General features: G+C 66.3%; 98 protein-coding genes and 1 pseudogene (2 of these 99 only partly in view). 46 read left to right on the top strand and 53 right to left on the bottom strand.

What is annotated here, in order from left to right:
- Positions 1-1,026 carry the beginning of a M3 family metallopeptidase gene (locus K4043_RS04565; RefSeq protein ID WP_123730774.1) on the bottom strand. 1,146 nt of this gene lie to the left of the window's left edge, so 1,026 of the gene's 2,172 nt are visible here — the first part of the coding sequence; it begins with the start codon at positions 1,024-1,026; its stop codon lies off the left edge, out of view.
- 415 nt (positions 1,027-1,441) lie between these two features.
- On the opposite strand from K4043_RS04565, the gene K4043_RS04560 reads away from it, so the two are divergent.
- Positions 1,442-1,924 carry a glutathione peroxidase gene (locus K4043_RS04560; RefSeq protein ID WP_265308345.1) on the top strand — a complete coding sequence of 161 codons (483 nt, stop codon included), beginning with the start codon at positions 1,442-1,444 and terminating at the stop codon, positions 1,922-1,924.
- A 108-nt stretch (positions 1,925-2,032) separates the two neighbouring features.
- Here K4043_RS04560 and K4043_RS04555 read toward each other — a convergent pair whose 3' ends face one another.
- From K4043_RS04555 to K4043_RS04540, 4 genes are all read right to left on the bottom strand, one after another.
- Positions 2,033-2,812, bottom strand: a complete 780-nt coding sequence (locus K4043_RS04555) for a ferredoxin--NADP reductase (protein ID WP_019185907.1) — start codon at positions 2,810-2,812, stop codon at positions 2,033-2,035.
- Between the two features lie 95 nt (positions 2,813-2,907).
- On the bottom strand, positions 2,908-4,779 hold the full coding sequence (locus tag K4043_RS04550) for an ABC transporter ATP-binding protein (protein ID WP_265308344.1): 1,872 nt from the start codon (positions 4,777-4,779) through the stop codon (positions 2,908-2,910).
- 68 nt (positions 4,780-4,847) lie between these two features.
- Positions 4,848-5,291 (bottom strand): carboxymuconolactone decarboxylase family protein, encoded by a 444-nt coding sequence (locus tag K4043_RS04545; protein ID WP_265308343.1) that lies wholly within the window; start codon positions 5,289-5,291, stop codon positions 4,848-4,850.
- Between the two features lie 36 nt (positions 5,292-5,327).
- Entirely contained in the window at positions 5,328-6,224 is an 897-nt protein-coding gene (locus K4043_RS04540) for an RNA polymerase sigma-70 factor (RefSeq protein WP_265308342.1), read from the bottom strand.
- A gap of 154 nt (positions 6,225-6,378) precedes the next feature.
- Between K4043_RS04540 and K4043_RS04535 the strand changes: the two genes are divergently transcribed.
- Together K4043_RS04535 and K4043_RS04530 are read left to right on the top strand one after the other, a co-directional pair.
- Positions 6,379-7,896 carry a fumarate hydratase gene (locus tag K4043_RS04535; protein WP_123730779.1) on the top strand — a complete coding sequence of 506 codons (1,518 nt, stop codon included), beginning with the start codon at positions 6,379-6,381 and terminating at the stop codon, positions 7,894-7,896.
- A 2-nt stretch (positions 7,897-7,898) separates the two neighbouring features.
- Positions 7,899-8,534: a glutathione S-transferase family protein gene (locus K4043_RS04530; protein WP_123730780.1), complete on the top strand. Its 636-nt coding sequence runs from the start codon at positions 7,899-7,901 to the stop codon at positions 8,532-8,534.
- Positions 8,535-8,540: 6 nt separating this feature from the next.
- Here the strand turns inward: K4043_RS04530 and K4043_RS04525 are convergent, their stop codons facing one another.
- The gene (locus K4043_RS04525) at positions 8,541-9,650 is read right to left on the bottom strand and encodes a sterol desaturase family protein (RefSeq protein ID WP_265308341.1); all 1,110 of its coding nucleotides are present in this window, start codon (positions 9,648-9,650) and stop codon (positions 8,541-8,543) included.
- Between the two features lie 177 nt (positions 9,651-9,827).
- On the opposite strand from K4043_RS04525, the gene K4043_RS04520 reads away from it, so the two are divergent.
- A complete protein-coding gene (locus K4043_RS04520) occupies positions 9,828-10,181 on the top strand; it encodes a hypothetical protein (protein WP_148045964.1) in 354 nt (117 codons plus the stop codon).
- Between the two features lie 9 nt (positions 10,182-10,190).
- Here the strand turns inward: K4043_RS04520 and arsC are convergent, their stop codons facing one another.
- From arsC to K4043_RS04505, 3 genes are all read right to left on the bottom strand, one after another.
- On the bottom strand, positions 10,191-10,544 hold the full coding sequence (gene arsC / locus K4043_RS04515; RefSeq protein WP_265308340.1) for an arsenate reductase (glutaredoxin): 354 nt from the start codon (positions 10,542-10,544) through the stop codon (positions 10,191-10,193).
- A complete protein-coding gene (locus K4043_RS04510) occupies positions 10,544-11,710 on the bottom strand; it encodes a phospholipase A (RefSeq protein WP_123730784.1) in 1,167 nt (388 codons plus the stop codon). Before K4043_RS04510 ends, arsC begins: the two co-directional genes overlap by 1 nt.
- Before the next feature lie 154 nt (positions 11,711-11,864).
- Positions 11,865-12,350 carry a DUF456 domain-containing protein gene (locus K4043_RS04505; protein ID WP_123730785.1) on the bottom strand — a complete coding sequence of 162 codons (486 nt, stop codon included), beginning with the start codon at positions 12,348-12,350 and terminating at the stop codon, positions 11,865-11,867.
- Positions 12,351-12,582: 232 nt separating this feature from the next.
- Here K4043_RS04505 and K4043_RS04500 point away from each other — a divergent pair, with 232 nt between their 5' ends.
- On the top strand, positions 12,583-12,786 hold the full coding sequence (locus K4043_RS04500) for a cold-shock protein (RefSeq protein ID WP_019185917.1): 204 nt from the start codon (positions 12,583-12,585) through the stop codon (positions 12,784-12,786).
- A gap of 93 nt (positions 12,787-12,879) precedes the next feature.
- Here the strand turns inward: K4043_RS04500 and K4043_RS04495 are convergent, their stop codons facing one another.
- Both K4043_RS04495 and K4043_RS04490 read right to left on the bottom strand, forming a co-directional pair.
- The gene (locus K4043_RS04495; RefSeq protein WP_019185918.1) at positions 12,880-13,365 is read right to left on the bottom strand and encodes a glycine zipper 2TM domain-containing protein; all 486 of its coding nucleotides are present in this window, start codon (positions 13,363-13,365) and stop codon (positions 12,880-12,882) included.
- Positions 13,366-13,483: 118 nt separating this feature from the next.
- Positions 13,484-13,924 carry a hypothetical protein gene (locus K4043_RS04490; RefSeq protein WP_265308339.1) on the bottom strand — a complete coding sequence of 147 codons (441 nt, stop codon included), beginning with the start codon at positions 13,922-13,924 and terminating at the stop codon, positions 13,484-13,486.
- 94 nt (positions 13,925-14,018) lie between these two features.
- Between K4043_RS04490 and K4043_RS04485 the strand changes: the two genes are divergently transcribed.
- Together K4043_RS04485 and K4043_RS04480 are read left to right on the top strand one after the other, a co-directional pair.
- Entirely contained in the window at positions 14,019-14,831 is an 813-nt protein-coding gene (locus tag K4043_RS04485; protein ID WP_265308338.1) for a tRNA threonylcarbamoyladenosine dehydratase, read from the top strand.
- Between the two features lie 127 nt (positions 14,832-14,958).
- Positions 14,959-15,801, top strand: a complete 843-nt coding sequence (locus K4043_RS04480) for a hypothetical protein (protein WP_265308337.1) — start codon at positions 14,959-14,961, stop codon at positions 15,799-15,801.
- 82 nt (positions 15,802-15,883) lie between these two features.
- Here K4043_RS04480 and K4043_RS04475 read toward each other — a convergent pair whose 3' ends face one another.
- A complete protein-coding gene (locus K4043_RS04475; RefSeq protein WP_265308336.1) occupies positions 15,884-16,648 on the bottom strand; it encodes a TatD family hydrolase in 765 nt (254 codons plus the stop codon).
- Positions 16,645-16,869, bottom strand: a complete 225-nt coding sequence (locus K4043_RS04470; RefSeq protein WP_123730791.1) for a DUF6116 family protein — start codon at positions 16,867-16,869, stop codon at positions 16,645-16,647. Before K4043_RS04470 ends, K4043_RS04475 begins: the two co-directional genes overlap by 4 nt.
- 159 nt (positions 16,870-17,028) lie before the next feature.
- Here K4043_RS04470 and K4043_RS04465 point away from each other — a divergent pair, with 159 nt between their 5' ends.
- The 8 genes from K4043_RS04465 (at position 17,029) to K4043_RS04430 (ending at position 26,339) form a co-directional block, all read left to right on the top strand.
- Positions 17,029-17,859 (top strand): glycine zipper 2TM domain-containing protein, encoded by an 831-nt coding sequence (locus K4043_RS04465; RefSeq protein WP_123730792.1) that lies wholly within the window; start codon positions 17,029-17,031, stop codon positions 17,857-17,859.
- Between the two features lie 131 nt (positions 17,860-17,990).
- Positions 17,991-18,542, top strand: a complete 552-nt coding sequence (locus K4043_RS04460) for a GNAT family N-acetyltransferase (protein WP_123730793.1) — start codon at positions 17,991-17,993, stop codon at positions 18,540-18,542.
- A 90-nt stretch (positions 18,543-18,632) separates the two neighbouring features.
- Positions 18,633-19,292, top strand: coding sequence for a glutathione S-transferase family protein (locus K4043_RS04455; protein WP_265308335.1), 660 nt, complete (start codon positions 18,633-18,635; stop codon positions 19,290-19,292).
- Between the two features lie 46 nt (positions 19,293-19,338).
- Positions 19,339-21,618 (top strand): thiamine pyrophosphate-dependent enzyme, encoded by a 2,280-nt coding sequence (locus tag K4043_RS04450; protein WP_265308334.1) that lies wholly within the window; start codon positions 19,339-19,341, stop codon positions 21,616-21,618.
- Between the two features lie 3 nt (positions 21,619-21,621).
- Positions 21,622-23,565: an asparagine synthase (glutamine-hydrolyzing) gene (gene asnB / locus K4043_RS04445; protein WP_265308333.1), complete on the top strand. Its 1,944-nt coding sequence runs from the start codon at positions 21,622-21,624 to the stop codon at positions 23,563-23,565.
- A 166-nt stretch (positions 23,566-23,731) separates the two neighbouring features.
- The gene (locus K4043_RS04440; protein ID WP_265308332.1) at positions 23,732-24,292 is read left to right on the top strand and encodes an NADPH-dependent FMN reductase; all 561 of its coding nucleotides are present in this window, start codon (positions 23,732-23,734) and stop codon (positions 24,290-24,292) included.
- Between the two features lie 214 nt (positions 24,293-24,506).
- The gene (locus tag K4043_RS04435) at positions 24,507-25,931 is read left to right on the top strand and encodes a replicative DNA helicase (protein ID WP_121037974.1); all 1,425 of its coding nucleotides are present in this window, start codon (positions 24,507-24,509) and stop codon (positions 25,929-25,931) included.
- Between the two features lie 192 nt (positions 25,932-26,123).
- Entirely contained in the window at positions 26,124-26,339 is a 216-nt protein-coding gene (locus tag K4043_RS04430) for a hypothetical protein (RefSeq protein ID WP_123730798.1), read from the top strand.
- A gap of 143 nt (positions 26,340-26,482) precedes the next feature.
- Here K4043_RS04430 and lpdA read toward each other — a convergent pair whose 3' ends face one another.
- The 7 genes from lpdA to K4043_RS04395 form a co-directional block, all read right to left on the bottom strand.
- Positions 26,483-27,919 carry a dihydrolipoyl dehydrogenase gene (lpdA, locus tag K4043_RS04425; protein WP_121037968.1) on the bottom strand — a complete coding sequence of 479 codons (1,437 nt, stop codon included), beginning with the start codon at positions 27,917-27,919 and terminating at the stop codon, positions 26,483-26,485.
- A gap of 60 nt (positions 27,920-27,979) precedes the next feature.
- Positions 27,980-29,182 carry a dihydrolipoyllysine-residue succinyltransferase gene (gene sucB, locus K4043_RS04420; protein ID WP_121037965.1) on the bottom strand — a complete coding sequence of 401 codons (1,203 nt, stop codon included), beginning with the start codon at positions 29,180-29,182 and terminating at the stop codon, positions 27,980-27,982.
- Positions 29,183-29,225: 43 nt separating this feature from the next.
- Positions 29,226-32,057, bottom strand: a complete 2,832-nt coding sequence (locus K4043_RS04415) for a 2-oxoglutarate dehydrogenase E1 component (RefSeq protein WP_123730799.1) — start codon at positions 32,055-32,057, stop codon at positions 29,226-29,228.
- Positions 32,058-32,242: 185 nt separating this feature from the next.
- The gene (locus K4043_RS04410) at positions 32,243-33,151 is read right to left on the bottom strand and encodes a GNAT family N-acetyltransferase (protein ID WP_265308331.1); all 909 of its coding nucleotides are present in this window, start codon (positions 33,149-33,151) and stop codon (positions 32,243-32,245) included.
- 14 nt (positions 33,152-33,165) lie between these two features.
- The gene (locus tag K4043_RS04405; RefSeq protein ID WP_265308330.1) at positions 33,166-34,569 is read right to left on the bottom strand and encodes a cupin domain-containing protein; all 1,404 of its coding nucleotides are present in this window, start codon (positions 34,567-34,569) and stop codon (positions 33,166-33,168) included.
- Positions 34,570-34,632: 63 nt separating this feature from the next.
- Positions 34,633-36,000, bottom strand: coding sequence for an adenylosuccinate lyase (gene purB, locus K4043_RS04400; RefSeq protein WP_123730904.1), 1,368 nt, complete (start codon positions 35,998-36,000; stop codon positions 34,633-34,635).
- Positions 36,001-36,037: 37 nt separating this feature from the next.
- Positions 36,038-37,360 carry a hemolysin family protein gene (locus K4043_RS04395; protein ID WP_265308329.1) on the bottom strand — a complete coding sequence of 441 codons (1,323 nt, stop codon included), beginning with the start codon at positions 37,358-37,360 and terminating at the stop codon, positions 36,038-36,040.
- Between the two features lie 295 nt (positions 37,361-37,655).
- On the opposite strand from K4043_RS04395, the gene K4043_RS04390 reads away from it, so the two are divergent.
- Entirely contained in the window at positions 37,656-39,068 is a 1,413-nt protein-coding gene (locus tag K4043_RS04390; protein WP_265308328.1) for a class II fumarate hydratase, read from the top strand.
- Between the two features lie 175 nt (positions 39,069-39,243).
- Here the strand turns inward: K4043_RS04390 and K4043_RS04385 are convergent, their stop codons facing one another.
- The 7 genes from K4043_RS04385 to K4043_RS04355 all read right to left on the bottom strand — a co-directional run bounded on the left by K4043_RS04385 (position 39,244) and on the right by K4043_RS04355 (position 43,837).
- A complete protein-coding gene (locus tag K4043_RS04385; protein ID WP_123730804.1) occupies positions 39,244-39,669 on the bottom strand; it encodes a hypothetical protein in 426 nt (141 codons plus the stop codon).
- Positions 39,670-39,763: 94 nt separating this feature from the next.
- Complete coding sequence (locus K4043_RS04380; protein WP_265308327.1) at positions 39,764-40,372, bottom strand: YggN family protein; 609 nt, start codon at positions 40,370-40,372, stop codon at positions 39,764-39,766.
- Between the two features lie 30 nt (positions 40,373-40,402).
- On the bottom strand, positions 40,403-41,287 hold the full coding sequence (locus tag K4043_RS04375) for a hypothetical protein (protein ID WP_123730806.1): 885 nt from the start codon (positions 41,285-41,287) through the stop codon (positions 40,403-40,405).
- 27 nt (positions 41,288-41,314) lie between these two features.
- Positions 41,315-42,346: a hypothetical protein gene (locus K4043_RS04370; protein ID WP_123730807.1), complete on the bottom strand. Its 1,032-nt coding sequence runs from the start codon at positions 42,344-42,346 to the stop codon at positions 41,315-41,317.
- Positions 42,343-43,218: an ABC transporter ATP-binding protein gene (locus tag K4043_RS04365; protein ID WP_259261580.1), complete on the bottom strand. Its 876-nt coding sequence runs from the start codon at positions 43,216-43,218 to the stop codon at positions 42,343-42,345. Before K4043_RS04365 ends, K4043_RS04370 begins: the two co-directional genes overlap by 4 nt.
- Positions 43,215-43,577 (bottom strand): GntR family transcriptional regulator, encoded by a 363-nt coding sequence (locus K4043_RS04360; protein WP_019185943.1) that lies wholly within the window; start codon positions 43,575-43,577, stop codon positions 43,215-43,217. Before K4043_RS04360 ends, K4043_RS04365 begins: the two co-directional genes overlap by 4 nt.
- 2 nt (positions 43,578-43,579) lie before the next feature.
- Positions 43,580-43,837 (bottom strand): hypothetical protein, encoded by a 258-nt coding sequence (locus K4043_RS04355; RefSeq protein ID WP_123730809.1) that lies wholly within the window; start codon positions 43,835-43,837, stop codon positions 43,580-43,582.
- A 416-nt stretch (positions 43,838-44,253) separates the two neighbouring features.
- On the opposite strand from K4043_RS04355, the gene K4043_RS04350 reads away from it, so the two are divergent.
- From K4043_RS04350 to K4043_RS04325, 6 genes are all read left to right on the top strand, one after another.
- Complete coding sequence (locus K4043_RS04350; RefSeq protein ID WP_265308326.1) at positions 44,254-44,853, top strand: glutathione peroxidase; 600 nt, start codon at positions 44,254-44,256, stop codon at positions 44,851-44,853.
- A gap of 84 nt (positions 44,854-44,937) precedes the next feature.
- On the top strand, positions 44,938-45,918 hold the full coding sequence (locus K4043_RS04345; RefSeq protein ID WP_123730811.1) for an FKBP-type peptidyl-prolyl cis-trans isomerase: 981 nt from the start codon (positions 44,938-44,940) through the stop codon (positions 45,916-45,918).
- A gap of 22 nt (positions 45,919-45,940) precedes the next feature.
- Positions 45,941-47,290, top strand: coding sequence for a UDP-glucose/GDP-mannose dehydrogenase family protein (locus tag K4043_RS04340; RefSeq protein ID WP_265308325.1), 1,350 nt, complete (start codon positions 45,941-45,943; stop codon positions 47,288-47,290).
- Complete coding sequence (locus tag K4043_RS04335) at positions 47,283-47,522, top strand: SlyX family protein (protein ID WP_019185948.1); 240 nt, start codon at positions 47,283-47,285, stop codon at positions 47,520-47,522. The genes K4043_RS04340 and K4043_RS04335 overlap by 8 nt, the downstream gene beginning before the upstream one ends.
- Before the next feature lie 9 nt (positions 47,523-47,531).
- Positions 47,532-48,224, top strand: a complete 693-nt coding sequence (locus K4043_RS04330; RefSeq protein WP_265308324.1) for a DUF2058 family protein — start codon at positions 47,532-47,534, stop codon at positions 48,222-48,224.
- Positions 48,225-48,271: 47 nt separating this feature from the next.
- Positions 48,272-50,347, top strand: coding sequence for an acyltransferase family protein (locus tag K4043_RS04325; protein WP_265308323.1), 2,076 nt, complete (start codon positions 48,272-48,274; stop codon positions 50,345-50,347).
- 55 nt (positions 50,348-50,402) lie between these two features.
- Here the strand turns inward: K4043_RS04325 and K4043_RS04320 are convergent, their stop codons facing one another.
- The 5 genes from K4043_RS04320 to K4043_RS04300 form a co-directional block, all read right to left on the bottom strand.
- On the bottom strand, positions 50,403-51,740 hold the full coding sequence (locus K4043_RS04320; RefSeq protein ID WP_265308322.1) for an amidohydrolase family protein: 1,338 nt from the start codon (positions 51,738-51,740) through the stop codon (positions 50,403-50,405).
- A gap of 89 nt (positions 51,741-51,829) precedes the next feature.
- Positions 51,830-53,020, bottom strand: a complete 1,191-nt coding sequence (locus K4043_RS04315) for an MFS transporter (protein WP_265308321.1) — start codon at positions 53,018-53,020, stop codon at positions 51,830-51,832.
- A 90-nt stretch (positions 53,021-53,110) separates the two neighbouring features.
- Positions 53,111-55,795: a methionine synthase gene (gene metH / locus K4043_RS04310; RefSeq protein ID WP_265308320.1), complete on the bottom strand. Its 2,685-nt coding sequence runs from the start codon at positions 55,793-55,795 to the stop codon at positions 53,111-53,113.
- Between the two features lie 63 nt (positions 55,796-55,858).
- The gene (locus K4043_RS04305) at positions 55,859-56,965 is read right to left on the bottom strand and encodes a homocysteine S-methyltransferase family protein (protein ID WP_265308319.1); all 1,107 of its coding nucleotides are present in this window, start codon (positions 56,963-56,965) and stop codon (positions 55,859-55,861) included.
- Positions 56,966-56,974: 9 nt separating this feature from the next.
- Positions 56,975-57,904: a metalloregulator ArsR/SmtB family transcription factor gene (locus K4043_RS04300; RefSeq protein ID WP_121037902.1), complete on the bottom strand. Its 930-nt coding sequence runs from the start codon at positions 57,902-57,904 to the stop codon at positions 56,975-56,977.
- Positions 57,905-58,052: 148 nt separating this feature from the next.
- On the opposite strand from K4043_RS04300, the gene K4043_RS04295 reads away from it, so the two are divergent.
- Both K4043_RS04295 and K4043_RS04290 read left to right on the top strand, forming a co-directional pair.
- The gene (locus K4043_RS04295; RefSeq protein WP_123730816.1) at positions 58,053-59,201 is read left to right on the top strand and encodes an acyl-CoA dehydrogenase family protein; all 1,149 of its coding nucleotides are present in this window, start codon (positions 58,053-58,055) and stop codon (positions 59,199-59,201) included.
- Between the two features lie 164 nt (positions 59,202-59,365).
- Positions 59,366-59,659, top strand: coding sequence for a hypothetical protein (locus K4043_RS04290; protein WP_265308318.1), 294 nt, complete (start codon positions 59,366-59,368; stop codon positions 59,657-59,659).
- A gap of 250 nt (positions 59,660-59,909) precedes the next feature.
- On the opposite strand, the gene K4043_RS04285 is transcribed toward K4043_RS04290, so the two are convergent.
- From K4043_RS04285 to K4043_RS04275, 3 genes are read right to left on the bottom strand one after another with little or no spacing between them, the layout of a single operon-like run.
- Positions 59,910-63,083, bottom strand: a complete 3,174-nt coding sequence (locus tag K4043_RS04285) for a multidrug efflux RND transporter permease subunit (RefSeq protein ID WP_265308317.1) — start codon at positions 63,081-63,083, stop codon at positions 59,910-59,912.
- Positions 63,084-63,098: 15 nt separating this feature from the next.
- Positions 63,099-64,376: an efflux RND transporter periplasmic adaptor subunit gene (locus tag K4043_RS04280; RefSeq protein WP_123730818.1), complete on the bottom strand. Its 1,278-nt coding sequence runs from the start codon at positions 64,374-64,376 to the stop codon at positions 63,099-63,101.
- Positions 64,376-65,035, bottom strand: coding sequence for a TetR/AcrR family transcriptional regulator (locus K4043_RS04275; protein WP_265308316.1), 660 nt, complete (start codon positions 65,033-65,035; stop codon positions 64,376-64,378). The genes K4043_RS04280 and K4043_RS04275 overlap by 1 nt, the downstream gene beginning before the upstream one ends.
- A gap of 347 nt (positions 65,036-65,382) precedes the next feature.
- Here K4043_RS04275 and K4043_RS04270 point away from each other — a divergent pair.
- The 3 genes and pseudogenes from K4043_RS04270 to K4043_RS04260 all read left to right on the top strand — a co-directional run.
- Positions 65,383-70,275: pseudogene (locus K4043_RS04270) on the top strand (NAD-glutamate dehydrogenase domain-containing protein); the annotation flags it as partial.
- A 363-nt stretch (positions 70,276-70,638) separates the two neighbouring features.
- Positions 70,639-71,409: an NAD kinase gene (locus tag K4043_RS04265; protein ID WP_123730820.1), complete on the top strand. Its 771-nt coding sequence runs from the start codon at positions 70,639-70,641 to the stop codon at positions 71,407-71,409.
- 79 nt (positions 71,410-71,488) lie between these two features.
- Positions 71,489-72,436, top strand: coding sequence for a 5'-nucleotidase (locus K4043_RS04260; RefSeq protein WP_088434636.1), 948 nt, complete (start codon positions 71,489-71,491; stop codon positions 72,434-72,436).
- Between the two features lie 50 nt (positions 72,437-72,486).
- On the opposite strand, the gene K4043_RS04255 is transcribed toward K4043_RS04260, so the two are convergent.
- The 12 genes from K4043_RS04255 to asnS form a co-directional block, all read right to left on the bottom strand.
- The gene (locus K4043_RS04255) at positions 72,487-73,068 is read right to left on the bottom strand and encodes a DUF2939 domain-containing protein (protein ID WP_265308315.1); all 582 of its coding nucleotides are present in this window, start codon (positions 73,066-73,068) and stop codon (positions 72,487-72,489) included.
- Positions 73,069-73,132: 64 nt separating this feature from the next.
- The gene (locus tag K4043_RS04250; RefSeq protein ID WP_123730822.1) at positions 73,133-74,119 is read right to left on the bottom strand and encodes an aldo/keto reductase; all 987 of its coding nucleotides are present in this window, start codon (positions 74,117-74,119) and stop codon (positions 73,133-73,135) included.
- A 5-nt stretch (positions 74,120-74,124) separates the two neighbouring features.
- Positions 74,125-74,811 carry a DUF2461 domain-containing protein gene (locus K4043_RS04245; protein WP_123730823.1) on the bottom strand — a complete coding sequence of 229 codons (687 nt, stop codon included), beginning with the start codon at positions 74,809-74,811 and terminating at the stop codon, positions 74,125-74,127.
- A complete protein-coding gene (gene sbcB, locus K4043_RS04240) occupies positions 74,808-76,247 on the bottom strand; it encodes an exodeoxyribonuclease I (protein WP_265308314.1) in 1,440 nt (479 codons plus the stop codon). The genes K4043_RS04245 and sbcB overlap by 4 nt, the downstream gene beginning before the upstream one ends.
- Entirely contained in the window at positions 76,247-77,614 is a 1,368-nt protein-coding gene (locus K4043_RS04235) for an NAD(P)/FAD-dependent oxidoreductase (RefSeq protein ID WP_265308313.1), read from the bottom strand. The genes sbcB and K4043_RS04235 overlap by 1 nt, the downstream gene beginning before the upstream one ends.
- A gap of 34 nt (positions 77,615-77,648) precedes the next feature.
- Entirely contained in the window at positions 77,649-78,926 is a 1,278-nt protein-coding gene (gene kynU, locus K4043_RS04230) for a kynureninase (RefSeq protein ID WP_152153361.1), read from the bottom strand.
- Positions 78,927-79,853: 927 nt separating this feature from the next.
- Positions 79,854-80,381, bottom strand: coding sequence for a 3-hydroxyanthranilate 3,4-dioxygenase (locus K4043_RS04225; protein ID WP_123729658.1), 528 nt, complete (start codon positions 80,379-80,381; stop codon positions 79,854-79,856).
- Between the two features lie 24 nt (positions 80,382-80,405).
- The gene (gene can / locus K4043_RS04220) at positions 80,406-81,068 is read right to left on the bottom strand and encodes a carbonate dehydratase (RefSeq protein WP_123729657.1); all 663 of its coding nucleotides are present in this window, start codon (positions 81,066-81,068) and stop codon (positions 80,406-80,408) included.
- A gap of 74 nt (positions 81,069-81,142) precedes the next feature.
- Positions 81,143-81,853 (bottom strand): FMN-binding negative transcriptional regulator, encoded by a 711-nt coding sequence (locus K4043_RS04215; RefSeq protein ID WP_265308312.1) that lies wholly within the window; start codon positions 81,851-81,853, stop codon positions 81,143-81,145.
- 6 nt (positions 81,854-81,859) lie between these two features.
- Entirely contained in the window at positions 81,860-82,174 is a 315-nt protein-coding gene (locus K4043_RS04210; RefSeq protein ID WP_046273331.1) for a hypothetical protein, read from the bottom strand.
- Positions 82,171-82,476, bottom strand: a complete 306-nt coding sequence (locus K4043_RS04205; RefSeq protein WP_102787980.1) for a hypothetical protein — start codon at positions 82,474-82,476, stop codon at positions 82,171-82,173. The genes K4043_RS04210 and K4043_RS04205 overlap by 4 nt, the downstream gene beginning before the upstream one ends.
- Positions 82,477-82,499: 23 nt before the next feature.
- A complete protein-coding gene (asnS, locus tag K4043_RS04200; RefSeq protein WP_123729655.1) occupies positions 82,500-83,894 on the bottom strand; it encodes an asparagine--tRNA ligase in 1,395 nt (464 codons plus the stop codon).
- 185 nt (positions 83,895-84,079) lie between these two features.
- On the opposite strand from asnS, the gene K4043_RS04195 reads away from it, so the two are divergent.
- The 6 genes from K4043_RS04195 to zipA all read left to right on the top strand — a co-directional run bounded on the left by K4043_RS04195 (position 84,080) and on the right by zipA (position 91,052).
- Positions 84,080-84,418 (top strand): iron-sulfur cluster assembly accessory protein, encoded by a 339-nt coding sequence (locus tag K4043_RS04195; RefSeq protein ID WP_123729654.1) that lies wholly within the window; start codon positions 84,080-84,082, stop codon positions 84,416-84,418.
- 167 nt (positions 84,419-84,585) lie between these two features.
- On the top strand, positions 84,586-85,026 hold the full coding sequence (gene rpsF, locus K4043_RS04190) for a 30S ribosomal protein S6 (protein ID WP_088434172.1): 441 nt from the start codon (positions 84,586-84,588) through the stop codon (positions 85,024-85,026).
- Between the two features lie 11 nt (positions 85,027-85,037).
- Positions 85,038-85,268, top strand: a complete 231-nt coding sequence (gene rpsR, locus K4043_RS04185) for a 30S ribosomal protein S18 (RefSeq protein ID WP_002804494.1) — start codon at positions 85,038-85,040, stop codon at positions 85,266-85,268.
- 155 nt (positions 85,269-85,423) lie between these two features.
- A complete protein-coding gene (gene rplI / locus K4043_RS04180; protein ID WP_123729653.1) occupies positions 85,424-85,876 on the top strand; it encodes a 50S ribosomal protein L9 in 453 nt (150 codons plus the stop codon).
- An 887-nt stretch (positions 85,877-86,763) separates the two neighbouring features.
- Positions 86,764-90,267, top strand: coding sequence for a chromosome segregation protein SMC (gene smc, locus K4043_RS04175; RefSeq protein WP_265308311.1), 3,504 nt, complete (start codon positions 86,764-86,766; stop codon positions 90,265-90,267).
- A 47-nt stretch (positions 90,268-90,314) separates the two neighbouring features.
- Positions 90,315-91,052 carry a cell division protein ZipA gene (gene zipA / locus K4043_RS04170; RefSeq protein WP_265308310.1) on the top strand — a complete coding sequence of 246 codons (738 nt, stop codon included), beginning with the start codon at positions 90,315-90,317 and terminating at the stop codon, positions 91,050-91,052.
- Positions 91,053-91,079: 27 nt separating this feature from the next.
- On the opposite strand, the gene K4043_RS04165 is transcribed toward zipA, so the two are convergent.
- Positions 91,080-92,201, bottom strand: coding sequence for a pyridoxal phosphate-dependent aminotransferase (locus K4043_RS04165; RefSeq protein WP_265308309.1), 1,122 nt, complete (start codon positions 92,199-92,201; stop codon positions 91,080-91,082).
- 127 nt (positions 92,202-92,328) lie between these two features.
- On the opposite strand from K4043_RS04165, the gene ligA reads away from it, so the two are divergent.
- The 8 genes from ligA to K4043_RS04125 all read left to right on the top strand — a co-directional run bounded on the left by ligA (position 92,329) and on the right by K4043_RS04125 (position 104,364).
- A complete protein-coding gene (ligA, locus tag K4043_RS04160) occupies positions 92,329-94,791 on the top strand; it encodes an NAD-dependent DNA ligase LigA (protein WP_123729649.1) in 2,463 nt (820 codons plus the stop codon).
- 14 nt (positions 94,792-94,805) lie between these two features.
- Positions 94,806-95,291, top strand: coding sequence for a GNAT family N-acetyltransferase (locus K4043_RS04155; RefSeq protein ID WP_265308308.1), 486 nt, complete (start codon positions 94,806-94,808; stop codon positions 95,289-95,291).
- Complete coding sequence (gene epmA / locus K4043_RS04150; RefSeq protein ID WP_265308307.1) at positions 95,288-96,232, top strand: EF-P lysine aminoacylase EpmA; 945 nt, start codon at positions 95,288-95,290, stop codon at positions 96,230-96,232. Before K4043_RS04155 ends, epmA begins: the two co-directional genes overlap by 4 nt.
- 111 nt (positions 96,233-96,343) lie before the next feature.
- Positions 96,344-97,066 carry a DUF3011 domain-containing protein gene (locus tag K4043_RS04145; RefSeq protein ID WP_123729646.1) on the top strand — a complete coding sequence of 241 codons (723 nt, stop codon included), beginning with the start codon at positions 96,344-96,346 and terminating at the stop codon, positions 97,064-97,066.
- A 43-nt stretch (positions 97,067-97,109) separates the two neighbouring features.
- A complete protein-coding gene (gene mtnA / locus K4043_RS04140; protein ID WP_265308306.1) occupies positions 97,110-98,171 on the top strand; it encodes an S-methyl-5-thioribose-1-phosphate isomerase in 1,062 nt (353 codons plus the stop codon).
- A 247-nt stretch (positions 98,172-98,418) separates the two neighbouring features.
- Positions 98,419-101,118: a DNA gyrase subunit A gene (gene gyrA, locus K4043_RS04135; RefSeq protein ID WP_265308305.1), complete on the top strand. Its 2,700-nt coding sequence runs from the start codon at positions 98,419-98,421 to the stop codon at positions 101,116-101,118.
- 146 nt (positions 101,119-101,264) lie between these two features.
- Positions 101,265-103,757, top strand: coding sequence for a membrane-bound PQQ-dependent dehydrogenase, glucose/quinate/shikimate family (locus tag K4043_RS04130; protein WP_265308304.1), 2,493 nt, complete (start codon positions 101,265-101,267; stop codon positions 103,755-103,757).
- Positions 103,758-103,914: 157 nt separating this feature from the next.
- Entirely contained in the window at positions 103,915-104,364 is a 450-nt protein-coding gene (locus tag K4043_RS04125; protein WP_265308303.1) for a transposase, read from the top strand.
- A gap of 1 nt (position 104,365) precedes the next feature.
- Here K4043_RS04125 and K4043_RS04120 read toward each other — a convergent pair whose 3' ends face one another.
- On the bottom strand, positions 104,366-104,758 hold the full coding sequence (locus tag K4043_RS04120; protein ID WP_265308302.1) for a DUF3037 domain-containing protein: 393 nt from the start codon (positions 104,756-104,758) through the stop codon (positions 104,366-104,368).
- The gene (locus K4043_RS04115) at positions 104,736-105,512 is read right to left on the bottom strand and encodes a HipA family kinase (protein ID WP_321160131.1); all 777 of its coding nucleotides are present in this window, start codon (positions 105,510-105,512) and stop codon (positions 104,736-104,738) included. Before K4043_RS04115 ends, K4043_RS04120 begins: the two co-directional genes overlap by 23 nt.
- 235 nt (positions 105,513-105,747) lie before the next feature.
- Between K4043_RS04115 and K4043_RS04110 the strand changes: the two genes are divergently transcribed.
- The 4 genes from K4043_RS04110 to K4043_RS04095 all read left to right on the top strand — a co-directional run bounded on the left by K4043_RS04110 (position 105,748) and on the right by K4043_RS04095 (position 111,512).
- Positions 105,748-108,156, top strand: coding sequence for a prolyl oligopeptidase family serine peptidase (locus K4043_RS04110; RefSeq protein WP_265308547.1), 2,409 nt, complete (start codon positions 105,748-105,750; stop codon positions 108,154-108,156).
- A 135-nt stretch (positions 108,157-108,291) separates the two neighbouring features.
- On the top strand, positions 108,292-108,738 hold the full coding sequence (locus K4043_RS04105; RefSeq protein ID WP_265308300.1) for a hypothetical protein: 447 nt from the start codon (positions 108,292-108,294) through the stop codon (positions 108,736-108,738).
- 95 nt (positions 108,739-108,833) lie between these two features.
- Complete coding sequence (locus K4043_RS04100) at positions 108,834-111,131, top strand: patatin-like phospholipase family protein (RefSeq protein ID WP_265308299.1); 2,298 nt, start codon at positions 108,834-108,836, stop codon at positions 111,129-111,131.
- 48 nt (positions 111,132-111,179) lie between these two features.
- Entirely contained in the window at positions 111,180-111,512 is a 333-nt protein-coding gene (locus K4043_RS04095; RefSeq protein ID WP_265308298.1) for a hypothetical protein, read from the top strand.
- 88 nt (positions 111,513-111,600) lie between these two features.
- Here the strand turns inward: K4043_RS04095 and K4043_RS04090 are convergent, their stop codons facing one another.
- Complete coding sequence (locus tag K4043_RS04090; protein ID WP_265308297.1) at positions 111,601-111,723, bottom strand: hypothetical protein; 123 nt, start codon at positions 111,721-111,723, stop codon at positions 111,601-111,603.
- 105 nt (positions 111,724-111,828) lie between these two features.
- Between K4043_RS04090 and K4043_RS04085 the strand changes: the two genes are divergently transcribed.
- Positions 111,829-112,614, top strand: a complete 786-nt coding sequence (locus K4043_RS04085; RefSeq protein WP_265308296.1) for an SGNH/GDSL hydrolase family protein — start codon at positions 111,829-111,831, stop codon at positions 112,612-112,614.
- Positions 112,615-112,656: 42 nt separating this feature from the next.
- Here K4043_RS04085 and K4043_RS04080 read toward each other — a convergent pair whose 3' ends face one another.
- A complete protein-coding gene (locus K4043_RS04080; RefSeq protein WP_265308295.1) occupies positions 112,657-114,789 on the bottom strand; it encodes a TonB-dependent receptor in 2,133 nt (710 codons plus the stop codon).
- Between the two features lie 272 nt (positions 114,790-115,061).
- Positions 115,062-115,343, bottom strand: the end of a protein-coding gene (locus K4043_RS04075; protein ID WP_265308294.1) for a serine hydrolase domain-containing protein. 1,152 nt of this gene lie beyond the right edge of the window; the window shows 282 of its 1,434 coding nt (coding positions 1,153-1,434); the start codon falls outside the window, past its right edge; the stop codon is at positions 115,062-115,064.

The raw sequence follows: 115,343 nt of genomic DNA, 5'->3' as shown, positions 1-115,343 counted from the left end.
GTTGGCGACGGCGGCCGGGGCGAGCTGGCCGAGCATGGCGTTGACGGCTTCGGGGGTCTTGGCGGTCTGGTTGGTGAGGTTGTAGGCGGCGAAATTCGCAAAGCCCATCAGCTTGGCCTTGTCGGCACGCAGCTGCATGATGCGCGAGACCAGGGCGGTGTTGTCGTACTCACCACCGCGGCTGCCACGGGTCACCGAGGCTTCGTAGATCTTCTGGCGCAGCGCGCGGTTGGCCAGGTTGGTCAGCGGCGGCTGGCCGGTGGTGTTGAGCAGGGTGATGACGTACTTGCCGTCCTGGCCACGGGCCTTGGCGGCTTCGGCAGCGGCGGAGATCTGCTCCTGCGAGAGACCGGCCAGTTCCTTGACGTCATCGACGGTGATCGCCGAGGCGTTCACTTCGGCCAGCACGTTCTGGCTGAACTTGGTGCCCAGGTTGGCCAGTTCGGCGTTCATTTCCTTGAGCTTGGTCTTGTCGCTTTCGGACAGCTTGGCGCCGGCGCGGACGTAGCTCTCGTAGTACTTCTCGACCAGGCGCACGCCTTCGGCGTCGAGGCCGAGCGCGGCGCGACCGTCGTACAGGCTCTGGATGCGGGCGAACAGCTTGCCGTTCAGCGCGATGGCGTCGCTGTGCGCGGCGAAGCGGGCGGAGTAATCGGCCTGCAGCTTCTTGCGTGCGTCGTTGGTGTCGGCACCCACGAGGCTGAAGAAGACGGTGGTGGCGCGATCCAGGGTGTCACCGCTCTTTTCCAGGGCGATGATGGTGTTGTCGAAGGTCGGCTTGGCCTTGTTGTTGGCGATCGCGTCGACTTCCTTCAGCTGCTGGGCCATGCCAGCGTCGAAGGCGGGAGCGAAGTCGCTGTCCTTGATCTTGTCGAACTGCGGGAAGTGCAGCGGCAGCGGGCTGTCGGCGAAGAACGGGTTGGCCTGCTGGGCGGTGGTCGCGGCCGGGGTGGCGGCGGTGGCGGAATAGGCGGGCAGGGCAAGGCCGAGGGTCACGGCGACGGCGAGGGCAAGACGGGTGGTCAAGGGGAATTCTCCGGTCAGACAAGTCTTTGAGGGTAACCCGAGCCGTTGGGGAGGGGCTTGTGTCGAAAGGCATGTTTTGGCCGGACCACGGCCGGGGCATTGCGAAAGGGCGCGGTCACTGCAACAGCAACAGCAACAGCAACAGCGGCGGTGGGCTGCTGCGAGGCGCGGGGCGGGTGGGGGCCGGCGGGGCACGCTGTGAATACGTCCATGTACGCTCGTAGTGCGCCATCCATGGCGCACTACGGCCCCGCCAACCCCCACCCGCCCCGCGCTGGACAGTTGATTGGCGCCTCCAGAAGGAGCGTGTGGGCCTGAGTGTGGGGTAGTGCCGGCCGCTGGCCGGCTCCTCAGCCCACCAAGCCGAACGCCGCAGGCGAGCTAAGATGAGGTCTTTCCACCGGAACCCCCTGCCATGACCACTGCCTTCGATTTCCCGTTCGTGGACTTGTCCGGTCAGCCGCAGGCGCTGGCGCAGTATCGGGGTAAGGTGTTGCTGCTGGTCAATGTGGCCAGCAAGTGCGGCTTTACGCCGCAGTACGAGGGGCTGGAGGCGCTGTGGCGGGAGTTCGGGCCGCGGGGGCTGGTGGTGGTCGGGTTTCCCTGCGATCAGTTCGGGCACCAGGAGCCAGGCGATGCGGCGCAGATCGGGGAATTCTGTTCGCTGAGCTACGGGGTGAGTTTTCCGATGTCGGACAAGGTCGAGGTCAACGGTGCCGGCGCTGATCCGCTGTGGCAGTGGCTCAAGGCCGAGAAGGCCGGGGTATTGGGCACGCGCGGGATCAAGTGGAACTTCAGCAAGTTCCTGGTCGGCCGCGATGGGCAGGTGCTGGCGCGCTATGCGCCGACCGACAAGCCCGAATCGCTGCGCGGGGATATCGAGGCGGCGCTGGGCTGAGGCGGTTGCCCGACCACGACGGGCCGGGATCGGGGAGCGCCGGCCGCTGGCCGGCTGCTCGTGTTGCATGATCTTCGCGGGTCCAGCCACGCATGGCGTGGCTCTACGTCATTTTTCGACGAAGGCGCGCTCGAACACGTAATGGCCCGGAGTGCCGATGCGCGGCGAGGTCTGGAAGCCGCGGCTGTCCAGCACGGTGCGCAGGTCGGCCAGCATCTGCGGGCTGCCGCAGATCATGGCGCGGTCATTTTCCGGGTCCAGCGGCGGCAGGCCGAGGGTCTTCTGCATCTCGCCGCTTTCCATCAGCGAGGTCAGCCGGCCCTGGTTGGGGAAGGCTTCGCGGGTCACGGCCGGGTAGTAGAGCAGCTTGTCGCCGATCATCTCGCCGAGGAATTCGTGCTCGCGCAGTTCCTTCTCGAACAGGTCGCGGTAGGCCAGGTCCTTTTCGTAGCGCACGCCGTGGGTGAGGATCACCTTGTCGAAGCGCTCGTAGGTTTCCGGGTCCTTGATCACCGACAGCCACGGCGCCAGACCGGTGCCGGTGCCAAGCAGGTACAGGTGCTTGCCCGGGTGCAGGTCGCTGATCAGCAGGGTGCCGGTGGGCTTCTTGCCGACCAGTACTTTGTCGCCTGGCTTGATGTGCTGCAGGCGCGAGGTCAGCGGGCCGTCCTGGACCTTGATGCTGAAGAACTCCAGGTTTTCTTCCCAGTTGGCACTGGCGATGGAGTACGCGCGCAGCAGCGGGCGCGCCTCGGTTTCCAGGCCGATCATCACGAACTGGCCGTTCTCGAAGCGGAAGCCGCTGTCGCGGGTCGTGGTGAAGCTGAAGTAGGCGTCGGTCCAGTGACGGACCTCAAGCACCGTTTCGGCGCCAAAAGCGGAAGACATGGGGGTGGGGTTCTGGTCGGTTTCGTCGGGCCTAGTTTATCTCAAATGAGATAAATTCTCATTGACTGACTGGACAGGCCCGCCAGCCGTGGGTTTCAGCGGTAGCCAGCCGCCTGCAGCTCGAACAGTTCGGCGTAGCGGCCGCCCTGGGTCATCAGTTCGGCATGGGTCCCGCTGGCCTCGATCCTGCCGCCGGCCAGCACCAGGATGCGGTCGGCCATGCGCACCGAGGAGAAGCGGTGCGAGATCAGCACCGCGGTGCGGTTGTCGGACAGTTCCTTGAAGCGCTGGAACACCTCGAACTCGCTGCGGGCATCCAGGGCCGCGGTCGGTTCATCGAGGATCATGACCTGCGCATCGCGCATGTAGGCACGGGCGATCGCGATCTTCTGCCATTGCCCACCGGACAGATCCACGCCCATCTTGAAGCGGCGGCCGATCAGCTGGTCATAACCACCGGGCAGGCCGGCGATGACTTCGTCGGCCATGCCACGACGCGCGGCATCGCGGATGCGGGCGTCGTCGGTCATCGCCTCGACCAGGCCGACGCCGATGTTCTCGCCGGCGCTGAGGTTGTACCGCACGAAATCCTGGAAGATCACGCCCATGTTGGCGCGCAGGTCATCGAGGTCGTAATCGCGCAGGTCACGGCCATCAAGCAGGATGCGGCCTTCGTCGGGGTCGTACAGGCGGGCCAGCAGCTTGACCAGGGTGGTCTTGCCGGCACCGTTCTCGCCGACCAGCGCCAGCACTTCGCCGGCACGCAGTTCGAAATCCAGGTGGCGTACCGCCCAGCTTTCCGCATCGGGATAGCGGAAGCCGACGTTCTCGAAGACGAAGCCCTGGGTGATCGGCTGCGGGATGGCGACGGCATCCGGGCGCGAATGGATCTCCGGTTCGATCTGGAAGAACGAGAACAGATCGTCCAGGTAAAGCGCTTGCCCGGCGACCTGCGAAAAGCCGATCAGCAGCCCTTCGAGCAGCTGGCGCAGGCGCAGGAAACTGCCGGCCAGGAACGTGAGGTCACCGATCGAGAAATCACCGCGCACGGTGCGCCAGGCGATGTAGGCATACGCCGCGTAGTAGCCCAGCGTCCCGAGTGCGGCCAGCAGCGTGCCCCAGATCGCGCGCTTGCGCGCGAGGGCGCGGTTGGCGAGGTAGAACTTGTCGGCCAGCCGTTTGTAGCGGTCGATCAGGAAGCGATGGAGGTTGAAGATCTTCACCTCCTTCGCGGTTTCCACGCTGGCCCCGATCTGGCGCAGGTACTCCAGCTGCCGACGCTCGGGCGTCCACTGGAAATTGAGGCTGTAGCCGGCAGCGTTGAAATGCGATTCGCCGATGAACGCCGGGATCAGCGCCACCGCGAGCAGCAGGATCAGCCACGGCGCGTACACAATCAGGCCGACTGCAAGGCTGGCCACGGTGATGCTGTCCTGCACCTGGCCGAACAGCTGGCTCATCAGGTTCATGCGGCCCATGGTCTGGCGCCGTGCGCGGTCCAGCTTGTCCTGCAGGTCGGGGTCTTCGAAGTCCTCCAGATCCAGCTCGGCGGCATGCTCCATCAGGCGCACGCTGGTGACGTTGGTGAACAGCTCCGACAGCAGCGTATCGGCGTAGCTGACCATGCGGCCGAGCAGGTCCGAGGCCATCGCAAGGCCGAATTCGAGTGCAAGCAGCCCGAGCAGCGGGTTGAGCAGCCCGCTGGAGAGCGCCTCGCCAAACGGCGGGAAGCCCGCATCATGCTGGCTGAGCAGTACCGCCGCATCGATGATCAACTTGCCGACATACAGCATCGCCACCGGCAGCAACGCGCGGATCACGCGCAGGCCGAGGCTGACCAGGGTCAGCCCCGGGCTGGTCTGCCAGACCTGGCGCAGGAACGGGGGCAGGTTGCGCATCGCATTGACGCGCTCACGCAGGCTGGGATTCTTCTGGCCGGGTGCGCCGGCAGCGGGGGAGGCGGGCATGGGCGGTATTGTGCGCGCCGTGACCGTGGTTGATGCATGAATTCAGTGCACGCGCATATTGCGGGCGCTTACGGCACCGGCGGCAGCAAGCCGGCGCCGAGGCGGTTCCAGGCGTTGATCACCGCGATGCCCATGCTCAGATCGCTGATGCCCTTCTCATCGAAATGCGGGGCCAGTGCGTCATAGGCCGCATCGGGCGGCGTTGCGCTGCTCAGCCGGGTCAGTGCCTCGGCCCAGCCCAGCGCGGCACGCTCGCGCGCATCGAAGAAGCGGCTCTCGTGCCAGGCCGGCAGCGTATCGAGCTTGCGCGGTTCGATCCCCCCCTTGCGCAGGGTGGTGCCGTGCATGTCCATGCAGTAGCCACAGCCATTGATCTGCGAGACGCGCAGGAACACCAGCTCCATCAACACAGGATCGATGGAGCTGTCGTGGACGGCCTTGCTGGTGGCCAGCAGGCCCTTGAAGGCCTCGGCGGCCAGACGGGTGTACGGAACGCGGGGCGAAGCGGACATGTGGGTACTCCATGACGGCCGCAATGGCCGTCTTCATCAGGAGGACGCGCCAGCCTCGCGCGCTGTGACACGCGCAGTGAGTTTTTCCGGATTGAGCACGCTGAGCACACGCACGATGCGCCCCCCATCGACCGTGATCATCGTGACCGAGTGCAGTTGGTCGCCGGCAAAGCGCAGGATCGCCGGCTCGCCGTTGACCTGGCCGAGCTGGGCTGGATGCTGGCCGTTGCGGCGCGCGATCGCCCAGTACAGCTGCGCGATGCGCTCGGCACCCAGCAGGGGGCGGATCGCCGCGGTCACGCGGCCGCCACCGTCGGAGATCATCTCGGCATTGGCATCGAGCAACGAGCGGATCGCCGCCAGGTCGCCCTGCTGCGAGGCATTCATGAAGCGCTCCAGCAGATCGCGGTGCTGCGCGGGCGAGACCGCGAAGCGCGGGGCCCCGGTCTGCAGCCGCTGCCGCGCCCGATGGACCAGCTGCCGGCAGTTGGCCGGGGCGTGCTCCAGCAGCGGGGCGATGTCCGGGTAGTCATAGTCGAACACGTCCTTGAGCAGGAAGGCGGCACGCTCGTCCGGCGTGAGCTGTTCCAGCAGCGCCAGGAACGCCACGGACACCTCGTCGGCCAGCGCGTGGCGCTGGGCCGGGTCCTGCAGCGGGTCCGGGTCCAGGGTGATCTCCAGCGGCTCGGGCAGCCACGGCCCCACGTACTCCGGGCGCGCGCTGCGCCGGGCGCGCAGCCGGTCCAGCCCCAGCCGCGTGGTGGCGGTGACCAGCCAGCCCTCCGGGTCGCGGATCGCGGCCGTGTCGGCACCCTGCCAGCGCAGCCAGGCGTCCTGGACGATGTCCTCGGCGTCGCTGCGGCTGCCCAGCAGGCGGTAGGCCAGGGCGAACAGGCGGGGGCGGTGGGTCTGGAAGGTATCGGTCGGGGTCATGCCGGGAGGACGCGGCAGGGCGGGCCGCTGTGACAAGGCTGGGCGGCCACTGTGCACCAAACGCCGCGGCCGCGAGCGATTCTCAACGCCGCGGGGCGGTAGTTGTTAAAATCGGCGGCTCAACCCCCGCCAGCCTCCAGCAAGCGAGCAAGTCGTGACATCGATCAAGCAGGAAGACCTCATCCAGTCCATCGCCGACGCGCTGCAGTACATCTCGTACTACCACCCGGTCGATTACATCAAGAGCCTCAACGCTGCCTACGAGCGCGAAGAGTCGCCGGCCGCGAAGGAGGCGATGGCCCAGATCCTGATCAACTCGCGCATGTGTGCCGAAGGCCACCGGCCGATCTGCCAGGACACCGGCATCGTCACCGTGTTCCTGGAAATCGGCATGAACGTGCGCTGGGACGACGCCACGATGGGCGTGGAGGACATGGCCAACGAAGGCGTGCGCCGTGCCTACAACTACCCGGACAACAAGCTGCGCGCCTCGGTGCTGGCCGATCCGGCCGGCAAGCGCATCAACACCAAGGACAACACCCCGGGCGTGGTCAACGTCAAGGTGGTGCCGGGTGACACCGTCGAGGTGATCGTCGCGGCCAAGGGCGGCGGTTCGGAAGCCAAGTCCAAGTTCGCCATGCTCAACCCGTCCGATTCGATCGTGGACTGGGTGCTCAAGACCGTGCCGACCATGGGCGCTGGCTGGTGCCCGCCGGGCATGCTCGGCATCGGCATTGGCGGCACCGCCGAGAAGGCGATGCTGCTGGCCAAGGAGTCGCTGATGGAGCCGATCGACATCAACGAGCTCAAGGCCCGTGGCGCCTCCAACCGTGCCGAAGAACTGCGCCTGGAACTGTTCGACAAGGTCAACGCGTTGGGCATCGGCGCGCAGGGCCTGGGCGGCCTGACCACCGTGCTGGACATCAAGGTCAAGGACTTCCCGACCCACGCGGCCAACCTGCCGGTGGCGATGATCCCGAACTGCGCGGCCACCCGCCATGCGCATTTCACGCTGGATGGCAGCGGCCCGGTGATGCTCGATCCGCCGTCATTGGAAGACTGGCCGCAGATCACCTATGACGCCTCCAAGGGCACCCGGGTCGATCTGGATACGATCACTCCGGAAGACGTCGCCAGCTGGAAGCCCGGCCAGACCCTGCTGCTCAACGGCAAGCTGTTGACCGGCCGCGACGCCGCGCACAAGCGCATGGTGGAGATGCTGGACAAGGGCGAGCCGCTGCCGGTCGACCTCAAGGGCCGCTTCATCTATTACGTCGGCCCGGTCGATCCGGTGCGCGATGAAGTGGTGGGCCCGGCCGGCCCGACCACCGCCACCCGCATGGACAAGTTCACCCGCCAGGTGCTGGAACAGACCGGCCTGCTGGGCATGGTCGGCAAGGCCGAGCGCGGCCCGGCGGCGATCGAGGCGATCCGTGACAACAAGTCGGCCTACCTGATGGCGGTCGGTGGTTCGGCGTACCTGGTCTCCAAGGCGATCAAGGCGGCCAAGGTGGTGGGCTTCGCGGATCTGGGCATGGAGGCGATCTACGAGTTCACCGTGCAGGACATGCCGGTGACCGTGGCGGTGGATTCCACCGGCGAGTCCGTGCACCAGACCGGCCCGCGCGAATGGCAGGCCCGCATCGGCAAGATTCCGGTCGTGGTGGTCTGAGCATGCGCACCACGTTGTATGGATCGCCGAGTACCGCCGCCCTCGTGGTCCATTGGCTGTTGCTGGAGCTGCAGATCGAGCACGATCTGGTGCTGCTGGATTTCGACAAGCGCGAGCACAAGGATGCAGCGTATCTCGCCTTGAATCCCGCGGGCCTGGTGCCGACGCTGGTGCTGGACGGGCAGGTATTGACCGAAGCGGCAGCGATCGCGCTGCATCTGGCAGACCGCCATCCGGAAGCGGCCCTGCTGCCAGCCCCGGGGACTGCCGACCGCGCCGAGGCGTACCGCTGGATGTTCTGGTGCGCCAATACCGTGCAACCGGCGTATCGGGCGTGGTTCTACCCGCACGAAATGGCGGGCCCCGAGCACGTGGACGCGACCCGCCAGCGTGCGCGCGAGCGGTTGGAAGGCGCCTGGCAGCATCTGGCGGAGCATCTGTCCACGCGCGGCCCCTATGTGCTGGGCGAGTCGTTGAGCGTGGTCGATTTCATGTTGGTGATGCTGATGCGCTGGTCGCGCAACATGCCCACGCCCAGTGACACCTGGCCGGCATTGAAGGCCTACGCCGATCGTCTGAAAGCACGGCCGGCGTTCGCCGAGGTCTACCGGCGCGAGGGCATCACCGACTGGCGCTGAGTGGGGTCAGTCGACGTACTCATCGAAGGTCCGTCGTGCACGGAATGGCATCAGGTGCTGGTTGAGCAGCCCCTTGGGCACGGTCTCCAGTTTCATGACGCCGTATTCCTGCGGCCATTCGCGCTGATCCCGGGGCAGTTTGAAGGTGCCCATCAGCATGTCCACCAGCGGCAGGTGGATGGCGTAGTTGACGTCGACGTACTCCTGCTGCCGCGCGTGATGCCAGTGGTGGTAGCGCGGCAGCACCAGCAGGTACTCCAGCCACCCGAAACGGATGCCCAGGTTGGCGTGGGCCAACACCGCCTGCAGACCCACCAGGATCACGTAGGCGTTGATCGCCGGGGTCGAGAAGCCGAGCACCAGCAGTGGCAGCAGCACGCAGCTGCGGGTCATGACGATTTCGACGAAATGGATGCGCGAGCCGGCCAGCCAATCCATGTGCCGGCTGGAATGGTGCACGGCGTGGAAGCGCCAGAGCCATGGGGTGTTGTGATACGCGCGGTGCAGCAGCGCCTGGGCCATGTCCGCGACGAACACCGCGATCAGGAACTGCAGCCACACCGGCATAGACTGGATCAGCGTCTTGAGCGCGGGAAACGCGGCCAGCCCGGCGATGGTCGAGGTCGAGGCGGTCACCAGGATCAGGATGAACTGCACCAGCACGTGGCTCATGAAGAAGTAGCCGACATCGGTACGCCAGCCCTGGCGTAGCGGCGAGAGCACGTGTTTGCCGAGGTAGCGCTCCAGCGGCACGAATACCAGTGCCGAGAAGAACAGCGACAGCACGAACCAGTCCAGACCCAGCGAGTAGGGTGTCTGCCCGATCGCATCGAACTGCACGTTGGTACCCCCCAGCAGCACCGCCAGGGTGGCGCTGCCGACGCCGATCGTGGCGATCCGCTTGTTGCGGTCGCGCAGGATCGCCAGGGTGCCCATGATGAAGGCGGCGGCCAGCCCGACCAGCAGCAGGTGGCGGGCGAACTGTTCGTTGTAGACCGCGCGGAACTCGCGGCTGGTCAGCAGGTCCGGAAAGTGGAAGCAGGCCACGCCCATCAGACTGAGCAGTCCCAGCAGAGCCGAGGCGTAGGCGAAGAACGAGCGTCGTGGTCGGGCCATCCGCTGGCATCCAGGTGAAAGGGCGGGGCTATTGTGAGCGTCGGAGCCGGCGTAACGGAAGAGGCAGTTGCGGCTGCGCTGGCAGCCCGGGTATTAATTCGGAAAACAAGCAGTGCTACATTTCGGGCATGCACACATGCCGGCCACGGCCGGATGCTTTCCACACGGAGCACGACGATGCCACGGATGCTTTTCGCCCTGCTGTTGATCCTGCTGGTCAGCGCCTGCAGCAGTGATGGCGATTTCCACGCCGCCCCGCCCAGCCTGCGCGAGGTCACCGCTGCCAACCAATGCATGCAGCAGTGCCAGCGCCAGTACGACGGTTGCATGACCAGCCGTACCGGGTTTGGCAGCGGCGACAGCTGTGGTGCCGGGGTGGCGACCCAGCGCGACGCGAAGTGCGACAGGATCGACAACCCGGACCTGCGTAAATCATGCCAGGCCAGCAGCGACTACTGCCGCAACCGGCTGCCCGCGCTGACCTGTGGCGAGGATATCAACCGGTGTACCAGCCGCTGCGGAGGCAGCTGAGGCGCGGTTTTACGCCGGCAGGATCTCCAGCACCGTCTCCGGCGGCCGGCACAGCCGTGCCCCACGCGGGGTCTCCACGATCGGGCGGTTGATCAGTTCCGGGTGGGCGACCATCGCCTCGATCAGCGCGGCATCGGAGAGGGCGGAGTCGTCCAACCCTAGCGAACCATAGGCCGGCTCCTTGCTGCGCAGCAACGCCCGCGGGGCAATGCCCATGCGCGTGATCAGTCCTGCCAGGGTGGCACGGTCCGGCGGCGTTTTCAGGTATTCGACCACCACTGGCTCGATGCCGTGCTCCCGCAGAATCTCCAGCGCCCCGCGCGAGTTGCTGCAGCGCGGGTTGTGCCAGATCGTCACCGCCATCAATACCACTCCAGCAGCGACACACCCAGGCCGACATACGTGGCCTTGTGGTTGTAGTCGATCATGCTCTCGCCGTAGCCATCGAAGATCTGCACGTGGCCGCGCAGCAGGTTGCTGATCGGGAAGCCGTAATCGAGCTGCAGCGCACCGTGCGAGCGGTCGCCGCCGCGCAGCGAGTGACGCGCCATCAGCGAGACCTCGTGACCGTTCTTGTTCCAGGTCAGGGTGGCGTCACCGCGGCCCATGTAATCGGAGATGTCCGGGTTGTTGTCGTCCTTGCGGTCTTCCGGGATGCGATACCACGGGCGCAGTACCAGCGCCCAGTTTTCGCGGTCCAGGCCGACGGTGGCGATCACCCGGTTCCAGCTGCGCGACAGCGGGTCGGCGCGGCCGTTGGACATGTGGTTGACGCCGATCCCGCTCATGCGCCCGCGCCAGCCGCCGATCGAGTAGCCGTTGCGGAACATCATCATCACTTCCGGCTCGTAATTGGTCTCACGGAACGGACGCGAGTTGTCGGCGTTGTAGGCCTGCCAGCGCGAGCTCTGCGTGTAGCCGGCCCAGATGTCGCCGTTGTCGCCGAACAGGTTCTCCACGACCTTGGTCTTGAAGCTGAGCTGGAACTTCAGTTCCGCGCTGTCCAGCTGCTGCGAGGTGGTGACCGTGTTGACCGGATTGGGCGACTGCGGCATCTGGTTCTTGTCGCTGGTCCAGAACGCGGGCAGCAGGTAGACCGGCTTGTAGGCGCGCAGCTGGAAGGCGCCCAGCTTGGAGTCCTGCGCCAGTTCCCAGCGGCTGTCCAGCAGCGAACCCTTGCCGGCATTGGCCAGCGCGTCTTCATGGCCGTCGTTCTTGAACACTTCACCGAGGCGCTGCTTGACCCGTTGCGTCGCGGGCGCGTCGGCGTCGGCACTGCGGGAGGCCTGACGTTCTTCCCGGCGCTCCTGCTTGGCGGCGGTGGCCGCCGCATCGGCGGCCAGGGTGACCTCGGGCGTACGCCCGAACAGCGTGTCGTAGCACGCCAGCCGCGCTGCGTCAGTGTCCACCAGGGCGCAGGCCTCCGGTGACGCCGGTTTCGGTGCCGCCTCCTGTGCTGCAGCGGGCAGGGCGGTGCCGGCCAGGGCCAGGGCAGTGAACAGGGCGGAACGGGAATAGGGCAGGGTCATTGGGAGCAGGGCCGCGTGACAAAAATGAATGGGTCTGATCGCACAGTGTCGCCGCTGCCCGGCATTCCTGCCAGCACGCAACACCATCGATCTGATCGGGTTTATGCCGGTCAGTGGTGTGCTTGGGGTGTGAAAGTCCGCGTGCCGTAGGGGATCAGAAGAACCACGCGAAGGCGAACAGCCCCAGCATCGCGATCACCAGCGCCAGCTTCAGGGCAAAGCCGAGCAGAATCCCCAGCCAGGTGGCAAGGCCCACTTTGGTGGACCGGCCCAGTTCGCGGGTGTGCCAGTACTCGCCCAGCAGCGCCCCGGCGAGCGGGCCGACGAACAGGCCGATCGGCATGAAGAACACCCCGACGATGCTGCCCAGGAAGGTTCCCCACAGGGCCTTGCGGCTGGCACCTACCCGCTGCGCGCCGACCACCGTGGCCAGGATGTCCACGGCGAAGGACAGCAGGGTCAACAGGCCCAGGACCGTCAGCGGCAGCCAGCCCACATGCACGAAATCGTCGGCCCATGCCGCCAGCACCAGCCCGGCGAACACCAGCGGGATGCCGGGCAGGGCGGGAAGGATCACGCCGGCGATGCCGACGAGCACCAGAACAGCGGCTAGCAGGTAGAAGATGAATGAATGGTCCATGCTGTCGAGTATGGTTCCTGAAATGGGGTTGACATCCGAAAGTTTTGACTAGTTGCTTTTTCGTTTTGCTCAGGTTAAGTTGCAGGCGCTGAGCTTGGCAAGGTCACCGTGGATCGTGGCCTGATGATGGTAGATCTTCCAGATCCGCTGCATCGTTGCACCCCGCTTCCCCCTTGCTGTCAGCCGCCTGTTCGGGTGTATCCAACAACAAGACAGTTAGGGAGTAGCTGAGATGGCTGAGAAGGGCACCGTCAAGTGGTTCAATGACGCGAAGGGTTTCGGGTTCATCAGCCGTGAGAGCGGCGAAGATGTGTTCGTGCACTTCCGCGCGATCGAGTCCCAGGGCTTCAAGAGCCTGAAGGAAGGTCAAGCGGTCGAGTTCGAAGTGGTCACTGGCCAGAAGGGCCTGCAGGCCGACAAGGTCAAGCCGCTCTGAGCGCAGACCGGGTCCTGCCTGGTTGAAACACGAAAAGCAAAAGGGCCCGCTTGCGCGGGCCCTTTTTTGTCGCGTGCAGGGCGGCTGCGCGAATCAGCGCAGGATCACCTTGCCGTTGACCACGCGGACGTAGGTGTTCTCGCGGATGCCGCCCAGATCGCGCTGGTTGACGACGACGGTACGGCCGTCATCCATGCGCACGGTGATGTCGAACGTATCGCTGGTCACGTTCTTCTGGATCTGGTTGCCGGCCAGCGCGCCACCGACTGCGCCTGCGGCGGCAGCGATGTTCTTGTTGCCGCGGCTGCCACCGGTGTGGTCGGAGATTTCGTGGCCCGCAACCGCGCCGACGATGCCACCCAGGACTGCGCCGGTCGCGCTCGGCGCGCTGCGGCCCGACGCGACCTGGTTGATGCGGGTCACGATACCGCAGTCGGCACAGCGGTTGGTGTTGTAGTTGCCGCCGGAATTGCCGTAACCGTTGTTGTAACCACTGCTGCCGTAACCCGGCGAGGTGGTGGCACAGCCAGCCAGGGCGACGGTGGCAACGGCAGCGGCGGCAATCAGTTGAATCTTCATGGTGTATCTCCTGGCCAGAGGGGTGGTCGAATGCGTCTGGTGCGCATGGAGCAGATCGTGTCCTGTGCTGCGTGAACAGCGTGCCAATCCCGGGCCGCCAGCGTGGCTGGAAGATGAATCAGCGGAAATCCTGGTGGCAGGCCTTGCAGTCGGTCTGGATCTTCTCGACCAGCGTGGCCATGCCCGGGCAGTCGGTCGGCGGTGCGGCCAGGGCCTCGTTGAGGGTGGCGCGCAGGGCGCTGGCGTGCTGCTGGAAGCCCTGGCTGTCCTTCAGGCCGGGAAAGGCCAGGTCCAGATCATTGGAGAGCGAGCGCAGGGTCTGCAGGCGCGGCACGGTGTCGGCCAGGCTGCAGCGGTTCTGCGCCTGCGCCGCCTGAAGCAGTTCCACCTGGCGGTTCATCACGTGCATGAGCGAATCCGGGAAGGGGTCCTGGCGGGCCTGGATCGCCCGCGAGACCATCACCGTGGCGATCAGGCCGATCACCAGGCCAAGCAGGCCGACGAACAGATAGCGGTACGCGGCGGACGGGCGGCGCTGCGGGGTCACGGGGTCGTTCATGGTGAGGGCTTCGGTAAGGGTGGCTGCGGCGATGGTACGACGCGTCCTGTCCACGGCGCGTCCCGACCGGGCCTGCGCGCATTAAAATAGGCGCATGAACGACGTACTGCGCGAACGATTTGCCGGCATCGACCGGTTGTATGGAGGGGGCACCGTGGATCTGCTTGCCAGCCGCCGAGTGGCGGTGGTGGGCATGGGGGGCGTCGGCTCGTGGGTGGTCGAGGCGCTGGCGCGCACGGCGGTCGGGCACTTGACCCTGATCGATGCTGACGACATCTGCGTGTCCAACACCAACCGCCAACTGCCGGCGCTGGCCGGGCAATACGGCCGCAACAAGGCCGAGGCGATGGCCGAGCGCTGCCGCGCGATCAACCCGGACATCAGCGTCGATGCGGTTGCCTCGTTCCTGACCGTGTCCAACATGGTCGAACTGCTGGACCGCGATTTCGATCTGGTGATCGATGCCTGCGACAGCTTCCGGGTCAAGGTCGAGACCATCGCCTGGTGCCGCCGCCGCAAGCTGCCGATCCTGACCGTGGGCGCGGCCGGCGGTCGTACCGATCCCACCCTGGTGCGGATCCGTGATGTCTCGCGCACCGAACATGACGCGATGATGGCGCTGATCCGCAAGAAGCTGCGCAGCGATTTCAACTTCCCCAAGAACGCCTCGCGTTACTTCGGCGTGCCGGCGGTCTACTCACTGGAAAACGTGAAGTACCCGCAGGCCGACGGTACCGTGTGCGGCATCCGCCCGAACCTCGGCGCGGATGCGGCGCTGAAGCTGGACTGCGGCGCCGGGCTGGGCGCGGCGACGCATATCACCGGCGCGTTCGCGTTCGCGGCGGTGGGCAAGGCGCTGGAGATGTTGATGAAGCCGAAGAAGGGTGTGGTGCCCGTCGAGGCTTGATCCCGGCGGATCCAGCTGCCGCGCTCTGGTAGAGCCGACCATTGGTCGGCTGCTGTGGGCGACGTGTGGAGTTGCAGGCAACGCCGCGAAATGACATGGTCCATGCCATTGATACCGGCGCAGTCGCATGGATTTTCTCAAGACGCTCTTCAAGTCGTTCAAACGGCGGCACATGCCCCTGCGTGGCGCTCCGGCGGACCCGCCCGCAAGCGCGAATGTTGATACGGAGGCGGTGACCCGGGCCAGCACGGAGGGTGATGCAGCCGATGAGGCAGCGCGACGTGCAACGAGCGATTGCCTCGACCGTCACTGGCAGTCCGTGGGCGCCGTCGAGCAGGACGTTCTGGGCCATGCCATCAGTCCCAGCTTCCTTGGCGGGCCCGATTGGCCTTCGACGCGGCAGGCCTATCGCATCGTGCGTCGGGGAGATTCCGTCATTATCGCTACGGACGGATTGTCGGATCCATTCGACAGTGCGCCTGAGCTGGGCAATGGTTTCGAGATGGAGCTCTTTCTCGAAACCGGGGATCTTGCCGAAGGGACTCGCGGCGCAGTCGGTGACGTAAGTCCGTTGATGCGCAGCTGGGCTTTCGATGTAGTGCGTACGGTTGCTTCGACCGTTGCCAATGCGGGTGGCATCCGGCACCAGCTGGAAACCTACGGGGTGCTGTCACTGGAGTTGCCCGGTGCCAGCCAGGCGCCTCACCTCACCGACCAGATACCCGCGCGATTCGTCACCGAGGACGACTGCGTAGGTGTGCTGGTAGGTGCGCCGATACCGGATTTCGCGACACGGCTTGAAGACATGCCGCTTTCCCCGGTTACGTTGGTGCCCGTGGTGCTGATCACCGCAGCAGAACTTGAACACGTGCGCGTGGGAGGCCGGAAAGCCAGGGAAGCGCTGGTGGAGCAATTGACTGCCGCAGGGCATGGACACCGAAGTCGGTTGAACCGGCCAGATCTGGTCTGACTGGGCGCAGCGGGGATCGGCGAGGGCAACGGACGACGAGCCGGTCCAAACGTGCTGCTGCCATAGCCGGCCCCGGTCGCCGCTAGGACAACGCAAACAGGCGTCGCGCATTGGCCGTGGTCTGCGCGGCGATCGCCTCGGCCGGCTCCCCGCGCAGGCGCGCCACCGCCTCCAGGATCACCGGCAACCGTGCCGGCTCGTTACGCCCACCACGAATCCCGGCATCGGGTTGGTCGGGCGCGTCGGTTTCCAGCAGCAGCTGCTCCAGGGGCATGCGGGCCACCAGCCGCTGCAGGCGCTGGGCGCGGTCATAGGTCAACGGGCCGCCCAGCCCGATCAGGAAGCCCTGCTTGTGCAGCTGCGCCGCCTGCTCTGGACTACCCGGGAAGCTGTGCACCACGCCACGCAGCCCGCCGATCTGCTTGATCGCCGCGATCACCGCATCCACCGCACGGCGCGCATGCACGATCACCGGCAGGTCGAAGTCGCGCGCCAGCCGCAGCTGGCCGAGGAAGTAGTGCTGCTGGGCGTCCGGGTCCAGCCCCTCGACGAAGAAATCCAGCCCGCACTCGCCCACTGCGCAGGGGCGCTCGCGTTCGAGCCACGCGCGCAGTTCCTCCAGGTGTTCGGGGCGGTGCTGGTCCAGAAACATCGGGTGCAGCCCGTAGGCCGGGTGCAGCCCGTCTGCCAGCCGGCACGCATCGCGCAGGCCGGGCCAACCGGCGGCAGTGACGGCGGGAACGACCTGGGCCATGACCCCGGCCGCGCGTGCGCGCGCGATCACCTCAGGGCGATCCGCATCGAACTCCCCCGCATCCAGGTGGCAGTGGCTGTCGATCAACCTCACGCGCGGCGCTTGGTCGGCAACGGCGGCGGAAGCTTGTCGCCGCGTCGCTTCCAGTTGGCCAGCAGCAGCGTGCCCAGGCCGAACAGGATTTCATCCACGAACGGCAGCGGGTCGGGAATCACCAGCGTCACCGCGAACAGCGCAGCGGTGATCTTGAACAGGGTGGGGTAGCGCAGCCGACGCGCCCATTCCAGCACCGGCAACAGTATGGGATTGGACATGAGGCACTCCTGGGCAGATGCTGTAAACGCTATCACGACCCCAAGGCTCACCGAACCTGAATGGGCGGCAGGATGTTCACGATCCGTGGAGATTCCGTTCAGGGTGGCCGTGCTGGAATTCACTCAAGAACGTTGCGGATCGTCCGCAAGGAGCCGGTTATGAAAAGTACAACTACTACTGCGTTGGTCGCTGCGGGTGCGCTGCTGGTTGGCGGTATCGCCACCGCTGCCTTCATGAAGGGCGGCAGTTCCTCGCCCGATGCGGTGACTGCTGCTCAGACCCGGCCCACTCTGGACACCACGCCACTCGCCGACGATGGCGCGCGCACCGACCAGCTGGCCATTGAAGACAAGGCCGGCAAGCTCGAGTACGCCGACATCGTCAAGGTCGATCCGCTGACCAAGAAGGAAAAGGCCTACGCCACCGTGATCGGCACCGAGCCGGTGCGCGAGACGTCCAGCACGCAGACGCCGCATGAAGTCTGCCAGGACGTGGTGGTGCAGGAACGCCTGCCCGAACGCGACGGCAACGTTGGCGGTACCGTTGCCGGTGCGGTCATCGGTGGCCTGCTGGGTAACCAGGTCGGTGGCGGCAATGGCCGCAAGGCAGCCACGGCCGCCGGTGCCGTTGCCGGCGGCATGATCGGCAACCAGGTGGACAAGCGCCATGTGGGTGGCCGCGTGGTCAACCGTACCGAGCGCCAGTGCCATACCGAAACCGCGACCTCCGAGTCGACCCGCGTGACCGGCTACAACGTCACCTACCGCAATGAAGACGGCACCACCGGCACCATGCGCATGGCCAGCAAGCCGGGCAACCGCATCCCGATGGGCACCACCAACGCGGTCACCGGTTACAACGTGACCTACCGTTACGACGGCGCCGAGAAGACCGTGAAGATGGACAACAAGCCGAGCAGCGATCGCCTGCCGGTGATCGACGGCCAGCTGGTCACCCAGACCGCTGCACTGGATGCGAACAGGCAGTAATTTCCTGCCCCGTCAATGCACCACCAGCACGCCGGCATCTGCCGGCGTGCTGCGTTTTGGGGCGAGCCGCACGGCACGCCGATCAGTGCATCTGCGATCATGCCGGCACGCATGCGACACATGAGGACGCCATGAGCATTTTCGACCTCCAGCTGGAGACCGACCGTCTGATCCTGCGCCCACCGCGCGCCGAGGATTTCGATGCCTTCCTGCGCTTCTGCTCGGACCCGGAGGTGATGCAGCACCTGGGGGGCGTGCAGGCCCCGTCGCAGGCATGGCGCAGCTTCAGTTGCCTGGTCGGCAGCTGGCATCTGTACGGATTTTCGATGTTCTCGGTGATCGAAAAAAGCAGCGGTGAATGGGTCGGCCGCATGGGTCCGTGGCAGCCGCTGGACTGGCCGGGCACCGAGGTCGGCTGGAGCATCCGCCGCGAGAGCTGGGGCAGGGGCTATGCGCCCGAAGCGGCGGTGGCCAGCATGGACTGGGCGTTCGACACGCTGGGCTGGGAAGAGATCATCCACACCATCGATGCCGCCAACGAAAATTCCAAGGTCGTCGCGCGCAAGCTGGGCAGTTCGCTGTTGCGGATGGGCGAGCTGCCGCCACCGCATGCCGGCAAGCCGATCGAGATCTGGGGCCAGTCGCGCCAGCAATGGCAGCAGCGCCGCGCCACGCAGCGGTGATGCTGCACCCGCGCTTGGCAAAGGCGAGGCGGTGAGGCCAGACTCGGCATGGCGGGCAGGCCGCCCGCGATACATGGCCAAGAGGGTGCGATGACGTCGTTGCGGGCTCCATTGACGGTGTACGGCATGTCCGTGTCGGGCAACTGCCACAAGGTGCGGATGCTGCTGGAGCAGCTGGGGACGCGCTACCACTGGGTCGAGGTCGACAGTGCGCACGGCCAGACCCACACGCCGGACTTCCTGGCGATGAATCCCAACGCCAAAGTGCCGCTGGTGCAGCGCGACGACGGGCGCGTGCTGCCTGAATCCAACGCGATCCTGTACTGGCTGGCCGAGGGCACGCCGTATCTGTCCACCGATGGCTGGGAGCGCGCGCAGACGCTGCGCTGGATGTTCTTCGAGCAGTACAGTCACGAGCCTTGCCTGGCGGTCGCACGTTTCATCAGCGGCTGGACACCCTTGGACTCGCCGCGCCGCAACGAGCTGCCGCGCCTGCGCGAGCGCTCGGCACAGGCCCTGGCGGTGATGGAAGAGCACCTGGTCACGTCGCCTTGGTTCAGTGGCCGGGCCTACGGTATCGCCGATATCGCGTTGTTCGCCTACACCGATGTCGCGGCGGACGGCGGCGTCGCGCTGTCGCCGTACCCGGCGGTCCAGGGTTGGCTGCAGCGCGTGCGCGAGCAGCCGCGGTTCGTGCCCATGCCCACGCCGCTGCCGGAGGTGCAGGCCCTGTTCGCGCAGTCCATCTGAGGTCATCCGGTTGTCCACACCCGCAACACGTCACGGAGGGTGATGCATGTTTGCCGTGGTTCCCGATCCTATTCCCGCGCGCATGAAAGGCCTCAACCGGGCCGAGATCTGCGACGCCAACTTCATCGATTTCGTGCAGCAGTGGCGGGGTGATCCTGCGCCGACGCCAGCCCCCGGCAGTCCCATCCTGCCCGGCAGCACGCTGGACGCGAAGGGCTTTGCCGAACTGTTCGAATCCCAGCTGATCAGCCGCCACCTGGACCTGATGGCGCGCGTGCTGCGCGTGCAGAACAAGGTCTTCTACACCATCGGTTCGTCCGGCCATGAAGGCAATGCGCTGGTGGCACGCCTGGCCCGGCATACCGATCCGGCGTTCCTGCATTACCGCTCCGGCGGCTTCATGGCCGAGCGCTTCCGCAAGCTGCCGGGCATGGATCCGGTCATGGACGCGGCGCTCTCGTTCGCGGCCAGCCGGGACGATCCGGCCAGCGGCGGGCGCCATAAAGTGTGGGGCAGCAAACCGTTGTGGGTACTGCCGCAGACCTCCACGATCGCCTCGCACCTGCCCAAGGCCCTGGGCACCGCACTGGCCATCGAAAGCGGGCGACGGATCCGTCACACGCTGCCGATTCCCGAGGACAGCGTGGTGATCTGCTCCTTCGGCGATGCGTCGGCCAACCACGCTACCGCGCAGACCGCGTTCAACACGGCGGCGTGGGCAGCGTACCAGCGGCTGCCGGCGCCGATCCTGTTCGTCTGCGAAGACAACGGCATCGGCATTTCGGTCAAAACGCCGGACGGCTGGATCGCGCAGAGTTTCGCGCACCGCCCGGGCCTGGACTACTTCTTTGCTGACGGTCTGGATCTGGTCGAGGGCCACGCGCAGGTCGAGCGCGCGCTGGCGCATTGCCGGCAGACCCGCCGCCCGACCTTCCTGCACCTGCGCACTACGCGGTTGATGGGCCATGCCGGCACCGATTTCGAGATCGAATGGCGGCCGTTGCCGGAGCTGTGCGCCGCCGAGGCCAGCGATCCGCTGCTGCGCTCGGCGGCCATCGCCCTGCAGTCCGGGTGGATGACCGCCGCGCAGGTGCTCGATCTGTACGAGCGTTTGCGCGCGCGCTGTTTCGCGGCGGCCGCCGAGGCGGATCGACGCCCGAAGCTGACCGCTCTCGCCGAGGTCATCACCCCACTGGCGCCGTACTCGCCGGCGGCGGTCCATGCCGAAGCCACGCGCGTGGCCGCTGATGACGCGCGTGCTGCCGCATTCGGTGGTGCGGCGCAGCTGCCGGAAACGCATCCGCCGCGCCACCTGGCGATCCAGATCAACCAGGCCCTGCACGATCTGATGGCCAAGTACCCGGCCACGCTGCTGTTTGGCGAGGACGTCGCGCAGAAAGGTGGGGTGTACACGGTCAGCAAGGGCCTGCTCAAGGCGTTTGGCCCACGTCGCGTGTTCAACACCCTGCTGGACGAAACCATGATCCTGGGCATGGCGCAGGGCCTGGCCAACCTGGGCATGCTGCCGATACCGGAGATCCAGTACCTGGCCTACCTGCACAACGCGGCCGACCAGCTGCGTGGCGAGGCGTGCTCGCTGCAGTTCTTCTCCAACGATCAGTACCGCAACCCGATGCTGGTGCGCATTGCCGGGCTTGGCTACCAGAAAGGCTTCGGCGGGCATTTCCACAACGACAACTCGATCGCTGCGCTGCGCGACATTCCCGGCCTGGTGGTCGGCTGTCCGTCGCGCGGTGACGATGCGGCGATGATGCTGCGCACCTTGGCGGCGCTGGCGACCGTCGATGGCCGCATCGCGGTGTTCCTCGAGCCGATCGCGCTGTACATGACCAAGGACCTGCACGCGCCGGGAGATGGCCAATGGCTGTTCCCGTATCCGGCACCGGACCAGGCCCTGGTGCTCGGCGAGGGCCGGGTCTACGCGCCGGAGGCCAGTGACCTGGTCATCTTCACCTACGGCAATGGCGTGCCGATGAGCCTGCGTGCGGCACGGGCGATCGAGCAGCAACTGGGTTGGCAGGTGCGGGTGGTCGATCTGCGCTGGCTGGTGCCGCTCAATGCCGGTTTCATCGCTGGCCAGGCTGCCGATGCCCAGCGCGTGCTGGTGGTCGATGAGGGGCGGCACAGCGCCGGGGTGGGCGAGGGCGTGATCACCGCGCTGGTCGAGGCCGGGCTGGGGCACCTGCCGATCCGGCGGGTATGCGGGGCCGATACCTACACGCCGCTGGCGGGGGCAGCATTGTGCGTGCTTCCAAGCGACAATGCGGTATTGAACGCCGCCCTCGCGCTGGCGCAGGACCATTGATACATGTGTGGATTGGCAGGCATGTTGCTGCCCGCTCCGGCAAGGGAGCAGGCAGCACTGGAAGAACAGGCGCGGCGCATGGGCGACGCATTGGTGCACCGTGGCCCGGATGACAGCGGGGTGTGGGCCGATGCCTCGGCCGGCATCGCGCTGGCGCACCGCCGGCTGAGCATCCTGGACCTGTCGCCGCTGGGCCATCAGCCGATGACCTCGGTGGATGGCCGTTATGTGCTGGCCTACAACGGCGAGGTCTACAATTTCGCCGAACTGCGCGCCGAGCTGGAAGCGCTGGGGCATGGCTTCCGCGGCCATTCGGATACCGAAGTGCTGCTGGCCGCGATCACCGAATGGGGCTTTGACGAGACCCTGCAGCGCAGCAACGGCATGTTCGCCATCGCGCTGTGGGACCGCGCCGAACGCTGCCTGTGGCTGGCCCGCGACCGGGTCGGCAAGAAACCGCTGTACTACGGCTGGGCCGGTGAAACGCTGGTGTTCGGCTCTGAGCTCAAGGCGCTGTGGCAGCACCCGGCCTTCGACAACGAGGTCGATCGCGATGCGCTGACCCTGCTGCTGCGGCTGGATTACATTCCCGCGCCGCACTGCATCCACGAACGCTGTTTCAAGCTGATGCCCGGCCGCGTGCTGCGGCTGGATGCCGAGGCGGTGGCCGCCGGCGCTGCCGCGCATCGCCCGGACCAGTTGCAGCAGCCGTTCTGGAACGCGCGCGAGCGCATGCAGCAGGCCCTGGCCGCGCCGTTCACCGGCAATGAGGCCGACGCCGAAGAGCGCTTGGATGCCGTGCTGCGCGACGCGGTCGCGCTGCGCATGGTGGCCGATGTGCCGGTCGGCGTCTTCCTTTCCGGCGGCACCGATTCCTCGGTGGTGGCCGCCCTGATGCAGGCGCAGTCGAGCCAGCCGGTGCACAGTTTCAGCATCGGCTTCACCGGTTCGGATCATGACGAGGCGCCGCTGGCCAAGTCGCTGGCCCAGCACCTGGGCTGCGATCACACCGAGCTGTATGTCAGCGGTGCCGACGCGCTCGCGGTGGTGCCCAGCCTGCCGGCGATGTTCGATGAACCCTTCGCTGATGCCTCGCAGGTGCCCACGGCGCTGGTCGCCAAGCTGGCGCGGCAGGGCGTGACGGTGGCGCTGTCCGGTGACGGCGGCGATGAACTGTTCTTCGGCTACACCCGTTACCAGCGGGCGATGCGCAACTGGCGCCTGCTCGGCAAGGTGCCTGCGCCGCTGCGGCGCTGGATGGCCAGCCATGCGCATACGCAGGGCGAGGCCTCGCGCACGGGCGGGCTGGCCGCGCTGCTGGCCGAATCGGGCGCGCGCGGGATTGGTGATGTCTACCGCAACCGCATTTCGCGCTGGCGCGATCCGGTGGCGGCCGTTCGCGGTGCACAGGCGGCCGGCAGTTTCTACGACCTGGCCGATCCGCTGCACGGTGCCGGCTCGCCGGCGGACGCGATGATGTTGGCCGATTTCAGTACCTATCTGCCCGATGATCTGCTGTGCAAAGTGGACCGCACCAGCATGGCGGTCAGCCTGGAGGCGCGTGCACCGCTGCTGGACTGGCGGGTGGCCGAGTTCGCCTGGTCGCTGCCGATGGCGATGAAACAGCGCGATGGCGTCAGCAAGTACCTGCTCAAGCGCGTGCTGGGCCGCTACGTGCCGCAGGACATGGTGCACCGTCCCAAGCGTGGCTTCGGTGCCCCGGTCAGCGCGTGGCTGAAGGGTGACCTGCGTGACTGGGCCGATGAACTGCTGGATCCGGCGCGGTTGGCCGAGGAGGGCGTGTTCAACGTCGAGGCGGTGGCGCCGCTGTGGCAGCAGTTCAAGCAGGGCGAGCGCAAATGGCACACGCATCTGTGGAACGTGCTGATGTTCCAGGCCTGGCAGGCGCATTGGCGCAACGTACGCGCCGACGTGACACGCGCATAGCGCCCCCTGTGCTGTCAGGTCTGGGCGGAAGGCAGCCACCCATGGGGTGGCTCTACCGGATGTGGTGTCGGCTGTAGAGCCACGCCATGCGTGGCTGACGTCGCCTTCACCGTTGCCGAAGGTGGGCCCGCCTAGGCTGGGCCTTTCCCCCAACGGAGCGAACGTGATGGCCGAATACAAGATCGCCGTACTGGTCGGCAGCCTGCGCAAGGGCTCGCACAATCAGGCGTTGGCCCACGCGCTGGAGAAACTGGCCGCCGGCAAGGCGGTGTTCTCCTATGTGGAGATCGGTGACCTGCCGTTGTACAACCAGGATTTCGACAAGGACTACCCGAGCCAGGGCCTCCGCCTGAAGCAGCAGATCCGGGATGCCGATGCGGTGCTGTTCGTCACCCCCGAATACAACCGCTCGGTCCCGGGCGTGCTCAAGAACGCCATCGACCTGGGCTCGCGCCCGTATGGCGACAGCGCCTTCGCCGGCAAGCCCGCAGCGGTGATCGGCGCCTCGATCGGGGTGATCGGCACTGCGCTGGCCCAACAGCACCTGCGCAACATCCTGGCCTACCTGGACATGCCGGTGCTGGGCCAGCCCGAGGCCTTCCTGCACTTCAAGGAAGGGCTGATCGACGCCCACGGCACGATCAGCAACGAGGGCACCAAGGACTTCCTGCAGGGCTTCGTGGACACGTTCATTGCCTGGGTCGGCACCCACGGCGGCACGCACTGATCCACCGCGAGGGGGTCATGCATCTGCGATAATGGCGTGGACGGACGTCGCAAGGGCGTCCGTCGCACGCGATGCGACGGCCCCGGCCGATCGTACCGGCAGGCGCCGGTATCCCCAGCTCATCCACTGTTTATCCACAGGTTTGTGCATGGCTGCGGGGCTCGCCGCGTGCCTACCATGTCCCACGCCTCACACTGCAGGAAGTACGCCCCCCATGTCCGCCCGTTCTGGCTTCCGTTCCGACCGCAAAGACCGCGGTGACCGCTTTGATCGCGATGAGATGCGCATCGACGCCCTGCGCGTGCCGCCGCATTCGATCGAGGCCGAACAGGCGGTGCTGGGCGGGCTGATGCTGGCCCCGGAGAGCTATGACCGGGTCAACGACCAGCTGACCGAAACCGACTTCTACCGCCGCGATCACCAGATGATCTACCGCGCGATCCGCGAGCTGTCCGAACGTGACCGCCCGTTCGATGCGGTGACGCTGGGCGAGTGGTTTGAATCGCAGGGCAAGATGGAGCTGGTCGGTGATGGCGCGTACCTGATCGAGCTGGCCAGCACCACGCCGTCGGCCGCCAACATCAGTGCCTACGCGGAGATCGTCCGTGACAAGGCGGTGCTGCGTCAGCTGATCCAGGTCGGCACCGACATCGTCAACGACGGCTTCCAGCCCGAAGGCCGCGAAAGCAGCGAGCTGCTCTCGGCAGCGGAAAAATCCGTGTTCGCGATCGCCGAGCAGGGCGCGCGCGGCCGTACTGATTTCGTGGCGATGCCCGGCGCGTTGAAAGACGCGTTCGAAGAGCTGCGCAACCGCTTCGAGAACGGCGGCAACATCACCGGCCTGCCGACCGGCTACACCGATTTCGATGCGATGACCGCCGGCCTGCAGCCGACCGATCTGATCATCCTGGCTGCGCGCCCGGCCATGGGCAAGACCACGCTGGCGCTGAACATCGCCGAGTACGCCGCGATCAAGTCCAAGAAGGGCGTGGCGGTGTTCTCGATGGAAATGTCGGCCTCGCAGTTGGCGATGCGTCTGATTTCCTCCAACGGCCGCATCAACGCCCAGCGCCTGCGTACCGGTCAGCTGGAAGATGAGGATTGGAGCCGGGTGACCGGTGCGATCCGGATGCTGAAGGAAACCAAGATCTTCATCGACGATACGCCGGGCGTGTCGCCGGAAATCCTGCGTTCCAAGTGCCGCCGCCTCAAGCGCGAGCACGACCTGGGCCTGATCGTGATCGACTACCTGCAGCTGATGAGCGTGCCGGGCAACAGCGAAAACCGCGCGACCGAAATCTCGGAGATCTCGCGTTCGTTGAAGGGCCTGGCCAAGGAACTCAACGTGCCGGTCATCGCGCTCTCCCAGCTCAACCGCTCGCTGGAAACGCGTACCGACAAGCGCCCGGTGATGGCCGATCTTCGTGAATCCGGCGCTATCGAGCAGGATGCGGACATGATCGTGTTCATCTACCGCGACGACTATTACAACAAGGAAACTTCGCCGGACAAGGGCTTGGCCGAGATCATCATCGGCAAGCACCGAGGCGGCCCGACCGGCTCGTGCAAGCTCAAATTCTTCGGCGAATACACCCGGTTCGACAACCTGTCGCACGATTCGGTGGGGTCGTTCGAGTAACGCCGAAGGCGTTACGGTAGTGCCGGCCGCTGGCCGGCTCCTATGGAACTGTCATCGTGCGGAGCCGGCCAGTGGCCGGCTCTGCCGTTTCATCGGCGTAACCCGGGTTTCGTCGCAAACCCGTTGCAGTGCGCCCGCGCAGGGCGCGATGGTGGTCTCCGGGCGGCAGGGTGCCGCCAACGGAGACCGACGATGAAGACCCTGTTCGCCTTGGGCGTGTGGTGCCTGCTGTTCGTGCTGTGCTGGCCGCTGGCGATTCTGGCCCTGGTGGCGTGGCCGTTCGTGTGGCTGTTGAGCCTGCCGTTCCGGCTGGTGGGCATCACCTTCTCGGCGCTGTTTGCCTTCCTGGGTGCACTGTTGATGCTGCCGGCGCGGGTCCTGGGCGGCGGGCGCACGGCGACGGCCTGAACAACACCGCGATCGGGTAGTGCCGGCCGCTGGCCGGCTGCTCTTCTGTCGGGATGGCGTGGAGCCGGCCAGCGGCCGGCACTACCTGTCGCCCACAAAAAACCCCGCCGAGGCGGGGTTTTTCGTTACGCCACCAACAAGGCTCAGTTGGCCTTGTGGATCGCGCGCTTGCTCACGGCCATCGCGGCGTCATGCACCACTTCGGACAGCGACGGGTGGGCGTGGCAGATGCGCGCCAGGTCGTCGGCCGAACCGCTGAACTCCATGGTCAGCACGCCTTCGTGCACCAGCTCGGAGACGTTCGCGCCGACCAGGTGCATGCCCAGGATGCGGTCGGTCTCGGCATGCGCCAGGACCTTCACGAAGCCGGTCGGCTCGATCATCGCCACAGCACGGCCGTTGGCGGCGAACGGGAAGCTGCCCGCCTTGTACGGGATGCCTTCGTCCTTGAGCTGCTGCTCGGTCTTGCCGACCCAGGCCAGCTCCGGCTCGGTGTAGATGACCCACGGGATGGTGTCGAAGTTGACGTGGCCCGGCAGGCCCGCGATCAGCTCGGCCACGGCGATGCCTTCTTCGAAGCCCTTGTGCGCCAGCATCGGGCCGCGCACGCAGTCACCGACCGCCCAGACGCCATTGACGCCGGTGTGGCAGTGCGCGTCCACTTCGATCTGGCCACGCTCGTTGATCTTGACGCCGGTGCCTTCGGCCAGCAGGCCCTTGGTGGCGGCGCGACGGCCAACGGCCACCAGCAGCTTGTCCACGATCAGGCTCTTCTCGCCTTCACCATCGGTGTAGGTCAGGGCGACTTCCTTCTTCTTGCCCTTGCCGGTCACCTCGGCCTTGGACACCTTGGCGCCCAGGCGGATGTCCAGGCCCTGCTTCTTGAATTCCTTCAAGGCGGTCTTGGCCACTTCGGCATCGGCGGCCGCCAGGAAGTCCGGCAGGGCTTCCAGGATGGTCACTTCCGAACCGAGGCGCTTCCAGACGCTGCCCAGTTCCAGGCCGATCACGCCGGCACCGATCACGGCCAGGCGGGCGGGGACTTCGGTGAAGTCCAGGCCGCCGACGTTGTCAACGATGGTCTCGCCGTCGAACTTGGCGAACGGCAGTTCGATCGAATCCGAACCGGCGGCGATGATGACGTTGGTGCCCTTCAGCTCGACTTCCGAGCCGTCGTGCTGCTTCACCTTGACGATGTTGCCCGGCTGCAGTTCACCGAAACCGTAGTACGCGGTGACCTTGTTCGCCTTGAACAGCATGGCGATGCCGCCGGTGAACTGCTTGACGATCTTGTCCTTGCGGCCAACCATCGCCTCGACGTCCATCTTGGCGTCCTTGAAGCTGATGCCGTGGTCGCCAAAGATGTGGCCCATGTTCCAGAACTGGCGCGAGGAATCCAGCAGCGCCTTGGACGGGATGCAGCCCACGCGCAGGCAGGTGCCGCCCAGGGCCGGCTTGCCGTCCTTGCCCAGCGCAGCGTCGATGCAGGCGGTCTTCAGACCCAGCTGCGCGGCGCGGATGGCGGCATGGTAGCCGGCCGGACCGGCACCGATGACGACGACGTCGAATTGTTCAGCCATTGATAGTTCCTTGTTTCTTTACCAGAACCCCTCCGCGCAGGCGCGGAGGGGTGGGAGGTCTTACAGGCCGAACAGCATGCGGCCCGGGTTTTCCAGCTGGTTCTTGATGTCCACCAGGAACTGGACCGAGTCCTTGCCATCGATGATGCGGTGATCGTAGGACAGCGCCAGGTACATCATCGGCGCGATCACGACCTGACCGTTCTGGGCGATCGGACGCTCCTTGATGGCGTGCATGCCCAGGATGGCGCTCTGCGGCGGGTTGATGATCGGGGTCGACAGCAGCGAGCCGAAGGTGCCGCCGTTGGTCACGGTGAAGGTGCCGCCCTGCAGTTCTTCCAGACTCAGCTTGCCGTCACGGGCCTTCTTGGCGTAGTCGGCGATGGTCTTTTCGATGTCGGCGAACGACATGCGCTCGACGTTGCGCAGGACCGGGGTCACCAGACCCTTCTCGGTCGACACGGCGATCGAGATGTCCGAGTAACCGTGATAGATGATGTCGTCACCATCGATCGAGGCATTGACCAGCGGGAAGCGCTGCAGGGCGTTGGCGGCGGCCTTCACGAAGAAGCTCATGAAGCCCAGCTTGATGCCGTGGGCCTTGACGAACTCGTCCTGCAGATCCTTGCGCGCAGCCGAGACCTTGGACAGGTCGACCTCGTTGAAGGTGGTCAGCATCGCGGTGCCGTTCTTGGACTGCATCAGGCGTTCGGCGATGCGCTTGCGGATGCGGGTCATCGGCACGCGTTCTTCCGGTCGTGCGCCACCGGACTTGCCGGCGCCACCGTTGCGGGCGAAGTTGACGATGTCTTCCTTGGTCACCGCGCCGCGACGGCCGGTGCCGTCCACGTCGGCCGGGTTCACGCCTTCAGTGATGGCGGTGAAGCGGGCGCCCGGGGGCAGGGAGTCGGCAGCGGACTTGGCGGCCGGCGCCGGCGCTGCGGCAGCGGCCGGAGCAGCCGCCTTGGCCGGTGCGGCCTCGGCCTTCTTCTCTTCCGCGGCCGGAGCCGGGGCATCGGCCACGGCGCCTTCTTCGATGATCGCTACGACCTGGCTGGAGGTCACGGTGGCGCCCACCTCGAACTTGATCTCCTTCAGCACGCCGTCGACCGGCGACGGCACTTCCAGGACGACCTTGTCGGTTTCCAGATCAAGCAGGTTTTCATCGCGCTTGACGGCATCGCCGACCTTCTTGTGCCAGGTGGCGATGGTGCCGTCGGCGACGGATTCGGGCAGTACCGGGGCTTTGACTTCGGTGGCCATGCGGGAGCTTCCTGGTTTGTCTTTTCTAGAATGAGGGGGAGAGTTATTCAGCGACCGAGTCGTTGAACGGGTTGACCAGGGCATCGGCGATCAGCTTCTGCTGTTCGATGATGTGGTCAGCCATGTGTCCAGCGGCCGGCGATGCCGAACGGGCGCGACCTGCGTAATGGATGCTCTGGCCATCGGCCAGGCACGCCTGCAGGTGGTGACGGATCTGGTACCAGGCACCCTGGTTCTGCGGTTCTTCCTGACACCACACCACATCGGCCGCCTTGCCGTACTTCTTCAGCTCTGCTGCCAGTGCCACGCGCGGGAACGGATACAGCTGCTCCACGCGGATGATGGCGACATCGTCCTGGCCACGCTTGGTCTGGTCTTCCAGCAGGTCGTAGTAGACCTTGCCCGAGCACAGCACCACGCGCTTGACCTTCTTGGCGTCTGCGTTGGCATCGCCGATCAGGTGCTGGAACTCGCCGTTGGCCAGTTCGTCCAGGGTCGACACGGCCAGCTTGTGGCGCAGCAGCGACTTGGGCGACATCACGATCAGCGGCTTGCGGGTGGTCATGCGCATCTGGCGGCGCAGCATGTGGTACGCCTGCGCCGGGGTCGACGGCACGCACACCAGCATGTTCTCCAGCGCGCACAGCTGCAGGAAGCGCTCCAGACGCGCGGAGCTGTGTTCCGGCCCCTGGCCTTCATAACCGTGCGGCAGCAGCAGGGTCAGACCGGTGATGCGGCCCCACTTGGCTTCACCGGCGGCGATGAACTGATCGATCACGACCTGGGCGCCGTTGGCGAAATCGCCGAACTGGCCTTCCCAGATGCACAGGGTGTTCGGATCGGTGGTGGAGAAGCCGTACTCATAGGCCATCACCGCTTCTTCGCTGAGCAGCGAATCGATGATGGTGGCCTGTTCCGGCGACTCGACCAGCTGGCGCAGCGGCAGGTAGTAGTTGTCGGTCTTCTGGTCGTGCAGGATCGCGTGGCGGTGGGTGAACGTACCGCGGCCCACGTCCTGGCCGACCAGGCGCAGGTTGTTGCCTTCATCGAGGATCGTGGCGTAGGCCAGGTTCTCGGCAAAGCCCCAGTCGCCCGGGATCTCGCCGGCGGCCATCTTGCGGCGGTCGTCATAGACCTTGGCCACGCGCGAGTGCAGTTCCACGCCTTCGGGCACGGTGTTGATCATCTGCGCCAGCTGCTTGACCTTCTCCATGCCGACCGCGGTGGAGACCGCGTCGGAGAGCTTGCCGTTGAGCAGCTTGGGCCAATCCACATACATCTTGCTGGTGGCCGGGGTCTTTTCGACCTGGGCCAGCTCGGTGGTGACTTCGCCGGCATCGAGCTTGTTGCGGTAGGCATCGACCAGCGCCTTGCCGCCACCGGCTTCGATCACGCCGGCAGCTTCCAGCGCCGCAGCGTACAGCTCGCGGGTGGTCTGGTGCTTGCGGATCACCTGGTACATCAGCGGCTGGGTGATCGCCGGTTCGTCGGCCTCGTTATGGCCCCAACGGCGGTAGCACATCAGATCGATGACCACGTCCTTGGCGAACTTCTGGCGGAACTCGAAGGCCAGCTGGGCAGCAAACACCACGGCTTCCGGATCGTCGCCATTCACGTGCAGCACCGGGGCGGCGATCATCTTGGCCACGTCGGTGGCGTAGCGCGTGGAGCGCGTATCCAGCGGGTTGGAGGTGGTGAAACCGACCTGGTTGTTGACCACGATGTGCACCGTGCCACCGACGGCGAAGCCGCGGGCCTGGGACATCTGGAACAGCTCCATCACCACGCCCTGGCCGGAGAAGGCCGCGTCGCCGTGGATCAGGATCGGCATCACCTGCTTGCGGGCGGTATCGCCACGACGTTCCTGGCGCGAGCGCACGCTGCCGGCCACGACCGGGTCGGCGATTTCCAGGTGCGACGGGTTGAACGCCAGCGCCAGGTGGACGGCGCCGCCCGGGGTGGAGACGTCGGCCGAGAAGCCCATGTGGTACTTCACGTCACCCGCCGAGGCGTGGTCGTCGTGCTCGAACTTGCCTTCGAACTCGTCGAACAGCTTGCGCGGGCTCTTGCCGAGGGTGTTGACCAGCACGTTCAGGCGGCCGCGGTGGGCCATGCCGATCACCACGTCCTTGACGCCATCCTTGCCGGCGTCACGGATGATGGTGTCCATCATCGGGATCAGCGCATCGCCGCCTTCCAGCGAGAAGCGCTTCTGGCCGACGTACTTGGTGTGCAGGTAGCGCTCCAGACCCTCGGCAGCCGTCAGGCGCTCCAGGGTGCGGCGCTGGGTGTCCGCGTCCAGGTTGTAGCTGCCACCGGCCAGTTCCAGGCGCTGGTACAGCCACTGGCGCTGCTCGACCTCGGAGATGTGCATGAATTCCGCACCGATCGAGCCGGTGTAGGTCTTCTTCAGGCGCTCCAGCAGATCGCGCAGTTTCATGCGCGGCTGGCCGGCGACACCGCCGGTGCTGAACTCACTGCCCAGGTCGCTTTCCGACAGGCTGTGGAACGGCAGACCCAGATCCGGCGGATTGGTCGGTGCGGTCAGGCTCAGCGGGTCCAGGCGGGCGGCCATGTGACCACGCGAACGGTAGGCGGTGATCAGGCGACCGACATTGCGCTCGCGCTCGTCGCCGGCACCGGCGGCCGTGCCGCTCTTGACGGCATTCCTGGCGGCGTCGGCAATGTGGGCGATGACGGCCGAATGCGGAATATCACCGGCTTCGCGGCCCTGGAAGCCGTCGAAGTAGGTCTTCCATTTGGGATCGACACTGTCCGGAGAAACGAGGTACTGCTCGTACAGATCCTCGATATAGGAGGCGTTGCCGCCGGCGAGCTGCGAAGATTGCGCAAACTGCTTCAGTTGATTGTCCACGATGGAGAGTCGGATTCGCTTGTGGGGTAAGGCTTCGATGATCCGGCAGGGAAAAGTGAATAGCCCTGCGCGGGCGGTATCTAACACCCCAAATTGTACCCCCATCGAGACAGGAAGGGGCACCGTACGGGCCAGTGCGGGGCCCGCGGTGTCATTCCCAGACAGGTTCGGGACCGGGGTGTGAGCTACAGCCCGAGCGCGCGCAACTCGCTGCAATCACGCGAACGTTCCCATACGCGCTGCAAACCGTCCTGCAACGGCCGCGAACGTGCCGGCTGGGACACACCCGCCTCGCCGTCGAAGCGATGCCCGCTACTACGAAAGTAGTAGTCGCCGGCGTCATTGACCAGGCAGGCCGATGCCGTGGCGCGGTCGATCGGATCGCTCACTTCGCGCACCCGGAAGACGCTCGGCAGGCGCTGCAGCAGGCTCAACACAGGCGAGCCGGCCTGACGGATGGCGGCACTGTCGTGGACGATCAGCCAGGCCTGTTTGTCGTGGCGGGCGGTGGCGTAGCGGCGCAGTGCTTCCAGCACCGGCGGTACATCGAGCAGACCGGGGTCGAGCTGGCGGCTGTGGATCCAGAGCTGGCGGCGGGCGCGGTGGACCAGCGCGGTGGTGATTGCCACGGCGTCCTCGGCCCGGTCGATCGCGACCGCCCCGGACAGGACAAGCCGCATGTGCTGGTGGGCGATACCGGCCTCTTCGAAGACCTCGCCCTCGGGCAGAAAGCCCTGCCGGGTATAGAACACGCGGGCCGGCAGCTGCGCATGCAGCCCGACCCCGCGCCAGCCACGGGCCCGGGCCTGATCGATCAGGGCCTGCAGCAGTGCGTCGCCGACGCCTTTGCCGCGCCAGGCCGCAAGCACCGCCATCCGGCCGATCCGGCCCTCCGGGGTGAGCCGGCCCGCACCGATCGGCGTGCCGACGGTGTCCCGGGCCAGGACGTGCACGCTCAGGGGATCGAGCGCGTCGATCTCCAGCTCGGCCGGTACCTGCTGTTCGTCGACGAACACGGTGAACCGCACCCGGTGCAGCGCGGCGTGCTGCACCGGGTAATCGACCACGTCAACCTGGAAACCGGGGGCGGCCATGGCGGGCGGGCGGATCAGCCGCGCGGCGGCTCGTCCTTGCCGTCGGCCTCGTCGCTGTCGTCGAAATCGACGATGACTTCGATGCCGTCGTCGTGGATGGTCACCTCGTGCACGTCGGCCTGGATGGCCTGGTCATCGATGACTTCGACCGCCTCGGTGCCGTCGACGATGTCGTACTCGGCGACGTAGTCGTCTTCGTCCTCGAACCCGGCATCGTCCACCAGCTGGTAGAAGCCGCCGGCGACCAGCGCCTGCACGGCATCACGGCCCTTGGCCGAGAGCTTCTGGTACAGCGCCGCGCCGATCTGTTCGGTGCCGGCCAGTACCTGCGCATCCTTGACCGGCAGGGCGAAGTCCAAGCCGCTGCAGTACAGGCTGGCGCCACGCTTGGCACGGCGCCAGGCCAGCCGCGCCCACGGGTGGCGCTGCAGTTCCACGCCCGCGCCGAGGGCGGCTTCGATCTCTTCGCGCGGCAGCGGTTCGCCGTGCGCCATCACTTCCCCGGCGGCGCGGTAGGTGGTGATGAAGCGGCCGAACCAGTCGCCCAGCTTGTCCGGGTCGTTCATGCGGATCGCATTGAGCGCTTCGACCACGCGGTTCATCGAGACCACGTCGATCTCGTTCGGGTCCTCGGGCACCTTCAGGTCCGGATCCTGGTAGCGGATGGACTCGTCGGCACCGTCGATCAGGTTATCGAGGTAGTCGCTGATCAGCTCGGCCGAGGCCGGGGCACGCATGCCGAAGGAGAAGGTCAGGCAGGGGTCTTCGGCGACGCCGTTGTGCGGCACGTTCGGCGGCAGGTACAGCATGTCACCGGGGGCCAGCACCCAGTCGTGGGTCGGCTTGAAGCGGCGCAGCAGCTTGAGTTCGACGTCGTCGCGGAACTCCAGCGGCGGGCGCTTGCCCTTGATGGATTCGCTGGCGTCGATCTGCCAGCGGCGGTGTCCATGGGCCTGCAGCAGGAAGACGTCGTACTGGTCGACATGCGCGCCGACCGAGCCGCCGGTGGCGGCGAAGCTGATCATCACGTCATCCATGCGCCAGCGCGGCAGGAAGTTGAAGTGGCTGATCAGGGCGCGCACGTCGGCGTCCCACTTGTCCACGTCCTGGACCAGCAGGGTCCAGTCGTGGTCGGGCATGCCGGGGAACTCTTCTTCCTGGAACGGGCCGGTACGCACGCTCCAGCCATCGGTGGCGCGGTCGTGGGTGATCAGGCGCGACAGCGCGCCTTCCTCGCAGGCCAGGCCGGCGAGGTCTTCGGGCTGGACCGGCGTTTCGAAATCGGGGAACGCGCCACGGATGAGCAGCGGGCGCTTCTGCCAGTAATCGCGCAGGAAGGTGGCAGCGGGCATGCCCAGCGGCAGGCCGGGGCGGGCCTGGATGTCGATGACGGGGGTTTTGGTCTTGCGTGCGGCCATGGGGGAGATCCTTGCAGCGTATAGACGGGTATTCGGGGGCGCGACGGTGCCGTGCCCATGCCTTCAGATCGCTTTGGCCAGGTCAGCCGCCAGGCCGATGTAGCCGCCCGGCGTCAGGGCGCGCAGGCTCTGCTTGGCATCGGCCGGCAGTTCCAGCGATTCGACGAAGGCCTGCATCGACTCGGTCGTGATGCCCTGGCCGCGGGTGAGCGCCTTGAGCTGCTCGTAAGGGTTGGGCAGGCCGTGGCGGCGCATGACGGTCTGCACGGCTTCGGCCAGTACTTCCCATGCGGCATCCAGATCGGCGTCCAGGCGTTCCGGGTTCACGGTCAGCTTGCCCAGGCCCTTGGCCAGCGAGTCCAGGGCGACCTGGGTGTGGCCGAAGGCGGTGCCGACCGCACGCAGCACGGTGGAGTCGGTCAGGTCACGCTGCCAGCGGCTGATCGGCAGCTTGGCGCTGAAATGCTCGAACAGGGCGTTGGCGATGCCGAAGTTGCCTTCGGCGTTTTCGAAATCGATCGGGTTGACCTTGTGCGGCATGGTCGACGAGCCGACTTCGCCTTCCTTGAGCTTCTGCTTGAAGTAGCCCAGCGAAATATAGCCCCAGACGTCGCGGGCCAGGTCGATCAGGATGATGTTGGCGCGGCGCGCGGCATCGCCGATTTCGGCGACGTTGTCGTGCGGTTCGATCTGGGTGGTGTACGGGTTGAACACCAGGCCGAGGCTCTCCACGAAGCGCTGGGCGAAGGCCGGCCAGTCCACGTCCGGGTAGGCGATGACGTGGGCGTTGTAGTTGCCCACCGCGCCGTTGATCTTGCCGGTCAGCTCCACCGCGGCGATCTGGCGGCGCTGACGCTCCAGGCGGGCGACGACGTTGGCCACTTCCTTGCCCAGGGTGGTCGGCGAGGCGGTCTGGCCGTGGGTGCGCGACAGCATCGGCTGCGCGGCCTGGGCGTGGGCCAGGGCACGCAGCACGCCGGCGATGTTGTCCAGCGAGGGCAGCAGCACTTCGCGGCGGGCCTGCTCAAGCATGAGGCCGTAGCTGAGGTTGTTGATGTCTTCGCTGGTGCAGGCGAAATGCACGAACTCCAGCGCCGGGCCCAGCTCGGCATCGGCGGTGAGCTGCTCCTTGATGAAGTACTCCACGGCCTTGACGTCGTGGTTGGTGGTGCGCTCGATCTCCTTCACCCGCGCGGCGTGGGCCGGGGCGAAGTCGTCGGCGAGGGCGCGCAGGCGGGCGGTGGCTGCGGCCGAGAACGGGGCCAGTTCGACGATGCCCGGCTCATTGGCCAGCGCCAGCAGCCATTCCACTTCCACCTTCACGCGGGCCTTGATCAGGCCGTATTCGGAGAAGATCGGGCGCAGGGCGTCGACCTTGCCGGCGTAGCGGCCATCGAGCGGGGACAGGGCGAGCAGGGCAAATTCGGACATGGCAGGGCGCAGATCGGTGGCAGCGGGGGCCGCCATTCTACGCTGCCCCGGCGTCCTCGGCCTGTGCCATGCGCACCGTCACCGCCTGGATTCGGTGCCCGGCCATGCGCTTGATCGTGAACAGGTGTCCGTCGATTTCCAGCTGTTCGCCTTCCTCGGGCAGGCGCTGGAGCTGGTGCACGATCAGCCCGCCCACCGAATTCAGATGGTCGGGCGCGCTCAGGTCATGGCCCAGCAGGCGCTCCAGCCGGAAGATGGAGGTCGAGCCGGCCACCAGCAGGGTGCCGTCCGCGCCGCGGGTCGGGGCATCCTTGACGATATGCGGGTGCTCGTCCTCGATATCGCCGACCACCACTTCCAGCAGGTCTTCCAGGGTGAAGTAGCCCAGGATGCGGCCGTGTTCTTCCACGCACAGTGCCAGGTGGGTGGTGCCGGTGCGGAAGCGTTCCAGCACCAGCGGCACCGGGGTCTCCAGCGCGATCAGGTTGGCCGGGCGCAGCAGCGGGCGCAGGTCGTCGGTCGGATTGCCGCGGGCGATCTCCACCAGCAGGTCCTTCATGTGCAGGATGCCGAGCACTTCCTCGCCGTCGCGGTCGAACCACGGGTAGCGGCTGTAGCGGCTCTCGGCGAACTCGGCCATGACATCGGCCAGGCTCATCCCGTCGCGGAACGAACGCATATGGTCGCGCGAGCGCATCAGGTCGCCGGCCACCAGTTCGGGCAGTTCCAGCGCGTGGCTCATCAGGGTGAGGTCCTGGTCCGGCGCGCTGCCAGTGGGTTGCTGGCGGCCCACGATGAGCTTGAGTTCCTCGCGCGAATAACGGTGCGAGGTGTGCTCCACATCCCCCCAGCCGGCCGCTCTCAGGAGCGCGTTGGCGCTGTTGTTGAGCAGCCAGATGGCCGGGTACATCGCCCAGTAGAACAGGTACAGCGGTGCGGCCGTCCACAGCGACATCGCTTCCGGGCGGCGGATCGCCATCGATTTCGGGGCCAGTTCGCCGAGCACGATGTGCAGGAACGAGATGATGCTGAAGGCGATGATGAAAGCGGTCAGGCGGGACGCTTCCGGGGTGAGCCCCAGCGTATCGAACAACGGCTGCAGCAGATGCGCGAACGCCGGTTCACCCACCCAGCCCAGGCCCAGCGAGGACAGCGTGATGCCCAGCTGGCAGGCGGACAGATACGCATCCAGGTGCGCGTGCACGTTGAGCAGCAGGCGACCGCGCCAGCCGTTTTTTTCCGCAAGGCCGACGGCCTGGGTGTGGCGCAGCTTGACCAGGGCGAACTCGGCGGCCACGAAGAAGCCGTTGAGCACCACCAGCGCCAGCGCCAGCGCAAGGAGCAGGAGGTTGCCGATCATTCACGACCCCGCAGCATGGCTGCCAAGGCGAGAACGGCACCCGCGGTCGCCAGGGCGGCGAGGGCGGTCATCGGTGCGTGCGCGGCGGCACGCCCGGTACTACTGTCGGGATCGTCACCCATGGGGGCGGCAGTCTGTCTGAATGGAAACGAATCCCGAGTCTAGCCGATCAGTCGCTTTCTTGGGTTTCAGCGGCGCTTGAGAGTATCGTGATGTGCGCCGCCAGCCAGGGAATCAGGCCCGTTGCCAGCCGCAGGTTCCCTTTCATCCACGAAAGACGTGCGGAGTTGATGCAATGAGCAAGGGTTTCAGGATTGAACACGACAGCATGGGCGAGCTGCAGGTGCCCGCTGATGCGTTGTGGGGCGCGCAGACCCAGCGCGCCGTCGATAATTTCCCGGTGTCGGGCCAGCGTATGCCGCGTGGTTTCATCCGCGCGCTCGGCCTGGTCAAGGGTGCTGCGGCGAACGTCAACGTCGAGCTGGGCCATCTGCCGCGCAACATCGGCAAGGCCATCGAAGCCGCTGCGGCGGACGTTGCCGACGGCCGCCACGACGCGCACTTCCCGATCGATGTGTACCAGACCGGTTCGGGCACCTCCTCGAACATGAATGCCAATGAGGTCATCGCCACGCTCGCCAACCGCGCGGGCAAGGCCGGCAAGACCGCGGTGCATCCCAACGATCACGTCAACCAGGGGCAGAGCTCCAACGATGTGATTCCCACCGCGCTGCGTGTGTCCGCGCTGCTGGGCGTGCATGAGCAGCTGCTGCCTTCACTGGTGCACCTGCGCAAGACCATCGACAAGCGCGGCCGTGCGCTGCGCAAAGTGGTCAAGACCGGTCGCACCCATCTGATGGACGCGATGCCGCTGACCTTCGAGCAGGAATTCGGTGCGTGGTCGGCGCAGTTGTCCTCCGCACAGGATCGCATCGAGGACAGCCTCAAGCGGCTGCGGCGCCTGCCGCTGGGCGGCACGGCGATCGGCACCGGCATCAATGCCGATCCGCGGTTCGGCACGCTGGTGGCCAAGCAGCTCAAGCAGCAGACCGGCATCAAGTTCGACAGCGCTGAGAACAAGTTCGAAGGCCTCGCCGCGCAGGACGATGCGGTTGAACTGTCCGGCCAGCTCAATGCGTTGGCGGTGGCGCTGATCAAGATCGCCAACGACCTGCGCTGGATGAATGCCGGTCCGTTGGCCGGGCTGGGCGAGATCGAACTGCCGGCGCTGCAGCCGGGCAGCTCGATCATGCCGGGCAAGGTCAATCCGGTGATCCCGGAAGCCACCGTGATGGTGTGCGCCCAGGTGATCGGCCACCACACCGCGATCACCGTGGCGGGCCAGACCGGCAACTTCCAGTTGAACGTGACGCTGCCGTTGATCGCGGCGAATCTTCTCGATGGCATCACCCTGCTGGCCAACATCACCCGTCTGCTCGCCGATACCGCGATCGCCGGGCTGAAAGTGCGCGAGGATCGCGTCCGCGAGGCACTGGATCGCAACCCGATCCTGGTGACTGCGTTGAACCCGATCATCGGCTATGAGAAGGCGGCGGCGATCGCCAAGCGTGCCTACAAGGAACAGCGCCCGGTGCTGGACGTGGCCAAGGAAGACAGTGGCCTGTCCGAAGCCGAACTGCGCAGGCTGCTGGATCCGGCGGCACTGACTGCCGGTGGCATCCATGGCGGTGGCGGTGGGGGCGGTTGACCGCTCGCACTACCTGAAACGAGAAACGGGCCGAACGGCCCGTTTTTTGTGCGTGAGCCCCGTAGCGGCCGGCGGGCCCCGGGGCAAAATCAAGGAGGAGGCCGTCGCCGCCAGGCGGCGGACGGGGGACATTTGCCCAGGGGCCTGCCGGTCACTGCGGGGCTCGCGCACAAACTCAGTGGCGATCGGCCTGCAGATTACCGAAGGTCTCGGTGTAGTCCTTGAATTCCGGGATCTTCGTGATCAGGTCCGGCGGGATCGGCTGCATGCCCTCGGGGACCTGGATCTTCACCGAGCGCTTGGCCGGGTCCGGCGGGGCATCGGTCAGGGTGTTCTGGCGCAGCACCTGCAGCTGGCCGAACATGACCTGCAGCATCGCGTGCTGCTCCTGGTTGAGCGGGATCTCGATCTCATCGATCTTCATGTGCCCGTTGGGCAGGATGATGATGTTCGGCGCAGGCGCGCGGCGCACGGTAACCATGCCGTCACTGACGGTGATCTTGGGCTTGCTGCGCTCGGCGCGGTGATTGCGGTACTCCTGATCGCAACCGGTGGCGACCAGGCAGAACAGGGCGAACAGCAACAGACTCAGCTTCTTCATGAGCAGGGCAACGCATGCGACGGGAGGGGAGATTGTAGTCCTCCCGCACTGGGAAGGGCCTGCCTGCGACGCATCGTCGCAGGCAGTGCCGGGATTACTTGCCGCAGTCGTCGATGTCGCTCTGGTCCATCGTCGCGTACGGCTGGAAGGCCGGCAGCGCGGCGGCCAGCGCCTGCTGCCTGGCCATCATGCCCGGCAGCAGCCCACACAGCTTCTGGGCCTGGTCCTCGATCTTCTTGGCCTCTTCATTCACCCGTGCCTCGATCCCCTGGGTATCGCCGGAGAACATGCCCTTGATGGCTTCACCGGCGGCTTTCACGCCCAGATTGGCACCGGCGACGCCGATTTCCATGCCGGCATTGGCGAGCTGCTCGACCTGCTTGCGGTAGTCCAGCAGCAGCGCACGCTGGTGGGCGTTCACGGTGACCGGCTTGCCGTCGATGAGCAGGTCGCCCTGGGGGCTGATCTCCGCCTTCGGAGTCTTCCCGTTGGCGATGGAAATGTTGCCCTGGCTGATCTCCCGGCGGGCCTTCTCGGTGGCCTCCTGCACGGTCTTGCCGATGCCATCGGTATCCAGCGCGCTGGTCGCCGGGGCGGCGGCGCTCTGGTCGGCAGGCGCCTTGCCCTTGCCACTGTCGGGGGCGGTACAGGCTGCGATCGGCAGGCACAACAGCAGGGCAGGCAGCAGCAGTCGAGTCGTCATGATGCGTATCCGTCAGAGGAGAAGAGAGGCTTACTTGCCGCGCGGCAGTTCAACCCGGCCGCGTACGTTGCTGTGGCGGATATCGCCGCTGCCGCTGTTGGCCACGCGCAGGTCGCCGCCGACATCTCGGACGGTGACATCGCCCGACCCATGACGGCCCACGGTGACGCTGCCGCCGATATCGCGCAGGTCGGTGTCGCCGGAGCCGACGGTACCGACGCGCACGTCGCCCTTGGCTTTGCGCACATCGGTATCACCGGAGCCGACCACGCCGATCTCGACGTTGCCACCGACGGTATCCAGCTCGAAGTCGCCCGAGCCGATCGTGCCGACCTTGGCGTCCCCGCGGATGTTGCGGGCCTTGAAATCGCCGGAACCGACCGAGAGCAGGTTCAGCGCACCGGCACCGTCGAGGATGACATCGCCCGAGCCGACCGCTGCGGTCACCAGGCCGTTGATCTCCTGAAGCTTGATGTCACCCGAGCCGACGTCTGCGCTCAGCGAGTGCGCACCGGTGACGCTGGCATCGCCCGAGCCGACCTTGAGCTGGACCAGGATCGAGTCCGGTACGGTGCCGCGCATGTCCAGGTAGGCATAACTGCTGCCGCTGACGGTGAGTGTGTTTCGGGCGTCCCGCTGCAGGCGGACGACCAGCTTGTCGCCGACCTTCTGCTGGGTCACGGTCAGTTCGCGCAGCCAATCCGCATTGGAGGCGCAGGCGCGCCCCCCGAGCTGGGCCGCGCCCGGGCCAGCCTGCAGCACCAGATCGTGCTGGTTCACTTCGAACACCACCGCCTTGGCGCCGGCCAGGTCGAGCTTCAGGTCACGGGCTTCGTTGAACTTGCACTGGGGCTCATTGGCGAGCGCGGTCAGCGGCAGCAACAGCAGGGAAGCAACAGCGAGCGTGCGGATCATGGGTGGTTCCTCGATGAAGGGCAGGGATCAGATTTCGCCGGCGCGGCGGCGCAGGCGGATGGCCAGGAACAGGAACACCACGCCGACGGCGGCACCAATCCACAGTTCCGGCATCGCGAAGGCAGCCAGCTGATGGCTCGGGCCCAGCTCATTGACCAGGTTGTCCATGTTGCCGCCGTTACCGCTGAACATCGATTCGCCGCGGTAGAACTGGTCGGTGGCCGGTACCGCGCTGAGCAGCAGGCGGCCGACGATGTGCTTCCAGAACCAGCCACCGGTCAGGTCGAACAGGGTCATGACCTTGGTGGTGCTGACGATGATGCCGGCGAACAGTGGCAGCATGACGGCCCACAGGAACGGCTTGGTTTTGGCCCACGCCGAGCATAGCAGCAGCCAGCCGACGGTCGGCAACGCCCAGAGCAGGTAGACCGGAATCCAGGACAGATGGCCGGCGATGATGGTCAGCGGGCTGGCCGGTCCCCAGATCAACATCATCGGGTCGCCGCCGTGGGCGATCACCACGATGGAGATCATCACCAGGAAGCCGAACATGGTCAGGGCCGAGGCGATCACCGCGATGATCGGGGCGATCAACAACGCGCTCAGCGCCTTGGACAGGACCGTGGACGTATCCGACAGCGGCAGCGACTTCCAGAACAGGATGCTGCGGTCGCGACGGTCGTCGTACAGAGCGCCCAGGCAGTAGAAGAACACGACGAAGGCCAGCACGATCAGCGGCCAGCCCGAGCTCAGGATCAGGGTCAGATCCAGGCCATTGGCCAGGTCCTGCAGGTTCTTGGCATCGAGCTTGCTGGTCAGCAGGCTCAGGTCCAGGCCGTTGATGCTGACGTTTTCGTCGTTGAGGTGGATGCCGCCGCTCTTGACCGCACGGTGCATGGCGACCAGGCCGAACACGATGCCGAGCAGGCTCATCACCAGCGAGATGCCACCGGCGATTACCGGCGCATACAGGAACCCGCCGCGGTTTTCCCAGTACTCACGCTTGAGCAGCCACTTGAACGCGCTGGCCTTGCTGATGGGGTGGTTGACGGTGTTCATGCGTAGGTTCCCTTCATGATGGCCACGAACAGATCCGCCAGCCCGGGGCTGCGGATTTCGCCCAGGGGCGTGAGCTGGGCGCGTGGCACCCCGTCGAACAGCAGGACGGTCTTGCCGAAGGGCAGGGCGCGTTCATCGATCGGCTTGAGCGCGCGTGCGGCCTCCACGGCGTCGGCCGAAACCAGCACTTCGGTATAGCGTTCGCCGATGTCTTCCATGTCGGTGGTGAGCACGATGCGGCCATCACGGATGAACATCACATCGGTGAGGATGTGTTCGATCTCTTCCACCTGGTGGGTGGTGACGATGATGGTCTTCTGCTCATCGAAGTAGTCCTCCAGCAGACGCTGGTAGAACTCCTTGCGGTACAGGATGTCCAGGCCCAGGGTCGGCTCGTCCAGCACCAGCACCTTGGCGTCGATGGCCATCACCAGGGCCAGGTGCAGCTGCACGATCATGCCCTTGGACAGTTCGCGCACGCGCTGCTTGGGATGCAGCTTGGTGGAGGCCAGGAAGCGCTCGCAGCGCGCACGGTCGAAACGCGGATGGGTGCCGGCGACGAAGTCGATCGCCTCGCGCACCTTCATCCAGCGCGGCAGCACCGCCACGTCGGCGATGAAGCACACCTCGTTCATCAGCGCGTTGCGCTGCTCGGTCGGGTCCAGCCCGAGTACGCGCAGTTCGCCTTCCACCGAGGTCAGGCCGAGCAGCGCCTTGAGCAGGGTGGTCTTGCCGGCGCCGTTGGGGCCGATCAGGCCGGTGATGCGGCCGGGCGCGATCGTGAAGCTGGTGTTGTCCAGCGCCACGGTCTGTTTATAGGCCTTGCGCAGGCCTCGAGCGGAAATGACGACATCACTTGCAACGGCATTCATGAGGATTTCCCCTGGGGCAGCAATTCGTCGAGGTTCAGGCCCAGGCGCTGGATGCGCTCCAGCACCAGTGGCCATTCTTCATTGAGGAAGCGGTCGCGCTCGCTGCTGCGCAGCTGCGTGGCCGCTTCTTCGGTCATGAACATGCCCAGGCCGCGGCGCTTCTCGACCAGGCCTTCATCAGCCAGTTCCTGGTAGGCGCGCGATACGGTGATGGGGTTGAGCTGGTACTCGGCGGCAACCTGCCGGACCGAGGGCAGGGCGTCGCCAGGCTTGATGATGCCGTCAAGCATCATGGCGATCACGCGCTCCTTCAGCTGGCGGTAGATCGGAGCACCATCGCTCCATTGAATATCGCTCATGGTCAGCTCCGTGGGTTCAGCGACTGCGCGAATGAGAAGTAAGGCATGGACAGGGAGCTGTGCAGCCGGCGGGGGGGCGTGGGGGCGCCGTTGGCGGTCCCTGCCTCGATGACGCCTGCGTCCTGCGGGCCTTCAAACATATCGGTGCTGGCGGCAGGGCTGCCAGCGTCACCGGAGGGGAGGCCGAACCAGCCAAGCAGCAGCAACGCCGAAGCGGCGGTGATGGCGGTGGCGGAATGGCGGTGGCGCATGCGGTTCATGGGCTTCCCCTGTCTAGGTGACTGGTGTTGTATGCAACTATAACACCGGCACGCCCAAGGTCAACAGGGTGGCGTACCCAACTGATGGCAGGGGGCGTATGACAGGCATGCGTTGGTCGTAACGTATTGAATTTAAATGGATAGGTCTCTGCGTGGGCGGACGTTTTCCGCCAGCGCACATTCATTGATGTCAATGGTATGGCAAGCCATGGGCGCATTCAGGCGATCCTCGCAGGATCCGTGTCACCGCGCTGACACGGCCAGAAGCGGCAAAGCGGCCCCTGAACACGGGGCCCTCCAGTGGACCGGCCCACGGCCATCCGGCGGCAAAAACGGCGGTGATATAGTGCCGCCGCAGTCTTGGCGGCCCTTGCCAGGCCGGTTGAGCCCTCGTTTTCCCACCTTGGAGTGTCGCGATGCATTACGTGTCTTTGTTGTCCCCCGTCCGTCGCGACCTTGCCCGGCGCGGGTCGTTGTTGCTGCTGGCCGTCGGCCTGCTGGCTGGCGCGTCGGCCCAGGCGACCGACCTGCTGGATGTGAGCTACCGCCCACTGGCGGGCAAGGGTGAGGTCAATCTGGCCAAGCAGTACGGTGGCAAGGTGCTGTTGGTGGTCAATACGGCCAGCAAGTGCGGTTTCACCCCGCAGTACGAAAGCCTGGAAGCCCTGCAGCGCAAGTACAGCGCACGCGGGTTCTCGGTGCTGGGCTTCCCGTCCAATGACTTCAAGGGCCAGGAGCCGGGCGACGAGGCACAGATCCAGGAGTTCTGCACGCTGACCTACGGCGTGAAGTTCCCGATGTTCCAGAAGGTGGTGGTCACCGGGCCGGAAGCGACGCCGCTGTATCGCAGTCTGGCCACCGCTACGGGTGTATCGCCGGGCTGGAATTTCCACAAGTATCTGATCAGCCGGGATGGCCGGGTGGTGGCACAGTTCCCGAGCAAGGTCACGCCGGACGATCCGAAGCTGGTCGCGGCGATCGAACGTGAACTCTCTGTCACCGCCAACAAGCGCTGACGATATCGACATCTCGGACGCGCGTGCGACAATGGTTGCTTTCGCGCCGACGTCGGCGTCCAGTCACTTCCAGGAATGCAGCGAATGAAGATGGGAATGCGCGGCGCCGCGGCGTCGGTTCTGATTCTGGCGATGGGTGCCACCGGTACCGCGATGTCGCAACAACCAGCCGCCCGCGCGGCTGTCAAGGAGACTTCCACTTTGAACACCCAACGCGAAAAGCTTGGCTACGCCATCGGTATCGATGTCGCCAATTCGTTCGGTCCGATTTCCAGCGAGATCGACCTTGCCGCCCTGCGCCGCGGTGTGACCAACGCTTTTGAAGGCAAGCAGCCGTTGATCAGCCAGGAAGAAGCGCAGAAGACCGACGCTGCGCTGCGCCAGGCCGTGATGGCCAAGAACGGCCAGCCGGTCCCGGGCGTTGCGCCGGGTACCGCGCCGCCGAAGGTGGACCGTGAAAAGGTCGGCCTGATGCTGGGCAGCTTCGCCGTGGGCCCGTCGCTGGCGCCGCTGAAGGACGATCTGGACCTGGACGCGCTGTTCGACGCGGTCAGTACCACGTTCAACAACGGCACCCCGAAGATGACCGCCGAGCAGGCCAAGGCCACGCTGGAAGGCTTCATGAAGGGCAAGCAGGCCGAAATGGAAGCGAAGGCTTCCGCGCAGGGCGATACCAACCGCGTGGAAGGCAACAACTTCCTGGCCAAGAACAAGACCGTGCCGGGCGTGGTGACCACCGCGTCGGGCCTGCAGTACCAGGTGCTGCGTCCGGGTTCGGGCGAGCGCCCGATGCCGACCAGCAAGGTGCGTGTGAACTACGAAGGCAAGCTGCTCGACGGCACCGTCTTCGACAGCAGCTACCAGCGCGGCCAGCCGATCGAGTTTGGCCTGGACCAGGTGATCAAGGGCTGGTCGGAAGGCGTCTCGCTGATGCCCACCGGTTCCAAGTACCGCTTCTGGATCCCTGGCGAGCTGGCGTACGGCCCGCAGGGCACCCCGGGTGGTCCGATCGGTCCGAACGCGACGCTGACGTTCGACGTCGAGCTGCTGAACGTTCTGCCGTAACGGATCTGGAGCACTACCGCCCATGCGCGTTGCGATTTTCGGTACCGGCTACGTCGGTCTTGTCACGGGTACCTGCCTGGCCGAGGTTGGCCACCAGGTGATCTGTGTCGATATCGACCAGGCCAAGGTCGACGGCCTCAACAACGGGATCGTCCCGATCTATGAGCCCGGCCTGGAACCGATGGTCAAGGCCAACCACGATGCGTCGCGGTTGACCTTCACCTCCGACGCCGCCGCCGCGATAGCGCATGGCCAGGTGATCTTCATTGCCGTGGGCACGCCACCGGACGAGGACGGCAGTGCCGACCTGCAGTACGTGCTGGCCGTGGCCCGCACCATCGGCCGGCACATCACCGTGCCGGTGGTGGTGGTGAACAAATCGACCGTGCCGGTAGGCACGGCCGACAAAGTCCGTGAGGCCATCGCACAGGTGCTGGCCGAGCGCGGCGTGGAGATCGCGTTCGACGTGGTCTCCAACCCCGAATTCCTCAAGGAAGGTGACGCGGTCGCCGACTGCATGCGGCCGGACCGCATCGTGGTGGGCGCGTCCAATCCCGAATCGGTCGCGCTGATGCGCCGCCTGTATGCGCCGTTCAACCGCAACCACGACCGCGTGGTGGAAATGGACGTGCGCTCGGCGGAGCTGACCAAGTACGCGGCCAACGCAATGCTGGCGACCAAGATTTCGTTCATGAACGAAATCGCCAACATCGCCGAGAAGGTCGGTGCCGATATCGAGCAGGTCCGTCAGGGCATCGGCTCGGATCCGCGCATCGGCTGGCACTTCATCTATCCCGGCGCCGGCTACGGTGGCTCGTGCTTCCCCAAGGATGTGCAGGCGCTGGCCCGGACCGCGCAACAGCACGGCCATGAGCCGAAGCTGCTCAATGCGGTAGAAGCCGTCAACGAGCATCAGAAGGGGCATCTGTACGCCCTGATCCAGCGCCACTACGATCGTGGCGAGGACGAAGGCGTGCGCGGCAAGACGTTTGCCGTGTGGGGCCTGGCGTTCAAGCCCAACACCGATGACATGCGTGAAGCCTCCAGCCGCCGCCTGCTGGCGCAGCTCTGGGAGGCCGGTGCGCACGTGCGTGCCTATGATCCGGAAGCGACCGAAGAAGCGCGCCGCATTTTTGGCGAGCGCGATGATCTGGTGTTCTGCGACAACGCTTACGACGCGCTCGAGGGCGCCGATGCGCTGGTCGTGGTGACCGAATGGAAGCAGTTCCGCAGCCCGGATTTCGTCCGCCTGCGCGAGATGCTCAACGATGCGGTCGTCTTTGACGGCCGCAATCTGTACGACCCGCAGGACATCGAAGCCGCGGGCCTGGCTTACTACGGCATCGGCCGGGGACGTTCGTTGAATGCATGAGTCCACACCCTCCGAGCGCGAACAGGCACTGGAAGCACGCCTGATCGAGCTGGAAATGCGCGTCTCCTTCCAGGAGCAGGCGCTGGCCGAACTGAGTGAGGCGCTGGCCGATGCGCGCATGGAAGGCAACCGCAATGCCGACCTGACCCGCATCCTGCTTGAAGACCTCGGCAAGGTCCGCACCGCGTTGTATTCCGATTCGGCCGAAGAGCCGCCGCCTCCGCATTACTGATCTGACGTCATGAGCGATACTCTCCGCGACCAGCTGCTGGGCCTTGGCTTCAAAGCCCCGGCCAAACCCGAACGAACCAACGACCGCAAGCCCGATCGTCGACCCGACGCGCGCCGCGATGGCCGCCCGGCCGGCAAGCCGCAGGGCGCACGCCCGGCCGGCAAGCCCGGTGAGGGCCAGCGCCCCGCCCGCGACGGCGACCGCCGGCCGCAGGGCAAGGGCCGCCCCGCTGGCGCCCGGCCGCCGCAGGGCGCACCGGGCAAGCCGCGCTCGCGCGAGGACATCGACCTCGCCAAGGCGTATGCGATCCGTGCGCAGAAGGAAAAAGACGACCGTATCGAGGCCGAGCGCCTGAAGCAGGAAGAAGCCCGTCTGCGTCGCGAAGCCAAGGCAAGGCTGGAGGTCCTGCTGGAAGGCAAGTCCCTCAACGCCGAAGCGGCCGACATCGCGCGCCACTTCCCGTACGGCGGCAAGATCAAGCGTATCTACGTCACCGCCGACCAGCTCAAGGCACTCAATGCCGGCGAGCTCGGCGTGCTGCAGCAGAACGGCCGCTATGTGCTGGTGACTGCTGCGGTGCTCGCCGAAGCTGAAGCGGTGTTCGCACCGTCGGTGGCGCTGAAAGTCGATCCGGATGCGCCGGCCGGGGACGATCCGTACGCCGACCCGCAGTACCAGGTGCCCGACGACCTGGTCTGGTGATTCCAACAGGGTCGCAGCTCGGCGGCCCTTCGTTTGCAGGGATGCGCATGACGGCTGACCCAAGTCGCGGCTATGTGCCGCACATCGACGGGCTGCGTGCCATCGCAGTGCTGGCGGTGATCGTCTTCCACCTGGACCCGGCCTGGTTGCCCGGTGGGTTCACCGGCGTGGACGTGTTCTTCGTGATCTCCGGCTTCGTGGTCAGTGCCTCGGTGCACCGGCTGTCGCCGTTGCCGCTGGGGCAATCGCTGCTGCGCTTCTATTCGCGCCGGTTGCGCCGCATCGCGCCGGCGCTGCTGAGTTGCCTGTTGCTGACCGGGGTAGCCAGTGTGCTGCTCATCCCCGAGTCGTGGTTGAGCGAAGCCAGTGACATGACCGGTCTGATGGCCTTCGTGGGCCTCAGCAACTGGGTACTGGTCGGCGTGGGCACCGACTACTTCGCGCCGCGCGCGGAGTTCAACCCGTTTACCCATACCTGGTCGCTGGGCGTGGAAGAGCAGTTCTACCTGCTGTTCCCGCTGCTGTTCCTGTTCTGGAGCCGGGGAGCGCGCGGGCGGACGATCAGCGTGGCCCTGTTCGCGCTGGCGAGCGCGCTGTCCATCGGTCATGCCATCCATGCGGCCAGCCACCCGGAATACGCGGTTCGAGCCTTTTATGCCACCACCACCCGGTTCTGGCAGCTTGGTGCAGGCGTGCTGTTGTTCCAGCTGCTGCACCTGCGCGAACGCGGTCCGGACGCGGCCCGCGCGCTTGGCCGTGCGCGCCTGGCATGGTCGCTGCTGGCCTTGGTCGCGTTGGGCACGCTGGGCTGGAACCTGTGGTCGGCGCGGGCGGGGCATTCGCCCTGGCCGGACGGACTCTGGGCGGTCCTGGCCAGCGCCGGGCTGCTGCTGGCCTTGCATTACCACCCTCAAGCGTTGATCGGCCGGCTTCTGTCCAGCCCGCCGCTGCGGCGGATCGGGCTGTTGTCCTACTCGCTCTACCTGTGGCATTGGCCGGTGTTCGTGCTGATGCGCTGGACGGTAGGGCTGGAGACCGTCGGCCAGCGCGTGTTCGCCACAGCAGTGGTGGCGCTGCTGGCCTGGGTGTCCTGGCGTTGGGTCGAGCGGCCGTTCCGCGGGCCGTTGTCGCAGCGCCTCACCACCCGCCGGTGGGTGGTGGTGGGCGTGGCGGCCCTGTTCATAGGCGGGGGCCTGCAGGCCGTGCTGTATTCCCAATCGGCACGGCTGTCGCTGAGTACGGTCAGCCGCCATCCACTGGACTGGTACCCGGATGGAAAATCCGTCGCGGCAGACTACCCGGGCTGCGAACTGCGGGTGGGCAAGGCGCGCTTCGAGGCCGGTCGTGCCCGCACGTTCTCACGCGGTGAGTGTGATCGCCCGGTGCCTCCGGGCATGCCGCGCAACGTGTTCGTGGCCGGCGATTCGCACGCGATGGCCTACAACGAACTGCTGCGCCGCCTGGCGCTGGAGACGGGCGCAACGGTGTGGCAATACGGCCGCGGCGGCTGCCCGCAGCTGGGCCTGCAGGAATGGCGTTGGGCTGCGCCGGACTGCCAGGGCTATGACACGGCGGTGCGTGCCGATATCACGCGCCATGCAATGCCCGGCGACGTGGTCCTGCTGGCCTCGCTGCGGGTGCCGCGTTTGTCCGATCAGTTCATCCTGTTCGATGCGCGCGAGCAGCGCGACAGCGAACACAGCGAGCAGGGGCGCGTTGGGCGTGCGGCCGAAGCCGAACGCGCGATTGCGAACTGGCGCCCGCTTGCCGAGGCCGGTGTGCGCGTAGTGCTGGAAGCGCCCAAGCCGGTACTGCCTGCACCGCCCTACCGCTGCTCGGATCGGTTCAACGCCGACAACGCGGTGTGCCGCAATGGCCTGCAGGTGCAGCGCGACTGGATGGAAGACTATCGCGCCCCGGCGCTGGTCGCGCTGCAGCAGGTGGCTTCCGAGTTGCCCGGCGCGGTGATCTGGGACCCGTTGCCGATCCTGTGCGACACCGATGCCTGCCGCGCGCAACGCCACGGACAACCGCTGTTCTTCGATGGCGATCACCTGAGCGGCTACGGCAACCGGTTGCTGCTGCCCTCGTTGCAGGCAACGCTGGCGGCCACGCCTAACTGACAGCAGGGCCGATGGCAGCAATGGGGCGCTGGCATCGCAGCGCCCCCGGATCGCGTTACTCCGTGATCGGCCCGGCGACTTCCTGACCGGCCTGCCAGACCGCACCAATGCGCTGCGTGTTGGCGATATCCAGCAGCGGATCGGCATCGAGCACCAGCAGGTCGGCGCGCTTGCCCGCGGCAATGCGGCCGCGGTCGGTCAGCCCCAGCAAGGCTGCCGCCTGCGTGGTGGCGACCTGCAAGGCGTCGGAGGGCGTCAGCCCGGCCTCCACCAGCAGCTGCAGTTCGCGGTGTTCGGCCACGCCGATCACCCGCTGCGGCATCGCGCCGGCATCGGTGCCGAAGCCGAGCTTCACCCCGGCCGCATGCAGGCGACGCACGTTGTCGAGATTGGTCGCGACCGCCTTGCGTGCGGCGGCCACCCCACTGCCGGCCAGTTGCGCACGCTGCCACTCCGGCTGCGACCAGCGCGCCAGCACATCGGCGTGCAGTGCCTGGCGCACGAAGGGCTGCTGCAATGCCAGCGGATGCTCGGCATACCCGTAGTTCGCCTCGTCGATGGCGATCGTGGGGATGTACCAGGTGCCCTGGCCGCGCATCTTCCGCGCCAGCATCGGGTCCACCGCCCGGTCGCGGATACCGTGGGCGAGGATGTCGACCTTGGCATCGACCAGGTCGCGGGCCTGCTCCAGATCGTGGATGTGCGCGGCGACCTTGAGCCCGCGCGCATGCGCTTCGGCGATGGCGGCGCGATACACCTCCGGGGTCATCATCGGGCGCTTGCCACCGAGGTCGTCCACCCACAGCTTGATCAGGTCCACCCCATCGGCATGCTGGATGGCCACGGCCGCGCGTGCTTCTTCGGCGTTGCGCGGGCGTGCCACCGGATCGTGGCTCAGGCCCATGGTGTCGGCCGGCGGCGCACCCTCCGGGGCGCCGATACCGCCGCCGGCACCATACAGCTGTGCGCCCAGGCCGGGATCGGTGTTCACCGCGTTGCGGATGGCGAAAAAGTCCGCGCCGTTCATGCCCAGCGCGGTCACCGTGGTGATGCCGTAGCGCTGGAACTGGCGCAGGTCGCGCACCACGTTGTCATGGGTGTAGAAACGGTCACCGTGCTCCAGCCCCTGCGTATTGCCGACGTGGGCATGGTCGCTGACCAGGCCGGGCAACAGGGTCTTGCCGGTGTAATCGATGCGGCGCGCACCCGTGGCGGCCGCCGGCAGCGGCGTGCCGACATGCACGATCCGCGCGCCGTCGATCAGCACTGGCGTGATGCCGAGGTCGCGGGTGCCATCGAAGACGCGCGCATTTTCAAACAGGATCGGCTCGGCCGCGGCGGGCAGGGCAGTGGTGGCGGCAAGCAGCAGCGCCCACAGGCGGGTCGGTCGCATCAGCGGCTCCAGTCAGGGGGAGCCCTGAGCCTACCCCATCCGGAGGATCGTGTTGCCGGACTGTGGCCGGTACGCCCGGGAGCGGACGATCAGCGCGTGCGCGCCCGCAGCAGCGGCAGACTGATCACAAAGAAGCACAGCAGGGCGCCAGCCAATGCAAAGCCACTGCCCGCGAGGAACGCGGTACGGCCCTGATCGATCGGCCACAACTGGCCCGCGATCAGCGCGCCGAGCACGCCGCCCACCCCGGAGGAGAAACCGTACAACAAGCCCTGGCCATGGCCGTTGAGGCGGCCGGGGAAGTAGGTCGCCAGCATCTGCATCGCGGCGGCGAAGAAGGCGGCAAAACCGAGCGCATGCGCAGTCTGGGCGAGGAGCATCACCGGCAGGTTCTCCGGGAACAGCGCGGTCACCGCCCAGCGCACCGTGGAACTGAGCAGGGCGATCAGCAGCATCCAGCTGGCGTCATAGCGGCGGAAGAAGCGGCCGATGGTGAAGAACACACCCACTTCGAACACCACCCCGACCGTCCACAGCACGCCCAGCGTGGAGGTCGCATAGCCGTGGTGATCCATGTAGACCGAGAAGAACGTGTAGTAGGGGCCGAACGAGAGCTGCTCCATGAAGGCGGCCAGGAAGAACGCCAACACCTGCGGCTTGCGCACGATTGCCCAGAACCCGCTCGCGTCGCCGTCGCTGCGCTGCAGGTTGCGTGCGTAGTGGTTGGCAAAGCCCGAGGCGGTGAGAAGGCCAAACAGCGGCAGCATGAGCCACGGCAGCAGATGCGCATTGCCGGCACCCCCGTCACCTTCGATGATCCAGCCGAACAGCATCACCACCGCGATGAAGCCGAGCGAGCCCCATACCCGGATCAGGCCGTAGCGGTGGCTGTCGCTGCCCAGGTGGGTCAGCGTGATGGATTCGAACTGCGGCATCACCGCGTTGTAGAAGAAACAGAACGCGATCATCGCCGGGTACAGCCACGGCTGCGGCAACGGCAGCAGGAACGCGCAGAAGGTCAGCAGGGTGAGCACGCAGCCCAGCCGCAGCCAGAAGATCGGGCGCGGCGAGGCGGCGGCGAGGGAGGTCCAGGTCGTGGGGGCCACGATGCGGGTGGCGTACCAGATGCCCATCATCACGCTGATCGCGGTCACGCTCATGCCGCGCGAGGTCAGGAACAACGACCAGTACGGTGTGAACGCGCCCAGAGCGGCGTAGTAGAACAGGTAGAACGAGGACAGGCGGACGGCCGGTACGGCGTCGCGGGGGAGGGCGGTCATGCGGGATCTCGGAGGGCGCGCACCCGCCAACAGTGGGTGCCTACCCGTGCATTATGCCGGTAGCACCCGGCCGTGGGCCGGGTGACACACTCATTCCGGATCGTAATCCAGGTTGGAGGCCAGCCATCGCTCGGCCTGCACGCGGTCCACGCCTTTGCGTTTGGCATAGTCGGCGACCTGCTCGCGGGTGACACGGCCGACCACGAAATATTGGCTCTGCGGGTGGCTGAAGTAGTAGCCCGACACCGCCGCGGTGGGCAGCATCGCAAAGCTCTCGGTCAGCTGCATGTCCGCGTTGCGCTCGGCATCCAGCAAGCGGAACAGCGTGGCTTTCTCGCTGTGCTCGGGGCAGGCCGGGTAGCCGGGCGCAGGGCGGATGCCGGCGTACTTCTCGGCGATCAGCGATTCGTTGTCCAGCTGCTCATCGGGCTGGTAGCCCCAGTAATCCATGCGCACGTGCTGGTGCAGGCGCTCGGCCAGGGCCTCGGCCAGGCGGTCGGCCAGCGCCTTGAGCAGGATCGCGTTGTAGTCGTCGTGGTCGGCCTCGAAGCGGGCCACGTGCGGGTCGATGCCGATGCCGGCGGTCACCGCGAACGCGCCGATCCAGTCCTGCTTGCCGCTGTCGGCCGGGGCGATGAAATCGGCCAGGCAGAAATCCGGGCGCTCGACCGGCTTGTCCACCTGCTGACGCAGGAAGTGCAGCACGGCCGGGCCATTGTCGGTACGCAGGTGCACGTCATCGCCAACGCTGTTGGCCGGCCACAGGCCGAACACGGCCTTGGCGGTCAGCCACTTCTCCTCGACGATGCGCGTGAGCATCGCGCGGGCATCCTTGTACAGATCGGTGGCCTGCGGGCCGACGATTTCATCGGTGAGGATCGCCGGGAACTTGCCGGCCAGTTCCCAGGCCTGGAAGAACGGGGTCCAGTCGATCACCTCGACCAGGTCAGCCAGTGGGTAATCATCGAGCACATGCAGGCCCGGCTTGCGCGGCGCCGGCGGTGTGTAGGTGGCCCAGTCGCCCACGAACCGCTGGGCGCGTGCCTTTGCGAGGGTGACCAACCGCTTGGCGTCGCCACGATTGCGGTGGCGTTGGCGGATGTCGGCGTAGTCGGCCTCGTTGGCGGCCACGAACGCATCGCGCAGCTCACGCGAAATCAGCGATTGCGCCACGCCGACCGCGCGCGAGGCGTCCTTCACCCACACCGTGGGCGCCTTGTAGTGCGGGTCGATCTTCAGTGCGGTGTGCGCGCGCGAGGTAGTCGCGCCGCCGATCATCAGCGGCATCGTGAAGCCCTGGCGCTCCATCTCGCGGGCGACGTGGCTCATCTCTTCCAGCGAAGGCGTGATCAGGCCGGACAGGCCGATGATGTCCGCGTTCTCGGCGCGCGCGGCATCCAGGATCTTCTGCGCCGGCACCATCACGCCCAGATCGATCACGTCGAAGTTGTTGCAGGCCAGGACCACGCCGACGATGTTCTTGCCGATGTCGTGCACGTCACCCTTGACCGTGGCCATGATGATCTTGCCGTTGCTCTTGGCGGTGTCGCCGCTGCGGGCCTTTTCCGCCTCGATGTACGGCAGCAGGTAGGCCACCGCTTTCTTCATCACGCGTGCGGATTTGACCACCTGCGGCAGAAACATCTTGCCGGCGCCAAACAGGTCGCCCACGATGTTCATGCCGTCCATCAGCGGCCCTTCGATCACATCCAGCGGACGGGTGGAGCGCGCACGCGCTTCTTCGGTGTCCTGCTCGACCCACGCATCCATGCCGTGCACGAGCGCATGGGCAAGGCGGTCATTGACCGGCTTCTCGCGCCAGGCCAGGTCTTCGCCGCGCACTTCGCCCTTCTTGCCCTTGTAGCGCTCGGCGATCTCCAGCAGGCGTTCGGTGCCATCGCTGCGGCGGTTGAGGATCACATCCTCCACGCGCTCGCGCAGCTCGGGGTCCAGGTCATCGTAGATTGGCATCGCGCCGGCATTGACGATGCCCATGTCCATACCCGCGCCGATGGCATGGAACAGGAATACCGAGTGGATCGCCTGTCGCACGGTTTCATTGCCGCGGAACGAGAACGACACGTTGGAGACGCCGCCGGAAACATGGCAGTGCGGCAACGTCCGCTTGATGATGCGGGTGGCTTCGATGAAGTCGACCGCGTAGTTGTCGTGCTCTTCGATGCCGGTGGCGACGGCGAAGATGTTCGGGTCGAAGATGATGTCCTGCGGCGGGAAGCCGACCTGCTCGGTCAGGACCCGGTAGGCGCGGGTGCAGATCTCGACCTTGCGCGCGCAGGTATCGGCCTGGCCCTCTTCATCAAAGGCCATCACCACGGCAGCCGCGCCGTAACGCAGCACCTTGCGTGCCTGTTCGATGAACTGCGCTTCGCCTTCCTTGAGCGAGATCGAGTTGACCACGCTCTTGCCCTGCAGGCACTTCAGCCCCGCTTCGATCACGCTCCACTTGGAGGAGTCGACCATCACCGGAATCCGGGCGATGTCCGGCTCGGACATGATCAGGTTGAGGTAGCGCGTCATCGCCTTTTCGGAATCGATCAGACCCTCGTCCATGTTGACGTCGAGAATCTGCGCGCCGTTGGCGACCTGCTGGCGCGCCACTTCCACCGCCTCTTCATAGCGCTCTTCCTTCACCAGCTTGCGGAACTGCGCGCTGCCGGTGACGTTGGTGCGCTCACCGATGTTGACGAACAGCAGGTCGGGGGTGATGACCAGCGGCTCGAGACCGGACAGGCGGGTAGGGCGGGAAGACGTCATGGGCAGGCTGGCACGGGCTGGCGGAGGAGGGTCAACGACAACGGGAGCGTGGGGCGGATGCGGTCATGCCGCGTCTTCCAGCGGTGGTGCGGGCAGGCGGCGCGGCGGCAGATCGGCCACCGCTTCGGCAATCGCGCGGATGTGCGCCGGGGTGGTGCCGCAGCAGCCGCCCACGAGGTTGAGCAGACCGGCGCTGGCGAACTCGCGCAGCGTGGTGGCCATTTCTTCCGGGGTTTCGTCGTACTCGCCGAAGGCATTGGGCAGGCCGGCATTGGGATGCGCGCTGACCAGACACTCGGCCACAGTGGACAATGTCTCCACGTGGGGCCGCATGTCGCTGGCGCCGAGCGCGCAGTTCAGCCCGATCGACAGCGGCCGGCCATGCGCGACCGAGGCGTAGAACGCCTCGGCCGTCTGCCCGGAGAGGGTGCGGCCGGAGGCATCGGTGATCGTGCCGGAGATCATCACCGGCAGTCGACCACCGCGCGCATCGAACACTTCTTCGATGGCGAACAGCGCGGCCTTGGCGTTGAGCGTATCGAAGATGGTTTCCACCATCAGGGTGTCGGCGCCACCGTCGATCAGGCCATCGATGGCTTCGCGGTAGGTCTCGCGCAGCGCATCGAAGCTGGTATTGCGGAAGCCGGGATCGTTCACGTCCGGGCTGATCGACGCGGTGCGGCTGGTCGGGCCGAGCACGCCGATCACGAAGCGCGGTTTGCCCGGCGTGGTCGCCGCGACTGCATCGCAGCAGGCACGCGCCACTGCAGCACCGGCTTTGTTGAGCTCGTAGACCAGGTGTTCAAGGTGGTAGTCGGCCTGGCTGACCGAGGTCGCATTGAACGTATTGGTCTCGACCAGATCGGCGCCGGCCTCCAGGTACGCGGTATGGATGCCGCCGATCACCTCCGGGCGGGTCAGCAACAGCAGGTCGTTGTTGCCCTTCAGGTCATGCCCCTGCGGCGTGTCACCGGTCGCGCCATGATCGCAGCCGGCCCCGTGCTGGTGGTCGTAACCGCCGGCGAAACGCGCGCCGCGGTAATCGTCCTCTTCCAGCCCATGCCGCTGGATCATCGTGCCCATGGCGCCGTCGATGATCAGGATGCGCTGGGCCAGCGCCGTTTCCAGCGCATGCACGCGGTCGGGGTGGAGCCAGGGCAGGGATGACATGGGTAGACCTCAGGGCTTGCTGGCAATCAGCGAAATGACTTCGAAATGCGGCGGGCGCTTCTCGCGGGTCACGGTTTCCAGGCTGGAGACGACCAGGCCGGCCTTCTCCACGAACTTGCGCAGTTCCTTGTCGCTGAAGCCGAGGTTGACGTGGCCATAGGCATCCACGGCCGCACGGTGCTCGTGACGGGCCAGGCTGCACAGCAGCAGGCGCCCGCCCGGGCGCAGCACGCGCGCACCCTCGGCGACGGCCTGGGCCGGCTTGGCCGCGTAGGTCAGTGCGTGCATCAGTACCACCAGGTCGAAGCTCTGGTCGGGGAAGGGCAGGGCATGCATATCGCCTTCGCGCACTTCCACGTTGGCCAGCCGGCGCAGGCGCTCGCTGGCAGCAGCGACCACGCGCGCGCTGGTGTCGATACAGATGTAGCGCTTGGCGTGCGGCGCCACAAGCTCGGCCAGTACGCCGTCACCGGAGGCGATGTCGAGCACGTCACCGGTTTCCAGCAGCGGCAGCGCGGTGCGTGCCAGCGCTTCCCAGGTACGGCCCGGGGAATAATGGCGTTCCATGTCGCCAGCGACGCTGTCGGCCCAGTTCTGGTCCGCCGCACGGCTGGCCATGACGGCAGCAACGCGTTCAGCATCCTGGCGCAGCAGCGGGTCGTCGCTGCCGGTGCTCAGGGCATGCCACAATGCGCGCTGCGCCGGGTCCAGCGCAGCGTCATCGAAGCGGTAATACGCCGAGACGCCCGAGCGACGGTCGCGCACCAGGCCGGCTTCCTTGAGCCGAGCCAGATGGGTGGACACCCGCGGCTGCGCCAGCGTGGTGATGGCCGACAGCTCGGCCACAGTGAGTTCTTCCTGTTCCAGCAGCGCCAGCAGGCGCACCCGGGTGGCGTCGGCGAACACTTTCAGCCGGACGGACCAGTCCTCGAGATCCATAAATATCTACCTATCGCGATATAGAGATATTTTCGTCCTTTGGCGGCGGTGCGGTCAAGTCAGGCGTCCTTTCCCCGCCCCCCGGTACAATCGCCCGACCGGGTCGCGCGCACTGCGGCCCTTATCACTCTGTACCCGGGAGGGTGTTGTGGATTTCAGCTTTACCGAAGAGCAGTTGATGCTGCAGGACGTTGCGCGCCGAATCGCGCAGGAAAAAATCGCGCCCAGCGCCGAACACCACGACCGCACCGGCGAGTTCCCGCTGGAGAACATCCGCCTGCTCGGCGAGAACGGTCTGATGGGCATTGAAGTGCCCGAAGCCTACGGCGGTGCGGGCATGGACCCGATCGCCTACGTCCTGGCGATGGTGGAGGTCGCCGCCGGGGACGCTGCGCATTCGACGATCATGTCGGTCAACAACTCGCTGTTCTGCAACGGCATCCTGACCCATGGCAGCGAAGCGCAGAAGCAGAAATACGTTCGCGCCATCGCCGAAGGTGAAGCCATCGGCGCGTTCGCGCTGACCGAGCCGCAGTCCGGTTCAGACGCGACGGCCATGCGCTGCCGCGCGGTCAAGCAGGCCGACGGCACCTACGTGATCAATGGCAAGAAGAGCTGGATCACCTCCGGCCCGGTGGCCAAGTACATCGTGCTGTTTGCGATGACCGATCCGGAACAGGGTGCGCGTGGCATCACCGCCTTCATGATCGACACCGACAAGGCCGGCTTCCACCGCGGCAAGACCGAGCCGAAGCTGGGCATCCGTGCCTCGGCCACCTGTGAAATCGAGTTCCAGGAGTACGTGGCGGACGCCGATGACGTGCTGGGCAAGGAAGGCGAGGGCTTCAAGATCGCCATGGGCGTGCTCGACGCCGGCCGTATCGGCATCGCCTCGCAGGCGATCGGCATCGCCCGTGCGGCGTACGAAGCGACGATCGCATACGTGAAGGACCGCAAGGCCTTCGGCGCGGCGATCGGCACCTTCCAGATGACCCAGGCCAAGATCGCCGACATGAAGTGCAAGCTGGATGCAGCGCTGCTGCTGACGCTGCGCGCGGCGTGGGTGAAGGGCCAGGGCAAGCGCTTCAGCAACGAAGCGGCGATCGCCAAGCTGACCGCCTCCGAAGCGGCCATGTGGATCACCCACCAGGCCGTGCAGATCCACGGCGGCATGGGCTATTCCAAGGAAATGCCGCTGGAGCGTTACTTCCGTGATGCCAAGATCACCGAGATCTACGAGGGCACCTCGGAAATCCAGCGCTTGGTGATCGCGCGTAACGAGACCGGTCTGCGCTGATCGATGGGACGGCGGCGCCCTTCCGGCGCCGCTGGTCCGTCCGGGGCCTCTGAAGTGACCTGGAGGCATTGCGGACGCTCCAGCGTCGGATCAAGGTAGGTGCAGACGGTTGGTCGGCACGTGGGGTAGTGCAGAATGTGCGGTCCCGTTCTGCAGGTTACCCCATGGTTATTTATCGAGGCGCAGGGTTCCTGACCCTGCTCACCCCCATCGCCGCCCTGCTGCTGTTGATGTGGCTCTGGCCGGATCCTGCTGTTGCCAAGGGCAATACTTCACTGGCGCAGCTGTTGATCGGATTCGGCATCGGCGCAGCGATCAATGTAATGCTCGGCATCGTGCTCAATCGCGGCCCGCGCGCGGCGGGCGAGCATGCCCGCCATCATTTCTTCTACATGCCGATGCAGTGGCCGTCGTTGGCGATCGTGGTCGCCTGTGCAGCGGTGGCACTGCTGCGCTGAGGCCGTTTGGTAGTGCCGGCCGCTGGCCGGCAACCAGGCGGTCCTTGTCTGGCAGGTGCCCGGAGCAGCCGGCCAGCGGCCGACATTACCTGGTCCCGATGCGTGCCTCCGGTCAGCCACACATGGTGTGGCTCTACCCGTCATGCGGCGCACACAAAAAAGCCCCGGCTCGCGCCGGGGCTTTTTCATTCCAGCGTGACCACCCACGGTGGCCACCTACCGGTGGGGCAGCCGGGGCTGCCCCTGTGCATCAACGATCCGGACGGTGCGCCGTGTTGGCTTCGCCCTGACGTTCCAGGAACTCCTTGGACGGTTCGTCCAGCTTGTCACCCAGCATGCGGCGGACCACCACGAAGAACACCGGGATCATCAGCAGACCCAGGAAGGTGGCGAACACCATGCCGCCGATCACGCCGGTGCCGATCGCGTGACGCGCGTTGGCGCCGGCACCGGTGGAGATGGCCATCGGCACCACGCCCATGATGAAGGCGAACGAGGTCATCAGGATCGGGCGGAAACGCAGGCGGGAGGCTTCGATGGTCGCCTCGCGCAGGTTCTTGCCTGCGGCCCGCTGTTCCACCGCGAACTCCACGATCAGGATCGCGTTCTTCGCGGCCAGGCCGATCACCGTGATCAGGCCGATCTTGAAGTACAGATCGTTCGGCAGGCCACGGGCGAGCGAGAAGGCCAGGGCGCCGAGGACACCCAGCGGCACCACCAGCAGCACCGCTACCGGGATCGACCAGCTTTCATACAGCGCGGCCAGGCAGAGGAACACCACCACGATGGACAGCACCAGCAGCAGGGTCGCGGCGTTGCCGGCCAGGATTTCCTGGTAGGACATGCCCGACCAGTCGTAACCGAAGCCGGCCGGCAGGTCGTCGTTGACGATCCGCTCCATCGCCTGCATCGCCTCGCCCGAGCTGCGCCCGGCCGCCTGCGAACCGACGATGTTGACCGCCGAGTAGCCGTTGTAGCGGCTCAGCGACGGCGGTGCGGACACCCACTCGGACTTCACCACGGTGCTCAGCGGGATCATCGCCTGCGTGCCGTCGGGATTGGTCTGCAGCGTGCTGGGCGTGTAGAAGCTGTTCAACGACTCCGCGCCGGTGCGGTACGGGCCATCGGCCTGCAGGGTCACGCGCTTGATGCGGCCCTCATAGAAGAAGTCGTTGACGTACACCGGGGCCAGCATCAGCTGGATGGTGCTGTACACGTCCGACACCGACAGGCCCATGGTCTGCGCCTGCACGCGATCCACGTGCAACTGCAGCTGCGGGGCGTTTTCCAGGCCGTTGGGACGCACGCCGGTCAGCAGATCGCTTTCCTGCGCGGCCTTGCCGAGCAGGATGTTGCGCGCCTGCGTCAGCTGCTCGTAGCCCACGCCGCCACGGTCCTGCAGCCACATGTCGAAGCCACCGAACTGGCCCAGGCCCTGCACGGTCGGCAGGTTGACCACGAAGATCTGTGCTTCCTTGATGCCGTAGAACGCGCCGTTCATGTTGTTGATGAACTCGGGCACCGTGATGTCGCGGTCCGCCCAGGGCTTGAGGCGGATGAAGCCCATGCCCACGTTTTCACCGGAACCGACGAAGCTGAAACCGGCCACCTGCAGAATGCCTTCAAAGCCATCCTGCTTTTCCAGGATGCCGCGCATCTGGGCAAAGGCGTGGTTGGTCTGCGACTTGGTCGAGCCCGGCGGCAGCTGCACGATCGCCAGCGCGTAGCCCTGGTCTTCTTCGGGCAGGAAGCTGCCCGGCATGCGCGTGAACAGGAAACCGCACAGCACGGTCAGCACCACGAACAGGATCATCCAGCGCGGGGCATGCTTCACCGCCGAGGTGATGTGGCCCACGTAGGTGTTGCTGACCTTGTCGTAGTACTTGTTGAAGGTGCGGTAGACGATGTTCGGCTTGTCGTTGTGCGTCGGCTTGAGGAACGTCGCGCACAGCGCCGGGGTGAAGCCCAGGGCCAGGAAGGCCGAGAAACCCATCGCGATGGCGATGGTCAGCGCGAACTGCTTGTAGATCTCACCGGCGGCGCCGCCCTGCAGGGCCGACGGAATGAACACCGCTGCCAGCACGACGGTGATGGCCACCACCGCACCGGTGATCTGGGTCATGGCCTTCTGGGTGGCGGCCTTGGGCGGCAGCTTCTCCTCGGTCATGATGCGTTCGACGTTCTCGATGACCACGATGGCGTCATCGACCACGATGCCGATCGCCAGCACCATCGCAAACAGCGTCAGCTGGTTGATGGTGAAGCCGATGATGCTCATGCCCAGGAACGTGCCCAGCAGCGCGACCGGGATGACCAGGGTCGGGATCAGCGTGGCGCGGAAGTTCTGCAGGAAGATCAGCATCACCAGGAACACCAGCACGACCGCTTCGATCAGGGTCTTGACCACTTCCTCGATCGAGATCTTCACGAAGGTGGTGCTGTCGTACGGGGAGAACCAGCTGACACCGGCCGGGAAGCTCGGCTTCAGTTCGTCCATCTTCGAGGTGACCGCATTGGCCACGTTCAGCGCGTTGGCGCCCGGCAGCAGCTGGATCGCGAAGGCACCGGTCGGCTTGCCGTTGTACTGGGTGTCAAAGCCGTAGTTGTTCGCACCGAAGGCGATCCGGGCGATGTCCTTGAGCAGCACGCGCGAGCCGTCGGGATTGGCGCGCAGGATGATGTTCTCGAACTCTTCCGGCGAGCTGAAGCGGCCTTCGGCCGACACGGTCGCGGTGAAGTAGTGGCCTTCCGGCGAGGGATCCGAGCCCAGCGAACCGGCCGCGAACTGCACGTTCTGGTCCTTGATCGCGGCCAGCACCTGCGTGGCCGACAGGCCATAACCCTGCATCTTTTCCGGGTTGAGCCAGATGTTCATGGCGTACTCGGAACCGAACTGCTGGGTGCTGCCCACGCCGGGGATACGCGAGATCTGGTCGAGCACGCGCGAGCCGACGATGTCGTTCAGCGCATCGCGGTCGATCGAGGCGCTGTCGGACTGCAGGGCCACCACCATCAGGAAGCCGGCGTTGGCCTTGGCCACCACCACGCCCTGCTGGGTCACTTCGGTCGGCAGGCGAGGGGTCGCCAGGGAGACCTTGTTCTGCACCTGGACCTGGGCGATATCGGCATCGGTGCCGGTTTCGAAGGTCAAGGTGATGGTGACGCGGCCGTTGGAGGCCGAAGAGGAGCTGAAGTACAGCAGGTGATCGATACCGGTCAGCTGCTGCTCGATCACCTGGGTGACCGACTTTTCGGCGGTGTCGGCGCTGGCGCCGGGGTAGGTGGCGCTCACCGTCACCTGGGGAGGCGCGATGCTCGGGTAGGACTCCACGCCCAGACCCAGGATCGAGATCACGCCCGCAAGCGAGATCAGGATCGCGACCACCCAGGCGAATACCGGGTGTTCAATGAAAAATTTAGGCATGACGGAGGATTCCCGTTATTGCTTGTTCGGTTCGGCAGCCGGAGCGGCGTCGGACTTTGCGGCGGCGGCATCAGCCGGGGCGGCCGCGGCGTCAGGTTTGGCGGCAGCCGCCGGAGCGGCCCCTGCCGGAGCAGCACCCGCCGGCGCCTGGCCATTGCCGTTGCCGGCGGCCGGGTTCCACGGGGCGGCCTTGGCCGGTTCGCCTTCCTTGACCTTCTGCACGCCGGCCACGATCACCTGATCGCCGGCATCCAGACCACCGCTGACCAGCCAGTTGCTGCCCTGCTGGCCTTCGCTCTTCACATTCTTGCGGGCGACCTTGCCGTCCTTGCCCACCACCAGCACGTAGCCGCCGGTGGTGTCGCGCTGCAGCGCCTGCAGCGGCACCAGGTAGGCGTTGTTGCGCTCACCCAGCGTCGCCTGGAAGCTGACGAAGGCACCCGGCAGCAGGATCTGCTGCGGGTTCGGCAGCACCGCACGCAGCGAGACCGCGCCGGTGGCCGGGTCGACCGTGGTCGAGGAGAAATCCAGCGTGCCCGGCTGGTCATAGACCGTGCCGTCGGCCAGCTTCACCTGCACGGTGGACTTGCCGTCACCACTCAGGGCCAGTGCGCCCTTGGCCTGCGCCGCGCGCATCTGGGTCAGCTCATCCACGCTCATCGAGAAGTTCACGTACAGCGGGTCGAGCTGGTCCACGGTGGTCAGCAGGGTCACATCCCCCTGGCCGACCAGCGCACCTTCAGTGACCTGCTGCTTGCCGGCGCGGCCGCTGATCGGCGAGCGCACTTCGGCATAGCCCAGGTTGATCCGCGCGCTGGCCAGCGAGGCCTGGGCCTGCTGCACGGCGGCAGCGGCAGTGCGCTCGGTGGCTTCGGCCGCATCCAGGTCGGACTTGGATACGTAAGCCTGCGGTGCCAGCGAGCGGGCGCGGTTGGCGGCGGCCTTGGCGTTGGCGGCGGTGGCCTGCGCCGATGCCAGCTCGGCCTGGGAGGCATTGAGTGCTGCACGCAGCGGTGCCGGATCGATCAGGAACAGCACCTGGCCTTCCTTCACATCCGAGCCTTCCTGATAGACGCGCTTGAGCAGCACGCCCGGGACGCGGGCGCGCACATCGGCGCTGCGGAACGGCGACAGACGGCCGACCAGCTCACGCTGTAGCGGCAGGGTCTGCGGCTTGGCCTCGATCACGCCCACCTCCGGCGGCGGCGGGGCCTGCTGCTCTTCCTTTTTGCAGGCGGTCAACGCAAGGGCGACTGCGCACGTCAGGGCAAGGGTGCGGAGTGGGGCGATCATCAGGAGAAGCTCCGGTGTTGGTTTGAATACGAAGCCGTGGCTGCATCGGGCGCGGCGAACGCGCGCAGGAAGCTGTCGACGGAGAATTCTGCCCAGCGGCGGCGCACGGCGGCGTCATCGCGGTGGGGGATGTGGAAGCGCTGTTTCTCGAAATCCAAGCCGGCGATCATGCTCAATAGCAGTTCAGCCATGAAGTGCGGGTCGTCATGCCTCAGCTGGCCCTCGGCGGATCGGGTTGCCAGCCATTCAGAAACATGAAGTGCCAAGGCTCCGGCACCGTCCTGGTAGAGCGTACGGGCTTCCTGCGGGAACTGACTGGACTCGGCGGCGATCAGGCGGCGGGCCTGGACCACATGCGGCTGGTTGAAGTGATCCAGATAGTCGTTGGCGAACCGCAGCAGACTGCCGCGCAGGTCGTCACCGTCGAGTGAGCGCAGCCCGGCGGTGGCGCGGCAGACGTGCCGCTGCATCACCCGCTTGAGCAGTTCCTGTTTATTGCCATAGCGGCTGTAGAGGGTCTGCTTGGAACATCCCGCGTGCTGTGCCACCGCGTCCATGCTCAATTGCATGCCCTGGCTGGCCAGCAGCTCGCGCACGGCATCGAACACGCGGTGATCGCGCGCGTCCAGGGTGCTGGCGGCGGGGGGTGGGGGAGTCACGGGGTGGACTATACCGTCCAGTTCAGAATTGTAGAAGCCTTGTTTTTCGGTCGTTTTTGATACCCGACGTCAAGTTGCAATCGGAGCGGCCGATGCTGCGCTGTGCAGAGCTTCTACACGATCCTCCGTACTGCGTCGGATTGAAGCGCCCGATGTAAACGGGACCCAACCCGAAAGACCTTATTCCGTCCTGCAGCAAGGTATTTTTGTGCGGTAGGCCTACAATTTCATTTTCCCAACTGAGCATCACGCACCGCTCCGTCATGAAACCGCAAAAACCAGCAGCCAAGACCGTGAAAAACAAATCCAAACCAGCCGATACGCAGACTGTTTCGCCAGTGGGCTTCTCGCTGGAGCCGGTGTACACGGCCTTGCGCAAGCGCTACCCGTCGGCCGGGCAGGCCGAGGCAGTGGCTTTTGCCGCCGACTTCTACAAGCGCATGGAGGCGGACGAGTTCCCGCACCACAGCGCCGAGGAGTGGGCCGCACTGGCAGCGGACACGCTGGAATTCGCCCGTGTGCGCAAGTCCGGCAAGGCCAACGTCCGCGTGTTCAACCCGACGCTGAAGAGCAACGGGTGGGAATCGCCGCATACGGTGTTGCAGATCGTCAACGACGATATGCCGTTCCTGGTCGACACGGTGACGATGTCGCTGGCCGAGCATGGCGTGGGCGTGCATGTGCTGGGTCACCCGGTGATCCGCTTTGCCCGTGACAAGGCCGGCAAGCTGACCGGTGTCAGCGACGGCACCGCCGAATCGGTGATGCTGCTGGAGATCGACCGCCAGCCGGCCGACGCCATGGCCGACGTCGAGAAGGCGATCATCAAGGCGTTGGACGAGGTGCGTGCCATCGTCCGCGATTGGGACGCGATGCGTGCCAAGGCGCAGAGCCTGGCCGACGACCTGGGCAGCCGCCAGCTGCCGGTGGATGCCGCTTCGCGTGCCGAAGCGCAGGAATTCCTGCGCTGGGCCGCCGACAACCACTTCACCTTCTTCGGCTACCGCGAGTACCGCGTGGAGAAGCAGGGCAAGGAAGACGTGCTGGCGCCGCTCAACGACACCGGCCTGGGCCTGATGCGCGGGCAGGACAAGTCCGCTGCACGTCCGGTCAAGACGCTCGCTGCGCAGGGCCTCAATGCCACCACCGGCTTGAAGGACGCGCTGATCCTGACCAAGACCAATGCCCGTTCGCGCGTGCATCGCTCCGGCTACATGGACTACATCGGCGTGCTTGAATTCGACGCCAAGGGCAAGATCATCGGCGAGCAGCGCTTCCTGGGCCTGTTCACCTCCAGCGCTTACAACCGCCGCCCGTGGGAAATCCCGCTGGTGCGCCAGCGCCACGAATACGTGATGAGCAAGTCCGGCCTGGCACCGAGCAGCCACAGCGGCAAGGCCCTGCGCCACATCCTGGAAACCCTGCCGCGCGAAGAGCTGTTCCAGTCCAGCGAAGACGAACTGTTCCGCACCGCCATGGGCGTGCTGGGCCTGCAGGAGCGCGTGCGCAGCCGCCTGTTCCTGCGCCGCGACAAGTACAGCCGTTTCATCTCCGCGCTGGTGTACCTGCCGCGCGAGCGCTTCAACACCGATGTGCGCCTGCGCATCGAAGCCATGCTCAAGGACGCCCTGCAGGGCGAGTACGTGGACAGCTCGGTCGTGCTCGGTGAGTCGCCGCTGGCCCAGGTGCACCTGATCGTGCGCCCGAAGGCTGGCCAGACCCTGGAAGTGGATACCAGCGCACTGGAGCAGAAGCTTGCCCAGGTGCTGCGCAACTGGCAGGACGATCTGCGCGAAGCGCTGGTGGCCCGCCACGGTGAAACCGAAGGCCTGCGCATCGCCGCACGTATCGGCAAGGCACTGCCGGCCGGCTACATCGAAGACTCCAGCACCGAAATTGCCGCCAACGACGTCAGCCAGCTCGATGCGCTGACCGGCCCGGACGATCTGCGTCTGAGCCTGCAGGCCGTGCATCGCGACGAAGGCGATGGCCTGCGGTTGAAGCTGTATCGCCAGCTGGATGACATCCCGCTGTCCGATGCGCTGCCGATGATGGAAAACATGGGCCTGCGCGTGATCTCCGAGCGCCCGTACCGTCTGACGGTCGACAACGCCCCGGTGTACGTGCAGGACTTCGAAGTGGAATCGGTGGCGGGTGCGATCGACGCGCCGAGCGTCGATGCCGCCTTCGGTGAAACCTTTGCCCGCGTGTGGCACGGCGATGCCGAGAACGATGGCTTCAACCGCCTCGTGCTCGCGGCCGGTCTGCACTGGCGCCAGGTCGCGATGCTGCGTGGCTACTGCAAGTACCTGCTGCAGACCGGCGTGCCGTTCTCGCAGGCCTATGTGGAGGGCACCTTCACCCGTTACCCGCTGCTGGCCCGCCTGCTGGTGGAGCTGTTCGAAGCCCGCTTCGATCCGGCCACCGGCCACGAGAGCAAGGACGCGATCGCCGAGGGCCAGGCCCAGCTGCGCGCGCACCTGACCGTGCTCGCCGGCGGTGACGAAGCCACCCTCAAAGTGCTCAAGACCGTGGTCGATGCACGCAAGGGCGACCGCACCGTGCAGATGGATGCCGCGCGCGATGCGCTGCTCAAGCTGATGGACCGCGTCTCCAGCCTCGATGAAGACCGCATCCTGCGCAGCTTCATGGGCGTGATCGATGCGACCCTGCGCACCAGTTACTACCAGACCGATGCCGAGGGCCGTCCGGGCCACGTCATCAGCTTCAAGTTCGATTCGGCGCTGGTGCCGGACCTGCCCAAGCCGCGCCCGTACCGCGAAATCTTCGTGTACGGCCCGCGCGTGGAAGGTACCCACCTGCGCTTCGGTGCCGTGGCCCGTGGTGGCCTGCGCTGGTCGGACCGTCGCGAAGATTTCCGTACCGAGGTGCTGGGGCTGGTCAAGGCGCAGATGGTCAAGAACACCGTGATCGTGCCGGTCGGCGCGAAGGGCGGCTTCTTCGCCAAGATGCCGCCGGTCAACGGCGACCGTGATGCGGTGTTCGCCAACGGCGTGGCCTGCTACAAGCTGTTCATCCAGGGCCTGCTGGACATCACCGACAACATCGTCAACAACAAGATCGTGCCGCCGGTGGACGTGGTCCGCCACGACATGGACGACCCGTACCTGGTGGTGGCGGCCGACAAGGGCACCGCCACGTTCTCCGACATCGCCAACGGCCTGGCCGTGGCGCACGGCTTCTGGATGGGCGATGCGTTCGCCTCCGGTGGCTCGGTCGGTTACGACCACAAGGGCATGGGCATCACCGCACGCGGTGCGTGGGAGTCGGTCAAGCGCCACTTCCGTGCGCTGGGCCGTGACAGCCAGAGCCAGGACTTCACCGCGGTCGGCGTGGGCGACATGTCCGGCGACGTGTTCGGCAACGGCATGCTGCTGTCGCGCCACATCCGCCTGGTTGCGGCGTTCGATCACCGCCACATCTTCCTGGACCCGAACCCGGATGCGGCCACGACCTTCGTCGAGCGCGAGCGTCTGTTCACCGTGCCGCGCTCCAGCTGGGCCGATTACGATGCCAAGCTGATCAGCAAGGGCGGCGGCATCTTCCCGCGCACGCTGAAGTCGATCGAGATCACCCCGCAGGTGCGTGAGGCACTGGGCCTGGACGACGGCGTCAAGTCGATGGCGCCGAACGATCTGATGAGCGCGATCCTCAAGGCGCCGGTCGATCTGCTGTGGAACGGCGGCATCGGCACCTATGTCAAGGCGGCCAGCGAGCAGCACAGCGATGTCGGCGACCGCGCCAACAACGCGCTGCGCGTCAATGGCGGCGAGCTGCGCTGCAAGGTGGTGGGCGAGGGCGGCAACCTGGGCATGACCCAGCTGGGCCGCATCGAAGCCGCCCAGGCCGGCGTACTGCTCAACACCGACTTCATCGACAACTCGGCCGGTGTGGACACCTCCGATCACGAAGTCAACATCAAGATCCTGCTCAATGATGTGGTGCGGGCCAAGAAGTTGACCGTCGAACAGCGCAACAAGCTGCTGGCCTCGATGACCGACGAAGTCGCTGCGCTGGTGCTGATGGACAACTACCGTCAGAACCAGGCGCTGAGCCTGATGGAGCGCATGGCGGTCAAGCGCCTGGGTTCCAAGCAGCATTTCATCCGCACGCTGGAACAGCAGGGCCTGCTGGATCGCCAGATCGAGTACCTGCCCTCGGATGCGGAACTGTCCGCACGCAAGGCGCGTGGCCAGGGCCTGACCCGTCCGGAACTGTCGGTGCTGTTGTCCTACTCCAAGCTGGTGGCCTTCCAGCAACTGCTCGAGTCGGACATTCCGGAAGATCCGTACCTGTCCAAGGAGCTGCAGCGCTACTTCCCGACGCCGCTGCAGAAGAAGTACGCCGATGCGATGGAGCGTCACCGCCTGAAGCGCGAAATCATCGCCACGGCCGTGACCAACCAGACCATCAACCGGATGGGCGCCACCTTCCTGATGCGCATGCAGGAAGACACCGGGCGCACCGTGGCCGAGGTCGCCAAGGCGTACACGATCAGCCGTGAGACGCTGGATGCACGCGCGCTGTGGGCACAGATCGACGCCCTCGACGGCACGCTGCCGGAGTCGGTGCAGATCGACGCGCTGGAAGTGATCTGGAAGCTGCAGCGCTCGTTCGTGCGCTGGCTGCTCTCGCGCCCGGGCGCCATGCCGGGCATCACCGAAGCGGTCAACCGCTACCAGGCCGCGTTCAACGACATCCGCGACGCCTCCGGGGTGCTGCCGGATTCGCAGCGCCCGGCCTACGAGGCCAGCGTGCAGGAGTGGAAGGACAAGGGCCTGCCGCCGGCGTTGTCGCAGCAGCTTTCGGAACTGCAGTTCCTGGAGCCGGCGTTCGACATCATCGAACTGGCCCGCACCCGCAAGCTCAAGCCGGTGGACGTCTCCAAGGTCCACTTCCGCCTGGGCGACGCCCTGCAGCTGCCGTGGCTGTTCGAGCAGATCGACGCGCTGGAGGTCAACGGCCGCTGGCACGCCGTGGCCCGTGGCGTGCTGCGCGACGAGCTGGCCGCCCACCATCGCAACCTGGCTGCCCAGGTCCTGTCGATGAAGGGCAGCAGCGCCGAAGCCAAGGTCGCCGCCTGGATGGGCCGCGATGACAGCAGCCTGCGCTTCACGCTGGCGATGCTGGCCGAGCTGGCCGAGCAGAAAACCCTGGACTACCCGACCGTTTCCGTCGCGGTGCAGCGCCTGGGTCAGCTGGCCTCGCATGGTGCGTAAGCATGGTGCGTAAGCGCATTCGCGCTGACGCCCCGCGGTTTGCTTTGCAAACCGTGGGCCCCATGCAAACCATGCTTCCAGACCCCCACGCCTTCGGCGCGCCCCCCTGACTCAGGGGGGCTCTGCTCCAGAGAGATGGGGGGGGGCTGGTAACTGCATTGCATGAGAAACACACGGCTCCGCTTCGGCGGGGCCGTTTTTTCATGTCGGTTCCCGGCATGTCGGTTCCCGGCATCCGGTAGGCACCGACCGTTGGTCGGTGCGGACGCCGACATGACCGGCGCCCCACGCCACGACCAACGGTCGTGGCCTACCCGGGACGTGGCGGGTATGCTCTGGCGAACCCGCCCCACCGGATGTTTGATGAGCGCTTCCCCCCGTATCGCCTTCCTGGCCAGTTCCACCGAAGCGGCGCAGCTCGCGCTGGCACAGATGCGGGCCCGCTATGGCGACTACACGCCCGAGCAGGCCGAGGTGCTGTGCCCGCTGGGCGGTGATGGCTTCCTGCTGCAGACGTTGCATCGCTATGGCGCGCTGGACAAGCCGGTGTTCGGCATGAAGCTGGGGACGGTTGGTTTCCTGATGAACCAGTTCCGTGATGACGATCTGCCCGCGCGCCTGGCGGCCGCCGAGCCGGCCAACCTGCGGCCGCTGGAGATGCTGGCCTTGACCGAGTCCGGCACCACTACCGGGTCGCTGGCCTACAACGACGTCTCGCTGCTGCGCCAGACCCGCCAGGCCGCGCACATCGGCATCGACCTCAACGGCCAGGAACGCGTGGCCGAGTTGATCGGCGACGGCGTGCTGGTCGCCACCCCGGCCGGCAGCACCGCATACAACTACTCCGCACACGGCCCGATCCTGCCGCTGGGCTCGCATACCATCGCGCTGACCCCATTGGCCCCGTATCGCCCGCGCCGCTGGCGGGGGGCGATCCTCAAGGCCGCCACGGAAGTGCGTTTCCGGGTGCTCGATCCGTACAAGCGCCCGGTCAGCGTCACCGCCGACTCGCACGAAACCCGCGATGTGGTGGAAGTGACCATCCGCGAATCTCGCGAACGCCGCGTCACCATGCTGTTCGACCCGGAACACAACCTGGAAGACCGCATCCTGAGCGAGCAGTTCATGTTCTGACGGTGCACGGCCGTGGTGGCCATGCACTGTGGGAGAATGGCTGGCCGGCCGCTGCGGCCGCATTGGATTGCTGATTGCCATGGGCGACAACACCCCCCGTTTGCTGACCGTTGCCGTGACGTCGCGGGCCCTGTTCGATCTGGAAGAGGGCCACGCGCTGTTCGAGGCCGAAGGCGTCGATGCCTACGCCGAGTACCAGCGCAAGCACGAAGATGATGTGCTGCGCCCCGGCGTGGCCTTCCCGGTGGTGCGCAAGCTGCTCGCGCTCAACCAGGGCCAGTCGCCGGAGCAGCCACGGGTGGAAGTGATCCTGCTGTCGCGCAACTCCGCCGATACCGGCCTGCGCATCTTCAATTCGATCCAGCACTACGACCTGGGCATCATCCGCGCGACCTTCACCGCGGGCGAGCCGACCTGGCCGTATGTGAAACCGTTCGGCACCGATCTGTTCCTGTCGGCCAACCCCGAATCGGTTCGGCGCGCGCTGCTGCACGGGATCGCTGCCGCGACCATCCTGCCCAAGCCGCCGGGCGAAACCATTGCCGCGGCCGAACAGGTCGATCTGGGCCGTCCGCTGGGCCAGCTGCGCATCGCCTTCGATGGTGATGCGGTGATCTTTGGCGATGAGAGCGAGCGCATCTCGCGCGAGCAGGGCGTGGAAGCGTTCGGCCGCCATGAGCGCGAGAACGCCCGCGAGCCGCTCAGCGGCGGTCCGTTCCGCAACTTCCTCTCGGCCCTGCACACACTGCAGGCGGTGTTCCCGTCAGGCGAAGATGCGCCGATCCGCACCGCACTGGTGACCGCCCGCTCGGCACCGGCACACGAGCGCGTGATCCGCACGCTGCGCGAGTGGGGCGTGCGTCTGGACGAGGCGCTGTTCCTTGGCGGCCGCCACAAGGGCCCGTTCCTGGAAGCGTTCGGCGCGGATATCTTCTTCGACGATTCCCAGCACAACATCGACAGCGCGCTGCAGCACCAGAGCGTGGCCGCCGGACATGTGCCGCATGGGGTCGCCAACGACGGTTGATGCGCCGCCCGGATGTGCGCGGGGCCCATGTACCCACCAACGGTGGGCACCTACGGGATCGGCAGGACCGACGGCGCGGTGGTGTCGGGATTCAATGGCAGGCGGATGTCGACCAGCCGCCAGCGCAGGCCCGAGCGCTGCAGGATGAACACCACTGGCGCGCCCTGCGGCGTGTAGGTGGTGGCGGTGAACCGCGACAGCGACTCGAAATGGTGGGTGGCGCCCTTCAGGGGCCGCGCCGGCCGTGGCGCGGCATAGGCGTCGTTGCTGGGGCTGTCCAGATCGTTGCTGGCGCGTTTCCACAGGGTGTGCCCCTCCAGCAGCGCGCCGATGCCGGTCGGGGTCACCAGCGCGTCCACGGCGGTCGCGCTGAGCCGGTCACCGGCCGAGAGCAGCAACGCGCCGAACAGGCTGGACTGCATGTCCGGCCCGGCGCGGCGCACCACGTAGTCGCTCAGCTGGGCACGCAGATTGGCGCGCAGCATCGGGAAATCCACGTAACGGTCAAGCGTGGCGGTATCGCGCTGCTCGATCGCGCGGCTGAGGCCATGCACGGTCACGTAGGGGCCGCTGAACAGCACACCGGCAAGGACCAGCAGCACCGCGGCCGTCAACCAGAGCAGTTTTTTCATTGCATCACGCATCTACAGGGCACTGCGGCGAGCTTGCCGCAGTGGGTGTCGGGGGATGTGAAGGCTAATGACTGGGCGAGCCATGACCGTGCTGGAAGGCAGTGACCAGGCGCGCGCATTCGTCCGGTGTCAGGGCGTCCACCCGCGTATCCAGGATCTGATCCAGGTTGCCGAGGCGGGTGGTGCCAAGGACGCCACTGGCGATGTTCGGGTTCTGCAGCACGTAAGCGAATGCCGTCTGCGCCGGTGTCTGCGACCGTACCGTGGCGATCGCACGCTGCATCGTGCGTGCGCTGCGCATCAACTGCCGACTGGATGGTTTCAACCATGCGCGTGCGAGGTACCACGCATCGGCCAGGCGTGGCAGCCGCGGCCGTGCCGGCAGCAGGTGGCCCTGCGCCAGCACCGTGCCGGCCAGCACCCCGATGCCGGCCTCATGCATGGCGGCGATCAGCGGTTCGCGGTCCTGTTGAAGGGCGTTGTAGTCGATCAGGGCGACATCGAACATGCCAGGATGTGCGGCCATGAACTGCATGGTCTCGGCGGTGTGGGTATTGATGCCGAGCAGGCGGAACATGCCATTGCGGCGCATGCGGTCCAGGGCCGAGAGCAGTTCGTCGGTGATCTGCGGTACCCCGATGCCGTGCAACTGAAAGATATCCAGGTGCCCGCAGTGCAGGTTTCGAAGCGAGGCGGCACAGCTGCGCTCGATGTTCTCCGGCGAAAAATCACGCTGTTCGGTGCCGCTCACGCCCGCCTGGCCGGTGAGCGTGCCGGCCTTGCTGGAGATCACCAGCCCGTCGCGCGGGTGGGCGGCAAAGGCGCGCTGCAGGATCCGGCCCAGCCGTGGTTCGGCGTGGAAGGCGGAGTAGTTGTGACCGGTATCGAACAGGTTGACCCCGCGCTCCAGCGCGTGGCGCAGGATGCGCTCGGCCTGGGGCTCGGGGAAGCGACGGTGGCCCCAGAAGCCCGAACAGCCCAGTGACACCTGGGAAACCTGCAGACCGCTGCGGCCCAGCGGCCGCCGGGCGAGAGGCGTTGGCGAGGACATGGCGATCAGAACTCCAGGTCCAGCGCCGCGCACAGGTAATCCACGAAGGGAGCCAGCGTGACCAGGTCGGCCGCGATGGTCTGGCGCAGGCGCGGGCCGGTCATCGTGGCGTCGTCCAGCGAGCGCCAGAAGACCCAGTTGCGGTGCTTGAGATCGTCGATGAACTCGAAGTCCGGCTCGAACCCGCGTGGGGCGCGCACCAGCTTCTCGCTTTCCTCGAAATCGAACTTCTTGCGCAGCACCGGCGAATGCGCGGCGGCCTTCCAGCTGCCGGGGTTGTCGACGATGAAGTGCCGCACCTTGCGCTGGGTGGCCGGCTCGGGATGCCACAGCCCCGCGCCGACGAAACTCTCGCCCGGCTGCAGGTGGATATAGAACGAAGGGGCCGGTACCTGCTTGCGGCGCTCATGGAACAGGCGCGCGCCCTGCCAGCTCTTGTAGGGCGACTTGTCGTTGGAGAAGCGCGCATCGCGGTAGATGCGGAACAGCGAGCCACCCACGGTGCGCGGATCAGCGCGGAAGTGCTCGCTGACCGCAGCCAGGTCAGGCTGCAGATCGGTGATCAGGCGCAGGAACGGCTGCCGGACGTGCTCTTCGTACCTGGGCTTGTGCTCGTTGAACCAGGTCTTGTCGTTGTTGCGGGCAAGGCCACGCAGGAACGTGAAGGTGGCCGGGCTGAAATACGTGCTCATAGGCTGCTCTGCAGGTGGGTGCCCCAGTCGCGCAGCTGCTGCAGCAGGGCGAGCTTGCCGGTATCGTCGGCGTGCTCTGCGGCCAGTGCATCCAGCTGCGCGGTGAACTGCGGCAGGGTCTGTTCGCCCAGCGATGCATCGCCGAGCAGGCGCTGGCGACGATAGTCGTTCCAGCGTGAGCGCTCGGTGGTGTCCAGGGTGTCCAGGTAGTTGCGGGCGCGGTACCGGAACAGCAGCTCGGGCATGCGCGGATCGCGCAGTCGCTCGGCGAAGCTGGCCAGTTCGGCCGGTGGGCTGGTGCGGATTCGCGACATCAGGGATTTGTCGCCGTCGGCGAGGAAACCGTCGTACAACGAGGCGTCCACATCGCTCGGCGCGAGCGTGCGCTCACCCGAGTACACCTGGCGGACCTTCTCGGCCAGGGCGGGACCGATCTGGCGCAGGCGCTCGGCCTTGGCCTCGATCGCGGCCGGGTCGATGCCCAGGCGCGCATGGTCGGCTGGACGCAGGTGGTTCCAGGCGACCAGCGCCGGGACCTTGTTGAGGTGCACTTCCTTGAGCGGCACGCGCTGCTCCCCCTCGGCCATGTCGGCCGCGCGGGTGTAAAGGCGCGCGGCGATGGTTTCCGGCGGCAGATCGAGCAGCGGCTCGATATCGCCCTCCAGATCGAGCGCGATGATGCGGTTGTTGATGAAGGGATGGCGCGCCAGCGGCAGCACGGGTGCGGCGCACATGCGCTGGGCCGGGTAGCGCATCGAGATGTGCAGCACCGGCAGCATCGCCTCCACATCCAGCAGGCTGCCCACGAAGCGCTTGTCGCGCAGTTTCAGCGCGTAGTCCCAGAGCCGTGGCTGGGCCTGCTTGAACAGCTTCGCCAGACCGATTGTCGCGTACACGTCGGACAGCGCTTCATGTGCATCGCCCTGACGGACGTTGTTGGCCGTGGCCAGATGCTCGAGCTTGAACGAAGTGGCGCCGTCTTCGCGCTGCGGCCAGACAATGCCGTCCGGGCGCAGCGCATGCAGCAGCCGCATCATGTCCAGCAGATCCCAACGCGAATTGCCGTTGCGCCATTCGCGTTCGTAGGGGTCGTAGAAGTTGCGGAACAGCCCGTGGCGGACGAACTCATCGTCGAAGCGCAGCGTGTTGTAGCCCAGCGAGCAGGTGCCCGGCTGCGCCATCAGGTCGTTGATCCGCGCGAACGCCTCGGCCTCGGTGACGCCGGCGCTCAGCGCATGCTGCGGGGTGATACCGGTGATCAGCGTGGCGATCGGCGAGGGCAACAGATCATCAGCCGGTTTGACGTAGAAGCTGACGGGTTCTTCGAGGATGTTCAGATCGGCATCGGTGCGGATACCGGCGAACTGCGCAATGCGCGTGCGGCGCGGGTCCTGACCAAAGGTTTCCAGGTCATAGAACAGGAAGCTGTCGGCCATCAGTGCGCGCCCTCCAGGACGGGCAGTTGTTCGTGGATCAGCTGCTCCAGCGCGGCCCAGTCGATATGCGCCAGGGTGTCGTGCCCGGCAGTAGCTTCCTCCAGCATGCGCCGCTGCAGCTCGGTGCGCGCCAGCGCAACGGCGTATGGGGTACGCAGGAAGGTGACCATCGTGTAATGCGGCACGAAGCGGGTCGGCCAGCGCGCCTGCAGCGCCTGTTCCAGTTCACGCTGCAGCAGGAACTGCGGATCGGCCACGCGGTCGCGCATCTCCAGGTAGTTCTCCAGCGCCATCTGCTGGATCGCCTCGGCGTTCGGCTTGCGGTCCACTTCGAATGCAGCGAAGGCCTTGCCCAGCGAATCCTGCTCCAGCAGATGCCCGGCCAGGGCGATGCAGTCTTCGAAGGCGCAGTTCATGCCTTGGCCGTGGAACGGGACCATCGCGTGGGCGGCATCGCCGATCAGTACCGCGCGGCCCTTCATGTGCCAGTGTTTGAGGTGCAGCGTGCCCAGCAGGCCCGGCGGATGCTGCTCCCAGTCGCGGCGCAGGTTCGGGATCAGCGGCAGCGCATCGGGGAAGTCGCGCGCGAACAGCGCCTCGGCCTCGGCCCCGCTGTTGGTGGTGGCAAAGCTCGGATCGCCCTCGTTGGGCAGGAACAGCGTGACCGTGAACGTACCTTCGTCGTTCGGCAATGCGATGCACATGTAGTGCCCGCGCGGCCAGATATGCAGCGCATTGGCCTCGATCCGGAACCCACCATCGTCGGTCGGCGGGATTTCCAGCTCCTTGTAGGAGTGATCCAGGAAGTCGATGCGCTCGTCCAGCGGCTGCTTCCGGTTCATCGCCGCGCGCAGTGCCGAGCCGGCACCATCGGCACCGATCAGAGTGTCGAAGCGGATGTCGTGCGGCTGGTCGTCGCGGTCATCGATGAAGCGCGCGTAGCCGGCATCGAAATCCACCGTGTGCAGGCGGCGGTGGAAGTGCACGGTGGCACCGGCATCCTCGGCCAGCTGCAGAAGGGTGGTGTTGAGGTCCTTGCGGTGGATCGACCAGATCACTTCGCTGTCGTCGCGCCCATAGCGTTGCAGCTGCGGCGCGCCGTCGCGCGGGTGGATCATGCGCCCACGCATCATCACCGCCTTGGCCATGACCGCGTCTTCGACCCCGGCCTGGCGCAGCGCGTGCCGGCCACGTTCAGCGAGTGCCAGATTGATCGAGCGACCGGACTCGTAATCGCTCACGCGCGGATCGCCGCGGCGCTCATACAAGGTGATCTGCCAGCCCTGGCGGGACAGCAGGATGGCCAGCAAGGAACCGGCCAGGCCAGCGCCGATGATGCTCAGCGAGCGGGAGGGGGTAGCGATCAAGGCGATGTCCGTGGGGGTGGGGAGGGCGGTTGGGTCAAAGACCGGCCCAGGCTTCCACTTCCTCGACGAAGTGGTGCAGGTCGAGATAGCGGTTGTACAGCGGTGTCGGCGAGATGCGGATCACGTCGGGCTCGCGCCAGTCGCCGAGCACGCCCACGGTCTGCAGGTACTCGAACAGGCTGCGGCCGCGCTCGCGGCCACCGGCCACGCGCAGCGAGAGCTGGCAGCCGCGGCGATCCGGCTCCGAAGGCGTCAGTACTTCCAGCACGCCGGACAGGCGCGCACGCACCAGCGCATCCAGCATGCCGGTCAGGCGCAGCGACTTGGTCCGTAGCGCGTCGATGCCACCGGCCTTGTCGACGACATCCAGGGCAGCGCGCAGCGGGGCAAGGCCCAGCACTGGCGGATTGCTGAGCTGCCAGCCCTCGGCACCGACCGCAGGCACGAACTGCGGCGCCATCTTGAAGCGGGTGGCTTCTTCATGGCCCCACCAGCCGGCGAAGCGCGGCAGCGTGGCATCGCGGTGATGGCGCTCGTGCACGAAGCAGCCGGCCACGGCGCCCGGGCCGGCGTTGAGGTACTTGTAATGGCACCACACGGCGAAATCCGGCGCGATGTCGTGCAGCTGCAACGGCACATTACCCACCGAATGCGCCAGATCGAAACCGACGCGGGCGCCCTGCAGGCGCGCCATGCGGGTGATGGCGTCCAGATCGAACACCTGGCCACTGCGGTACTGCACGCCGGGCCACAGCACCAGCGCCAGGCGCGGGCCATGTTCGGTGATCGCGCGTTCGATCGCCTGCAGCGAGATCGTGCCGTTGGGTTCGTCGGGCTGCACTTCGATCAGATCGGTATCGGGGTTGAAGCCATGGAAGCGGATCTGCGATTCCACTGCATGCCGATCCGTCGGGAAGGCGCCGGCCTCCATGAGGATGACGGGGCGTTCGGCGGTGGGCCGGTAAAAGCTGACCATCATCAGGTGCAGGTTGACGCTGAGGGTGTTCATCGCCACGACTTCGCTGGGCAGGGCGCCCACCACGCGGGCGAGCTGTTCGCTGACCAGGCGGTGGTAGTGCAGCCACTGGGTGTCGCCGGTGAAGTGACCTTCTACCGCCAGCGAGGCCCATTTATCCATGACTTCCTGGACGGCGGCACGTGCGCCGCGCGGCTGCAGACCCAGCGAGTTGCCGACGAAGTAGGTCTGGTCGCGGTGGTTGTGCTGGGGGAAGACGAATTCGTTGCGCAGGGCGCGCAGCGGGTCGGCGGCGTCCAGGGCAACGGCATGGGTGCGGCTGAGGAGTTCGGACATGGTGCAACCGGCGGTGTCAGTGAGCCGACAGTTTATCCGGGTGGTGGGGGTGTGGGCTGAATCTGGCTTGCGGTGCTGATTTGGCGTGGGCTGGTGGTTGGCAGCTGGCGCTTAAGGTGGAAGGCGGACCCAACGCCAAAGCCAAAGCCAAAGCCAAAGCGTACGGAGTGACGTTCCAGTGTACGGGCCGGTGTGGGTGGGTCTGCTGGACCCGCCGCAAGTACGTCCATGTAGGCTCGTAGTGCGGCATCCATGCCGCACACGGTCCTGCAGACCCACCCACCCCGACCCGCTGACAATTGGCCGGTGCATACGGAAAAAGGGCAGGCGCCTGCGCTTTGGACTGTTCTTTGGTGCGGCTTGAGGGCTGAGGATCGGTGTGCCAACAACGGTGAACAATGCGCTCACTCGCCGCAGCTTGGTATTGCCTGTCGTGATCAAACACGACGGCGTCGCTTGCTCAGTCAACTGGGAGGTTTACGCTTCAACCTTCGGAGCCGGTCCAGACTCAAACGCAGTCGCAGACACAGTCATTCATGCCTACGCCGAGGTTGGCGGCGCTGGGACCAGCGTAGTCTGATCTTGCCTGTGCGGCTGCGGCGCAGTATCAGCAGAAGCAGTCACGGCAGCGATAGCCGCACTGGCACTGGCGCTGGAACGGGCGCGAGCAGAATCCGAAGCAGCAGAAGCAACAGAAGCAGGGGCGCTGGCTCTAGCTCTGCTCTTTTCCATGCGCACCGACGAAGTGTGGATGGGTCGGTGGGGGTGGGTTTCCGGGACCGTGTGCGGCATGGATGCCGCACTACGAGCCTACATGGACGTACTTGCGGCGGGTCCAGGAAACCCGCCCCCATCGGCCCACTCCCAGTCCATTCAACGGCTGACTTTCAAGCTCTCAAGCTTCGATGCTCTAAAGCTGGCGAACCATCACCCCTCAACAGCGACCTTCGCAGGCAGCGGATCCACATGTCCGCACGCATCGCACGTGCGCAACTCCAGCGAAGAGTGATAGCGATCGAACACCTTCGGCAGATCCGTCTCGATGTTCTCCAGCGCAAAAAACTCCTCGTACAACTTGTGATTGCACCGCTCGCAGAACCACATCAACCCATCGCGCTCATGCGCCAGCCGCTTGCGCTCCACCACCAGGCCCACACCGCCCGGCGGGCGGCGCGGCGAATGCGGCACACCGCCCGGCAACAGGAAGATCTCGCCAGCGCGGATCGGAATGTCGCGCACCGCGCCATCCTCCTGCACCTTCAGCGTCATCTCCCCTTCAAGCTGATAGAACCACTCCGGGCCCTCGTCGTAATGGAAATCCGTGCGGCTGTTCGGGCCGCCGACCACCATCACGATGAAATCGCCGTCCTCGATCATCTTGTTGCCGACCGGCGGCTTCAACAGATGCCGGTTTTCGTCGATCCAGCCGAGCAGGTTGATGGGTGAGGCAAGCATGGGCGATTCCCGTAAAAGGAAGAGTCAGTCGCGCCGACCGTGGCGCGGCACGTAGGACAGGGCCTTTTCGTAGGCCGCCTGCAGCTCTTCCGGTGCGCCGACATCGATGCCCATCTCGCGCACCCGGCCGTCCTTCAGGCTGTATACCCAGCCGTGCACCATCAGCTTCTGGCCGCGTGCCCAGGCGTCCTGCACGATCGTAGAACGGCACGCGTTGACCACCTGCTCGATCACGTTCAGCTCGCACAGGCGCGCATGCTTCAGCGCCGGATCCTCGATCGCCTCCATGATCGCCGAGTGCTTCTGCGCCACATCGCCGACATGGCGCAGCCAGTTGTCGGCCAGGCCCACGCGCGTGTTGTTCAAGCTGGCGTGCACACCGCCGCAGCCGTAATGGCCCACGATCAGGATGTGCTTGACCTTCAGCTGATCCACGGCGTACTGGATCACGCTCAGGCAGTTCAGATCGGTATGCACCACGACGTTGGCCACGTTGCGGTGCACGAAGACTTCGCCCGGTGCCATGCCGATGATCTGGTTGGCCGGCACGCGCGAATCGGAACAGCCGATCCACAGGTATTCCGGGTGCTGCTGCTTGGCCAGCTGGTGGAAGAACTCCGGGTCTTCTTTCTCGATCCGGTCCGCCCATTCGCGGTTGTTCTGCAGCAGCTTGTGGATGTCTTTCATCGTGCGGGGTCCCTGACGTCGGGTGGGGGCAAGGCGCGGCCAGGGTGGCCGCGTCGTCGCAGGAGCGGGGAGGGTCAGTCGGCGGCAGTGCCGCCCTCGCGGCGCCAGCGCATCCACTGCGCCAGCTCGCGTGATGCCGGGGCGTCCAGTGCCGACAGCGCGTCGATCACGCTGGACTGGTTGGCCTCGGGGTGGTTCTGGCTGAGCTTGAGCTTGATCTGCACCTGCGCCGGGCGGAAGCGGAAACCGACGATGCCGGCGAGCATGCGCTGTTGGCGCGGCTCGATCGGCAGCAGGTCCCAGTCGCCGCCGACCTGCGCTTCATAGTGCGCGCTCAGGCCGTCCAGCATCGCGATCAGCGCATCATCGTCGGTCACCGGCTCCAGCACGCCGCGCAGTTCCGCGGCGGCGTAGTTCCAGGTCGGCACACGCGCCTGCGCAGCCTTGTGTTCACCCCGTCCCTGGGGCTCACCCTGCGGGCCAGCCTTCGGCTGTCCAACGCCGTTCCTGACGGCATTGTCCGGATACCAGCCTGGCGATACATACGCATGCGGGCCGTGCACCAGCACCAACGCGGGGCCGGCGTGGCCCGCCTGCGGGTTGGGCTTGGCCCAGTGGCCTTCGATCAGGATGCCGTCGGCATCGCGCCGGTACAGCACCGGCATCCGCGTGGCCTGCGGCAGGCCGTCGACCCCGGTCGTGACCAAGGTGACGAACGCATCGCGCGCCAGCAGCCGGTCCAGCCAGATCAGGTCGGTCTCGACGAAGGCGGACGGGATGAACATCGTCGGTTACGCGCGGGCGCCCAGGCTCTGGATCATGCGGCCGTGCAGTGCGTCATCGCTGTCGGCCTGTGGCGGCTGCACTTCATGCAGCGAGAAGCCGCGCACCAGGGCGTCTTCTTCATCAAGACCGTCGTAGGCGACGAACTCGGCGTCGAACAGCTGCGAGCGTGCGGTGTCTTCGCTGTCATAGCTCAGCGTGTTGCCGTCGCTGTCCAGCACCTCGGCGGTGCCGGCCGGGCGCACGCGCAGGCGGGCCCAGATCAGCGTGTTGCCGAGGCTGGCCAGGAACCACTCGTCGTGGTGGGAAGTGTCGTCGTTCATGTGATTACCATCGAAAGCAGCCAGAGCAGGGCAGCCATGCCCAGTCCAGCAAGCAGCGTAAGCAGGGAAAGCCAGGCCGGCGCGGCCAGGCCGGTCAGCGAGCGGTCGGTGCTCTGGCGATAGTCGCGGCCGAGCAGCCAGCGCAGCGCATCCGGGCGCAGGAACGCGCCCGTGCCGAAACGATCCGCCAGCGCCGGGTGGCGGTCGCGGATGTGGACCAGGGTCAGCGGCCAGAAGATCACGAAGGCACTGAACCCGGCGATCGCCACGCCGACGAAACACAGCGCGAAGAACAGGGTCATGGTTCAGTGCCTCCGTAGGTCGATCAGAATTCGGCGCTGCCCGGTGCGCGCGGGTAGGGGATCGCGTCGCGGATGTTGCTCAGCCCGCACACGTAAACCACCAGGCGCTCGAAGCCCAGGCCGAAGCCGGCGTGCGGCACCGAACCGTAGCGGCGGAAATCGCGGTACCAGCCGTAATGCGCCGGATCCAGGCCGAACTGCGCCATGCGCGCATCCAGCACATCCAGGCGCTCTTCACGCTGGCTGCCGCCGATGATCTCGCCGATGCCCGGGGCCAGCACGTCCATCGCCGCGACGGTCTTGCCGTCGTCGTTCAGGCGCATGTAGAACGCCTTGATGTGCTCGGGGTAGTTGGTCACCACCACCGGGCGACCGATGTGTTCTTCGGTCAGCCAGCGCTCGTGCTCGGTCTGCAGGTCCAGGCCCCATTCGACCGGGAAGTCGAACTTCTTGCCCGAGTTCTGCAGCAGCTTCACCGCTTCGGTGTAGTCGATCTGCTCGAACGGGGCGTTGATGAAGTCTTCCAGCTTGGTGATCGCGTTCTTGTCCACGCGCTCGGCCAGGAAGGCCAGGTCATCGCCACGCTCATCGAGCACCGCGCGGAACAGGTACTTCAGGAACTGCTCGGCCAGGCGCGCGTCTTCGGCCAGATCGGCGAAGGCGATTTCCGGCTCGATCATCCAGAACTCCGCCAGATGGCGGGTGGTGTTGGAGTTCTCGGCACGGAAGGTCGGGCCGAAGGTGTAGACCTTGCTCAGCGCCAGGCAGTAGGCCTCGACGTTCAGCTGGCCGGACACGGTCAGGAAGGTTTCCTTGCCGAAGAAATCGCGGCTGAAATCCACCTCGCCCTTTTCGTTGCGCGGCAGGTTGGCCATGTCCAGGGTCGAGACCCGGAACATCTGGCCGGCACCTTCGGCATCGGACGTGGTCACGATCGGGGTACTGATCCAGTTGAAGCCGTTCTGGTGGAAGAAGCGGTGTACGGCCTGGGCCAGGCAGTTGCGGATGCGGGTGACCGCACCGAACAGGTTCGTGCGCGGGCGCAGGTGCGCCACTTCCCGCAGGAACTCCGGGCTCATCGGCTTGGGCTGGATCGGGTAGGTCAGCGGGTCTTCGACCAGGCCGACGATCTCGATGTCGCTGGCCTGGATCTCGAAGGACTGGCCCTTGCCCTGGGATTTGACCAGGGTGCCGCGGGCGATCACCGAGCAGCCCGGGGTCAGGCTCTTGATGTCGTCGAAATTGGCCAGGGTGTCATTGGCCACCACCTGGATGGGGGCGAAGCAGGAGCCATCGGTGACATTGACGAAGGCAAGCGCCGCAGAGCCGCGCACCGTGCGGACCCATCCGCGTACTGTTGCCTCGCCGCCTTCCGGGATCTTCCCGGCAAGCGCATGTTCAACGCTGACCACCGTCATGACTTGAATCCTCTATTGATCGACTCGATCTCTGAACACGGAGTTTAACGGGTGCGGTGTTCGGCTTGCGAGGCATTTCTCGCGTCCCCCGGGGGCTGCGCGCCGCGTGAACCGCAGCTGCGGCCGCCGAGGCCGGGCCGCGCCATACCCTCTATAATGATCACGATCCGCTGGAGTTGCCTGTCATGGCCGTAAGCCTTACCCCTGTTGCCTTTGCCCGTGTGCAGAAGTTTGTCGAGCAGACCCCCGGCGCGCTGGGCCTGCGTTTCGGCGTGACCCGCACCGGCTGTTCCGGCTGGGGGCACATCACCGATCTGGCCCGCGATGAGCGCGAAGGCGACACCGTGTTCGAGCAGGACGGGGTCCGTATCTATGTGGATGCCACCAGTCTGGACCTGGTCGACGGGACCGAAATCGACTTCGGCAAGCACGGGCTGAGTGAAACCTTCACGTTCAGGAACCCGAACGCGACCGCCGAATGCGGCTGCGGCGAGAGCTTCACGACCGAGGCCGACAAGGCCTGATCGCCCGCGCGCCGGGCCTGTTCAGCCCGCCCGGCTTGCCTGAAACCCCTTCTGCTGCCACAATGCGCGGCTTCCTGCCTGATTCCGGGCAGGACCCTTGCCCCACCGCGTTCACCTGCGGGGGGCTGTCCGGCCCTCAAAGGGCCACATCCGAAAGGTAAAAACACATGAGTCGTCATTACGAAGTCGTGTTCCTGGTCCATCCGGACCAGAGCGAACAGGTCCCGGCCATGATCGAGCGCTACAAGGCGCTGGTCGAGAACGGCAACGGCACCATCCACCGTCTGGAAGATTGGGGCCGTCGTCAGCTGGCTTACCCGATCCAGAACCTGGTGAAGGCCCACTACGTCATGCTCAACATCGAGTGCGACCAGGCCGTGCTGAGCGAGCTGGTGGAGAGCTTCCGCTTCAACGACGCCGTGCTGCGCAACCTCGTCATCAAGCGTGACGAAGCTGACACCGAGCAGTCGCTGATCATGAAGAGCAAGGACGAGAAGGGTGACAAGCCCGAGCGTGGCGAGCGTCGTCGTCGTGATGACGAAGAAGGTGAAACCACCCCCGCCGCCGCTGACACCGATGCCGGCGATGACGCCGCTTCGGCCGCTTAAGGAGCACTGACATGTCCAAGTTCTTCCGTCGTCGCAAGTTCTGCAAGTTCACGGCCGAAGGTGTCAAGGAGATCGATTACAAGGATCTCAACACCCTGCGCCAGTACCTCACCGAGAACGGCAAGATCGTGCCGAGCCGCGTGACCGGTACCAAGTCGAAGTACCAGCGCCAGCTGGCAACGGCCGTCAAGCGCGCCCGTTTCCTGGCCCTGATTCCGTACACCGACAACCACGACGTCTGATGAAGGCTGGCGACTTCGAGTCGCCGCTTTCGCGGATCCGGCCGCCCGCGCTGTAAAGCGTCGGGCGGTCTTATGGATTCGCCGTTCGGATATTCGGACAGCCATCCGCTGCGGGGCCTGAGCCTCGCTAACGAATACATATTTGGAGCTACACCATGAAGCTGATTCTTCTTCAGAAGGTCACCAACCTCGGCGGTCTGGGCGATCTGGTCGACGTGAAGCCGGGCTACGGCCGCAACTTCCTCGTCCCGACCGGCAAGGCCGTTCCGGCCACCGCGACCAACGTGGCTGAGTTCGAAGCCAAGCGCGCTGATTACGAAGCCAAGGCCCAGTCGATCCACGCTGACGCCGAAGCCCGCAAGGCGAAGCTGGAAGGCAAGAGCGTCACGATCGCTGCGAACGCTTCGACCGAAGGCAAGCTGTACGGTTCGGTTGGCCCGCGCGATATCGCCGAAGCCTTCACCGCTGCCGGCCTGCCGCTGGAAAAGAGCGAAGTGATCCTGGGCGAAGGCGCATTCCGCAACGTGGGCGAGTACGAGGTGACTGTTCACCTGCACGCCGACGTGGAAACCACCGTCAAGGTGGTTGTGGAAGCCGAAAAGGCCTGATCCCTGCCGAAAGGCGGGAGTCACTGAAACGGGCGCCCGCGAGGGTGCCCGTTTTTGTTTTTAGCGACTGCAACGGCCACGGCAACAGCAACAGCAACAGCAACAGCTGGGCGCCTTGATGGCAGCGGCGGGAGGGCGCCGGGTAGCCTGGGCCGGGACCCGCCGTAAACCCGTCCATGGGGGCTCGAAATGCGCCATCCATGGCGCATTACGGTCCCGGCCCAGGCTACCCGGCACCCTCCAGTCAAATGTCCGGTCCGGGCGGTTGGAAGAGCTGGCGTCCGCCGGCTGGGGCGGGCGGTACCCAAGCCGGCATGCTCCGGGTCCAGGCCCAGGTAGATCCACGCCATGCGTGGATGCTCTTGCTTTTCGTACCGCCCCAGCGGCGTATGGCGTGGCTTTACCCCGGTGTCGACGCGCCGACGATGGCGAACAGGTCGTGTCATGTCAGGTCGGGCCAAGTCAGGCCAAGCGAAGTCAAGCCAAGCGAAGTCAAGCCAAGCCACGGCCGCCATGCCTCGGCTCTTATCCCGCACGCCAGCCATGTGTCTACGGGATGGCGTGGGTGGGGTGGCGGGACCGTAAGGCGCCATGGATGGCGCATTTCGAGCCCCCATGGACGGGTTCACGGCGGGTCCCGCGACCCCACCCACGCCGTCCCGCCACGCACCAACCTGAAATGCCGCTTCTGCTCTGGCTCTGGCTACGGCCACGGCCAACACCAGCCCCCGCAGCCCGCTGAACACCCGCCCCGTTATACTCAGGCTATCGCGTCGCCCCCGGGGCCATTGAAACCCTGCAACATCAATGGCTTGAAGGGTAAATCCGCTCCGTAATCCACCATGGTGGGGGTCGCTTCAGACCTTCGCCCGGAAAACCATCACGCCATGCGTCTGTCCACGATCAAACTGTCCGGATTCAAATCCTTCGTCGATCCGACCACGCTGCACCTGCCGACCAACATGACCGGCGTGGTGGGGCCCAATGGCTGTGGCAAATCCAACATCATCGACGCCGTGCGCTGGGTCATGGGCGAAAGCTCCGCCAGCCGCCTGCGCGGCGACTCGCTCACCGACGTCATCTTCTCCGGCTCCTCCGCCCGTAAGCCCGTCTCGCAGGCCACCGTCGAACTGATCTTCGACAATACCGACCACACCATCACCGGTGAGTACGCCTCGTTCAACGAGATCTCGGTCAAGCGTACAGTCAGCCGCGACGGCAGCAGCAACTACTACCTCAACGGCACCAAATGCCGCCGGCGCGACATCACCGATCTGTTCCTCGGCACCGGCCTGGGGCCGCGCAGCTACTCGATCATCGAGCAGGGCATGATCAGCAAGATCATCGAGGCCCGGCCTGAAGATCTGCGCGTGTATCTGGAAGAGGCCGCCGGCATCTCCAAGTACAAGGAGCGCCGCAAGGAAACCGAAACCCGCATCCGCCATACCCGCGAAAACCTGGATCGCCTCGGCGACCTGCGCGAGGAAATCGGCAAGCAGCTCGAACACCTCAAGCGCCAGGCGCGCCAGGCCGAGCAATACCAGGCGTTGCAGGAAGAACGCAAGATCAAGGATGCCGAGTGGAAGGCACTGGAGTATCGCGGCCTGGATGGGCGCCTGGGCGGACTGCGCGAAGCGCTGTCGCGCGAGGAAACGCGCCTGCAGCAGTTGATCGCTGAACAGCGTGACGCCGAAGCGCGCATTGAAACCAGCCGGCTGCGCCGCGAAGAAGCCTCCGATGCGCTCAACACCGCGCAGGCCGAGGTGTACCAGGTTGGCAGCACGCTGGCCCGCCTGGAACAGCAGATCCAGCATCAGCGCGAAATGTCGCAGCGACTGAACAAGGCGCGCGACGAAGCCCAGCAGGCGCTGGCCGATCTGGGCCAGCACATCAGTGGCGATGAGGCCAAGCTGATGGTGCTGCGCGAAGCGGTCGATGACGCCGAGCCGCGCCTGGAGCAGCTGCAGGAAGAAAACGAAATCAAACAGGAAGCCCTGCGCGACGCCGAGGCCCGTCTGGCCGATTGGCAGCAGCGCTGGGAAGCCCATACCCGCCATACCTCGGAAGCCTCGCGTGCCGGTGAAGTTGAACGCACCCGCGTGGACTATCTGGACCGCCAGGTGCTGGAAGCCGACCGCCGCCGCGAGTCGCTGCAGGCCGAGCGCGCCGGGCTGGATCTGGACGCATTGGCCGAGGTGTTCGAGGAGCTGCACATCCAGCACGAGACCCAGAAGGCCTCGCTGGACACGCTCAACGAGCAGGTCGAAGAACGCAAACTTGTCGTGGCCGGGCTGCAGGATCGCCAGCGTACCGGTCAGACCGAGCTGGCCGAGATCCGCAAGCAGGCCCAGGCCGCACGCGGCCGGTTGTCCTCCTTGGAAACCCTGCAGCAGGCAGCGCTGGGCCAGGAGCAGGGCGCAGCGGTGGCGTGGCTGAAGGCGCGGGGGCTGGATTCCGGCGCGCGCGTCGGTGAGCGGCTGACCGTGGAGAGTGGCTGGGAAAACGCCGTGGAAAGCGCGCTCGGTCAGCTGATCGAAGGTGTGCTGGTCGATGCACCGGAATCGCTGGTGGATGCACTGGGCGAACTCGGGGAGGGCCGCATCGCGCTGGTCTCGGCCGAACAGGACGCGCTGACCGTCGCGCCGACCTCGTTGGCCGCGAAAGTGCAGGGCCCGACGGCGATCCGTCGCCTGCTGGCGCGCCTGCATGCCGCCGAGGATCTCGAGGCCGCGCGTGCACTGCAGGCGACCCTGGGTGAGGGCGACTCGGTCATTACCCGCGGTGGCGAGCGCTTGGGCGAGGGCTGGGTGCGCGTGTCGCGCTCCGGCGCGGCCAAGCAGGGCGCACTGCTGCGCGAGCGCGAGATCGTCACCCTGCGCGAGCAGATCGACACGCTTCAGGACCGCGAAGCCGCACTGGAAGAACAGTTGGCCGGCTTCCGTGACCAGTTGCTGGCCGGTGAGCAGCAGCGCGAAGATGCGCAGCGCCAGCTGTACCTGGCCCATCGCAGCGTGTCCGAACTCGGCGGCCAGCTGCAGAGCCAGCAGGGCAAGGTGGAGGCCGCGCGCACCCGCATTGATCGCATCGAAGGCGAACTGGTGCAGCTGCTGGAAACGCTGGATGCCGGCCGTGAGCAGGTGCGCGAGGCACGCTCGCGGCTGGACGATGCGGTCACCAGCATGGGCGATCTGGAATCCGTCCGCGCCGCGCTGGAAGGCGAGCGCCGCCAGTTCACCGATGCCCGTGATCAGGCTCGCGATCAGGCCCGCAACGTACGTGAAGCGGCGCACTCGCTCGCGCTGACCCTGGAATCGCAACGCGCGCAGATTGCGTCGCTTAGCCAGGCGCTGGAACGCATGAGCACGCAGCGCGGGCAGCTGGATACGCGCCTGGGCGAACTGCACTCGCAGCTCGATGAGGGCGATTCACCGGTCAAGACGCTGGAGGCCGAACACCAGAACGCGCTCGGCGAGCGCGTCCGCGCCGACCGGGTGCTGGGCGAGGCGCGCACGCTGCTGGATGGCATCGATGCCGAGCTGCGCACCTTCGAACAGACCCGCCATCAGCGCGACGAACAGGCGCTTGCGCAGCGCGAGCGGATTTCCCAGCGCAAGCTCGACCAGCAGGCGCTGGTGCTCAGCGCCGACCAGCTGTCGGCCTCGGTGGAGAAGGCCGGCTTCGTGCTGCAGGACGTGATCAACGGCCTGCCCGAGGATGCGCGCATCACCGACTGGGAGCAGACGGTCCATCAGATCGACGGCCGCATGCGCCGCCTGGAGCCGGTGAACCTCGCCGCCATCCAGGAATATGGCGAGGCCTCGCAGCGTTCGGAGTACCTGGATGCGCAGAACACCGACCTCACTACCGCGCTGGAAACCCTGGAAGACGCGATCCGCAAGATCGACCGCGAGACCCGCGGCCGCTTCAAGGACACCTTCGACCGCGTCAACGCTGGCGTGCAGCAGTTGTACCCGCGCCTGTTCGGTGGTGGCCATGCGTACCTGGAACTGACGGGTGAAGACCTGCTCGACACCGGTGTTGCGATCATGGCGCGGCCGCCGGGCAAGCGGGTGTCGAGCATCTCACTGCTGTCCGGTGGCGAGAAGGCGATGACCGCGGTGGCGCTGGTGTTTGCGATCTTCCAGCTCAACCCGGCGCCGTTCTGCCTGCTGGACGAGGTGGACGCGCCGCTGGACGAAGCCAACGTCGGCCGCCTGGCCAACATGGTCAAGGAAATGAGCGAGAAGGTTCAGTTCCTGTTTGTGAGCCACAACAAGGCCACGATGGAGGCTGCGCACCAGCTTTCCGGCGTGACCATGCGCGAACCGGGCGTCAGCCGACTGGTCAGTGTCGACCTGGAGGAAGCCGCACGATTGGCGGGCGCGGCGTGACGTGCCATCCTTAAGTACCTGAATGATTTAGCCGGAGAACCTCCCGAATGTCCGACATGGCACTGCTCCGCATCGGCATCCTGGCCGCCGGCCTGCTGTTGATCGCTGCGATCTTCCTGTTTGGCCGTCCGAAAAAGAAAGTGCAGGGCCGCCGTGTCGAGGGTGCTGAAGGCACCAACGGCCAGCGCCGCGAGCCCGTACTGGGCGAGGGCGAGACCCCGGCCGATGGCGCTGCACCCGTTGTGGGCGAAGACGGCGTCACCCAGCCCGAGCTCGGCCTGCCCGAGGTGGATGCCGGTCCGGCCAGTGACCTTGGCAAGCGCACCACCCAGGATTTCGACAAGATCGTCTCGCTGTTCGTGGCCGCTCGTGCCGGTGAGCAGCTGCGCGGCGAAGACATCGTCGTTGCTGCGGAAAAGACCGGCCTGGTATTCGGCCACATGAATGTCTTCCACCGTCTGGTCGAAGGCCATCCTGAGCGCGGCCCGATCTTCTCGATGGCCAGCATCATGAAGCCGGGCAGTTTCGACATGGCCAACATCCGCGAGATGGAAACGCCGGCGATCGCCTTCTTCCTGACCTTGCCGGCGCCGCTGACCGCGCTGGACGCCTGGGAAAAGATGCTGCCGACCGTGCAGCGCATGGGCGAACTGCTCGATGGCGTGGTGCTCGATGACAGCCGCAACGCCCTGGGGCGCCAGCGCATCGCGCACATCCGCGATGAGCTGCGTGCCTACGACCGCCAGCATCAGGCCCCGCCGCTCACCAAAGCACCGCGTTGGTGATCAAGTAGAGCCGACCAACGGTCGGCTCTACCCGGTGCGGCTGACCACCGCCTCGAACGCCTCACGGAAGTGCGCCATCTCGGCGGCGGTCCCGACGGTCACGCGCACCCGCTGCGGCCAGATCGGCCAGCTGCGGCCGATGACCACGCCGCGCTCGGCCATTGCCGCGGAAAACGCTGCGCCGTCACGCTGCACATCGATCACGAAACAGTTCGCTTCGGAAGGCACGCAGGTAAATCCACGCTTGCCCAGCCAGGCGATGGTCTCCTGCCGGGCCAGGGCATTCTCTGCCTTGCGCTGTGCAATCAACCCGGGGTCGCGCAGGCTTGCCAGGCCGGCGGCCACCGCGGTGACCGGCAGCGGGTTGTCGCCGAGGCTGGCCAGTTCCTTCAGCCGATCCGGATGCGCAGCGGCCACACCGAGGCGCAGGCCGGCCATGCCATAGAGCTTGGAGAAGGTGCGCAGCACGATCACGTCATCGCGCTGCATCACCTGGGCGATCACCGAGCGTTGTTCGCTGTACTGGAGGTAGGCCTCATCGACCAGCACCCGGGTCTGCGCAGGCTTGTTGGCCAGCAGCCAGGCGAGGTCGGCGGCCGGGGTGATCGAGCCGGTGGGATTGTTGGGGTTGCACAGGTACATCAGGCCGGCATTGACCGTCGCGGCAGCCGCCGCCATCGCACGCACATCATGTGCCCCGTCGGCGCGCAGCGGCACCTTGGCCACGGTGGCCCCACGCGCAGCCGCAAGATCGCCCAGCGCCTCGAAGGTGGGATCGGCGACGACCAGCCCCGCGCCAGGCGAGGACCAGAGCACTGCCGCCCGGTTCAGTGGCTCGCTGGAGCCCGGATACAGCCGCACGTGATCCTTGCCGATGCCTTCCTGCTGGGCGAACAGGTCGCGCAGCGCACCGGCCAGAGCAAACAGATACCGCCCGCTGCCGGCGACGATGTCGCGCGCCGCGGCCTGCGCGGCGGGCGATGGCCCATACGGGCATTCGTTGAAGTTCAGCAGCACCGGTCCCCCACTGGCGGGGAGCGCGCGCGACGGCGCGGCCGATGCGGGCAGTACGCCCAGGCCGGACAACGCCAGGCCGGTACCGGCCAGTTGCAGAAACGAGCGACGGGAAGCGGCAAGGGCAGGGGTCACGGCGCACCGGGCAAAGAGGGGTTCGGCGCAACCTAGCGCCACTGCGAAGTGGCGGCAAGCGTTCTTCACTGCGCGCAGGAGCGGGGGGAGGGGTAAAATTGAATGCCCCACCAGGATCGCCTTCCGCATGACCCCCAGCCCCGCCGCACGTGCCGACGTCCTGCGCCGCCAGATCGAGGATGCCGGCAAGGCATACCACGAGCGCGACGAGCAGTTGATTCCCGACGTCGAGTACGACCTGCTGGTGCGTGAGCTGGAGGCAATCGAACAGGCGCACCCGGAACTGGCCGCGGCCGACTCGCCCACCCGGCAGGTCGGTGGCAAGGCCTCTTCGCGCTTCGCCGAGGTCCGCCATGCGGTGCCGATGCTGTCGCTGGGCAATGCCTTCAGCGATGAGGAAGTCCAGGATTTCGTGCGCCGCATCGGCGAGCGCCTGCGCCGCAGTACGCTGCATTTTTCAGCCGAACCCAAACTCGACGGTTTGGCGATCAGCCTGCGCTACGAGAATGGCCGCTTCGTCCAGGGCGCAACCCGGGGTGATGGCGCCACCGGTGAGGATGTCAGTGCCAATCTGCGCCAGATCAGTGTGATCCCGCAGACGCTCAACGGCGAAGGCTGGCCTGAGGTGTTGGAAGTACGCGGCGAGGTCTACATGGCCCGCGCTGATTTCGAGGCCTACAACGCCGATGCCCGGCTGCATGACGGCAAGGTGCTGGCCAATCCGCGCAACGCCGCGGCCGGTTCGCTGCGCCAGCTGGATCCGAAGATGAGCGCCAAGCGCAAGCTCAGTTTCTACGCCTATGGCATCGGCCAGGTAGACGGCGGTGAACTGCCGCCCACGCACTCGGCCACGCTCGCCCAGCTGCGTACATGGGGCTTCCCGGTCAGCGACCTGTGCCAGGTGGTCGAAGGTGCGGACGGGCTGCTCGCCTACTACCGTGATATCGGCGAGCGCCGCGATGGCCTGGCCTTCGATATCGACGGTGTGGTCTACAAGCTCGATGACCGCGCCGGACAGGAACAGATGGGCTTCGTCGCGCGTGCCCCGCGCTGGGCGATCGCACACAAGTTCCCGGCACAGGAGCAGACCACCACGGTGGAGGCGATCGAGATCCAGATCGGCCGCACCGGCGCCGCAACCCCGGTGGCGCGCCTGGCACCGGTGGCCGTGGCCGGCGTGATCGTGTCCAACGCGACGCTGCACAACGCCGATCAGATCGCGCGTCTGGATGTCCGCGTGGGCGATACGGTGATCGTGCGCCGCGCTGGCGATGTGATCCCGGAAGTGGTCAGCGTCATCGCCGACCGTCGCCCCGCCGGCACTACCCCGTGGCAGATGCCCTCGCAGTGCCCGGTGTGCGGTTCGGAGATCGTCCGCGAAGAGGGTGAGGCGGCCTGGCGCTGCTCGGGTGAGCTGAGCTGCCCGGCCCAGCGCAAGGAAGCCATCGCGCACTTCGCCTCGCGTCGTGCGATGGATATCGATGGATTGGGCGGCAAGTACATCGAGACGCTGGTCGATGCGGGCATCGTGCGTGGCGTGGCCGATCTGTATCGCCTCCAGCGCGACCAGCTGCTGCAGCTCAAGCTGGTGCTGGATGCCGAGTCGCCCGAGGCCCTGGCCAGCCAGATCGGGCTGCACCTGCCGCCGGAAGGCAGTGGCGATTACCTGCGTGGCATTCTCAGGCTGGATGGCACTGACGAGGCGTGGCGCGCGCAGGCACTGGCGATGCCGGCCACGTTCACCTGGAACACGAAGAAGATCGCGACCAGGTGGGCCGACAACCTGATCGCCGCGATCGACGCCAGCCGCACCACGACGCTGGAACGCCTGCTGTTCGCGCTGGGCATCGAACACGTGGGCGAGAGCACCGCCAAGGCCCTGGCCACCTGGTTCGGGGATCTGGAGCTGATCCGCCACCTGCCGTGGCCGCTGTTCAAGCGCGTGCCGGACATCGGCGGTGAAGTCGCGCGCTCGCTCGGCCACTTCTTCGAGCAGGCCGGCAACCAGGAGGCGATCGATGCACTCCTGCAGGTCGGCCAGGTGCGGATCAGCGATGTGCATCCACCGATCGCCAAGCTGCGCGAGGGTCTGGATTTCGCGCAGCTGCTGGTCGAAGCGGAGATTCCGGGCATCACCCGCCTGCGCGCCGAAAAGCTGGTCGCCATGCTGCCGGACGCTGCCTCGGTGCTGGATGCCGAGCCGGTGCGCTTCGTGGCCGCCGGCCTGCCCAATGAGGTAGCCATGGGCCTGGCCGACTGGCTGGACAGCGAGGGCCACGGGCCGATGCTGCTCAAGGCCGAGGATTACCGCCAGAAGCTGCTGGCGCTGGCGCCGGAACAAGCCGAGCAGGCAACAGGTCCGCTGGAGGGCCAGACCGCTGTGCTGACCGGGACGTTGTCGCAGATGAATCGCGATGAGGCCAAGGCGCGCCTGGAAGCACTGGGTGCCAAGGTGGCCGGCAGTGTGTCCAAGAAGACCTCGTTCGTGGTGGCGGGTGCCGAGGCCGGGTCCAAGTTGACCAAGGCGCAGGAGCTGGGCGTGCCGGTCTGGGACGAAGACCAGCTGGTCGCTTTCCTGGCGAAGTATTGAACAAGAGAGACCGCATGCAGACCGTTTCCCTCGATTTCCGCCTGGCCACCGTCGCTGACACCGCGCTGTTGATCGGGCTGATGCGCGATTTCTACGCCGAAGACCAACTCGATTTCGACGACACCCGCGTGCGCAACGCGTTGGCCGCACTGCTGGAAGATCCGCGCAATGGCGAAGTGCTGTTGTGGCTGGACGAAGCGGGCGCTGTGGTGGGCTACGGTGCGCTGGCGATGGGCTTCAGCCTGGAGCAGGGCGGTCACTTCGCGCTGCTGGACGAGCTTTATCTGGCCCATGCCGCGCGCGGCCGCGGGCGCGGCAAGCAGGCGCTGGCGATTCTGGAGCAGCGTGCCAATGCACGGGGTGTGGAGCGGATGCGGCTGGAAGTGAACCACCACAACGAACTGGCGCGCCGGTTGTACCTGGCCACCGGCTATGTGGATGACACCCGCGATCTGCTGACTCTGCCCTTGGCCCAGCGCCTGAAGGACGCGCGCGCATGATTGCCGCGCTGCGCCAGCGTGCTGCGCTCAACGCGCTGATCCGCGGCTTCTTCGCCGCGCGCGATGTACTGGAGGTTGAAACGCCGATCCTCTCTGCCGCCGGCAATACCGAGCCGAACATCGACAGCTTCCACACCCGTTTCAGCGGGCACGTGGATGCAGGCACGCCGCAACGCTGGCTACGCACCTCGCCGGAGTTTCCCCTCAAGCGGCTGCTTGCCGCCGGGGTGGGGGACTGTTACGAACTCGGCCGCGTGTTCCGTAATGGCGAGGCCGGTGGCCGCCACAACCCCGAGTTCACCATGCTGGAGTGGTATCGGGTGGGCTGGGATCACCGCCGCTTGATCGACGAGACCGCCGAGCTGTTCCGCGCCGCGCTGCAGCTGGTCCAGCGCGAGGCCACGTTGGACGTGATCGATTACCGCGGCCTCTACCAGCGGCACGTCGGGTTGGACCCGTTCGAAGCCAGCCTGGAACAGCTGCAGGCGCCGCTGGCCGAGGTCCGCATCGAGGCCGATGGGCTCACCCGCGACGACTGGCTCGATCTGCTGATGACCCACTGCATCCAGCCGCACTTCCGTGACGACACGATGACGGTGGTGCACGACTGGCCCGCCACCCAGGCGGCCCTGGCCCGGATCCGTCCCGGCACGCCGCCTCTGGCCGAGCGGTTTGAGCTGTATCTGGGCAGTGTGGAGCTGGCCAACGGCTATCACGAGCTGAACGATGCGGCTGAACAACGCGCGCGCTTCGAGCGCGACCATGCCAGACGCACCGCGCGTGGCGACGTGCTGCCCCCGCTGGATGAACGTCTGCTGGCAGCCCTGCCGGCGTTGCCCGACTGCGCGGGCGTCGCGGTCGGCGTGGACCGTCTGTTGATGGCCATGAACCGCACCGGCCGGATCGCCGATGTGCTGGCCTTCGATTTCGCCCGGGCGTGAGGGTGCTTTTGACGCAGTCGCGTCTTGCACGGGCTGCATGATGATGCTCTGATCACACGGGATGTCCGAAGGTGATCGTGTGATCGTTCAAGCGTGGCGGGGATCGTGTTGATGAAGCTGTTGGTAGGCGCGGGCATGCCCCTGTGGCCGGTATTGCTGTGGACTGCGCTGCTGCCGGAGACGGCGCTCGCGCAGACGGGCGGCTACGCCGGCGAAGTGGTGCGCTGCGAATCACGCGACATGGAGTGGGTGCACTGCGACATCCCCACCGAACGCGGCGTCGATCTGATCCGACAGCTGTCCGACAACAGCTGTGTGCGGGGTTCGGAGTGGGGCACGGACCGTTCCGGTATCTGGGTCACGCTGGGCTGCCGCGCCGAGTTCCGGGCGCGTAGCGCCGTTGCCGCCACCCGCGCCGATGGCGAGCGTCGCACGCGCCGGGTCGTGCGCTGCGAATCCAGTGGTCGCCCGCAGAGTTGCCCGGTCGTGCTGCAGGGCGCGCCGGTCCGCCTGCTGCGCCAGCTGACGTCATTGCCGTGCCGCGAAGGCCACAGCTGGGGCTATCGGCGCAACGAGATCTGGGTGACCCGCGGCTGCCAGGGCGAGTTCGAGGTCGGTGCCGCCGATGGCAGCGGCTTCCTCAACGTGCCGCGCATTCTCGTCTGCGAATCCAAATCCCGTCAGCGCCGCTTCTGTGGTGCGGGAATCACCCACGGTGTCACGCTCAACAAGCAACTGTCGGGTACGCCCTGCGAGCAGGGCAGCAGCTGGGGCTGGGACAGTCGCGGGGTCTGGGTGGACAAGGGCTGCCGGGCCGAGTTCGCGGTCAACTGAGCACGCGATTCCGCCCGCATCGGCGCGCCGCTACAATGGCCCGATGAACGCATCCACCGACATCGATTACGCCCGTTACGACCATATCCGCCCGATCCTGTGGACCGGCGAGAGCCTGCAACTGCTCGACCAGCGCAAACTGCCGTTCATTGTCGAGCACGTGGAGTGCCGCGAAAGCGACGCCGTTGCGGAGGCCATCCACGCGCTGACCGTACGCGGCGCGCCAGCGATCGGCATTGCGGCCGCCTGGGGCGTGGTGCTGGCGGCCAACGAGGTGCAGGCCGATGATGGCGCCCAGGCGCTGCTGAAGCTGGAACCGGCGCTGCAGCGCCTCAATGCGTCCCGCCCGACCGCCGTGAATCTGGCCTGGGCGCTGGCCCGCATGCGCCGCGCGCTGGCCCCGGCCGGTGCCGACTGGCAGCAGGTGCTGGCCGCCGAGGCCCAGGCGATCGCCGAGGAGGACCTGGCCGCCAACCGTCACATGGGCGCGCTGGGCGCTGGCTTGATCGAGGCTGGCAGCGGCGTGCTGACCCATTGCAACACCGGCTCGCTGGCCACCGCCGGCTTCGGTACCGCGTTGGGCGTGATCCGTGCCGGCATGGCCCAGCACCGCATCGCCCGCGTGTTCGCCGGCGAGACCCGGCCCTGGCTGCAGGGCGCGCGCCTGACCGTGTGGGAGCTGCAGCAGGATGGCATCGATGCCACCCTGATCGCCGATTCCGCGGCCTCGCACCTGATGAAGACCGGCGCGGTGCAGTGGGTGATCGTCGGCGCCGACCGCATCTGCGCCAACGGGGATACCGCCAACAAGATCGGCACCTACCAGCTGGCGATCGCCGCCCGCCATCACGGCGTGAAGTTCATGGTGGTGGCGCCGTCCTCCACCGTGGACATGGACACCGCCGATGGCGACCAGATCGAGATCGAGCAGCGCGATCCCGGCGAGCTGTACGGGGTGGGCGGGACCCGCACCGTGGCCGAGGGCATCGCCGCCTGGAACCCGGTGTTCGATGTCACCCCGGGCAGCCTGATCGATGCCATCGTGACCGAGCGCGGGGTGATCCTGAACCCGACGGCGGCCAATATGCAGGCTGCATTCGGATAAGTCGCGGCACTAGCGCGTTGCGGCTGCCCCCTTGCCCAGGGGGCTCCCCGCTGGATACCTGCGGCCGTGCCGCCCGCTGGCCGGCAACGCTCCCGTAAGTTCCTGATTCTTGCCGGTAAAACCCCCGTAAAAGCGGGCGGAAAATGGCCCGCTGTGGTAGTATCCAACGGTTAATCGAGATTCCGGCGCAACTGCCCCGAAAGGGCGGTCGTGACGGACTGGACCGCTACCAGACAACGGAACCCGAATGGCAGAAACCGCCAAGGAAATCATCCAGGTCAACCTGGAAGACGAGATGCGCAAGAGTTACCTCGATTACGCGATGAGCGTGATCGTGGGGCGCGCACTCCCGGATGCGCGCGATGGCCTCAAGCCGGTGCATCGCCGCGTGCTGTTCGCGATGAGTGAGCTCAACGCGCACGCCAACAAGCCTTACTTCAAGTCGGCGCGTATCGTCGGTGACGTCATCGGTAAGTACCACCCGCATGGCGATCAGTCGGTGTACGACACGCTGGTGCGTCTGGCGCAGCCGTTCTCGCTGCGTTACATGCTGGTCGATGGCCAGGGTAACTTCGGTTCGGTCGACGGCGACTCCGCCGCTGCGATGCGATACACCGAAGCCCGCATGTCGCGGCTCACTCATGAGCTGATGGCGGACATCGAGAAGGAAACGGTCGATTTCCAGCCCAACTACGACGAAAAGGAACTGGAGCCGACGGTCATGCCGACCCGGTTCCCGAACCTGCTGGTCAATGGTTCGGCCGGTATCGCGGTGGGCATGGCGACCAATATCCCGCCGCACAACCTGACCGAATCGATCAACGCCTGCATCGCGCTGATCGACAATCCCGAGATCGACGTCGACGGCCTGATGGAGTTCATCCCGGGCCCGGACTTCCCGACCGCGGGCATCATCAACGGCACCGCCGGCATCGTTGCCGGGTACCGGACCGGTCGTGGCCGTGTGCGCATCCGCGCCAAGGCCGAGGTCGAAGTGGCTGACAACGGCCGCGAATCGATCATCGTCACCGAGATCCCGTACCAGGTGAACAAGGCCCGGTTGATCGAGAAGATCGCCGAGCTGGTCAAGGAAAAGAAGCTCGAAGGCATCAGTGAACTGCGCGATGAGTCCGACAAGGACGGCATGCGCATCTTCATCGAGATCAAGCGTGGCGAGTCGGCGGAAGTGGTGTTGAACAACCTCTACCAGCAGACCCAGATGGAGTCGGTGTTCGGCATCAACATGGTGGCGCTGGTGGATGGCCGCCCGCAGTTGATGAACCTCAAGCAGATGCTCGAGGCCTTCGTGCGCCACCGCCGCGAAGTGGTCACCCGCCGCACCGTGTTCGAGCTGCGCAAGGCGCGTGCCCGTGCGCACGTGCTGGAAGGCCTGACCGTCGCGCTGGCCAACATCGACGAGATGATCGAACTGATCAAGACCTCGCCGAACCCCACCGAAGCGCGCGAACGCATGCTCGCCCGCCTGTGGGAGCCGGGCCTGGTCGGCTCGATGCTGGGCGCCGCCGGTGCCGAAGCGTCGCGTCCGGATGATCTGCCCAAGGGTGTGGGCCTGCTCGAGGGTGGCTACCAGCTGACCGAGATCCAGGCGACCCAGATCCTGGAAATGCGCCTGCACCGCCTGACCGGGCTGGAGCAGGACCGCCTGACCGACGAGTACAAGCAGCTGCTGGAAGTGATCGCCGGGTTGATCGAAATCCTGGAAGATCCCGACCGTCTGCTGCAGGTCATCCGCGAAGAGCTGATCAACGTGCGCACCGAGTTCGGTGACGAACGCCGCACCGAGATCCGCCACAGCGAAGAAGACCTGGACATCCTCGACCTGATCGCCCCGGAAGACGTGGTGGTCACCCTGTCGCACGCCGGCTATGCCAAGCGCCAGCCGGTCAGTGCCTACCGGGCCCAGCGCCGCGGTGGCCGTGGCCGCAGCGCCGCGTCGACCAAGGAAGAGGATTTCATCGAACAGCTGTGGCTGGTCAACACGCACGACACGCTGCTGACCTTCACCAGCGCAGGCAAGGTGTTCTGGCTGCCGGTGCATCAGCTGCCGGAAGCCGGTTCCAACGCCCGTGGCCGCCCGATCATCAACTGGATTCCGCTGGAAACCGGTGAGCGGGTGCAGGCCGTGCTGCCGGTCCGTGAGTATGCCGAAGGCCAGTTCGTGTTCTTCGCCACCCGCAACGGTACCGTCAAGAAGACCCCGCTCAGCGAGTTCGCCTTCCGTCTGGCGCGCGGCAAGATCGCGATCAACCTCGATGAGGGTGACGCGCTGGTCGGCGTTGGCCTGACCGACGGTGAGCGCGACATCCTGCTGTTCGCCTCCAACGGCAAGACCGTGCGCTTCGGTGAGGACAAGGTCCGCTCGATGGGCCGTACCGCCACTGGCGTGCGCGGCATCAAGATGCCCAAGGGCGAGGAAGTGGTCAGTCTGATCGTGGCCGAGAGTGCGGGCGGCAGTGAAGACGAGAACGAGGACGAGAGCCAGGTCGATGAGACCGTGATCGACAGCGGCGATGCCGTGATCGAGAACGGGGCTGACGACGACAACGCGCTGTACATCCTGACCGCGACCGAGAACGGCTACGGCAAGCGCACCCCGTTGCCGGATTACCCGCGCAAGGGCCGCGGCACGCAGGGCGTGATCGGCATCCAGACCACCGAGCGCAACGGCAAGCTGGTGCGTGCGGTGCTGATGGGGCCGCGCGACGAAGTGCTGCTGATTTCCGATGGTGGCACCCTGGTGCGCACCCGTGGTTCGGAAATCTCGCGCGTCGGCCGCAACACCCAGGGTGTGACGCTGATCCGTCTGTCCAAGGAAGAGAAGCTCCAGGCGGTGGAACGCATGGATGCCTCGCTGGACGAGGGTGTGGAAGAAGAAACACTGGCGGCCGTCGAGGCCAGCCCGGTGGTGGCACCGCCGGAGGCGTAAGGCCTGCCAGTGGTAGTCACACGGAGAACGCCGGCACACGCCGGCGTTTTTCGTTGCAAAGAACGCGCAACGTTCACGACCCCGGTGGGATAAGGGCCGCGGGACCGGCAGCAACGTCGGCGATCTTCGCGCTTCAGGAGAGACCGATGTCCACCACGACGCAGACCCGCCACCCCCGCCATTGGCTGGTGGCTGTGCTGGCCATAGTCATTCTGTTGCTGGGCGTTGTGTTCACCGCAGGGGGCGCCTGGCTCGCCAGCCTCGGTGGTTCCTGGTACTACGTGCTGGCCGGTATCGGACTGCTTGTCTCGGGGGTACAGCTGTGGCGGGGCCGTTATAGCGGCGCACTGTGGTTCGCGCTGGTGTTCGTCGGCACGTTGTTGTGGACGTGGTGGGAGTCGGGCAGCAATTACTGGCGCTGGGTGCCGCGCCTGGGCCTGATCGTGGCCATCGGCTTCGTGCTGTCGCTGCTGTTGCCCACGCTGGATCGCCCGGTCTCGCGCAAGGTCTCGCGTGGCATCGCCGGCGTGCTGGCGCTGGTGTTCGTCGCCGCCTTCACCTTGGCGTTCGTGCCGCACGGCGTTACCACCGCCGAGGGCGCATTCCCCGAGCCGATGACCAGCACCGGCCTGGCCCCGACCGCCGATGCGCCGCTGCAGCCGGCCGATCGCCCGGTGGATGGCGATTGGGCCGCCTATGGCCGCAACAACGCGGCCACGCGGTTCTCGCCGCTGCAGCAGATCACCCCGGACAATGTGGGCACGCTGGAACAGGCCTGGCTGTTCCGGACCGGTGATCTGCCGGACAAGCGCTGGGGCGCGGAAACCACGCCGCTGAAAGTCGGCGACAGTCTGTACCTGTGCACCGCGCGCAACCAGCTGGTGGCGCTCAATGCCGCTGACGGTACCGAGCGCTGGCGCTACGACCCCAGGGTCAAGGACACCTCCATTCCATACACCGCGGCCTGCCGTGGGGTCTCCTATTACGAAGTACCCGCTACCGCCCAGGACACCGAGCTGAACGATGTCGCGGCCGATCTTGCCGTCCCCAATGGCGTGCCGGTGCTGACCCAGGTGCCGCGTGGGGCCTGCGCTGCCCGCATCATCGAAGGCACCCTGGATGGCCGCCTGATCGCGGTCGATGCCGCGACCGGCAAGCCGTGCCTCGGCTTCGGCAACAATGGCCAGGTCGACATCACCGTCGGCATGGGCGACAGTCCGGCCGGGTATGTCTCCATCACCTCGCCGCCGGCGATCGTGCAGGGCGTGATCGTGACCGGCCACCAGGTGCTGGATGGCCAGCGTCGCGATGCCCCCTCCGGCGTGATCCAGGCCTACGATGCCGTCACCGGCAAGCTGCGCTGGGCATGGGACATGGTCCGCCCCGATCGCAAGGGTGCACCGCCGGCGGGTGAGACCTATACCCGCGGCACCCCGAACATGTGGACCACCGCGACCGGTGACGACGAACTCGGCCTGGTCTACCTACCGATGGGCAACTCGGCCGGCGATTACTGGAGTGGTTCGCGCACCGAGAACGAAAACACGTACGCGACCTCATTGGTCGCCATTGACGTCACTACCGGCAAGCCGGCCTGGCACTTCCAGGCGGTGCGCAAGGATGTCTGGGATTACGACATGGGCTCGCAGGCGACGCTGATCGACTACCCGACCGCCGCCGGCAAGGTCCCGGCGCTGCTGCTGCCCACCAAGCAGGGCGACATGTACATCCTCGACCGCCGCACCGGCAAACTGCTGACCCCGGCCGAGGAACGCAAGGTGCCCACCGGTGGCGTCGAGCCGGAACAGCGGTCGCCGACCCAGCTGTTCTCGCTGTATCACACGCTGCGCAAGCCGGACCTCACCGAGCGCGACATGTGGGGCATGACGCCGATCGATCAGCTGGTCTGCCGCATCCAGTTCCGCAAGGCCAGCTATGAAGGCTTCTACACGCCGCCGACGGCGGACCGTCATTCCATCGAGTATCCCGGTTACAACGGCGGTTCGGACTGGGGCAGCGTCGCTGTTGATCCGCGCCGCGGCGTGATCGTGGCCAATTACAACGACATGCCCAACTACAACCGGCTGGTGCCGCGCGAGAAGGCGGACAAGCTGGGCTGGCTGCCGCGCGAGGACGTCAAAGCGGACAAGGGCGGCGCGGAAGGCGCGGGGGATCCGCAGGTGGGCACGCCGTATGCCATCGATGTAAACGCGGGGTGGCGCCTGCCGTTCACCAAGCTGCTGTGCAAGGAACCGCCCTATGGCGGCATTCGTGCCGTGGACCTGCGCACCGGCAGGACCCTGTGGGACCGTCCGTTCGGCAGCGCCCGCGGCAACGGCCCGTTCGGCATCCGCTCCGGCCTGCCGATCGAGATCGGCACGCCCAACAACGGTGGCTCGGTGGTCACCGCCAGCGGACTGATCTTCATTGCGGCGGCGACCGATGATCTGCTGCGCGCCATCGACCTGAAGACCGGCAAGGAACTGTGGCACGCCAAGCTTCCCGCGGGCGGCCAGGCCAACCCGATGATCTATGAGTTTGGCGGGCGCCAATACGTGGTCATCATGGCCGGCGGCCACCACTTCATGGAAACGCCGGCGGGTGATTACGTGATCGCCTACGCGCTGCCGAAGGGGTGAGGTGCAGGGCGGCGGTTCGCGTTGCCCAACGCCACCAGAGCAGCCGGTTCCTGTCCGGTGATGGATGGCATGCCTACAGCGCACCACGCATAACTCTTACAGGGGCAGGCGAAGTCTCCCTCTGAAACGGGTGGATATCCGTGGTCATGATGGCCGGATGCCCAGTTCCGCTGCTACACCCGGCCGGTGTGCGTTGCCACACGCCTGCTACGTCGTCATCTCGTTTTCCACCCGTCAATGCGCGCTGCTCGCCCATTCCGCCCATGCGCAGGAAGTCGTGCGGTGGCTACGCACCTCCGATGCTGAAAAGCGCACCGAATCACTGGCCTGGGTGGTCATGCCGGATTGCGTGCACTGGCTGTTCCGTCTGCGCGGACACCGGCTGTCGACGGTGATCCGAACGTTGAAGTCGCGCTCTGCGCGCGCGCTGCATGAACGCACTGCGAGCCGGGGGCGAATCTGGCAACCGGGTTACCACGATCAGCGGCCCTTGGACGAGCGTCAACTGCTCGCCTGCGCTACCTACATTCTGTCCACTCCCATGCGCGCGGGATTGGCCAGCGGTCTGCATGGCTACCCGTTCGCGTGGTGCCGCTGGCCGGTGTGAGCTAGCCCGGCACCCGCACCATCTTCCGCATCAGATGCTCCACCACACTGGACGGATCCGCGGTGCGCCCCACGTGCGTGCTCGACATCTGCACCACCGAACTGCGTTTTGCGGTGAGGAAGTGGAAGCGTGCGCGCGCCGGCAACTGCGCGATGGGGCCGGCGTTCGCGTCGCCTCGACAGATCGCCACGATGGCGTCCAGCCACGGCTGCAGGCCGTCGATATCCAGCGAAGGAGCGAAGGCATGCACCCGCTCCAGATCCAGCTCGATCGCCGCTTCCAGATGCTTGGCACCGGGGCAGGAGACGATGACGCCGACGTTGATGAACTCCTCGCGCTCGACGCGGGGCACCACGCGGATCACCGCATAGTCATACGTGTGCAGTGTGGGCACGGACGGCCTCCTGGACAAAGGCCACGCGAACGCGAAGGCGGTGCTGCAGGTAGTCGATATAGGCCTGGCGGTAGGCCGCCGGGCTGTCGAACACGGGTTCGTCCACCAGCCAGCTGTCCGGTACCAGGCCGACGATGCGCTCGATCTCCGCATCGGGCAGCATCACCGCAAGCTCGGCATCGACCTCGGCAATCTGCGTGGCGAACGGCAACAGCACATGATCGCGGATCAGCACGAACGGCTTCTTGCACGCCTCGCCAGCGCTGGCCCAATCGTGATGGAAGTACATCGCCGCACCATGGTCGATCAGGTACAGCTTGCGATGCCACACCATCAGATTCGGATTGCGCGCGGTGCGGTCGACGTTGCTGGTGAACGCATCGAACCATACGATCTTCGAGGCGAGTTCCGCTTCGGGCTGCATCGCGGCCGGGTCGTAGTTGATCGCGCCGGGCAGGTAATCGCTGCCCAGGTTCAGGCCTTCGCTGGCGCGGATCAGATCCTGGATTTCCGGGTCCGGCTCGGTCCGCGCGAACTCACGGTCCAGTTCGACGAACAGGATTTCCGGAATCGGCAGGCCGAGCGTCCGGGCGATTTCACCTGCGATCAGTTCGGCGATCAGGGCCTTGGGCCCCTGGCCGGCGCCGCGGAATTTGAGCACCACCATGCCGTCGTCGTCGGTCTCGACCACGGCGGGCAGGGAGCCGCCTTCGCGCAGCGGGGTGACATAACGGAGGGCGTGCACGGTTCGCACAGCGGCACCCGGAAGCAATGGAACGACAAGGGTACCGCACCGCGATACCGGTCTCGATGGCCGCCGGCCATTTCTTCTGGCCCATCTTCGGGTAGCACGGCAGTGTTAGATTCGAGACGTGCCGACCGACGACCCTGCCGTGCCGGCTCCCACCATATCCAAGGGGACACGCATGCTTGCTCGTACGTTCTGGTCCACGGCGTTCACCGTGACAGCCTTCGCCACGCTGGGCACGATGCCCGCCCATGCCAGTGGCTACGCCACACCACCGGAGAGCCTGCTCAAGGTGCTCAAGGCGCCGCCACCGCCGATACCCAGTGTCGACCCGACCGGCCAGCGCCTGCTGCTGACCACCACGCAGACCTATCCCTCGATCACCCGCGTTGCCCAGCCGTACCTGAAGCTGGCCGGTGTGCGCCTGGAGCCGAAGAACCGCAGCCGCCACGACACCCCGGGTGGTTACGGCATTCCACCGTGCGTCGGTGACTTCACCGTGGTGGAGACCCTCAGCGGCCGCTCTACCAAGGTGGCGCTGCCCAACGGGTGTGCCGGCATGGCGCAGTGGTCGGCCGACGGCCAGCGCTTCGCGTTCCAGAATGTGGTCGATGACAGCGTGCAGCTGTGGATCGGCGATGCGGTCACCGGTCAGGTCCGCCAGGTTCCCAACGTAGCGCTCAATCCGATCTTCGGCAGTACCGTGCAGTGGCTCGGTGGCAGCCAGCAGCTGCTGGTCAAGCTGGTTCCTGCCAGGCAGGGCCCGGCACCGTCTGCGGACGGTGCGATCGGCCCGGACATCCAGGAGTCGCTGGGAACTGCCGGTGAGAGCAGCACCTATGAGGCCCGCGATACGCTGACCAGTGCCTACGATGAAGCGCTGTTCGCTTATTATGGCCAGTCGCAGCTGGCGGTGGTGGATACGGCCTCCAACACGGTGCGCACCGTCGGCACACCGGCGCTGCTGGACAGCGTCGGGGCCGCACCGGATGGCGTGCATGTGCTCACCACGACGCTCAAGGCACCGTTCTCGCATGCGGTCACCTACCAGCGTTTCGCCAATGACGTGGCGGTACTGGATGTTTCCAGCGGCCGCAGCACGCCGATCGCCAGCCTGCCGCTGGCCGACCGCGTACCGGTGCATGGCGTGCCGGAGGGTCCACGTGATTTCGATTGGCGCGCCACCGATCCAGCCACGCTGGTGTATGCCGAAGCCTTGGACAAAGGCGATTGGAAAGTCACCGTCCCGCACCGCGACCGCGTGCTGATGCTCAAGGCCCCGTTCACCGCCAAGCCGACCGAGATCGCCCGCACTGCGCAGCGCTTCGAAGGCCTGGCCTGGACCGCGCAGCCGGACGTTGCTTTCCTTGATGAGAACGACGAGAACCGGCATTGGCGCCAGACCCGCATCGTCAACGTGGACAAGCCGAAGCAGGAAGGTCGCCTGCTGTGGGATCTTTCCAGCGATGAGCTCTACGAGGATCCAGGTAATTTCGTATACGAGCGCCTGCCCAACGGCGCCTACGTGGTGCGTCAGGAAGGCAACACGGTCTTCCTGCGCGGGCAGGGCGCTTCGCCGCAGGGCGACCGTCCGTTCCTGGATGCGCTCAGCCTCCGCAGCCTGAAAACGGAGCGTCTTTTCCGCAGCGATGCCGATGCCTACGAGCAGTTCATCGGCTTCAGCGCCATCCCGGGCCACCTCCTCACCTGGCACCAGTCGGTGACCGATGCGCCGAATGCGTTCGTGCGCCTGCTGGGCGAGGACGTCGCCGATGCCAAGCCGGGCGAAGCGCAGTTCCTGTCCAAGCCGGCCGCACTGACCCACCTGGTCGACCCCACCCCGGAAGTGCGCCAGATCAAGAAGCGCCTGGTCACCTACAAACGCGCCGACGGCGTGGACCTGTCGTTCACCCTCTACACCCCGCCGGGGTACAAGGAAGGCCAGCGCGTGCCGGCGATCCTGTACGCGTACCCGGCCGATTTTGCCAACGCGGCGCAGGCGGGGCAGGTGTCCGGTTCGCAGCAGACCTTCACCCGCCTGGCGCCGTACCGGCTGATGCTGCTGGCCGGTTACGCGATCATCGACAATGCCTCGTTCCCGATCGTCGGCGACCCGAAAACCGCCTACAACACGTATCTGGAACAGCTTGAGGCCGATGCGAAGGCCGCGGTGGACAAGGCTGTGGACCTGGGCGTGGTCGATCGCAACCGGATCGGTGTCACCGGTCACAGCCACGGTGGCCTGATGACCGCCAACCTGATCGCGCACACCGACCTGTTCAAGGCCGGTGTCGCCACCAGTGGGTCGTACAACAAGACCTTCACTCCGTTCGGCTTCCAGAACGAGCGCCGCTCGGTGTGGCAGGCACAGGACGTGTACCTGAAGGCCTCGCCGTTCTTCTATGCCGACAAGATCAAGCTGCCACTGCTGCTGGTCCACGGCGAGGATGACGCCAACCCGGGCACCGAGCCGTTCCAGTCGCGCAAGTTGTTCCAGGCGATCCGCGGCAATGGCGGCACCACCCGCCTGGTGATGCTGCCGCACGAACCGCACTGGTACACCGCGCTGGAATCCAATGAGCAGCTGGTGTCGGAAATGCTCACCTGGTTCGATACCTATGTGAAGAATGCGCCGCCGGCCAAGCACTGAGGCGGGACATCGGTAGCGCCGCTCATCAGTCAGCTGCGCTTCGCATCGGACACACGGCCGCCCGCAATGGGCGGCCGTGCTGCATTCCGGCCCGGTGATGGAATTACACTCGGGTCAGACCACAAGGACGCAGGCATGGATATCCATTCTTGGGGACCGGCGGGCAGCGGTGTCGTCGGCGGCATCATCGCCACATGGCTCGTCGCGTACTGGGCGAGGGGATTGCAGACGCAGTACCGTGGCTGGTCCCGGGCCGCGCTGCGGCGCCGTCACCGCACCACGATCCGGGTCGCCAACATCCTGCTCTTGGTGGGCCTGTTCAGTGGCTTGGCCCTGTACCTGGTGGGCGGAGTTGCCAGCAACGATCACCGGCCGGCATTCCTCTGCTTTGGCCTTTCCTCGCTGTTGCCCCTGCTGGCGTTGATCGTCATTCCGTTCCTGACCGGCCGAAGCATGCGGGAAGCGTTCGTCGCCTTCGCGCTTGGCCAAGGGGCGCCGGTATGGGCCACCTATCCGCCGCTGGCTGGCGGCCTGGTCTGTCTGGTCGTGGCACTGGTGGGCTTTCTTTCCAGTGGCAGTTGAAACGCCGGCCCCATGCCCGACGGGTGGACCTCGCCGGTCCCGGCAGGCAAAGTGCGCTTCAAGGGGATGACGGGTATCGGGGAATGAGGGATCGAATGCGGCAGACACAACCACACGCCACCGGCAGGGCCACGCGACGTGGCTGCAGCCGCTGGCTGTTCGTCCTGGCAGCGCTGGCGTGCGCCCCGCTCATGGCGGTGGCGCAGACCGCTCCCACACCCGTTGATTCGGCAACGCAGGATCCCGACCGCCCCCGCACCTGCCTGGTCCTTGGCGGTGGCGGTGCCCGCGGCGCGGCCCATATCGGCGTGCTCAAGGTGCTCGAGCGCGAGCGCGTGCCGATCGATTGCATCGTCGGCACTTCAATGGGCGCGGTGGTCGGCGGCTTGTATGCCTCTGGCTACACGGCCGACGAGATCGAGGCGGTGCTGGACCGGATTGACTGGGCCGAGGTGCTGCGCGACAAACCGCCACGCGATGAGCGCAGCATGCGCCGCAAGGAAGATGACCTGCGCCTGCTGGGCGGCGTCGAAGTCGGCCTGAGCAACGGCAAGATCGCGTTCCCGCAGGGGCTGATCCAGGGCCAGAAGCTGGAGATGCTGCTGCGCCGCCTGCTGCTGCCGACCTGGCAGGTAAACGACTTCGATCATCTGCCGATTCCGTTCCGGGCCATCGCTACCGATATCGTCAGCGGCGAGAAGGTGGTGTTCGCGCAGGGCGATCTGGCGTTGGCCATCCGCGCGAGCATGTCGGTGCCGGGCGTGTTCGCGCCGGTCCGCTATGAAGACCATCTGCTGGTCGATGGCGGTGTGGTCGACAACGTGCCGATTGATGAGGCGCGGCGGCTGGGAGCGCAGCGGTTGATCGTGTCGCGGGTCGGCTCGCCGTTGATGACCGAAGCGCAGCTGGATTCACCGTTGGCGATCAGCCACCAGATGGCCAGCGTGCTGATGCAGCGCGAAGTACTCGCGCAGTTGGCCACGCTCGGCTCGCAGGATCTGCTGATCACACCGCCGTTGGGCGAGATGGGCAGCCAGGACTTCAACCGCTCACCACAGGCGGTCGGCGTCGGTGAGCAGGCCGCGCAGGCCGAGGTCGCGGCGGTTCGTCGCTTCCAGGTGGATGATACTCGCTACGCCGCCTTCCAGCGTCAGCATCGCCCGCCGGCGTATGACGTGCCGATCGTGGCCTTCATCGATGTGCTGCGCGATAAAACGCGTACCGCACGCTACATCGAGCAGCGCCTGCAGCCGGAGGTCGGTCAACCGCTGGCGCCGGACCGCGTGGAGCAGAAGGTCGCCACGGCGTACGGCGAAGGCCGCTACCAGCAGGTGCAGTGGCGGTTGGAGGTGCGGGACGGTCAGCAGGGCCTGGTGCTCGCACCGCAGGACAAACGCTGGGGACCGGATTTTCTGCACTTCGCGCTGCGCCTGTCCGATGATTTCGACGGCAGCAGCAACTACCAGCTCATCACGGAGCTGACCCGCACCGGCCTCAGCGAGCAGGGCGCGGAGCTGAAACTGCGCGTGGGGCTGGGCGAAGTGGAAGAGGCGTTCGCCGAGTACTACCGGCCGTTCGGCAGCAGTGGCCGGCATGCATTGTCGACCTATGCCAAATACCGCGCCACCGATCTGGACCTGGCGCTGATGCGCGGCGGCGCACTCGCCGAGTTCCGTTACAGCCAGTGGCTGGGTGGACTGCGCTGGGCGTATTCGCCACATCCGGACTGGGAAATCGCGCTGTTCGGCGAGCGGGGCCGTGAGCGCCTGCGCCTGGACGTCGGCAACCCCACCGAGCTGGGCAATTACCGCGCGGACATGGGCAGCGTCGGCTGGCAGCTACGCCACGATTCGATCGACAGCTCGGCCTTCCCCAGTCGCGGCCAGCGCGTGTCACTGACGCGCCAGCACTATCTCGATGCGCTCGGCACCGACAATTCGGCGGCGGTGACGCGGGTGCAGTGGGATGGGGCATGGGCACACGGCCAGAACCGCTGGCTGGGTGGGCTGCGTGCGTCCTCCGCGCACGGCGGCGATGATCTGCTGGCCACCTACGGCTTCCTGGGCGGGCTGGGCAATCTGTCCGGCTATCCGGAAGAATCCATCTTCGCGCCGCAGACCGCGCTGGCCCGGGTGGTGTATTACCGTCGCGTCGCGCACGCCGATTCGCTGCTGACCATCCCGCTGTACGTCGGCGGCAGTGTGGAGTGGGGCGGATTCTGGCAGCGCCGCGAGGATGTCAGCCTTGATGGCATGCAGACCGCAGGCAGCCTGTTCGTCGGCGCCGATACGTTCCTGGGGCCGGTGTTCCTCGGCTACGGCCGCGCGCAGGGTGGGCACAACTCGTTCTATCTGACCTTTGGCTCACTGCTGCGGACGCTGGATGGGTTCTGATGGGCTCTGCGCTTTATGCTGTGCAGCCATGGTGTTGATGTGATGCCGATGAAATCGATGTTCCTGGCTGTGGTGCTCCTGCTGTCTGCCGGCCACGTGCATGCCGCTGATGCACCGTCGCTGCCCGCAGCGTGGACGCAGATCGGCATTACCGTGGGGATGCCGTACGCGCAGGCCAAGGCGCTGCTCATCCAGGCCGGATGGCTCGCATCCGCGCCCGACAACGAGGGCACGTCCGTCTTTGCGGCACATCCCGAAGTGGATTGCGGGCAGGGCTGGGACGCGATCTGCTCGGCAGGCTTCCATCGCGGAAACGAGGCTTACGGGTTGGTGCTCACACCGACCGATGACGACAAACTGCTGGTGCAAGGCGTCTTCTGAAAGGAGCTGATACGGATGTCAGACCGCACCGTGGTGGTATTTGATTTCGACTTGACGCTGACCCGCTGGGAAACGGCAAGCCGGTTCTTCAAAGGTCTGCTGCACCGCCAACCGTGGCGGAGAACGACTGCGCCACCATCTTGCCCAGGGCGACGAGGTTGTCATCGCCACCGGCTGCTGGGAGCCGCTGGCGCAGGCGCCGCTTGAGCACCACGGTCACCGCGTGGCGACGTTCTCTTCCGCGTCGCGCTGCAGCTTGAATCGCTGGTGGCGGATCGCTGAGACTGCTGGCTTGCCCTTACTGGAGCGCCGCATCATGCCAGCCTTGACCCGTCCCTTCGCCCTTGCCGCCGGCCTGGTGCTGTGCGCGCTTCACCCATTTGCCCAGGCGCAGGATGGCCCTGCAGTCAATCCGCTGTATCTGGTGCCTGCCGACAAGGCGACGCCCGCGCAGATCACGGAGATGCAGCAGCGCCTGCTGGACTGGCCACAGCTGCAGCGCTACCGCGCCGAGAACGCCGCGCTGGCACCCGTTGCGCCCGGGACCAAGCGCGTGGTGTTCTACGGCGACTCGATCACCGAGGGCTGGGGACCGACCGGCAGTGATCGTTTCTTCCCGGGCAAGCCCTACGTCAACCGCGGTATTTCCGGGCAGACCACGGCGCAGATGCTGGTGCGCTTCCAGCAGGACGTCATCGCGCTGAAACCGGCGCTGGTGGTGATCCTCGCCGGCACCAACGATATCGCCGGCAATACCGGGCCAACCACGCAGGCGATGATCGAAGACAACCTGCACGCGATGGTGGAACTGGCGCAGGCGCACAACATCCGCATCGTGCTCGCCTCGGTGCTGCCGGTCAGCGATTACCCGTGGCAGCCGGGCGTGCAGCCCGCCGGCAAAGTGACCGCGCTCAACAAGGCCCTGCGCGCGTATGCGGAGCAACAGGGCGTGGTCTATCTGGACTACCACACGGCCCTGACCAACAAGGACGGCGGCCTGGATCCCGAGTTGGCCAGCGATGGCGTGCATCCCACGCCGGCCGGGTACGCGAAGATGGTGCCGCTGGCCGAGGCTGCCGTCACCAAGGCACTGGCGCGCTGAGACTGGGTTCCAGCCGGCTGGCCCAACCAGGGCGCAACGACGTCAGTCGAAGCGCCAGCGCACCCCGGCATACACACCACGCCCATCACCCGGCGTCGAACGGGCCACATCCCGGCCTGCGTCGTCGTAGCCCGGGGTGACCGTGGCGGCGTAGTGGCGGTCGCTCAGGTTGCGTAGTTCCGCCCAGGCCTGCCAGCGGCCACCGGGGGCGTCGTAGCCGATGCGGGTGCCGAAGATCACGTGGCTGTCGGCGGCCATGCTGTTGGCATAGTCGACGAACATTTTCGACGCGTACTCGGTGTTGAGGCCGGCGTAGAAGCCGGCCGGGTGGTCGTAGCGCAGTTCGGCCTGGTAGTAGTGGCGCGGCAGGCCGGGCAGGCGATTGCTGCCGAAGCGCGCATCATCGCGGTAGCGGAAGTCGCTGAAGGTGTAGGCCTGGCGCAATGACAGCCGCCCGCCGACGCCCTGCCACAGCGCACTGTCCAGACCAGCTTCGATGCCGCGGTGCACGGTCGGGCTGGCGTTGGATTCGGCGATGAACAGGTTCGGCACCGGTTGCACTTCCACGGTGAGCAGTTCGTGGTTGAGGCGCGCGTAATAGCCGGTCAGCTCCCAGCGGCCGAGTGCGCTGTCGCCGCGCGCACCCAGTTCCAGCGTGGTCGCGGTCTGGTTATCGAGCTGCACCGGCGCGCGCTGGCGGCCGGTCGAGGCGCCATTGCCGGCGGCGAAGTACTGGTTGGAACCCCAGATCATCGACCACGGGTGCGCCGGTTCCACCGAGCGGCTCAGGTTGCCGAACCACTGCGTCTGCGGCGTCTGCTGCCAGGTGAAGCCCAGCCGCGGCGCGTAATCCCACTGGCGCTCGGACAGCTTCTCCGGCGTCGCTGGCCAGGTGACCTGCACATCGCGGCGGGTGTGGATCAACGCCAGCCCGGTCTGCAGGCGCAGCGTCTCGCTCAGCGCCAGATCATTGCCGACGTGGAGCACGCTGTCGGTGCCGTAATGCTCAAAGTCGCGGGTGTGCGTGCCGGCCGCATACCCGTTGCTGGAAAAGCGCAGGGTCTCGCGCACGTTGGCATCCAGATCGTGGGTGATGCGCAGGCCGATCGTGGTCACGCTGTCATGCCCGAACAGCGCGTGCCGGCGGCGGTAGTCGAGCGTGCCGTTGAGGTTGGCGTAGTCCAGCTGCTGGCGGTACAGGCTCTCGTTCAAGTCCATCGGGTACGTGTGATACACGAGGCCGGCCTGCAGCGACGAGTCTTCATCGATCGTGTAGGTGGTGGTGTTGCCGACCCAGATGGTGCCCGGCTGCGGGCGGCGCGCGTCGATCGCCAGGTTGGCCGGATTGGCTGCGCGGGGATCGTTGCGGATCTGCGCGCGGGTCAGGCGCCCCGGGGTTTCGTGATCGGTTTCGCGGTAGCGCAGGAAGAAGCGCGTTTCGAGATCCGGGGTGAGCTGCCAGCCGAGGTTGGCCACCGCACCTTTGCCCTTGCCGGCCGCGTGCTGCTGATAGCCGTCGTACTCGGTATCGGTGTAGGCCAGGAAATAGTCGACAGCGTCGTGCACGCCGCCGACGCTGATGCCTCGCTTCTGGTACCCGCGTGCGCCGGCTTCGTAGTGCAGCTCCAGCCCCGGCGTATCGCGGCCGCCGCGGGTGATGTAATTGATCGCACCGCCCAAGGCCAGCGCGCCGCGCTCGAACCCGTTGGCACCGCGCAGGACCTCCACGCGGCTCAGCCACAGCGGTTCCAGCAGCTCGTAGGGCGTGCCACCCGGGCCGGTCAGCGGCAAGCCATCCAGCGAGACCGACAGGCCGGAGGCATGCGCACCCGGCGCGCGGTTGAGGCCCGAGCCGCGGATGGAGACCTTGACGCCTTCATTGCCGGCGCTCTGCGCGCTGATACCGGGCTGATAGGCCAGCACATCGGCCGTGCCGGCGACGCGGCCCTGGCCGACCTGCGTCATATCGACAACGTTACCTGCGCCGGGGACCCGGTCGAGTGCGCGGCGCGCAGCCTCGGTGGCATCGGCGGCGGTGACGTTGACCGCGTCCAGGGTGACCGCCTGACCGGCGGGCGCGGCATGGGCGGTGTCGGAGGCGGCAAGGCTCGCCAGCAGGGCGGCGGTGAGCAGGGACAGGGCAGGGGCGGTGGAGCGATTCGGGGGGGTAGTCATTCGTGCGCGGTATCAGTGCCGACAGCGCCCACGTCGCCGTGGCACCCTGTCAACTTAATGTGGGGCGCGCAAGTTAACAGGATGTTGCGTGTTCGTCACCCTTGTGGGGCGTATGGGTGACGAACGCCGACGGCGGGATGTCCGTAGTGCCGGCCGCTGGCCGGCTCGCCAGGATCTACGCGATCCCGTCGCGTGAGAACCATGATTGCCTGGCTGCCGGCCAGCGGCCGGCACTACGTGTTATTTCGGTGGCTGCCGGCCAGCGGCCGGCATTACCGGGCCGCTGCCAGCGCCTTCGACTTGGCGTACAGCCGTTCGGCCTGCTTCGCGTCGCCCAAGGCGGCATACGTTTCTGCCAGGCTGTCCCAGGCATTGGCCGAGCGCGGGAACAGCGTCGCGTTGAAGGCGAACAGCGGCAGCGCGGTGGCATGGCCCAGGTTCTCGGCCACCGCGTAGCCCACGCGGTTGATGTCCTGCTCCAGCATCGGCTGATCACCGCGCCCGGTAGTGATGAGCCACTGTCGCAACGCGGTTGTGCGTGCGGCCGTCTGGGG

It is taken from the genome of Stenotrophomonas sp. SRS1, from assembly GCF_026130205.1.
Taxonomy (GTDB): Bacteria; Pseudomonadota; Gammaproteobacteria; order Xanthomonadales; family Xanthomonadaceae; genus Stenotrophomonas; species Stenotrophomonas rhizophila_B.
Note: the sequence above shows the minus strand (reverse complement) of the source record. Positions and strands in the feature narration are given on the sequence as shown.

Excerpts from the sequence above, each read along its gene's own strand:
- K4043_RS04195 (WP_123729654.1), top strand. The coding sequence starts at position 84,080 with ATGGCCGTAAGCCTTACCCCTGTTGCCTTTGCCCGTGTGCAGAAGTTT.
- K4043_RS04435 (WP_121037974.1), top strand. The coding sequence starts at position 24,507 with ATGTCCGCCCGTTCTGGCTTCCGTTCCGACCGCAAAGACCGCGGTGAC.
- rpsF (WP_088434172.1), top strand. The coding sequence starts at position 84,586 with ATGAGTCGTCATTACGAAGTCGTGTTCCTGGTCCATCCGGACCAGAGC.
- K4043_RS04440 (WP_265308332.1), top strand. The coding sequence starts at position 23,732 with ATGGCCGAATACAAGATCGCCGTACTGGTCGGCAGCCTGCGCAAGGGC.
- K4043_RS04505 (WP_123730785.1), bottom strand. The coding sequence starts at position 12,350 with ATGGACCATTCATTCATCTTCTACCTGCTAGCCGCTGTTCTGGTGCTC.
- K4043_RS04405 (WP_265308330.1), bottom strand. The coding sequence starts at position 34,569 with ATGGCCGCACGCAAGACCAAAACCCCCGTCATCGACATCCAGGCCCGC.
- K4043_RS04465 (WP_123730792.1), top strand. The coding sequence starts at position 17,029 with ATGAAAAGTACAACTACTACTGCGTTGGTCGCTGCGGGTGCGCTGCTG.
- K4043_RS04245 (WP_123730823.1), bottom strand. The coding sequence starts at position 74,811 with ATGAGCACGTATTTCAGCCCGGCCACCTTCACGTTCCTGCGTGGCCTT.
- asnS (WP_123729655.1), bottom strand. The coding sequence starts at position 83,894 with ATGACGGTGGTCAGCGTTGAACATGCGCTTGCCGGGAAGATCCCGGAA.
- asnB (WP_265308333.1), top strand. The coding sequence starts at position 21,622 with ATGTGTGGATTGGCAGGCATGTTGCTGCCCGCTCCGGCAAGGGAGCAG.
- K4043_RS04385 (WP_123730804.1), bottom strand. The coding sequence starts at position 39,669 with ATGAAGAAGCTGAGTCTGTTGCTGTTCGCCCTGTTCTGCCTGGTCGCC.
- K4043_RS04395 (WP_265308329.1), bottom strand. The coding sequence starts at position 37,360 with ATGATCGGCAACCTCCTGCTCCTTGCGCTGGCGCTGGCGCTGGTGGTG.
- K4043_RS04545 (WP_265308343.1), bottom strand. The coding sequence starts at position 5,291 with ATGTCCGCTTCGCCCCGCGTTCCGTACACCCGTCTGGCCGCCGAGGCC.
- K4043_RS04320 (WP_265308322.1), bottom strand. The coding sequence starts at position 51,740 with ATGCGACCGACCCGCCTGTGGGCGCTGCTGCTTGCCGCCACCACTGCC.
- K4043_RS04495 (WP_019185918.1), bottom strand. The coding sequence starts at position 13,365 with ATGAAGATTCAACTGATTGCCGCCGCTGCCGTTGCCACCGTCGCCCTG.
- K4043_RS04510 (WP_123730784.1), bottom strand. The coding sequence starts at position 11,710 with ATGACCCTGCCCTATTCCCGTTCCGCCCTGTTCACTGCCCTGGCCCTG.
- K4043_RS04530 (WP_123730780.1), top strand. The coding sequence starts at position 7,899 with ATGCGCACCACGTTGTATGGATCGCCGAGTACCGCCGCCCTCGTGGTC.
- mtnA (WP_265308306.1), top strand. The coding sequence starts at position 97,110 with ATGAACGCATCCACCGACATCGATTACGCCCGTTACGACCATATCCGC.
- zipA (WP_265308310.1), top strand. The coding sequence starts at position 90,315 with ATGTCCGACATGGCACTGCTCCGCATCGGCATCCTGGCCGCCGGCCTG.
- rplI (WP_123729653.1), top strand. The coding sequence starts at position 85,424 with ATGAAGCTGATTCTTCTTCAGAAGGTCACCAACCTCGGCGGTCTGGGC.
- K4043_RS04460 (WP_123730793.1), top strand. The coding sequence starts at position 17,991 with ATGAGCATTTTCGACCTCCAGCTGGAGACCGACCGTCTGATCCTGCGC.
- K4043_RS04260 (WP_088434636.1), top strand. The coding sequence starts at position 71,489 with ATGGGCGACAACACCCCCCGTTTGCTGACCGTTGCCGTGACGTCGCGG.
- K4043_RS04360 (WP_019185943.1), bottom strand. The coding sequence starts at position 43,577 with ATGAGCGATATTCAATGGAGCGATGGTGCTCCGATCTACCGCCAGCTG.
- gyrA (WP_265308305.1), top strand. The coding sequence starts at position 98,419 with ATGGCAGAAACCGCCAAGGAAATCATCCAGGTCAACCTGGAAGACGAG.
- K4043_RS04125 (WP_265308303.1), top strand. The coding sequence starts at position 103,915 with ATGCCCAGTTCCGCTGCTACACCCGGCCGGTGTGCGTTGCCACACGCC.
- K4043_RS04335 (WP_019185948.1), top strand. The coding sequence starts at position 47,283 with ATGCATGAGTCCACACCCTCCGAGCGCGAACAGGCACTGGAAGCACGC.
- K4043_RS04470 (WP_123730791.1), bottom strand. The coding sequence starts at position 16,869 with ATGTCCAATCCCATACTGTTGCCGGTGCTGGAATGGGCGCGTCGGCTG.
- K4043_RS04540 (WP_265308342.1), bottom strand. The coding sequence starts at position 6,224 with ATGACCCCGACCGATACCTTCCAGACCCACCGCCCCCGCCTGTTCGCC.
- K4043_RS04490 (WP_265308339.1), bottom strand. The coding sequence starts at position 13,924 with ATGAACGACCCCGTGACCCCGCAGCGCCGCCCGTCCGCCGCGTACCGC.
- K4043_RS04500 (WP_019185917.1), top strand. The coding sequence starts at position 12,583 with ATGGCTGAGAAGGGCACCGTCAAGTGGTTCAATGACGCGAAGGGTTTC.
- K4043_RS04345 (WP_123730811.1), top strand. The coding sequence starts at position 44,938 with ATGAAGATGGGAATGCGCGGCGCCGCGGCGTCGGTTCTGATTCTGGCG.
- lpdA (WP_121037968.1), bottom strand. The coding sequence starts at position 27,919 with ATGGCTGAACAATTCGACGTCGTCGTCATCGGTGCCGGTCCGGCCGGC.
- K4043_RS04145 (WP_123729646.1), top strand. The coding sequence starts at position 96,344 with ATGAAGCTGTTGGTAGGCGCGGGCATGCCCCTGTGGCCGGTATTGCTG.
- K4043_RS04130 (WP_265308304.1), top strand. The coding sequence starts at position 101,265 with ATGTCCACCACGACGCAGACCCGCCACCCCCGCCATTGGCTGGTGGCT.
- metH (WP_265308320.1), bottom strand. The coding sequence starts at position 55,795 with ATGACGTCTTCCCGCCCTACCCGCCTGTCCGGTCTCGAGCCGCTGGTC.
- K4043_RS04330 (WP_265308324.1), top strand. The coding sequence starts at position 47,532 with ATGAGCGATACTCTCCGCGACCAGCTGCTGGGCCTTGGCTTCAAAGCC.
- K4043_RS04455 (WP_265308335.1), top strand. The coding sequence starts at position 18,633 with ATGACGTCGTTGCGGGCTCCATTGACGGTGTACGGCATGTCCGTGTCG.
- sucB (WP_121037965.1), bottom strand. The coding sequence starts at position 29,182 with ATGGCCACCGAAGTCAAAGCCCCGGTACTGCCCGAATCCGTCGCCGAC.
- K4043_RS04280 (WP_123730818.1), bottom strand. The coding sequence starts at position 64,376 with ATGATCGCCCCACTCCGCACCCTTGCCCTGACGTGCGCAGTCGCCCTT.
- arsC (WP_265308340.1), bottom strand. The coding sequence starts at position 10,544 with ATGGCGGTGACGATCTGGCACAACCCGCGCTGCAGCAACTCGCGCGGG.
- K4043_RS04300 (WP_121037902.1), bottom strand. The coding sequence starts at position 57,904 with ATGGATCTCGAGGACTGGTCCGTCCGGCTGAAAGTGTTCGCCGACGCC.
- K4043_RS04080 (WP_265308295.1), bottom strand. The coding sequence starts at position 114,789 with ATGACTACCCCCCCGAATCGCTCCACCGCCCCTGCCCTGTCCCTGCTC.
- K4043_RS04430 (WP_123730798.1), top strand. The coding sequence starts at position 26,124 with ATGAAGACCCTGTTCGCCTTGGGCGTGTGGTGCCTGCTGTTCGTGCTG.
- K4043_RS04560 (WP_265308345.1), top strand. The coding sequence starts at position 1,442 with ATGACCACTGCCTTCGATTTCCCGTTCGTGGACTTGTCCGGTCAGCCG.
- K4043_RS04485 (WP_265308338.1), top strand. The coding sequence starts at position 14,019 with ATGAACGACGTACTGCGCGAACGATTTGCCGGCATCGACCGGTTGTAT.
- K4043_RS04370 (WP_123730807.1), bottom strand. The coding sequence starts at position 42,346 with ATGAACACCGTCAACCACCCCATCAGCAAGGCCAGCGCGTTCAAGTGG.
- K4043_RS04525 (WP_265308341.1), bottom strand. The coding sequence starts at position 9,650 with ATGGCCCGACCACGACGCTCGTTCTTCGCCTACGCCTCGGCTCTGCTG.
- rpsR (WP_002804494.1), top strand. The coding sequence starts at position 85,038 with ATGTCCAAGTTCTTCCGTCGTCGCAAGTTCTGCAAGTTCACGGCCGAA.
- K4043_RS04255 (WP_265308315.1), bottom strand. The coding sequence starts at position 73,068 with ATGAAAAAACTGCTCTGGTTGACGGCCGCGGTGCTGCTGGTCCTTGCC.
- ligA (WP_123729649.1), top strand. The coding sequence starts at position 92,329 with ATGACCCCCAGCCCCGCCGCACGTGCCGACGTCCTGCGCCGCCAGATC.
- K4043_RS04325 (WP_265308323.1), top strand. The coding sequence starts at position 48,272 with ATGACGGCTGACCCAAGTCGCGGCTATGTGCCGCACATCGACGGGCTG.
- K4043_RS04375 (WP_123730806.1), bottom strand. The coding sequence starts at position 41,287 with ATGATCCGCACGCTCGCTGTTGCTTCCCTGCTGTTGCTGCCGCTGACC.
- K4043_RS04555 (WP_019185907.1), bottom strand. The coding sequence starts at position 2,812 with ATGTCTTCCGCTTTTGGCGCCGAAACGGTGCTTGAGGTCCGTCACTGG.
- K4043_RS04205 (WP_102787980.1), bottom strand. The coding sequence starts at position 82,476 with ATGACCCTGTTCTTCGCGCTGTGTTTCGTCGGCGTGGCGATCGCCGGG.
- K4043_RS04520 (WP_148045964.1), top strand. The coding sequence starts at position 9,828 with ATGCCACGGATGCTTTTCGCCCTGCTGTTGATCCTGCTGGTCAGCGCC.
- sbcB (WP_265308314.1), bottom strand. The coding sequence starts at position 76,247 with ATGGCCGACAGCTTCCTGTTCTATGACCTGGAAACCTTTGGTCAGGAC.
- K4043_RS04350 (WP_265308326.1), top strand. The coding sequence starts at position 44,254 with ATGCATTACGTGTCTTTGTTGTCCCCCGTCCGTCGCGACCTTGCCCGG.
- can (WP_123729657.1), bottom strand. The coding sequence starts at position 81,068 with ATGAAAGACATCCACAAGCTGCTGCAGAACAACCGCGAATGGGCGGAC.
- K4043_RS04110 (WP_265308547.1), top strand. The coding sequence starts at position 105,748 with ATGCCCGCCCATGCCAGTGGCTACGCCACACCACCGGAGAGCCTGCTC.
- K4043_RS04410 (WP_265308331.1), bottom strand. The coding sequence starts at position 33,151 with ATGGCCGCCCCCGGTTTCCAGGTTGACGTGGTCGATTACCCGGTGCAG.
- K4043_RS04380 (WP_265308327.1), bottom strand. The coding sequence starts at position 40,372 with ATGACGACTCGACTGCTGCTGCCTGCCCTGCTGTTGTGCCTGCCGATC.
- K4043_RS04550 (WP_265308344.1), bottom strand. The coding sequence starts at position 4,779 with ATGCCCGCCTCCCCCGCTGCCGGCGCACCCGGCCAGAAGAATCCCAGC.
- kynU (WP_152153361.1), bottom strand. The coding sequence starts at position 78,926 with ATGTCCGAACTCCTCAGCCGCACCCATGCCGTTGCCCTGGACGCCGCC.
- K4043_RS04355 (WP_123730809.1), bottom strand. The coding sequence starts at position 43,837 with ATGAACCGCATGCGCCACCGCCATTCCGCCACCGCCATCACCGCCGCT.
- purB (WP_123730904.1), bottom strand. The coding sequence starts at position 36,000 with ATGTCCGAATTTGCCCTGCTCGCCCTGTCCCCGCTCGATGGCCGCTAC.
- K4043_RS04215 (WP_265308312.1), bottom strand. The coding sequence starts at position 81,853 with ATGTTCATCCCGTCCGCCTTCGTCGAGACCGACCTGATCTGGCTGGAC.
- K4043_RS04285 (WP_265308317.1), bottom strand. The coding sequence starts at position 63,083 with ATGCCTAAATTTTTCATTGAACACCCGGTATTCGCCTGGGTGGTCGCG.
- K4043_RS04480 (WP_265308337.1), top strand. The coding sequence starts at position 14,959 with ATGGATTTTCTCAAGACGCTCTTCAAGTCGTTCAAACGGCGGCACATG.
- K4043_RS04265 (WP_123730820.1), top strand. The coding sequence starts at position 70,639 with ATGAGCGCTTCCCCCCGTATCGCCTTCCTGGCCAGTTCCACCGAAGCG.
- K4043_RS04450 (WP_265308334.1), top strand. The coding sequence starts at position 19,339 with ATGTTTGCCGTGGTTCCCGATCCTATTCCCGCGCGCATGAAAGGCCTC.
- K4043_RS04340 (WP_265308325.1), top strand. The coding sequence starts at position 45,941 with ATGCGCGTTGCGATTTTCGGTACCGGCTACGTCGGTCTTGTCACGGGT.
- K4043_RS04390 (WP_265308328.1), top strand. The coding sequence starts at position 37,656 with ATGAGCAAGGGTTTCAGGATTGAACACGACAGCATGGGCGAGCTGCAG.
- K4043_RS04105 (WP_265308300.1), top strand. The coding sequence starts at position 108,292 with ATGGATATCCATTCTTGGGGACCGGCGGGCAGCGGTGTCGTCGGCGGC.
- K4043_RS04290 (WP_265308318.1), top strand. The coding sequence starts at position 59,366 with ATGGTTATTTATCGAGGCGCAGGGTTCCTGACCCTGCTCACCCCCATC.
- K4043_RS04225 (WP_123729658.1), bottom strand. The coding sequence starts at position 80,381 with ATGCTTGCCTCACCCATCAACCTGCTCGGCTGGATCGACGAAAACCGG.
- K4043_RS04095 (WP_265308298.1), top strand. The coding sequence starts at position 111,180 with ATGAAATCGATGTTCCTGGCTGTGGTGCTCCTGCTGTCTGCCGGCCAC.
- K4043_RS04100 (WP_265308299.1), top strand. The coding sequence starts at position 108,834 with ATGCGGCAGACACAACCACACGCCACCGGCAGGGCCACGCGACGTGGC.
- K4043_RS04250 (WP_123730822.1), bottom strand. The coding sequence starts at position 74,119 with ATGTCCTCGCCAACGCCTCTCGCCCGGCGGCCGCTGGGCCGCAGCGGT.
- epmA (WP_265308307.1), top strand. The coding sequence starts at position 95,288 with ATGATTGCCGCGCTGCGCCAGCGTGCTGCGCTCAACGCGCTGATCCGC.
- smc (WP_265308311.1), top strand. The coding sequence starts at position 86,764 with ATGCGTCTGTCCACGATCAAACTGTCCGGATTCAAATCCTTCGTCGAT.
- K4043_RS04365 (WP_259261580.1), bottom strand. The coding sequence starts at position 43,218 with ATGAATGCCGTTGCAAGTGATGTCGTCATTTCCGCTCGAGGCCTGCGC.
- K4043_RS04210 (WP_046273331.1), bottom strand. The coding sequence starts at position 82,174 with ATGAACGACGACACTTCCCACCACGACGAGTGGTTCCTGGCCAGCCTC.
- K4043_RS04315 (WP_265308321.1), bottom strand. The coding sequence starts at position 53,020 with ATGACCGCCCTCCCCCGCGACGCCGTACCGGCCGTCCGCCTGTCCTCG.
- K4043_RS04305 (WP_265308319.1), bottom strand. The coding sequence starts at position 56,965 with ATGTCATCCCTGCCCTGGCTCCACCCCGACCGCGTGCATGCGCTGGAA.
- K4043_RS04085 (WP_265308296.1), top strand. The coding sequence starts at position 111,829 with ATGCCAGCCTTGACCCGTCCCTTCGCCCTTGCCGCCGGCCTGGTGCTG.
- K4043_RS04155 (WP_265308308.1), top strand. The coding sequence starts at position 94,806 with ATGCAGACCGTTTCCCTCGATTTCCGCCTGGCCACCGTCGCTGACACC.